The 115,343-nt window shown below is 55.1% G+C and carries 105 protein-coding genes, 1 tRNA gene, 2 pseudogenes and 1 other annotated feature; of the genes and pseudogenes, 55 read left to right on the top strand and 53 right to left on the bottom strand.

The window, feature by feature from the left end; translation table 11 throughout:
- Window positions 1–69: 69 nt before the first annotated feature.
- The 5 genes from GKAS_RS02370 to GKAS_RS02350 form a co-directional block, all read right to left on the bottom strand.
- Entirely contained in the window at window positions 70–729 is a 660-nt protein-coding gene (locus GKAS_RS02370) for a methionine ABC transporter permease (protein ID WP_167540398.1), read from the bottom strand.
- Window positions 726–1,517 carry a methionine ABC transporter ATP-binding protein gene (locus GKAS_RS02365; RefSeq protein ID WP_081918518.1) on the bottom strand — a complete coding sequence of 264 codons (792 nt, stop codon included), beginning with the start codon at window positions 1,515–1,517 and terminating at the stop codon, window positions 726–728. The genes GKAS_RS02370 and GKAS_RS02365 overlap by 4 nt, the downstream gene beginning before the upstream one ends.
- Window positions 1,514–2,320, bottom strand: coding sequence for a MetQ/NlpA family ABC transporter substrate-binding protein (locus GKAS_RS02360; RefSeq protein ID WP_035891873.1), 807 nt, complete (start codon window positions 2,318–2,320; stop codon window positions 1,514–1,516). Before GKAS_RS02360 ends, GKAS_RS02365 begins: the two co-directional genes overlap by 4 nt.
- A 25-nt stretch (window positions 2,321–2,345) precedes the next feature.
- Window positions 2,346–3,377: an isopenicillin N synthase family dioxygenase gene (locus tag GKAS_RS02355; RefSeq protein ID WP_035891872.1), complete on the bottom strand. Its 1,032-nt coding sequence runs from the start codon at window positions 3,375–3,377 to the stop codon at window positions 2,346–2,348.
- A gap of 230 nt (window positions 3,378–3,607) precedes the next feature.
- Window positions 3,608–4,717, bottom strand: coding sequence for an ABC transporter ATP-binding protein (locus GKAS_RS02350; protein ID WP_035891871.1), 1,110 nt, complete (start codon window positions 4,715–4,717; stop codon window positions 3,608–3,610).
- A gap of 346 nt (window positions 4,718–5,063) precedes the next feature.
- Here GKAS_RS02350 and GKAS_RS02345 point away from each other — a divergent pair, with 346 nt between their 5' ends.
- The 6 genes from GKAS_RS02345 to GKAS_RS02320 all read left to right on the top strand — a co-directional run bounded on the left by GKAS_RS02345 (window position 5,064) and on the right by GKAS_RS02320 (window position 12,198).
- Entirely contained in the window at window positions 5,064–6,296 is a 1,233-nt protein-coding gene (locus GKAS_RS02345) for an extracellular solute-binding protein (protein ID WP_035891870.1), read from the top strand.
- Window positions 6,297–6,349: 53 nt separating this feature from the next.
- Window positions 6,350–7,657, top strand: coding sequence for a carbohydrate ABC transporter permease (locus GKAS_RS02340; RefSeq protein ID WP_035891869.1), 1,308 nt, complete (start codon window positions 6,350–6,352; stop codon window positions 7,655–7,657).
- Window positions 7,658–7,666: 9 nt separating this feature from the next.
- A complete protein-coding gene (locus GKAS_RS02335) occupies window positions 7,667–8,518 on the top strand; it encodes a sugar ABC transporter permease (protein ID WP_035891868.1) in 852 nt (283 codons plus the stop codon).
- Window positions 8,519–8,522: 4 nt separating this feature from the next.
- On the top strand, window positions 8,523–9,725 hold the full coding sequence (locus GKAS_RS02330; RefSeq protein WP_035891867.1) for a glycoside hydrolase family 53 protein: 1,203 nt from the start codon (window positions 8,523–8,525) through the stop codon (window positions 9,723–9,725).
- A 28-nt stretch (window positions 9,726–9,753) separates the two neighbouring features.
- Window positions 9,754–11,811, top strand: a complete 2,058-nt coding sequence (locus GKAS_RS02325; RefSeq protein ID WP_035891866.1) for a beta-galactosidase — start codon at window positions 9,754–9,756, stop codon at window positions 11,809–11,811.
- 72 nt (window positions 11,812–11,883) lie between these two features.
- Window positions 11,884–12,198, top strand: a complete 315-nt coding sequence (locus GKAS_RS02320; RefSeq protein WP_035891882.1) for a PTS sugar transporter subunit IIB — start codon at window positions 11,884–11,886, stop codon at window positions 12,196–12,198.
- A gap of 238 nt (window positions 12,199–12,436) precedes the next feature.
- Here GKAS_RS02320 and GKAS_RS02315 read toward each other — a convergent pair whose 3' ends face one another.
- Window positions 12,437–13,702 carry a maltoporin gene (locus tag GKAS_RS02315; protein WP_035891865.1) on the bottom strand — a complete coding sequence of 422 codons (1,266 nt, stop codon included), beginning with the start codon at window positions 13,700–13,702 and terminating at the stop codon, window positions 12,437–12,439.
- Window positions 13,703–13,971: 269 nt separating this feature from the next.
- Between GKAS_RS02315 and GKAS_RS02310 the strand changes: the two genes are divergently transcribed.
- The 3 genes from GKAS_RS02310 to ykgO all read left to right on the top strand — a co-directional run bounded on the left by GKAS_RS02310 (window position 13,972) and on the right by ykgO (window position 15,569).
- Window positions 13,972–15,045, top strand: a complete 1,074-nt coding sequence (locus GKAS_RS02310) for a LacI family DNA-binding transcriptional regulator (protein WP_035891864.1) — start codon at window positions 13,972–13,974, stop codon at window positions 15,043–15,045.
- 120 nt (window positions 15,046–15,165) lie between these two features.
- A complete protein-coding gene (locus GKAS_RS02305; RefSeq protein ID WP_035891863.1) occupies window positions 15,166–15,429 on the top strand; it encodes a type B 50S ribosomal protein L31 in 264 nt (87 codons plus the stop codon).
- On the top strand, window positions 15,429–15,569 hold the full coding sequence (ykgO, locus tag GKAS_RS02300) for a type B 50S ribosomal protein L36 (protein ID WP_003859006.1): 141 nt from the start codon (window positions 15,429–15,431) through the stop codon (window positions 15,567–15,569). The genes GKAS_RS02305 and ykgO overlap by 1 nt, the downstream gene beginning before the upstream one ends.
- Here ykgO and GKAS_RS02295 read toward each other — a convergent pair.
- Window positions 15,566–16,276: a GNAT family N-acetyltransferase gene (locus GKAS_RS02295; RefSeq protein WP_035891862.1), complete on the bottom strand. Its 711-nt coding sequence runs from the start codon at window positions 16,274–16,276 to the stop codon at window positions 15,566–15,568. The two genes, ykgO and GKAS_RS02295, sit on opposite strands and share 4 nt — an antisense overlap.
- 104 nt (window positions 16,277–16,380) lie before the next feature.
- Between GKAS_RS02295 and pdxR the strand changes: the two genes are divergently transcribed.
- Complete coding sequence (gene pdxR / locus GKAS_RS02290) at window positions 16,381–17,832, top strand: MocR-like pyridoxine biosynthesis transcription factor PdxR (protein ID WP_035891861.1); 1,452 nt, start codon at window positions 16,381–16,383, stop codon at window positions 17,830–17,832.
- On the opposite strand, the gene GKAS_RS02285 is transcribed toward pdxR, so the two are convergent.
- From GKAS_RS02285 to acrA, 6 genes and pseudogenes are all read right to left on the bottom strand, one after another.
- On the bottom strand, window positions 17,807–18,277 hold the full coding sequence (locus tag GKAS_RS02285) for a YlaC family protein (protein WP_035891860.1): 471 nt from the start codon (window positions 18,275–18,277) through the stop codon (window positions 17,807–17,809). The genes pdxR and GKAS_RS02285 overlap by 26 nt on opposite strands.
- A gap of 105 nt (window positions 18,278–18,382) precedes the next feature.
- Window positions 18,383–18,937, bottom strand: a complete 555-nt coding sequence (gene maa, locus GKAS_RS02280) for a maltose O-acetyltransferase (protein ID WP_035891859.1) — start codon at window positions 18,935–18,937, stop codon at window positions 18,383–18,385.
- Between the two features lie 138 nt (window positions 18,938–19,075).
- Window positions 19,076–19,294 carry an HHA domain-containing protein gene (locus GKAS_RS02275; protein WP_035891858.1) on the bottom strand — a complete coding sequence of 73 codons (219 nt, stop codon included), beginning with the start codon at window positions 19,292–19,294 and terminating at the stop codon, window positions 19,076–19,078.
- A 25-nt stretch (window positions 19,295–19,319) separates the two neighbouring features.
- Window positions 19,320–19,694, bottom strand: a complete 375-nt coding sequence (tomB, locus tag GKAS_RS02270; RefSeq protein ID WP_035891857.1) for an Hha toxicity modulator TomB — start codon at window positions 19,692–19,694, stop codon at window positions 19,320–19,322.
- 518 nt (window positions 19,695–20,212) lie between these two features.
- Window positions 20,213–23,355, bottom strand: a pseudogene (acrB, locus tag GKAS_RS02265) (multidrug efflux RND transporter permease subunit AcrB).
- A gap of 22 nt (window positions 23,356–23,377) precedes the next feature.
- Window positions 23,378–24,574 (bottom strand): multidrug efflux RND transporter periplasmic adaptor subunit AcrA, encoded by a 1,197-nt coding sequence (gene acrA, locus GKAS_RS02260; protein WP_035891856.1) that lies wholly within the window; start codon window positions 24,572–24,574, stop codon window positions 23,378–23,380.
- Window positions 24,575–24,716: 142 nt separating this feature from the next.
- On the opposite strand from acrA, the gene acrR reads away from it, so the two are divergent.
- Together acrR and mscK are read left to right on the top strand one after the other, a co-directional pair.
- Window positions 24,717–25,385 (top strand): multidrug efflux transporter transcriptional repressor AcrR, encoded by a 669-nt coding sequence (acrR, locus tag GKAS_RS02255; protein WP_035891855.1) that lies wholly within the window; start codon window positions 24,717–24,719, stop codon window positions 25,383–25,385.
- 102 nt (window positions 25,386–25,487) lie between these two features.
- Entirely contained in the window at window positions 25,488–28,838 is a 3,351-nt protein-coding gene (gene mscK / locus GKAS_RS02250) for a mechanosensitive channel MscK (protein ID WP_035891854.1), read from the top strand.
- Window positions 28,839–28,869: 31 nt separating this feature from the next.
- Here the strand turns inward: mscK and GKAS_RS02245 are convergent, their stop codons facing one another.
- The 3 genes from GKAS_RS02245 to priC all read right to left on the bottom strand — a co-directional run bounded on the left by GKAS_RS02245 (window position 28,870) and on the right by priC (window position 30,589).
- Window positions 28,870–29,808 carry an Rpn family recombination-promoting nuclease/putative transposase gene (locus GKAS_RS02245; RefSeq protein ID WP_035891853.1) on the bottom strand — a complete coding sequence of 313 codons (939 nt, stop codon included), beginning with the start codon at window positions 29,806–29,808 and terminating at the stop codon, window positions 28,870–28,872.
- Between the two features lie 82 nt (window positions 29,809–29,890).
- Window positions 29,891–30,049, bottom strand: a complete 159-nt coding sequence (rsmS, locus tag GKAS_RS23570) for a pleiotropic regulatory protein RsmS (RefSeq protein WP_072011333.1) — start codon at window positions 30,047–30,049, stop codon at window positions 29,891–29,893.
- Window positions 30,050–30,061: 12 nt separating this feature from the next.
- Entirely contained in the window at window positions 30,062–30,589 is a 528-nt protein-coding gene (priC, locus tag GKAS_RS02240; protein WP_035891851.1) for a primosomal replication protein N'', read from the bottom strand.
- A 67-nt stretch (window positions 30,590–30,656) separates the two neighbouring features.
- Here priC and GKAS_RS02235 point away from each other — a divergent pair, with 67 nt between their 5' ends.
- The 6 genes from GKAS_RS02235 (at window position 30,657) to htpG (ending at window position 36,748) form a co-directional block, all read left to right on the top strand.
- Window positions 30,657–31,034, top strand: a complete 378-nt coding sequence (locus GKAS_RS02235; protein ID WP_035891849.1) for a DUF454 family protein — start codon at window positions 30,657–30,659, stop codon at window positions 31,032–31,034.
- A gap of 149 nt (window positions 31,035–31,183) precedes the next feature.
- Entirely contained in the window at window positions 31,184–31,735 is a 552-nt protein-coding gene (gene apt, locus GKAS_RS02230; RefSeq protein WP_035891847.1) for an adenine phosphoribosyltransferase, read from the top strand.
- A 92-nt stretch (window positions 31,736–31,827) separates the two neighbouring features.
- Window positions 31,828–33,771 (top strand): DNA polymerase III subunit gamma/tau, encoded by a 1,944-nt coding sequence (gene dnaX / locus GKAS_RS02225; RefSeq protein ID WP_035891845.1) that lies wholly within the window; start codon window positions 31,828–31,830, stop codon window positions 33,769–33,771.
- Window positions 33,101–33,165, top strand: a sequence feature (DnaX frameshifting element). (Overlaps the previous gene by 65 nt.)
- 57 nt (window positions 33,772–33,828) lie before the next feature.
- The gene (locus GKAS_RS02220) at window positions 33,829–34,161 is read left to right on the top strand and encodes a YbaB/EbfC family nucleoid-associated protein (RefSeq protein ID WP_035891844.1); all 333 of its coding nucleotides are present in this window, start codon (window positions 33,829–33,831) and stop codon (window positions 34,159–34,161) included.
- Complete coding sequence (recR, locus tag GKAS_RS02215; protein ID WP_035891842.1) at window positions 34,161–34,766, top strand: recombination mediator RecR; 606 nt, start codon at window positions 34,161–34,163, stop codon at window positions 34,764–34,766. The genes GKAS_RS02220 and recR overlap by 1 nt, the downstream gene beginning before the upstream one ends.
- Window positions 34,767–34,873: 107 nt before the next feature.
- Entirely contained in the window at window positions 34,874–36,748 is a 1,875-nt protein-coding gene (gene htpG / locus GKAS_RS02210; RefSeq protein WP_035891840.1) for a molecular chaperone HtpG, read from the top strand.
- Between the two features lie 64 nt (window positions 36,749–36,812).
- Here htpG and GKAS_RS02205 read toward each other — a convergent pair whose 3' ends face one another.
- The 5 genes from GKAS_RS02205 to ulaA form a co-directional block, all read right to left on the bottom strand.
- Window positions 36,813–37,919, bottom strand: coding sequence for a PTS fructose transporter subunit IIC (locus GKAS_RS02205; RefSeq protein WP_035891838.1), 1,107 nt, complete (start codon window positions 37,917–37,919; stop codon window positions 36,813–36,815).
- Window positions 37,920–37,962: 43 nt separating this feature from the next.
- A complete protein-coding gene (locus GKAS_RS02200; RefSeq protein ID WP_035891836.1) occupies window positions 37,963–38,274 on the bottom strand; it encodes a PTS fructose transporter subunit IIB in 312 nt (103 codons plus the stop codon).
- 69 nt (window positions 38,275–38,343) lie between these two features.
- Window positions 38,344–38,808 carry a PTS sugar transporter subunit IIA gene (locus GKAS_RS02195; protein WP_035891881.1) on the bottom strand — a complete coding sequence of 155 codons (465 nt, stop codon included), beginning with the start codon at window positions 38,806–38,808 and terminating at the stop codon, window positions 38,344–38,346.
- A 137-nt stretch (window positions 38,809–38,945) separates the two neighbouring features.
- Window positions 38,946–39,626 (bottom strand): D-allulose 6-phosphate 3-epimerase, encoded by a 681-nt coding sequence (alsE, locus tag GKAS_RS02190; RefSeq protein WP_035891834.1) that lies wholly within the window; start codon window positions 39,624–39,626, stop codon window positions 38,946–38,948.
- Between the two features lie 23 nt (window positions 39,627–39,649).
- On the bottom strand, window positions 39,650–40,912 hold the full coding sequence (gene ulaA, locus GKAS_RS02185) for a PTS ascorbate transporter subunit IIC (RefSeq protein WP_035891833.1): 1,263 nt from the start codon (window positions 40,910–40,912) through the stop codon (window positions 39,650–39,652).
- Window positions 40,913–41,487: 575 nt separating this feature from the next.
- Between ulaA and adk the strand changes: the two genes are divergently transcribed.
- From adk to GKAS_RS02170, 3 genes are all read left to right on the top strand, one after another.
- Window positions 41,488–42,132, top strand: coding sequence for an adenylate kinase (gene adk / locus GKAS_RS02180; RefSeq protein WP_035891831.1), 645 nt, complete (start codon window positions 41,488–41,490; stop codon window positions 42,130–42,132).
- A 187-nt stretch (window positions 42,133–42,319) separates the two neighbouring features.
- A complete protein-coding gene (gene hemH / locus GKAS_RS02175; protein WP_035891830.1) occupies window positions 42,320–43,282 on the top strand; it encodes a ferrochelatase in 963 nt (320 codons plus the stop codon).
- A gap of 64 nt (window positions 43,283–43,346) precedes the next feature.
- The gene (locus tag GKAS_RS02170; RefSeq protein ID WP_035891829.1) at window positions 43,347–44,651 is read left to right on the top strand and encodes an inosine/guanosine kinase; all 1,305 of its coding nucleotides are present in this window, start codon (window positions 43,347–43,349) and stop codon (window positions 44,649–44,651) included.
- Window positions 44,652–44,772: 121 nt separating this feature from the next.
- On the opposite strand, the gene ybaL is transcribed toward GKAS_RS02170, so the two are convergent.
- Window positions 44,773–46,449, bottom strand: coding sequence for a YbaL family putative K(+) efflux transporter (ybaL, locus tag GKAS_RS02165; protein ID WP_035891827.1), 1,677 nt, complete (start codon window positions 46,447–46,449; stop codon window positions 44,773–44,775).
- A 256-nt stretch (window positions 46,450–46,705) separates the two neighbouring features.
- Window positions 46,706–47,926 (bottom strand): MFS transporter, encoded by a 1,221-nt coding sequence (locus GKAS_RS02160; RefSeq protein ID WP_035891826.1) that lies wholly within the window; start codon window positions 47,924–47,926, stop codon window positions 46,706–46,708.
- Window positions 47,927–48,236: 310 nt separating this feature from the next.
- Here GKAS_RS02160 and GKAS_RS24495 point away from each other — a divergent pair, with 310 nt between their 5' ends.
- Together GKAS_RS24495 and GKAS_RS24490 are read left to right on the top strand one after the other, a co-directional pair.
- Window positions 48,237–48,911 (top strand): tyrosine-type recombinase/integrase, encoded by a 675-nt coding sequence (locus GKAS_RS24495; RefSeq protein WP_081918516.1) that lies wholly within the window; start codon window positions 48,237–48,239, stop codon window positions 48,909–48,911.
- The gene (locus GKAS_RS24490) at window positions 48,824–49,390 is read left to right on the top strand and encodes a tyrosine-type recombinase/integrase (RefSeq protein ID WP_081918515.1); all 567 of its coding nucleotides are present in this window, start codon (window positions 48,824–48,826) and stop codon (window positions 49,388–49,390) included. Before GKAS_RS24495 ends, GKAS_RS24490 begins: the two co-directional genes overlap by 88 nt.
- Window positions 49,391–49,639: 249 nt before the next feature.
- Here the strand turns inward: GKAS_RS24490 and GKAS_RS02150 are convergent, their stop codons facing one another.
- On the bottom strand, window positions 49,640–50,083 hold the full coding sequence (locus tag GKAS_RS02150; protein ID WP_035891825.1) for a YqhG/Tai3 family protein: 444 nt from the start codon (window positions 50,081–50,083) through the stop codon (window positions 49,640–49,642).
- Between the two features lie 891 nt (window positions 50,084–50,974).
- Between GKAS_RS02150 and GKAS_RS02145 the strand changes: the two genes are divergently transcribed.
- The 4 genes and pseudogenes from GKAS_RS02145 to ushA all read left to right on the top strand — a co-directional run bounded on the left by GKAS_RS02145 (window position 50,975) and on the right by ushA (window position 53,981).
- Window positions 50,975–51,178, top strand: coding sequence for a hypothetical protein (locus GKAS_RS02145; RefSeq protein WP_035891823.1), 204 nt, complete (start codon window positions 50,975–50,977; stop codon window positions 51,176–51,178).
- 40 nt (window positions 51,179–51,218) lie between these two features.
- A pseudogene (locus tag GKAS_RS02140) lies at window positions 51,219–51,490 on the top strand (TIGR02594 family protein); the annotation flags it as partial.
- On the top strand, window positions 51,474–52,010 hold the full coding sequence (locus GKAS_RS02135; RefSeq protein WP_035891822.1) for a hypothetical protein: 537 nt from the start codon (window positions 51,474–51,476) through the stop codon (window positions 52,008–52,010). The pseudogene GKAS_RS02140 and the gene GKAS_RS02135, both read left to right, overlap by 17 nt.
- A gap of 318 nt (window positions 52,011–52,328) precedes the next feature.
- Window positions 52,329–53,981 (top strand): bifunctional UDP-sugar hydrolase/5'-nucleotidase UshA, encoded by a 1,653-nt coding sequence (gene ushA / locus GKAS_RS02130; RefSeq protein WP_035891820.1) that lies wholly within the window; start codon window positions 52,329–52,331, stop codon window positions 53,979–53,981.
- A gap of 100 nt (window positions 53,982–54,081) precedes the next feature.
- Here the strand turns inward: ushA and ybaK are convergent, their stop codons facing one another.
- From ybaK to copA, 3 genes are all read right to left on the bottom strand, one after another.
- The gene (gene ybaK / locus GKAS_RS02125; RefSeq protein WP_035891819.1) at window positions 54,082–54,561 is read right to left on the bottom strand and encodes a Cys-tRNA(Pro)/Cys-tRNA(Cys) deacylase YbaK; all 480 of its coding nucleotides are present in this window, start codon (window positions 54,559–54,561) and stop codon (window positions 54,082–54,084) included.
- Between the two features lie 201 nt (window positions 54,562–54,762).
- Window positions 54,763–55,557, bottom strand: a complete 795-nt coding sequence (locus GKAS_RS02120; protein WP_035891817.1) for a TraB/GumN family protein — start codon at window positions 55,555–55,557, stop codon at window positions 54,763–54,765.
- Window positions 55,558–55,645: 88 nt separating this feature from the next.
- Entirely contained in the window at window positions 55,646–58,147 is a 2,502-nt protein-coding gene (copA, locus tag GKAS_RS02115) for a copper-exporting P-type ATPase CopA (protein WP_035891816.1), read from the bottom strand.
- Between the two features lie 94 nt (window positions 58,148–58,241).
- On the opposite strand from copA, the gene cueR reads away from it, so the two are divergent.
- On the top strand, window positions 58,242–58,652 hold the full coding sequence (gene cueR / locus GKAS_RS02110) for a Cu(I)-responsive transcriptional regulator (protein WP_035891815.1): 411 nt from the start codon (window positions 58,242–58,244) through the stop codon (window positions 58,650–58,652).
- Window positions 58,653–58,655: 3 nt separating this feature from the next.
- On the opposite strand, the gene GKAS_RS02105 is transcribed toward cueR, so the two are convergent.
- Both GKAS_RS02105 and GKAS_RS02100 read right to left on the bottom strand, forming a co-directional pair.
- Window positions 58,656–59,117 (bottom strand): NfeD family protein, encoded by a 462-nt coding sequence (locus tag GKAS_RS02105; RefSeq protein ID WP_035891814.1) that lies wholly within the window; start codon window positions 59,115–59,117, stop codon window positions 58,656–58,658.
- Window positions 59,114–60,031 carry an SPFH domain-containing protein gene (locus tag GKAS_RS02100; RefSeq protein WP_035891812.1) on the bottom strand — a complete coding sequence of 306 codons (918 nt, stop codon included), beginning with the start codon at window positions 60,029–60,031 and terminating at the stop codon, window positions 59,114–59,116. The genes GKAS_RS02105 and GKAS_RS02100 overlap by 4 nt, the downstream gene beginning before the upstream one ends.
- Before the next feature lie 126 nt (window positions 60,032–60,157).
- Between GKAS_RS02100 and fetA the strand changes: the two genes are divergently transcribed.
- Together fetA and fetB are read left to right on the top strand one after the other, a co-directional pair.
- Window positions 60,158–60,817 carry an iron efflux ABC transporter ATP-binding subunit FetA gene (fetA, locus tag GKAS_RS02095; RefSeq protein ID WP_035891810.1) on the top strand — a complete coding sequence of 220 codons (660 nt, stop codon included), beginning with the start codon at window positions 60,158–60,160 and terminating at the stop codon, window positions 60,815–60,817.
- The gene (gene fetB / locus GKAS_RS02090) at window positions 60,810–61,595 is read left to right on the top strand and encodes an iron efflux ABC transporter permease subunit FetB (RefSeq protein ID WP_035891808.1); all 786 of its coding nucleotides are present in this window, start codon (window positions 60,810–60,812) and stop codon (window positions 61,593–61,595) included. Before fetA ends, fetB begins: the two co-directional genes overlap by 8 nt.
- A gap of 84 nt (window positions 61,596–61,679) precedes the next feature.
- Here fetB and GKAS_RS02085 read toward each other — a convergent pair whose 3' ends face one another.
- The 3 genes from GKAS_RS02085 to tesA are packed head-to-tail and all read right to left on the bottom strand — an operon-like array spanning window position 61,680 to window position 64,015.
- Window positions 61,680–62,534, bottom strand: a complete 855-nt coding sequence (locus GKAS_RS02085) for a co-chaperone YbbN (RefSeq protein ID WP_035891807.1) — start codon at window positions 62,532–62,534, stop codon at window positions 61,680–61,682.
- Window positions 62,535–62,592: 58 nt separating this feature from the next.
- Entirely contained in the window at window positions 62,593–63,360 is a 768-nt protein-coding gene (locus GKAS_RS02080; RefSeq protein WP_035891880.1) for an SDR family oxidoreductase, read from the bottom strand.
- A gap of 22 nt (window positions 63,361–63,382) precedes the next feature.
- Entirely contained in the window at window positions 63,383–64,015 is a 633-nt protein-coding gene (gene tesA / locus GKAS_RS02075) for a multifunctional acyl-CoA thioesterase I/protease I/lysophospholipase L1 (protein WP_115074570.1), read from the bottom strand.
- On the opposite strand from tesA, the gene ybbA reads away from it, so the two are divergent.
- The 8 genes from ybbA to GKAS_RS02035 all read left to right on the top strand — a co-directional run bounded on the left by ybbA (window position 63,983) and on the right by GKAS_RS02035 (window position 74,274).
- On the top strand, window positions 63,983–64,669 hold the full coding sequence (gene ybbA / locus GKAS_RS02070) for a putative ABC transporter ATP-binding protein YbbA (protein ID WP_035891805.1): 687 nt from the start codon (window positions 63,983–63,985) through the stop codon (window positions 64,667–64,669). The genes tesA and ybbA overlap by 33 nt on opposite strands.
- On the top strand, window positions 64,666–67,080 hold the full coding sequence (gene ybbP, locus GKAS_RS02065) for a putative ABC transporter permease subunit YbbP (protein WP_035891804.1): 2,415 nt from the start codon (window positions 64,666–64,668) through the stop codon (window positions 67,078–67,080). The genes ybbA and ybbP overlap by 4 nt, the downstream gene beginning before the upstream one ends.
- A gap of 254 nt (window positions 67,081–67,334) precedes the next feature.
- Window positions 67,335–68,477, top strand: coding sequence for a porin (locus tag GKAS_RS02060; RefSeq protein ID WP_035891803.1), 1,143 nt, complete (start codon window positions 67,335–67,337; stop codon window positions 68,475–68,477).
- 414 nt (window positions 68,478–68,891) lie between these two features.
- Window positions 68,892–70,484 (top strand): ABC transporter substrate-binding protein, encoded by a 1,593-nt coding sequence (locus tag GKAS_RS02055; protein ID WP_035891802.1) that lies wholly within the window; start codon window positions 68,892–68,894, stop codon window positions 70,482–70,484.
- Window positions 70,485–70,539: 55 nt separating this feature from the next.
- Window positions 70,540–71,484, top strand: coding sequence for an ABC transporter permease (locus tag GKAS_RS02050; protein WP_035891801.1), 945 nt, complete (start codon window positions 70,540–70,542; stop codon window positions 71,482–71,484).
- 6 nt (window positions 71,485–71,490) lie between these two features.
- Window positions 71,491–72,336 carry an ABC transporter permease gene (locus GKAS_RS02045; RefSeq protein WP_035891800.1) on the top strand — a complete coding sequence of 282 codons (846 nt, stop codon included), beginning with the start codon at window positions 71,491–71,493 and terminating at the stop codon, window positions 72,334–72,336.
- Complete coding sequence (locus GKAS_RS02040) at window positions 72,329–73,306, top strand: ABC transporter ATP-binding protein (protein ID WP_035891799.1); 978 nt, start codon at window positions 72,329–72,331, stop codon at window positions 73,304–73,306. Before GKAS_RS02045 ends, GKAS_RS02040 begins: the two co-directional genes overlap by 8 nt.
- A complete protein-coding gene (locus tag GKAS_RS02035; protein WP_035891798.1) occupies window positions 73,303–74,274 on the top strand; it encodes an ABC transporter ATP-binding protein in 972 nt (323 codons plus the stop codon). Before GKAS_RS02040 ends, GKAS_RS02035 begins: the two co-directional genes overlap by 4 nt.
- Here GKAS_RS02035 and mnmH read toward each other — a convergent pair.
- From mnmH to ppiB, 5 genes are all read right to left on the bottom strand, one after another.
- The gene (gene mnmH, locus GKAS_RS02030; protein ID WP_035891796.1) at window positions 74,271–75,359 is read right to left on the bottom strand and encodes a tRNA 2-selenouridine(34) synthase MnmH; all 1,089 of its coding nucleotides are present in this window, start codon (window positions 75,357–75,359) and stop codon (window positions 74,271–74,273) included. The two genes, GKAS_RS02035 and mnmH, sit on opposite strands and share 4 nt — an antisense overlap.
- Window positions 75,360–75,466: 107 nt before the next feature.
- Entirely contained in the window at window positions 75,467–76,534 is a 1,068-nt protein-coding gene (gene purK, locus GKAS_RS02025) for a 5-(carboxyamino)imidazole ribonucleotide synthase (protein WP_035891794.1), read from the bottom strand.
- Window positions 76,531–77,040, bottom strand: coding sequence for a 5-(carboxyamino)imidazole ribonucleotide mutase (gene purE / locus GKAS_RS02020; RefSeq protein WP_035891792.1), 510 nt, complete (start codon window positions 77,038–77,040; stop codon window positions 76,531–76,533). Before purE ends, purK begins: the two co-directional genes overlap by 4 nt.
- 119 nt (window positions 77,041–77,159) lie before the next feature.
- Window positions 77,160–77,882 carry a UDP-2,3-diacylglucosamine diphosphatase gene (lpxH, locus tag GKAS_RS02015; protein WP_035891878.1) on the bottom strand — a complete coding sequence of 241 codons (723 nt, stop codon included), beginning with the start codon at window positions 77,880–77,882 and terminating at the stop codon, window positions 77,160–77,162.
- Between the two features lie 3 nt (window positions 77,883–77,885).
- Window positions 77,886–78,380, bottom strand: a complete 495-nt coding sequence (ppiB, locus tag GKAS_RS02010) for a peptidylprolyl isomerase B (RefSeq protein ID WP_035891791.1) — start codon at window positions 78,378–78,380, stop codon at window positions 77,886–77,888.
- 310 nt (window positions 78,381–78,690) lie between these two features.
- Here ppiB and cysS point away from each other — a divergent pair, with 310 nt between their 5' ends.
- The gene (gene cysS, locus GKAS_RS02005; protein WP_035891790.1) at window positions 78,691–80,076 is read left to right on the top strand and encodes a cysteine--tRNA ligase; all 1,386 of its coding nucleotides are present in this window, start codon (window positions 78,691–78,693) and stop codon (window positions 80,074–80,076) included.
- Window positions 80,077–80,130: 54 nt separating this feature from the next.
- On the opposite strand, the gene GKAS_RS02000 is transcribed toward cysS, so the two are convergent.
- From GKAS_RS02000 to folD, 6 genes are all read right to left on the bottom strand, one after another.
- Complete coding sequence (locus tag GKAS_RS02000) at window positions 80,131–81,066, bottom strand: LysR family transcriptional regulator (RefSeq protein ID WP_051910714.1); 936 nt, start codon at window positions 81,064–81,066, stop codon at window positions 80,131–80,133.
- Between the two features lie 23 nt (window positions 81,067–81,089).
- The gene (gene tsgA / locus GKAS_RS01995; protein ID WP_035891789.1) at window positions 81,090–82,295 is read right to left on the bottom strand and encodes an MFS transporter TsgA; all 1,206 of its coding nucleotides are present in this window, start codon (window positions 82,293–82,295) and stop codon (window positions 81,090–81,092) included.
- A gap of 48 nt (window positions 82,296–82,343) precedes the next feature.
- Entirely contained in the window at window positions 82,344–83,177 is an 834-nt protein-coding gene (gene xapA / locus GKAS_RS01990; RefSeq protein WP_035891788.1) for a xanthosine phosphorylase, read from the bottom strand.
- A gap of 273 nt (window positions 83,178–83,450) precedes the next feature.
- A complete protein-coding gene (locus GKAS_RS01985; RefSeq protein WP_035891787.1) occupies window positions 83,451–83,972 on the bottom strand; it encodes a metal-dependent hydrolase in 522 nt (173 codons plus the stop codon).
- Window positions 83,973–84,106: 134 nt separating this feature from the next.
- Window positions 84,107–84,319: a ribosome-associated protein YbcJ gene (gene ybcJ, locus GKAS_RS01980; protein WP_035891785.1), complete on the bottom strand. Its 213-nt coding sequence runs from the start codon at window positions 84,317–84,319 to the stop codon at window positions 84,107–84,109.
- A gap of 1 nt (window position 84,320) precedes the next feature.
- On the bottom strand, window positions 84,321–85,187 hold the full coding sequence (gene folD / locus GKAS_RS01975) for a bifunctional methylenetetrahydrofolate dehydrogenase/methenyltetrahydrofolate cyclohydrolase FolD (protein ID WP_035891784.1): 867 nt from the start codon (window positions 85,185–85,187) through the stop codon (window positions 84,321–84,323).
- Between the two features lie 253 nt (window positions 85,188–85,440).
- Here folD and GKAS_RS01970 point away from each other — a divergent pair.
- Together GKAS_RS01970 and sbmC are read left to right on the top strand one after the other, a co-directional pair.
- Window positions 85,441–85,517: transfer RNA gene (locus tag GKAS_RS01970), tRNA-Arg, on the top strand.
- Window positions 85,518–85,653: 136 nt separating this feature from the next.
- Window positions 85,654–86,124, top strand: a complete 471-nt coding sequence (sbmC, locus tag GKAS_RS01965) for a DNA gyrase inhibitor SbmC (protein WP_035891783.1) — start codon at window positions 85,654–85,656, stop codon at window positions 86,122–86,124.
- Window positions 86,125–86,191: 67 nt separating this feature from the next.
- On the opposite strand, the gene GKAS_RS01960 is transcribed toward sbmC, so the two are convergent.
- Window positions 86,192–87,502 (bottom strand): serine hydrolase domain-containing protein, encoded by a 1,311-nt coding sequence (locus GKAS_RS01960; RefSeq protein WP_035891782.1) that lies wholly within the window; start codon window positions 87,500–87,502, stop codon window positions 86,192–86,194.
- A gap of 142 nt (window positions 87,503–87,644) precedes the next feature.
- On the opposite strand from GKAS_RS01960, the gene GKAS_RS01955 reads away from it, so the two are divergent.
- On the top strand, window positions 87,645–88,547 hold the full coding sequence (locus tag GKAS_RS01955) for a LysR family transcriptional regulator (protein WP_035891780.1): 903 nt from the start codon (window positions 87,645–87,647) through the stop codon (window positions 88,545–88,547).
- Between the two features lie 9 nt (window positions 88,548–88,556).
- On the opposite strand, the gene GKAS_RS01950 is transcribed toward GKAS_RS01955, so the two are convergent.
- Window positions 88,557–89,384, bottom strand: coding sequence for a DMT family transporter (locus GKAS_RS01950; RefSeq protein ID WP_035891779.1), 828 nt, complete (start codon window positions 89,382–89,384; stop codon window positions 88,557–88,559).
- Window positions 89,385–89,693: 309 nt separating this feature from the next.
- On the opposite strand from GKAS_RS01950, the gene GKAS_RS01945 reads away from it, so the two are divergent.
- The 6 genes from GKAS_RS01945 to GKAS_RS01920 all read left to right on the top strand — a co-directional run bounded on the left by GKAS_RS01945 (window position 89,694) and on the right by GKAS_RS01920 (window position 98,156).
- On the top strand, window positions 89,694–91,886 hold the full coding sequence (locus GKAS_RS01945; protein ID WP_035891778.1) for a TonB-dependent receptor: 2,193 nt from the start codon (window positions 89,694–89,696) through the stop codon (window positions 91,884–91,886).
- A gap of 144 nt (window positions 91,887–92,030) precedes the next feature.
- The gene (gene pheP, locus GKAS_RS01940) at window positions 92,031–93,422 is read left to right on the top strand and encodes a phenylalanine transporter (protein WP_035891776.1); all 1,392 of its coding nucleotides are present in this window, start codon (window positions 92,031–92,033) and stop codon (window positions 93,420–93,422) included.
- Window positions 93,423–93,697: 275 nt separating this feature from the next.
- A complete protein-coding gene (locus GKAS_RS01935) occupies window positions 93,698–94,903 on the top strand; it encodes an MFS transporter (RefSeq protein WP_167540397.1) in 1,206 nt (401 codons plus the stop codon).
- Between the two features lie 20 nt (window positions 94,904–94,923).
- Complete coding sequence (locus GKAS_RS01930) at window positions 94,924–95,952, top strand: sugar phosphate isomerase/epimerase family protein (protein WP_035891774.1); 1,029 nt, start codon at window positions 94,924–94,926, stop codon at window positions 95,950–95,952.
- Window positions 95,949–97,100 carry a Gfo/Idh/MocA family protein gene (locus GKAS_RS01925; protein ID WP_035891773.1) on the top strand — a complete coding sequence of 384 codons (1,152 nt, stop codon included), beginning with the start codon at window positions 95,949–95,951 and terminating at the stop codon, window positions 97,098–97,100. Before GKAS_RS01930 ends, GKAS_RS01925 begins: the two co-directional genes overlap by 4 nt.
- Before the next feature lie 75 nt (window positions 97,101–97,175).
- Complete coding sequence (locus GKAS_RS01920) at window positions 97,176–98,156, top strand: LacI family DNA-binding transcriptional regulator (RefSeq protein WP_035891772.1); 981 nt, start codon at window positions 97,176–97,178, stop codon at window positions 98,154–98,156.
- A gap of 46 nt (window positions 98,157–98,202) precedes the next feature.
- Here GKAS_RS01920 and GKAS_RS01915 read toward each other — a convergent pair whose 3' ends face one another.
- Both GKAS_RS01915 and GKAS_RS01910 read right to left on the bottom strand, forming a co-directional pair.
- Entirely contained in the window at window positions 98,203–99,099 is an 897-nt protein-coding gene (locus GKAS_RS01915) for a DMT family transporter (protein ID WP_246870718.1), read from the bottom strand.
- Window positions 99,096–99,902 (bottom strand): alpha/beta fold hydrolase, encoded by an 807-nt coding sequence (locus tag GKAS_RS01910; protein ID WP_035891770.1) that lies wholly within the window; start codon window positions 99,900–99,902, stop codon window positions 99,096–99,098. The genes GKAS_RS01915 and GKAS_RS01910 overlap by 4 nt, the downstream gene beginning before the upstream one ends.
- 133 nt (window positions 99,903–100,035) lie before the next feature.
- On the opposite strand from GKAS_RS01910, the gene GKAS_RS01905 reads away from it, so the two are divergent.
- Window positions 100,036–100,935: a LysR family transcriptional regulator gene (locus GKAS_RS01905; RefSeq protein WP_035891768.1), complete on the top strand. Its 900-nt coding sequence runs from the start codon at window positions 100,036–100,038 to the stop codon at window positions 100,933–100,935.
- Here GKAS_RS01905 and GKAS_RS01900 read toward each other — a convergent pair whose 3' ends face one another.
- Together GKAS_RS01900 and GKAS_RS01895 are read right to left on the bottom strand one after the other, a co-directional pair.
- Window positions 100,936–102,180 carry a mechanosensitive ion channel family protein gene (locus GKAS_RS01900; protein ID WP_035891767.1) on the bottom strand — a complete coding sequence of 415 codons (1,245 nt, stop codon included), beginning with the start codon at window positions 102,178–102,180 and terminating at the stop codon, window positions 100,936–100,938. It lies immediately after the preceding gene.
- A gap of 78 nt (window positions 102,181–102,258) precedes the next feature.
- The gene (locus GKAS_RS01895; RefSeq protein WP_035891765.1) at window positions 102,259–103,686 is read right to left on the bottom strand and encodes an MFS transporter; all 1,428 of its coding nucleotides are present in this window, start codon (window positions 103,684–103,686) and stop codon (window positions 102,259–102,261) included.
- Between the two features lie 131 nt (window positions 103,687–103,817).
- Between GKAS_RS01895 and GKAS_RS01890 the strand changes: the two genes are divergently transcribed.
- Window positions 103,818–104,657, top strand: a complete 840-nt coding sequence (locus GKAS_RS01890) for a helix-turn-helix transcriptional regulator (RefSeq protein WP_035891876.1) — start codon at window positions 103,818–103,820, stop codon at window positions 104,655–104,657.
- A 91-nt stretch (window positions 104,658–104,748) separates the two neighbouring features.
- Here the strand turns inward: GKAS_RS01890 and nfsB are convergent, their stop codons facing one another.
- The 3 genes from nfsB to GKAS_RS01875 all read right to left on the bottom strand — a co-directional run bounded on the left by nfsB (window position 104,749) and on the right by GKAS_RS01875 (window position 106,468).
- Window positions 104,749–105,402, bottom strand: coding sequence for an oxygen-insensitive NAD(P)H nitroreductase (gene nfsB, locus GKAS_RS01885; protein ID WP_035891764.1), 654 nt, complete (start codon window positions 105,400–105,402; stop codon window positions 104,749–104,751).
- 122 nt (window positions 105,403–105,524) lie between these two features.
- The gene (locus GKAS_RS01880) at window positions 105,525–105,893 is read right to left on the bottom strand and encodes an MmcQ/YjbR family DNA-binding protein (protein WP_035891762.1); all 369 of its coding nucleotides are present in this window, start codon (window positions 105,891–105,893) and stop codon (window positions 105,525–105,527) included.
- Entirely contained in the window at window positions 105,893–106,468 is a 576-nt protein-coding gene (locus GKAS_RS01875) for a TetR/AcrR family transcriptional regulator (RefSeq protein WP_035891760.1), read from the bottom strand. Before GKAS_RS01875 ends, GKAS_RS01880 begins: the two co-directional genes overlap by 1 nt.
- A gap of 166 nt (window positions 106,469–106,634) precedes the next feature.
- Here GKAS_RS01875 and GKAS_RS01870 point away from each other — a divergent pair, with 166 nt between their 5' ends.
- Entirely contained in the window at window positions 106,635–107,759 is a 1,125-nt protein-coding gene (locus GKAS_RS01870; protein ID WP_425590902.1) for an MBL fold metallo-hydrolase, read from the top strand.
- A 35-nt stretch (window positions 107,760–107,794) separates the two neighbouring features.
- A complete protein-coding gene (locus tag GKAS_RS01865) occupies window positions 107,795–108,142 on the top strand; it encodes a RamA family antibiotic efflux transcriptional regulator (RefSeq protein WP_035891756.1) in 348 nt (115 codons plus the stop codon).
- Window positions 108,143–108,241: 99 nt separating this feature from the next.
- Here GKAS_RS01865 and GKAS_RS01860 read toward each other — a convergent pair whose 3' ends face one another.
- Complete coding sequence (locus GKAS_RS01860; RefSeq protein WP_035891755.1) at window positions 108,242–108,490, bottom strand: DUF1158 domain-containing protein; 249 nt, start codon at window positions 108,488–108,490, stop codon at window positions 108,242–108,244.
- A 505-nt stretch (window positions 108,491–108,995) separates the two neighbouring features.
- On the opposite strand from GKAS_RS01860, the gene GKAS_RS01855 reads away from it, so the two are divergent.
- The 3 genes from GKAS_RS01855 to GKAS_RS01845 all read left to right on the top strand — a co-directional run.
- Window positions 108,996–111,722, top strand: coding sequence for a cation-transporting P-type ATPase (locus GKAS_RS01855; protein ID WP_035891753.1), 2,727 nt, complete (start codon window positions 108,996–108,998; stop codon window positions 111,720–111,722).
- A 53-nt stretch (window positions 111,723–111,775) separates the two neighbouring features.
- Window positions 111,776–112,846, top strand: a complete 1,071-nt coding sequence (locus GKAS_RS01850) for an efflux RND transporter periplasmic adaptor subunit (RefSeq protein WP_035891752.1) — start codon at window positions 111,776–111,778, stop codon at window positions 112,844–112,846.
- A 13-nt stretch (window positions 112,847–112,859) separates the two neighbouring features.
- The coding region (locus GKAS_RS01845) for an efflux RND transporter permease subunit (protein WP_035891750.1) at window positions 112,860–115,343 on the top strand (2,484 nt) is incomplete at its 3' end.

Raw genomic sequence — 115,343 nt, 5'->3', positions numbered from 1 at the left:
GTGTAAGTATACCCGACATTTTCTACGCTTATTACGTGAAATCTCATGCCTTACCAGAATTAGCTCAAATTAGCGACGGTGCGCCAGCGCGCGAACTAATCTGTCGCCGCCCATCTGTACCCCCTGAACCATCAGCACCAGAATGAGCACGGTGCCCACCATGATTTGATCGTTAAAACGCTGATAGCCATAGCGAATCGCTAAATCGCCCAGCCCGCCGCCGCCAATAACGCCAGCCATGGAAGAGAAACCAATCAGCATGACAATGGTCAGCGTCGTGCCGGCCAGCAGCGCTGGCAGCGCTTCAGGCAACAGCGCTTTGCTCACCACGTGCCAGGCGTTGCCGCCCATCGACAGCACCGCTTCAATACGGCCGTAATCCACCTCATCCAGCGCGCTTTCGGTCAGCCGTGCAAAGAAGGGAAATGCCCCGATGGTAATGGGGACAATTGCCGCCGTGCTGCCAAGCGTCGTGCCGACCAGCAGACGGGTGAACGGGATAAGGGCAATCAGCAGCACGATGAACGGCAGCGAGCGGCCGGTGTTAATGATTGCGCCCAGCACCGCGTTCAGGCGCGGCATGGGGACAATGCCCTGACGCCGTGAGATAAACAGCAGTACGCCCAGCGGCAGCCCGATTAAGACGGTAAACAGCGTCGCGAATCCAACCATATAGAGGGTATCCAGCGTGCCGTCGACCAGTAGCGGCCATAAATCTTCCCAGCTCATGCGACTATGCATAGGTGTCTCCCATCAAGGCCGTGGCGAGCGAGAAAACGGCGTTCTTCATCGCCGTCGCCCAGCAAAATTTCCCGTAGACGTGACCAGGGTGAGGCCAGCAGGTCGGCGATTTTCCCGCTTTCCTGTAATTCTCCACCTTCTAGCAGCGCCGCGTGATCGCACAGATTTTTGACCACTTCAAGCTGGTGGGTGATCAGCACGATAGTGAGCCCAAGCTGGCGGTTTATCGTCTCCAGCAGCGCCAGCACGCTGGCGGTGGTTTCGGCGTCCAGCGCGCTGGTGGCTTCATCACACAGCAACACGTCGGGCTCTGCCGCCAGCGCGCGGGCAATACCCACGCGCTGCTTTTGTCCGCCGGAAAGCTGCGAAGGGAAGGCGTTGGCTTTATCGCCAAGCCCTACCAGCGCGAGCAGTTCCGTTACGCGCTGCTGGCGTTGCGCCTTTGGCATACCGGCGATTTCCAGCGGTACGGCGACGTTGTCGGCAACGTTTCTGGCGTGTAGCAGATTGAAGTGTTGAAAAATCATGCCGGTGCGCAGACGATGGGCACGAAGCCGCGCTTTATCGTACTGCAGGATATTTTCCCCGTTGAACAGAATGCGGCCCGCGCTGGGCCGCTCCAGTAGGTTCAGACAACGAATCAGGGTGCTTTTACCCGCGCCGCTCCGTCCAAGAATGCCGTAAATGGCCCCCTTGGGGACGGTAAACGAAACGTCGTTGAGTGCCGGGTGGCCGCTTCCGGCATACTGCTTGCTCAGCCCTTCAATGACTATCATGACTGCGGCGCGCTAACCGGGATCACCGAGCCGTTGTAGTGCTGGCGAATAAACTCGGCCACCTGCGGTGAAGTCAGGTCTTTGGCGAGCTGTTTGATACGCGGATCGTTTGCCAGCTGCGGAGTGGTGACCAGAATATTGGCGTAGGGGTTATGCGTGGCACTCTCCAGCCCCAGCGAGTCTTTGGCCGGGTTCAGCCCCGCTTCCAGCGCGTAGTTGCCGTTGATCACCGCCAGGTCGACGTCGTCCAGCGAACGCGGGATCTGCGGGGACTCCACCTCAAGGATCTTCAGCTTATGCGGGTTTTCCACAATGTCTTTCGGTGTCGCGAGAGTGGTTGCCGGGTCGGTAAATTTCGCATCGAGCTTAATCAACCCTTTGCTTTGCAAAAGGAACAGCGCGCGGCTCAGGTTGGTGGTGTTATTCGGGACCGCGACGGTTGCGCCTTCTGGCAGCGATTGCAGATCTTTATGTTTGTGCGAATAGATCCCCAGCGGTTCGATGTGCACCGTGGCGGCAACGGCAAACGTTTTGCCCAGCGCTTTTTCCTGATCTTTCAGATACGGCACGTGCTGGAAGTAGTTGGCATCCACGTCGCCGTTGGCCAGCAGTTCGTTGGCGTTAACGCCGCTGGTCAGTTCGACAATTTTCAGATCCAGTTTCGGGTCCTGCTTTTTAATAAAGTTGAGGATCTCCGCGTGCGGCACCGGGTCAGCGGCGATACGCAGCGGCGCGGCGGATGCGCTCCAGGCCAGAGAAAGAGACAGTGCAACCCCTGCCAGTTTGAATGCGGCATGTTTCATGGTGTGTTCCTTATTTTAATGGTTATCAGGCAATCAGCTGTTCACTGCGTGCGCGCAGTACGTCACGGTAATAGCGCTCCGCCACGTCCGGGTGGGAGCGCAGGCGGCCTTTCAGGTAGTTCCAACCCACATCTCGCAGTAGCGGATTCTGCGGATCGCTTTGTGGGCCGTTGGCTTCTCGTGCCAGCGGTTCGGGCAGGGAATAAACCGGCACCACGGCGTCCAGCTGCGCCCCTAAGAAGAAGGCGATGGAGAGGCGCTGCTGGTTCGCGGGCGGTGAGATCACGCGGTGAACGGTGGCGCGCAGATAGCCGTTAGTTGCCAGTTCCAGCAGTTCACCGATGTTCACCACAAAGCTGCCTGGCAGTGGTTTGGCGTCAATCCAGTGGCCGTCGCTGACTTCTACCTGTAGCCCTTTCTGCTCATCTTGCAGCAGGAAACTCAGGAAGCCGGAATCTTTATGCGCACCAACGCCTTGGGTGCTGCTTTGCGTCTCCTGCTGGCCGGGATAACGGATCAGCTTGATATGCTCGTTGGGCTTCTCGCCGTACAGGGTGTCAAACGCCTCGGGGGGCAATTCGAGCGCCTCAGCAAAGGCGCGCAGCAGCGTCATCGCCATCTCGGTCATCGCCCGTTGCCATTGCAACAGCACCGGACGCAGGGTGGGAAGCGCCTCAGGCCAGAGATTTGGCCCCTGAAGCTGAAGCCAGCGCGGGTCGTGCTCGCGCAGTGAGACGGCCTGACGTTCGGCACCGATATCAAACTGTTCCCGCCAGTCCGGCTGGCCGCGCGTTAGCTCTGCCGCGCTGCGGTTGTAGCCGCGAAAGTGTGGAGAATGAATCATCGCCACCTGCTGTTTTTGTTCGTCGGACAGGGCGAAAAAGCGGCGCGATTCCGACTGCAGCGACTGCTGCAAGGCATCGTTGATACCGTGATCGGTGAGATAGAAAAAGCCGACGTCGCGGGCGGCGTGGCGAAGTTGCAGCAGAAACTCAGCGCGCTCAGACGTCTGGTGGTAGTGCGCCAGGCTGAGGATGGGCAGGGTGGTCAGACTCATTGAATACTCCGTTTTGCAGATAAATGCCGTAATGTTCAGGTGGTGCAAATGCGGGATGACAACAACAGCGCTGCATGGGATATCTCCGTCGGGTTGATAACAACAGACTGCCTGATGGCGGAGGGGTCGACCAATAACGTTATTTTCTAATTTATGACGAAGTGGGGGTCTGAGCTTTTGCGAAAATTAGCTAAAGCGCACGGCGTAAGGCCGTGCGTGGAAGGCGGGGATTAATGCTGATTAGGCGCGGCAATATCGGCGCTGATGCGCAGGCCATCTTCATCGAAGACCATGCAGTGCTGGTTATCGAAGGCGAGGTCAATTTGCTGCCACGGGCGGAAGTGGACATCGCCCGGCAGCAGGATTTTGACGTTGTCGTGGCCGTAGCATTGTCCGAACAGATAGGTGTTGTTGCCAAGGCGCTCAACCACTTCACAGTTAAAGGCCAGTACCGTCCCGCGGCTGGTGTCGGTTGAGAGATGCTCCGGGCGAATGCCCAGCGTGACGGTGGCACCTGGCGTGAGCGGGGCGGTCTCTATCGCCAGCGTCAGCGTATGCTGTTGGGCGAGGTTTACGGTCAGCGAGCCTGGCTGCCAGTCGGCAACGGTAGCGGGCAGGAAGTTCATCTTCGGTGAGCCGATAAACCCGGCGACGAACTTGTTGATCGGGTTGTAGTAAAGGTCCATCGGTGAGCCCATCTGCTCGACCTTGCCGTAGTTCATCACCACGATTTTATCGGCCAGCGTCATCGCTTCGACCTGATCGTGGGTGACATAAACCATGGTGGTTTTCAGCTCCTGGTGCAGGCGCGCAATGTGCAGACGCATGTCCACGCGCAGTTCGGCATCGAGGTTTGACAGCGGTTCATCAAACATAAAGACGCGCGGGTTACGCACGATGGCACGACCAATAGCCACTCGCTGGCGCTGGCCACCGGAAAGTTGCTTAGGTTTGCGGTCCAACAGGTGCGAAAGCTGCAGCGTTTTGGCGACCATTTCAACCTGACGACGAATATCGTCTTTTGGTACTTTGTTCACCTTCAGGCCATAGCCCATGTTCTCGGCAACGGTCATGTGTGGGTAGAGCGCGTAAGACTGGAACACCATCGCCACGCCGCGATGGGATGGCGCGACATCGTTCATGACTTCGTCGCCAATCAGCACTTCGCCGTCGCTGACTTCCTCCAGCCCGGCAATCATGCGCAGCAGCGTTGATTTACCGCAGCCGGACGGGCCGACAAATACGGCAAATTCGCCGTCTTCAATATCGAGATTGACATTATGCAGCGTGACGGTGCTGCCAAAGCGTTTCGTGACATTCCTCAGTCGGATATTAGACATCGACGTTCCCCGAAGTTATTAACCTTTGCCTGCCGTTGGATGAGTGCCGCTAAATGCCATTTGTGTACTACGTATGACAATTTAGCTAAACGGTGCTCAACAGCGTGAAAATCATGGCACGACTATAACTTCCGCTATTTACGCGCCCTATATCGATGTTTCATTTCTGCAATCACGATCACACAACTCGCAGTTGTCAGTGGTTTTATCATCACTCAAAGCGTAGCGTATAACAAATCACAGGCAGACGAGTAACTCGGTGCTAAACAAGCATTATAAGCGTCACAGTGTGCTGTACCCTGTAGTTTAAAACGATAAATTGTTACACCTTCACATGAGGTTGATAATGAAAAAGAACACCATTGCCGCACTAATCCTTACCACTCTGGCCGCGGGGCAGTTGATTAGCCTGCAGGCTCATGCGGCTACGCAGCTTAACGTCTGGGAAGACATAAAGAAATCCGCCGGAATTAAGGATGCCATCGCTGATTTTGAAAAACAGTATGACGTTAAGGTCAACGTGCAGGAGATGCCCTACGCGCAGCAGCTAGAAAAACTGCGCCTTGATGGCCCGGCAGGGATTGGCCCAGATGTGCTGGTTATTCCCAACGATCAGCTCGGTGGCGCGGTGGTTCAGGGGCTGCTGTCGCCGCTGAAGCTGGACCAGAAGCAGATTGATGAGTTTACCCCCGCGTCGATTAACGCTTTTCGTATGGATAACGCTCTGTATGGCGTGCCGAAAGCGGTCGAAACGCTGGTGCTGATTTACAACAAAGATTTAATCGACAAGCCGCTGGCAAGCCTCCCGGAATGGTACGACTACTCGAAGAAACAGCGTGCGCAAAACAAATACGGCCTGCTCGCCAAGTTCGACCAGATTTACTACAGCTGGGGCGCGATTGGCCCGATGGGCGGCTATATCTTTGGCGATAACGGCAAAGGCGGCTACAACGCGCAGGATGTCGGTCTGAACAAGCCTGGTGCCGTTGAAGCGGTCACTTACCTGAAAAAATTCTATGCCGACGGCGTGTTCCCAGCGGGGATTATTGGCGACAACGGCCTGAACGCCATCGATTCGCTGTTCACTGAGAAGAAAGCGGCGGCGGTTATCAACGGGCCGTGGGCTTTCCAGCCGTATGAAGCTGCGGGCATCAACTATGGTGTGGCACCGCTGCCAAACCTGCCGGACGGTAAACCGATGAGCTCCTTCCTTGGCGTGAAGGGCTACGTGGTGTCGACCTGGAGTAAAGATAAGGAGATGGCGCAGAAGTTCATTGCGTTTATCAACCAGCCGCAGTACGTGAAAACACGCTATATCGCAACGCGTGAGATCCCGCCGCAGAAGGCGATGATTGACGATCCGATTATCAAGAACGATGAGAAAGCCAGCGCCGTTGCGGTGCAGGCGGCACGCGCTACGGCAATGCCGGGTATTCCGGAAATGGGCGAAGTGTGGGGGCCAGCTAACGCGGCGCTCGAGCTGAGCCTCACCGGTAAGCAAGAGCCGAAAGCGGCGCTCGATAACGCCGAAAAACAGGTCAAGATGCAGATCGAAGCCATGCAGGCGAGTAACCAGTAAGCACTGACGTCACGGACGGGAGGGGGACCTCCCGTTTTCAGAAGGAGCCGTGTGTGATTATCAATCCCAGCGAAAATTTAAACAGAGCACAGGGGGCCGGACGCCATGCGTGGTGCGGCCTGCTGTTGGCCATTGTGCCTGGCTTTGGCCAGTTCTATCACCGCCAGTGGCTGAAGGGACTTATCTTCCTGGTGCTGCTCAGCAGCTTTATGGGCGTGTTTTATGACTTCCTGCGCGAAGGGCTGTGGGGGCTATACACGCTGGGAGAAGAGGTCCCGCGCGATAACTCTATTTTCCTGTTAGCGGAAGGGATTATCAGCGTGCTGATTGTCGCCTTTGGCGCTACCGTTTATTACCTTTCCCTTCGCGATGCGTGGGTGAACGGTAAGAAGCGTGACGATGGCCAGCAACTGAACAGCGTGCGCAAGCAGTACCAGATGCTGCTGAGCGATGGCTTCCCCTATTTAATGATCACCCCAGGCTTCATCCTGCTGGTGTTCGTAGTGATTTTCCCAATCCTGTTTGGTTTCGCCATCGCTTTTACCAACTATAACCTTTACCACACGCCGCCTGCGAAGCTGGTGGATTGGGTAGGGCTTAAGAACTTCGTTAATATTTTCACGCTGTCCATCTGGCGCTCGACCTTCTTCGACGTGCTGCAGTGGACGGTGGTCTGGACGCTGCTGGCCACCACGCTGCAATGTACCGTGGGCGTACTGCTGGCAATTCTGGTCAACCAGAAGGATCTGCGCTTTAAGCCGCTTATCCGTACCATCTTTATTCTGCCGTGGGCGGTACCGGGCTTTGTCACCATTCTGGTGTTCGCCGGGATGTTTAACGACTCTTTCGGCGTGATTAACAACGCGATTCTGTCGTTCTTCGGCATCAGCCCAAAAGCGTGGATGACCGACCCGTTCTGGACCAAGACCGCGCTGATTATGATGCAGACCTGGCTTGGCTTCCCGTTTGTGTTCGCGATGACCACTGGGGTATTGCAGGCGATTCCTGACGATCTCTACGAGGCGGCGACGATGGACGGTGCCAGCACCACCACCAAACTGCGGACGATCACGCTGCCGCTGGTGCTCTACTCGATTGCGCCAATCATCATCACGCAATACACCTTCAACTTTAACAACTTCAACATCATCTACCTGTTTAACAACGGTGGGCCGGCGGTGGCCGGGTCGAACGCGGGCGGTACGGATATTCTGGTGTCGTGGATCTATAAGCTGACCATGTCCTCTTCCCAGTATGCCATTGCGGCAACTATTACCATTCTGCTGTCGATTTTTGTCGTCGGTCTGGCGTTGTGGCAGTTCCGCGCCACGAAATCCTTCAAAAATGACGACATGGCGTAAGGGAATCACATGGCTAAATCACAAAGTATTAAACGTGAAAAATGGGTGCGACTGTCGCTCTCCTGGCTGGTTATCGTGCTGGTTTCCACCATCATTATTTACCCGCTGATCTGGACTATTGGCGCGTCGCTCAACGCCGGGAACAGCCTGTTGAGCACCTCTATTATTCCGGAGAACCTGTCGTTCCAGCACTACGCCGACCTGTTTAACGGCCAGGTGAACTACATGACCTGGTACTGGAACTCGATGAAAATCAGTTTCCTGACCATGGTGCTGACGCTAATTAGCGTGAGCTTCACCGCCTATGCGTTCTCGCGTTTTCGCTTTAAAGGGCGACAGAACGGGCTAATGCTGTTTTTACTGCTGCAGATGATCCCGCAGTTCTCCGCGCTGATTGCCATTTTCGTGCTCTCTCAGCTGCTGGGGCTGATTAACAGCCACTTCGCGCTGGTGCTGATCTACGTGGCGGGGATGATCCCGATGAATACCTATCTGATGAAGGGCTATCTCGATGCGATCCCCAAAGATCTTGATGAGTCCGCGCGTATGGACGGAGCGAGTAACTTCCGCATTTTCATCGAGATAATCATGCCGCTGTCGAAGCCGATTGTGGCGGTGGTGGCGCTGTTCTCCTTCACCGGCCCGCTGGGGGATTTCATTCTCTCCAGCACCATCCTGCGTACGCCGGATAAATACACGCTGCCTATCGGGTTGTACAACCTGGTGGCGCAAAAAATGGGCGCCAGTTACACCACCTACGCGGCAGGAGCCGTATTGATTGCCGTACCGGTGGCGATTCTCTATCTGGCATTACAGAAATACTTCGTGTCCGGCCTGACCTCCGGCAGCACCAAAGGATAACCACATGAAAAGATTTGCACCCGCTCTGCTTGCTGTTTGTCTCTCCTGTAGTTTTTCCGCCTCTTCGCTGGCGGCCGAGACGCTGCAAACAAAGCCGTTTAACGCCATGCCGGCGGACTTTATTAAAGGCGCGGATATTTCGACCCTGCTGGATGCCGAGAAGCACGGCGCCCGTTTCTACAACGAACAAAATCAGCCGCAGGACGCGCTGGCCATTCTTAAAGCCAACGGCGTGAACTACGTTCGTCTGCGCCTGTGGGTTGACCCGAAAGATGCCGACGGCAAAGCGTACGGTGGCGGCGATAACGATCTCGCCAGTACGCTGGCGCTAGCGAAGCGAGCAAAAGCGCAGGGTATGAAGCTGCTGCTGGACTTCCACTACAGCGATTTCTGGACCGATCCGGGCAAGCAGTACAAACCCAAAGCCTGGGAAAAGATGGACTATCCGCAGCTGAAAACCGAGATTCACGACTATACCCGTGACACCATCGCTCGCTTCAAGCAGGAGGGCGTGCTGCCGGATATGGTGCAGATTGGCAACGAAATTAACGGTGGCATTCTCTGGCCTGAAGGCAAAAGCTGGGGGCAGGGCGGCGGCGAGTTTGACCGTTTAGCAGGCCTGCTGAACGCGGCGATTTCCGGGCTGAAAGAGAATCTGAAGGGCGGCGAGCAGGTCAAAATCATGCTCCACCTGGCTGAAGGTACTAAAAACGACACCTTCCGCTGGTGGTTTGATGAGATCAGCAAGCGCAACGTCCCGTATGACGTGATTGGTCTGTCGATGTATACCTACTGGAACGGCCCTATTAGCGCGCTGAAGGCCAACATGGATGACATCAGCAAACGCTACAACAAAGATGTCATCGTGGTCGAAGCCGCCTATGGCTACACCCTGGAGAACTGCGATAACGCAGAAAACAGCTTCCAGGCGAAAGAAGAGAAAGACGGCGGTTATCCGGGCACGGTTCAGGGGCAATATAACTATATTCATGACTTAATGCAGGCCGTTATTGATGTTCCCAATCATCGAGGCAAAGGCATTTTCTATTGGGAGCCAACCTGGATTGCCGTTCCGGGAAATACCTGGGCTACGAAAGCGGGCATGAAATATATCCATGATGAATGGAAAGAAGGTAATGCACGCGAAAACCAGGCGCTATTTGACTGCAAAGGGAAAGTCTTGCCGTCGGTAAAAGTATTTAATTAATTCGAACACTCTTTTTCAGGATTTTATTATGCAAAAATTTCCGCCTTTGAGCTCGAAGGTTAATGCGCTATTGCATGGCGCAGATTATAACCCGGAGCAGTGGGAGAATTATCCCGGTATTATCGACCAGGATATTACGATGATGAAGCAGGCAAACTGTAATGTCATGTCGGTGGGGATATTTAGCTGGGCCAAACTTGAACCGCAAGAGGGCGTATTTGATTTCGCCTGGCTGGATAATGTTATTGATAAACTTTATGCCGCTGGGATACATGTCTTTTTAGCCACGCCAAGCGGCGCGCGCCCGGCATGGATGTCAAAAGCCTACCCGGAAGTGCTGCGCGTGGGGCGCGATCGCGTTCCGGCGCTGCACGGCGGTCGTCATAATCACTGTATGACCTCGCCGGTTTACCGTGAAAAAACGCTGAAAATTAACACGCTGCTGGCGGAACGCTATTCCCAGCATCCGGCGGTGCTGGGCTGGCATATTTCCAATGAATACGGCGGTGAGTGCCACTGCCCGCGCTGTCAGGTGAAGTTCCGCGATTGGCTGAAGGCGCGGTACGAGACGCTCGATAATCTGAACCACGCCTGGTGGAGCACCTTCTGGAGCCATACCTATACCGACTGGGAGCAGATTGAGTCGCCGTCGCCGCAGGGCGAAGTGTCTATTCATGGCCTGAACCTTGACTGGCGACGTTTTAATACTGCGCAGGTGACGGAATTTTGTCGTCATGAAATTGCGCCATTGAAGGCGGCGAACCCGGATCTGCCGGTAACCACCAACTTTATGGAATATTTCTACGACTACGATTATTCGCAGCTTGCCGAGCCGCTGGATTTTATCTCCTGGGATAGCTATCCGATGTGGCATCGCGATAAAGACGAGACCACGCTCGCCTGCTATACCGCGATGTACCACGACATGATGCGTACGCTGAAGGGCGGCAAACCGTTCGTGCTGATGGAGTCCACGCCGAGCGTGACCAACTGGCAGCCGACCAGCAAGCTGAAAAAACCGGGTATGCACATCCTCTCTTCGCTACAGGCGGTAGCCCATGGCGCGGATTCAGTGCAGTATTTCCAGTGGCGTAAGAGCCGTGGTTCGGTGGAGAAATTCCACGGCGCGATTATCGACCACGTCGGCCATCTTGATACCCGCGTTGGCCGCGAAGTCACTCAGCTTGGCAATATATTAAGCCAGCTACCGGACGTGGTCGGCTGTCGCACCGATGCGAAGGTCGCCATCATCTTTGACCAGCAGAACCGTTGGGCGATGGACGACGCGCAGGGGCCACGCAACAAAGGTATGGAGTATGAACAGACGGTGAACGAACACTATCGTCCGTTCTGGGAGCAAGGGGTCGCCGTAGACGTGATTGACGCCGACGGCGATCTCAGCGCCTATCAGCTGGTGATTGCGCCAATGCTGTATATGGTGCGCGACGGTTTTGCTGAGCGAGCCGAAGCCTTTGTTGCTAACGGCGGTCATCTGGTCACTACCTACTGGACGGGGATCGTCAATGAAAGCGACCTTTGCCACCTTGGCGGTTTCCCTGGCCCGCTGCGCAAATTGCTAGGTATTTGGGCAGAAGAGATCGATTGCCTGGACGACGGCGAACGTAATCAGGTTCAGGGGCTGGCGGGGAACATGGTTGGCCTACAGGGGCCGTACCAGGTACGCCACCTGTGCGAGTTGATTCATCCTGAAACGGCGCAGACGCTGGCAGCGTATCGCGATGATTTTTATGCGGGTCGCCCGGCCGTGACAGTCAATAGCGTCGGTAAGGGCAAGGCGTGGCATATTGCCTCGCGTAACGATCTGGCGTTCCAGCGTGATTTCTTCACCTCGTTGATGGATGAACTGGCGCTGCCTCGAGCGGTTGCAAGCAGCTTCCCGCCGGGCGTGGTGGCAACCGCGCGTACCGATGGCGAAAGTACCTTTGTCTTTGTGCAGAACTTTACCGCGCAGACGCAGACGGTCACCTTGCCTGATGGCTATGAGCACGCCGCTACCGGCGCTGATGCCAGCGGTCAACAGGTACTGCAACCCTGGGACTGTCGTATCGTTCGCCGTACAGCATAATCCGCCGCAATCCCAAGCCTGCTCATCCGAGCAGGCTTTTTTACCTCTGTAGATAATCAAGGAGCGTCGATGATGGTCAGCCTTAAATCCTTCCTGCACTACTTCTCCCAGCCTAAACCGTCGGTGCCATTAAGCGCCAGTGAGCAACAGCAAATTCAGCGTCTGATTAGCGCGTTTGGCGGTCAGAATAATATTGAAAATGTTGATGCCTGTATTACGCGACTGCGCGTCACGGTCAAAGATCTGTCCGTTGTAGATTCTCAGGCGTTGCAGAATGAAGGTGCGCTGGGGGTTATTATTCTGGGGCAGCAGGTTCACGCTATATTTGGCAAGCAATCTGATGCATTGCGTCAGTTATTAGATGAACACTTTGCTGGCAATAAATAAATCGTTTTATATTGTTTGTTGAGACAACCGGCGTGCCGGCCTACAAATGATGGTATTAAGACCCTGATTTAATATCGGGGTTTTTTATTATCTGTACGATAAAAAAAGGGATAACCTAATAATAGCGTTATCCCCAAGGCCAGATGATAGAAACAATAATGGAGTGGCAAATATAAAATTGGCGCAAATAAAAAAAGATAGAATTAGGGCAAAACAATGACTCAGTCAGGTTAACGCATTACCACCAGGCTTCCACCTGTACGCCGAAGTTCCAGGTATCGCTGGCGGTGCCGTCGTTAAAGGCATTGCCCTGCTCGGAATCATTCAGGTAAGAGGCAAAGACGCGCAGTTCCGGACGAGACATAAAGTCAGGGCCATCTGCCAGGCCTAACGCGATAGTGTATTTCTCACCGCTCTGCTTATAGTGGCTGCCGTTGGTGTAGGAGTCTTTCTGGTAGAAGCCACCCACTTCACCGATTAAACGCACATATTCGGTGAACTGATACTGCGCGCGGCCAACCAGCGAGACCAGACGCGATTTATCGGTGTACTCGGTGGTGTTATCCGCCGAACCGTAGGTCAGCACGTGGTTGAGAGAGAACTTGTCGGTAATTGGAATCAGACCGGTGTTGATAACACGGTAGCCGGTGGCATCGTTGACGTAGTTCCACATGTCGTACCAACCACCGCCCTGAGAGACCATGTTCTGTGCCAGACCTTTGTTGGCATACTGCAGCACCAGCTTGTTATAGCCGCCAAACATATCCTGGCTAATTTCGCCGGTCAGCATTACGCCGTTATCGGCATCATACAGGCCACCATAATCTTTCTGTTTGTCGGTTGGGTTCGGCATGGCGTAGTCGATACCGAATTCGGTCCAGGCGCCGCTCCACGGTTTCCAGCCCGCATAGCGAAGGTCAATGTAGTTGATGTTGACGTCGTTATCGCCGTCAACGCGATAGTCGACATCGTTGGCATCGCCGCGGATCCAAGCTACTGAGACTGCGCCTGGGCCAACGGTGTAGTTTTCGATCCCGGCGCCGGAGCCGGAAATATTCCAGTATTTAGTATCGATGATGTGCAGGTCGTGGCGCTGGTAATAGCGTTTCCCGCCCCAGATAACCGCATTCGGATCGCCCGGGACAAGCCCTTTAATCTGCAGGTTTAACTGACGTAAACCAAACTGCGCATCGTCACCGAGGGTGGTTTCGTTATCGTTTGAACCGTCGGAGACCATGCTGACCATTGAGTCCAGATAGAAACTGACATCGTTTTTCTTATACACCTCAGAGCCTAATTCAAGCTCACCATAGGTGTCGGCTTCGTTTCCCAGACGGCCGAGTTTGTTCTTTTGCCATTCTTGCATTCCGCCATCGCTAGAAACCCCTACGCCGGAGCGGAGGTAGCCATGGAAATCAATAGGAACTGACGTTGCCGCCAGCAGAGAAGATGAAGTCAGCGCAGTAGCCAACGCAATTGAAAGCGTGCGTAGGGTTGTTTTCATTATTATCCTCGTTTTGTTTTGTAGTACGTTCACATAACGTGTGTAATAAAATGCCTAAATGTAAAAACTGGCAAACATTTGATCGCTGATGTGTGATTAACTGCAAATAAATTAGCCATTTTTGGTTGGGTGTGTAAGACGGTTCTTATTGTATGGCTATGTGAGCGTATTTCTTTTTTGTGTTATCGTATGCCATAAATCAGGTCGGTAGACGTTTTTTGGGATGACCCCTGTTACAATCTAGCGATAACAACATAAGGAACCGGACGATGAAGTCTAAAAGCGCAACTTTGGAAGACGTTGCTCGCCATGCGGGTGTCTCCTACCAGACTGTGTCCAGGGTACTCAATAAATCTGCCAATGTATCCGAAGCCACACGCCACAAGGTGGAGAAATCCATCGAGGTACTCCGCTATGTCCCAAACCGACTTGCCCAGCAGCTGGTTGGCAAGACCAGTCATACCCTTGGACTGGTGACCACTTCACTGGCGCTGCATGCGCCTTCTCAGGTTGCGGCAGCGGTGAAACGCTACGCAAATGTGGAGGGGTATCAGGTACTGATTTCGATGATTGATGAGAGCGTCAATCATAGTATTCAGGATTCGATCAACGAACTGAAATCACAGCTGGTGAGTAAAGTGATTATCAACGTGCCATTAGAGACCGAAATGGCGCAGAAAATCGCAGATGATAACGATGATATCGTCTGTCTTTTCCTCGACGTTGATCCCTATAGTTCGGTGTATAACGTTTCGTTCAACCCGGCAGATGGCACGCGTGCTAGCGTGAAATATTTGTATGAGTCGGGTCATCGGGAGATGGCGATTCTGGCCGGGCCGGTGAGCTCTGTCTCTGCCAACCTGCGTTTGAGAAGCTGGCTGGATACGCTCAGCAGCTATGGCCTGAAGCCGGTGACCGTGCTGCACGGCAACTGGGATGCGCAAAGCGGCTACGCCTGCGCGCTGCAAATGCTGCGCGAAACCCCGGATTTCTCGGCGGTGCTGGTGGGTAACGATCAGATGGCGTTAGGGGTACTGAGCGCATTTCATCAGCATCAGGTGGCGATCCCAGGCGAAAAGTCGGTGATTGGTTACGATGACACTTATGAAAGCTCGTTTTTCTATCCGGCGCTGACCACCGTGTCGCTTGACCTCGACCTGCAAGGCAAAGAGGCGGTACGCCGTATTCTTGAAAGCGACGATAACGCTTCGTCACGGACTTCATCCATCCTCCCGGCCCGCCTTGTCGTGCGCCATTCTACCGGTGCGAAGGTGGAGCAGGGCAAAGATATGCAGGCGATTGCCGAGCAGCTGCGCGCCATTGCGCATCAGCTCAGCCGCTAACCTCTCTTGCCGAAGTGCGGTCTGCACTTCGGCTATACCCATTTAAAATGTAGGGTTGCAAAGCGCTTTTTGACGGCGTATCGTAATTGTTATGTTATAACATATGATATCGAGGGCCAGATGAAAGCCAATATCCATCCTCATTACCGCACCGTGGTGTTTCATGACACCAGCGCCAACGAGTACTTCAAAGTGGGCTCGACCATTAAAACCGACCGGGAAATTGAGCTGGAAGGTGTGACATATCCGTATGTCACGATTGATGTGTCGTCCAAATCGCACCCGTATTACACCGGGAAGCAGAGAACGGCCTCCACCGAGGGCAGCGTGGCGCGCTTCAGCCAGCGTTTTGGTCGCTTTATTGATGTGAAACGAGGTTCATAATGCAGGTACTTAACTCATTGCGCAGCGCCAAACAGCGCCACCCGGATTGCCAGATCGTGAAACGTAAAGGGCGACTGTACGTTATCTGCAAGTCAAACCCTCGCTTTAAGGCCGTTCAGGGGCGCAAGAAGCGCCGTTAAGCGGACAACTCTCGCAGTGACTCCAGGGAGTGGAGTTGCTTGCCGTCGGCACTAAAATTGTCGGCGGCAAGCCATTTCTGAAATGCCCCATTCAAGGCTGGCCACTCGCCGTCGATAATCGAAAACCAGTCGGTATCGCGGTTATGGCCTTTAATCACCAGCGCCTGCCGAAAATGACCCTCAAACTGAAATCCTAAACGCAGTGCGGCCTTGCGGGAAGGTTCATTCAGACTGTTGCACTTCCATTCGTAGCGACGATAGCCCAGCGTTTCAAAGGCGTAGCGCATAAGCAACCACTGCGCTTCCGTAGAGGCGCGGGTTCTGCTTAACAACGGTGAGAAGTGGACGTGACCGACTTCCATGACCCCATGATTCGGGTCGATGCGCATCAGCGCCAGCGAGCCCACGGGTTGATTCGTTCGTTGGTCTATCACCGCAAAGTGCAGTGGATCCTGTAGCGCTTCGACGCTGGCGACCCACTGACGATACTCTTCAACCGAACTTTCTGGCTCGCGCAGCAACCACGTCCAGTTGCGGGTATCGGTTGCCTGCCGGTGTGCGGTAAACAGGGCATCGGCGTGCTGAAGGCTTAGCGGCTCAAGGCGGCAGTATTGCCCTTTCAGAACCACCCGCTCAGGATGTGGACGTGGCTGCCAATCCGGCAGGGCGTCGCCGATTAACTGACCAAATTGATTCAGCTGACTCATAACCTCTCCTTAGGGAAAATAAACAATACGCTGAGCGTAGGGGTTTACTGGTTCCGTAAAAAGTGCCACCAGGTTATATTTTTATGGTACCACGAGGAGATGAGATGAATATTCCCGACGATCCCTTTTTTACCTTGCTATCCCGCTCGCTTCAGATGCGCGGCAAAGAGACACTTCAACGCAGCCTGTATGCCGCGTTGCGAGAGGCCATTATGCAAGGACAGCTACAGGCGCAGAGCTGGCTTCCTGGGTCGCGGGTTATCGCTGAACGGCTACAGATTTCTCGCAATACGGTGAACGCTGCTTTGGAACAGTTGGCGATGGAAGGGTATCTTCGCCGGGACCGCCAGGGTTCTCGAGTGGCGTCGTTACCGCAGTCAGTGAGTATTGATGGTGCCGTGCTGGAGCGGGTAACGCTGCCATCACGCTTACAGCGACTACCGCAGATTTCGCCGCGCGACACGCCACCGCTGCTGTTCACGCCGGGCACGCCAGCCATTAACTATTTTCCATTACCGCTCTGGAGGCGGTTGCTCAACCGCGTCCTGCGTGAAGAGGGGAGTTCACTGTTGGGCTATGGCGATGCGGCAGGCGAGTGGCCGCTACGGGTCGCGATAGCCCGACATCTTGCGTTATCGCGCGGGATTGACTGCGACGCTCGGCAAATTGTCATCACCGAAGGGGCGCTGGAAGGGGTAAATCTGTGTACGCATTTGCTGAGTGAGCCAGGCCAGACTGCCTGGGTCGAGGACCCGGGTTATTTTGGCGCTAAAAGCGCCTTTCTGGCCGCAGGGCTACAGGTAGAAGCCGTTTCGGTCGACGGTGAAGGGATGCAAATCCCGCCGGACTTAACGCCGCCGACGATGATTTTTACCTCACCTTCGCATCAGTATCCTACCGGCAGCGTACTGAGCGCCACGAGACGCCTGGCGCTGCTGGACTATGCTCGTCAGCACGGGGCCTGGATAGTCGAAGATGACTATGACAGTGAGTTTCGCTTTAGCGGCGAACCGATACCAGCGATGCGAGGTATGGTGGATAACGCCCCTGTGGTCTACCTGGGGACCTTCAGCAAGACGCTGTTTCCATCGTTACGCATTGGGTTTATGGTGCTGCCGTCGATGCTGGTTGAGGCCGCTCAGCCAGCTATACGTGCGCTATTACGCGGCGGACACCGTGCCGAGCAACGCGCGTTGGCCTGCTTTATTGAAGAGGGGCACTATGCTCGCCATCTGGCGGCAATGCGGCGACTTTACCGTAAGAGACAGGCGCAGTTACAGGAAACACTGGAGCAGGAACTGATCGTTCCCCATCAGTTGATGGCAGGAGAAGGGGGGCTGCATATGACGGTGGTGATTGAAGGGATTGATGACGTGGAGCTGGTGCGGCAAGCGCGTTTACACCAGATGGCACCCAGCGCGCTCAGTACGTTCTATCTTGACCGCCAGAAGGCGAAATCAGGGCTGGTGCTGGGTTATGGTAATACGTCCGCATCGCAGTTTACGACGGCGATACGGACGTTACAGCGTCTTATTGCGCCGCTTCGGCGCGAGTAAGGGTAAACACATCGTAAAACGACAGTTCGCCCTTGGTTGAAACCATTTTTTGCAGCTGGGCCTTGGCCTGGACATCCACGCAGGCAGAGTTCAGGATCCGCTCGATGAGCTGTTTTGGCACAAAGCGGGTGTTGTACCACTCGCCGTTGTAGCAGACGCGGAAATCGAGCACATCGATATCTTCATAGCGGTAGCGCGGATAAACATCGAAAAAGAAGAAGCCGTTCAGCAGCGCAAACAGCAGCCAGAGTAGCCAGACCGTATCAGCCAGGGTCTCAGAACGCATCATGACCACCAACGTGGCGAAGAACGCGGCGTACATGGCGATAAAGAGGCCGGGATGGTTACGGATAAAGCTGATGCTAAAGCGCGGTCGATTATCGCGCTTTTCAGTGGCGTTCAGTTCATCAATGGTTTGCGTGAGTAATCGCTGGATCTCTGACATCTTTTGCTCGGCAACGAGGGGCGGAATAGCCTATTGTATGTTGCGTCAATCAATACGAAAAGTAACAGATCGGTTGCAAAAAAGCATAACAGTCAGCGTCTGTTATCAGGACAACATTTTGATGATTCTTGCAGGGTTGCCGCCAACAACGGCGTTTGCTGGAACAGCTTTCACCACGACTGCGCCAGAAGCAATAACCACGTTATCACCAATGGTGACGCCAGGGTTAATGACCGCTCGCCCGCCAATCCATACGTTGTGACCGATGGTGACCGGCTTTCCGTATTCTATGCCGCTGTTACGTTCTGTGGCATCAAGCGGATGGGTGGCGGTGTAGATATGCACGCCCGGGGCCAGCATGCAGTTATCGCCGATATGAATAGGGCAGACATCAAGCATTACGCAGTCAAAATTAGCGTAGAAGTTGGCACCAAGATGAATATTGTAGCCGTAGTCGCAGCGGAATGTCGGTTCAATATAGGCATCGTGTGTTGTGCCCAATAGTTCGGCCAATAGCGCGTGACGTTCGGCTTTTTCATCCGGTCCGGTGTGGTTATACCGATGAATAAGTTGCCTGGCGCGCATTCGGTCTGCTTTAAGCGTATCGTCAGCCGGGCGATAAACATCACCGGCAATCATTTTGCGTTTTTCTTCACTCATGGGGCCTCCCTGTACTGGAAGCCATCACCATAGAAGGCGAATGATGTTTTGGGAACGTTCCCTTTTTATCGTTGTGACCACAATCACAGATATTGTTCAGATCGGAAAAAGTGGGTACGTGCCTGTAATGAATAAAGATTAACGGATGAACTTCCAGACGGTCGAAGGAATTTTGTCGTACAATTTATTCATGGTTAACTCGGCCAGACGATGATCGGCTGCTGAGTAAAATACCGCCAGTTCGTTATCGGACAATTCATATTTATTTTTTTCAATGACACGCTCCAGCGTATCAATTGACTGACAGCGTCTTAGGCGCATCAAATAATCAGTTTTAGTTAATGGTTTATCAGACATAATTCACCTAATGATTGTAATAATTTTAACAAGAGAGGCTAACAGGGTTAGCTCGGCTAGCGTTGACGAAACAGCGGAAAAGTTTGTTCCCTGACTTACGCCATTTTTGCAGGTCGCTGCTATTAATGCCGTAGTTACTGAACAACATAAAAGTATCATCCAGATATTCGTCGATCTGTGCAATCAATTTATTATCTTCGTCGTACTTAATTTTATAATTAAGTGCAAACGTTGCAATATGTTCAATCAGCTCATTAAGCTGCAGGTTAACCGCCGAGGTAGGGTCATTCACCCAGCCATGGTTGCTCTCTTCAAGCGTGACAAGACAGTCATGATACAGGGTTTCACAAAGAAACTTAAGCTGTGCGATATCGTGTCTTTTTGGTGAGTATTCGTCCATAACGCATCCCCTTATCGCAGTTCAAACAACGAGTAAAAAATACCGGTGCGGGATGGGTACTACTGGGTAACCTGAAACATGCACGTGTTCCTGATCTGCTGTAACTATAATCTACTCCGCAAAAGATTTCACCGAGCTATTACGAAAAATTACAATTAAGTCTCAAATGGTTAGTCTGTTTATAAACGACACCCATCCAGAAAGGCGTTAATGCCTTACCTTCTCATACTTTAGTTTGATAAAGAGAGCATTCAAAGAGTTAGACCACGACAACGTCGTTTCGTGCGTTTAATGGTCATAGGAATATTCTTAATTTGCTTCTGTTTTGGGCTTTTTTTGGGATTATTCGAAATTACTTAAAGATAAATCTCAATTAAATCGGAAATGTGAGGGTATTTAAATTTCGGTTGATAAAAGGTATCAATTGTTTTCGTGGTGATTAAAAAATAAACACTCCGCAAAAGTGAACGGCGGGAATAAAAAAGGGCCGCAATTGCGGCCCTTTCTATAGCATAGCTTTAGTGATGCTCTACCTTATGGCTGTGCTCGACGTCTTCGCTTTTACGACTGAAACGACGACGTACAACCACGAAGAACACCGGTACGAAGAAGATGGCCAGAACGGTTGCTGTCACCATCCCGCCCATTACGCCGGTACCAACGGCGTTCTGTGCACCAGAGCCTGCACCAGAGCTGATAACCAGCGGCATAACGCCGAGGATAAACGCCAGTGAGGTCATCAGGATTGGACGCAGACGCATACGTACCGCCTCCAGCGTCGCTTCAATCAGCCCTTTGCCTTCTTTGTCCATCAGGTCTTTGGCGAATTCAACGATTAATATCGCGTTCTTCGCCGACAGGCCAATGGTGGTCAACAGGCCCACCTGGAAGTAAACGTCGTTCGTTAATCCGCGAAGCGTAGCGGCCAACAGCGCACCAACAACCCCCAGTGGAACCACCAGCATAACCGAGAACGGAATAGACCAGCTCTCGTACAGTGCTGCCAGACACAGGAAGACGACAATCAGCGAGATAGCGTACAGGGCAGGGGCCTGGTTACCGGACAGACGTTCCTGGTAGGACATGCCCGTCCAGTCGTAGCCGATACCCGCAGGCAGTTTGCCCGCCAGCTCTTCCATCATGTTCATGGCTTCACCGGTACTCTTACCTTCCGCTGCCTGACCCAGGATTTCCATGGATGGCAGACCGTTGTAACGTTCCAGACGTGGTGAACCGTATTCCCAACGTGAGGTGGAGAATGCGGAGAACGGCACCATCTGACCATCACTACCGCGAACGTACCATTTGCCAATATCTTCCGGCAGCATACGGTATTTCGCTTCAGACATCAGGTACACCTTCTTCACACGACCGCGGTCGATGAAGTCGTTGACGTAGCTACCGCCCCAGGCCGTGCCGAGAGTGGTATTGATGTCGCTGATGGAAATAACGCCTGAGCTTTTTCCTGGTCGATATCAATTTTGAACTGCGGCGTATCTTCCAGGCCGTTAGGACGCACGCCGGTCAGCACGTCAGGGTGCTGGGCAATCATCCCGAACAGCTGGTTACGCGCCTGGGTCAGTTTTTCATGTCCCAGACCTGCCTGGTCGATCAGCTGGAAGTCGAAGCCGGTAGCGGTACCCAGTTCTACGATAGCTGGCAGGTTAAAGGCGAACACCATCGCATCTTTAATCGTCGAGAAATAGCCCATCGCACGACCGGTAATCGCTTCAACTTTGTTTTCAGCGCCCGGACGTTCACTCCAGTCTTTCAACGACACGAAGGCGATACCGGTGTTCTGGCCGCGACCCGCGAAGCCGAAGCCGTTTACGGCAAAGACGGATTCAACGTTGTCCTTCTCTTTGGTGAGATAGTAGTTGGTCATCTCATCCAGCACTTTCTGCGTACGTTCCTGGGTCGCACCGGCAGGCAGCTGCGCCATGCTCAGGAATACGCCCTGGTCTTCGTCCGGTAAGAAGGAGCTTGGCAGACGCACGAACAGGTACGCCATACCGACAACGATGATCAGATACAGCAGCAGATAACGACCGGTGCTGCGCAGAATGTTGCCTACGCTATCGGTGTAATGGTGCGTGCTCTTCTCGAACATGTTGTTGAACCAGCCGAAGAAGCCTTTGGTAGATCCGTGGCTGCCTTTGGCGATTGGTTTCAGCATGGTGGCACACAGTGCCGGCGTCAGGATCAACGCTACCAGTACCGACAGCGCCATCGCGGAAACGATGGTGATAGAGAACTGGCGATAAATTGCCCCGGTAGAACCACCGAAGAAGGCCATCGGGATAAATACCGCTGACAGCACCATCGCGATACCGACCAGTGCGCCCTGAATCTGGCCCATGGACTTACGCGTGGCTTCTTTCGGCGGTAGCCCTTCTTCGGCCATGACACGCTCAACGTTCTCGACCACCACGATGGCGTCATCCACCAGAAGCCCGATGGCGAGCACCATCCCGAACATCGTTAGGGTGTTTATCGAGAAGCCAAACGCGGCAAGCACCGCAAAGGTCCCGAGCAGTACCACCGGCACCGCGATAGTTGGAATCAACGTCGCGCGGAAGTTCTGCAGGAACAGGTACATCACCAGGAACACCAGGATGATCGCTTCGACCAGCGTTTTCACCACTTCGTGAATCGAGATCTTAACGAACGGCGTGGTGTCATATGGGTAAACGATTTTCAGCCCTGACGGGAAGAACGGCTCCATTTTCGCCAGTTCAGCGCGAATAGCATTCGCGGTGTCCAGGGCGTTTGCGCCGGTTGCCAGTTTAATACCCAGACCGGAAGCCGGCTGACCGTTAAACTTCGCCACCACGTCATAGCTTTCGCCGCCGAGTTCAATTTTCGCCACGTCGCGCAGGCGAACCTGAGAACCGTCCTGGTTAACCTTCAGCAGAATGTTGCCAAACTCTTCGGTATTCGTCAGACGGGTCTGTGCCACGATAGAGGCGTTCAGCTGCTGGCCAGGTACAGGCGGCGTACCACCTAACTGACCTGCTGCAACCTGGGCGTTCTGCGCTTTCAGCGCGCTAATAACATCCACCGGCGTCAACTGGAAGTTGTTCAGTTTGTTCGGGTCCATCCAGATACGCATAGCGTACTGGGAACCGAACAGCTGAACGTCGCCCACGCCGCTAGTACGGCTGATGGCGTCCTTCATGTTGGCCGCAACGTAGTCCGAAATATCGTCCTGGTTCATGGTGCCGTTGGTGTTGATAACACCAACAACCATCAGGAAGCTGCTGGAGGCTTTCTCAACGCTGATACCCTGCTGCTGAACTTCCTGCGGCAGAAGCGGCGTCGCCAGAGCGAGCTTGTTCTGTACCTGAACCTGTGCGATGTCCGGATCGGTACCGGATTCGAAGGTCAGGGTAATGGTTGCGGTACCGGTGGAGTCGCCGTTGGAGGACATGTACATCAGGTGATCGATACCGTTCATGTTCTGTTCGATAACCTGAGTTACTGTGTTCTGCACCGTTTCGGCGTCAGCACCGGGGTACATGGCCGTGATCGAAATCGCAGGCGGCGCAATCGTCGGATATTGCGCTACCGGCAATTTGAGGATCGATAGCCCCCCAGCCAGCATGATAATAATGGCGATCACCCACGCAAATATCGGGCGATCGATAAAGAAATTAGGCATGTCTTAACGGCTCCTGTTTAAGTTAAGACTTGGTTTGTTCTGACTGAGCGGCGCCAGCGGCAGCTTGCTGTTTATCGTCAGAAGTGACTTCCTGGGCTTTAACCTGCACGCCCGGTTTCACTTTTTGCAGACCGCTGATAATCACGCGATCGCCGTCTTTCAAACCATCCGTAACCAGCCACTTGTCGCCAATCGCCTGACTTGCAACGATCTGACGAACTTCAACTTTATCGCCTTCACCCACAACCATGGCGCTCGCATCGCCACGCGGCGTACGGGTCACACCCTGCTGAGGAACCAGCAGCGCGGTTGGGTTGGTCCCTTCTTCCAGACGTGCGCGAACGAACATGCCCGGCAGCAGCGTATGGTCAGGGTTCGGGAAGATAGCGCGCAGCGTGATAGAACCGGTGGTCTGGTCAACGGTGACATCAGAGAACTCTAACGTCCCGCTCTGCGGATACTTGATACCGTCGTTGGTTACCAGGTCCACTTTCGCTTTACCGTTTTCCTGTCTCAGTTTGCCGTCTGCCAGCTCCTGCTTCAGGCGCAGGAAATCATTGCTGGACTGGGTCACATCCACATAGATAGGGTCGAGCTGTTGAACGGTAGCCAGTGCGGTTGTTTGACCGTTTTGTACCAGCGCCCCTTCGGTGACCGCAGATTTACCAATGCGTCCGCTGATAGGTGAGGTCACTTTGGTATAAGCCAGGTTGATTCGCGCGGTTTCGACGGCAGCTTTGGCGGCCAGAACGGCGGCGTTAGCCTGCTGTGCATCCGCAACGGCGGTATCGTAATCCTGGCGGCTGATGTACTGAGTACCCAGCAGTTTGGAGTAACGATTAACCGTCAGTTTGGCGATATTGGCAGCCGCTTCCGCTTTCGCTAAGTCACCTTTCGCGCTTTCGTAGGTGGCTTGATAGGTTGCCGGATCAATCTGATAGAGCGACTCGCCCGCCTTGATGTCGCCACCTTCGATAAAGTTGCGCTTCAGAATGATCCCGCTGACCTGCGGGCGAACTTCTGCGACACGATAGGCGTTGGTGCGGCCTGGCAGTTCCGTCGTGATTACAAGAGGTTCAGATTTGAGCGTCACTACGCCAACTTCTGGCGCGTGTTGACCTCCTTGCTGAGCTGGTTTGTCGTCACATCCTGTTAGCGCTAAGCTGCCTGAGAGCATCAGAACGACCGCCAGAGGCGTTAACCCTCTGTTTTTGTTCATATGTAAACCTCGAGTGTCCGATTTCAAATTGATCAATGGAACAAGCGTCCACAAACCCATTGCTGCGTTTGTATTATCGTCATACTATGGTACATACATTCATAAATGTATGTAAATCTAACCCCTGTAAATTCACCGACCTATGGCACGAAAAACCAAAGAAGAGGCGCTGGCTACGCGTCAGCACATACTGGATGTCGCCCTACGGTTGTTCTCACAGCAGGGGGTATCATCCACCTCACTCGCCGAGATTGCAAAAGCGGCTGGGGTGACGCGCGGCGCAATTTACTGGCATTTTAAGGATAAGTCGGATCTCTTTAATGAAATCTGGGCGTTATCAGAGTCCAGCATAGGCGATCTTGAAATTGAGTATCGGGCAAAATTCCCCGGTGATCCACTCTCAGTTTTGAGAGAAATCCTCGTTTACATTCTAGTTGCCACAGTTATCGAAGAGCGCCGACGATTGATGATGGAAATTATTTTCCACAAATGTGAGTTTGTCGGTGAAATGGCTGTAGTGCAACAGGCTCAGCGTAATTTATGTTTGGAAAGTTACGATAGAATTGAACAGACGTTAAATGACTGTGTCACGGCGAAAGTTTTACCGGCAAATTTGTTAAGCCGCCGGGCGGCAATCTTAACCCGCAGCTATATCTCCGGGCTAATGGAAAACTGGCTGTTTGCGCCGAACTCTTTCGACCTGCGGGCCGAGGCGGAGTCCTACGTGGCTATTCTGCTTGAAATGTACCAATTTTGCCCAACGCTACGCGGTGAAAAAAACCTCCCTTCTTCTGAGGATTACCAGGAATAATCCTGGTTTCCCTGGCTATTCGCCTGTTGCCAGAAGTGCTATTCTGCGCAGGTATTTATCTCCGGCGTACCGCCGGCTTTAGCCACCACACATGTTAAGATTATGCTGCATAACATCCGCCCTCGGGCCACGATCTCTGCATTTCTCATTATTGCTGTCTGTTTTGTGCTGTCTATCGCCGCGGTACAAGCCCGCGCGCTGAACGGCACCGATATTCCTGACCGTACTGACGTTCAGGACCAGCTTAGCGCGCTGAACAATAAAAAAGACCTGACGCCTCAGGAGAAGTTAGTTCAGCAGGATCTGACAGAAACGCTGCAGCTACTTGATAAAATCGACAGCGTTAAGGCTGAAAGCACTCAGCTACAAAAACAGATTGAACAGGCGCCCATTAAGCTGCGCCAGGCTACCGACAATCTGAATGACATCAGCGATGTTGATAACGATGATGAGACGCGTAAAACGCTGAGCACCCTGTCACTGCGCCAGCTTGAAGCCCGCGTGTCGCAGGCGGTGGATGATTTACAGAATGCGCAAAACGACCTGGCCACCTATAACAGCCAGCTCGTCTCCCTGCAAACCCAGCCTGAACGCGTGCAGAACGCGATGAACTCTGCCTCGCAGCAGTTGCTACAGGTGCGTAACAGCCTGAATAGCAGCACCGTCGGCGACGGTCTGCGTCCTACCCAGCAGACCATGTTGCAGGTGCAAAAAACGCTGCTTGACGCTGAGATTGAGCTTCAGCGTAAGAGCCTGGCTGGTAACACGGTATTGCAGGACTCTTTGCAGAAGCAGCGCGACTACGTGACCGCCTACAGCACCCGGCTTGAGCATCAGCTTCAGCTGTTGCAGGAAGCGGTCAACAGTAAGCGCCTGATGCTGTCGGAAAAAACCGCCGCCGAGAATGCCTCTCCGGAAGAGACCGCTCGTATTCAGGGTAACCCGCTGGTGAAGCAGGAGCTCGAAATCAACCATCAGTTGAGCCAGAAACTGATTACCGCAACGGAAAGCGGTAACCAATTGGTGCAACAGAATATCAGGGTGAAAACCTGGCTTGACCGCGCATTGCAGTCTGAGCGTAACGTCAAAGAGCAGATTGCAGTGCTCAAGGGCAGCTTGCTGCTGTCGCGTATTCTCTATCAGCAGCAGCAGACGCTACCGTCCGCGGATGAGCTGGAGGATATGACTACCCGCATCGCCGACCTGCGCCTCGAGCAGTTCGAGATTAACCAGCAGCGCGATACCCTGTTCCAGAGCGATGATTTTGTCGCCAAGCTGGAAGAGGGGCACAGCAGTGAAGTCGATAGCGAAGTGCACGATGCGCTACTGCAAATCGTCGACGCGCGCCGCGAAATGCTGGACCTGATTAACAAACAGCTGGGTAATCAGCTGATGATGGCTATCAACCTGCAGATTAATCAGCAGCAGTTGATGAGCGTCTCCAAAAGCCTGAAATCGATTCTGACCCAACAAATCTTCTGGGTGAACAGCAACAAGCCAATGGACTGGGATTGGATTAAATCCTTCCCTGAAGCGCTGAAAAGCCAGTTCAAGTCGATGAAAATCACCGTGAACTGGGAGAAAGCGTGGCCGGCTGTGTTTGTCGCCTTCCTCGCCGGGCTTCCGCTGCTGCTGATTGCCGGGTTGATTCGCTGGCGACTTCAGTGGTTGCGTAATTACCAGGATAAGCTCGGCGATCAGGTTGGCAATCTGCGTAACGACAGCCAGCTGCATACGCCGAAGGCCATTCTCATCGACCTCATCCGTGCGCTCCCGGTGGTACTGATCATTCTGGCGATTGGCCTGATTCTGTTGACCATGCAGCTTAACATCAGCGCACTGCTGTGGGCGTTCAGTAAAAAACTGGCCATCTTCTGGCTGGTCTTTGGCCTGTGCTGGAAGGTGCTGGAGAAAAACGGCGTGGCCGTGCGCCACTTTAATATGCCGGAACAGCTGACCAGCCATTGGCGTCGCCAGATCGTGCGTATTAGCCTCGCGCTGCTGCCGCTACATTTCTGGTCTGTGGTGTCTGAGCTCTCTCCTCTGAACCTGATGGATGACGTGCTGGGACAGTTCGTTATCCTGCTTAATTTGTTGGTTATCGCGGTGCTGACGTGGCCGATGTGCCGTGAAAGCTGGCGCGATAAAGAGTCCCACAGCTTACGCCTGCTCACGGTGACGGTGTTGTCGCTGGTGCCGCTCGGTTTGATGGTACTGACCGCAACGGGGTATTTCTACACCACTCTGCGTCTCTCTGGCCGCTGGATTGAAACCGTTTATCTGGTTATTTTCTGGAACCTGCTTTACCAGACGGTGCTGCGCGGCCTGAGCGTGGCGGCGCGCCGTATTGCCTATCGTCGTGCGGTTGCGCGTCGCCAGAATCTGGTGAAAGAGGGGGCTGAAGGGGCTGAACCGCAGGAAGAACCGACGATTGCGCTGGAGCAAATCAACCAGCAAACGCTGCGCATCACTATGCTGGTGATGGTGGCGCTATTTGGCGTGATGTTCTGGGCTATCTGGTCTGACTTAATCACCGTGTTCAGCTACCTCGATAGCATTACGCTCTGGCACTACAACGGCACCGAAGCGGGCGCCAGCGTGGTGAAAGATGTCACCATGGGCAGCCTGCTGTTTGCCATTATTGCCTCGATGGTGGCCTGGGCACTGATTCGCAACTTACCGGGTCTGCTGGAAGTGCTGGTGCTTTCACGGCTGAACATGCGTCAGGGGGCTTCGTACGCGATTACCACGATTCTGAACTACGCGATTATCGCCGTTGGCGCGATGACCGTGTTTGGTTCACTTGGCGTGTCGTGGGATAAATTGCAGTGGCTCGCCGCTGCGCTGTCGGTAGGTCTGGGTTTTGGCTTACAGGAAATCTTCGGGAACTTCGTTTCCGGCCTGATTATTCTTTTTGAACGCCCGGTGCGTATTGGCGACACGGTTACCATTGGCACCTTCTCGGGGACGGTAAGTAAGATTCGTATCCGTGCTACCACGATTACCGACTTTGACCGCAAAGAGGTGATTATCCCGAACAAAGCGTTTGTGACCGAGCGCCTTATCAACTGGTCGTTGAGCGATACCACTACGCGCGTTGTGATCCGTCTTGGCGTAGCCTACGGCTCCGACCTCGATAAGGTGAAAAGAGTGCTGCTGCAAGCGGCGACCAGCCACCCGAAAGTGATGCATGACCCGGAACCGTCGGTCTTCTTTACCACGTTTGGCGCCAGCACGCTGGATCACGAACTGCGCCTGTACGTGCGCGAGCTGCGTGACCGTAGCTATACCGTCGATGAGCTGAACCGCACTATCGATCGTCTGTGCCGCGAAAACGACATCAACATCGCCTTCAACCAGCTCGAAGTGCATCTGCACAATGAGAAAGGGGATGTGGTGACGGAAGTGAAGCGTGACGGTAAAACCGATGGCCAGGATTTGGTTGCGGATTAAGACTGAAAAGGGCGGCGAAAGCCGCCCTTATTTATTCCGCTTTTGCCGCCAGGAGGTCGTCTTCGCTTAACCCAGTAAGCTGCTGAACTAATGTTGCAGCCAGCCCGGCGTTTAGCATATTCAGCGCAATCTTTTGCGCTTCATCACGACGGCCTAGCGCTTCTCCTTGCTCTATTCCTTGTTCGATTCCCTGAACAATGCCTTTCTTTCGTCCCTCTTCGGCCAACCATTCGGCGATGGTCATCAGCTGCTCCTTATGCTGTGGTGAATATTGCGCTAATGTGCAGAGTAACGCTTCCGGATGAGATGTACTACCTGCTTGTAGCATATAGGTGAGCAGCGCCTCGAGCTGTGACGGTGTGAGCCAATTCTCTATCAGCAAAGCTCCCAGCTGTTCTTGTAAAGAAGCCAGGTCGCGCTGACGAATATGCTTAAACAACAGCTCCAGCATGGCCATGCGCTGGTGAGCCATGATCTCGCTATCGGGCATTACGGTGATATCAACGAGAGGAAAGTCCTCTGTGTATAGACGGTGTGCCAGCGCGGCGTTGTCAAATAATTCAAGCCAGTTCATACGGTATGGCCAGGGGCTGACACTGCCGTGATAAAACAGCATCGGGATGACCAACGGCAGCGTGCTGTGGCCCGCGTCGAGATGCTGCTGTATGGCAGAGAGCGTATAGCGCATCAGGCGAAAGGGCATCAGTTTATCCGGTGTGCTTTGGTGCTCAATCAGCACATAGATATAGCCGGGCCCATCGCGGGTTTGCAATGAGTAGAGGATATCGGAATAGCTGGCGCGCAGATTTTCTTCGACAAAGCTCCCAGAGGCCAACTGCAGCGTTTCAAGTTTGCACTGTGCCAGCAGTTCACCTGGAAGGTGAGCCTGTAAGAAATCCCTCGCTATCGCTTTATGGCGTAAGAACTGCTTAAAAATAGCGTCGTGTGGCGTTGCCGAATAGATATTCATGATGTTCCGTCATCGAGTTTCCTGGGCGAGGAGAAGAATGTGCCACAGGCGATGACGGTGATGCCGCCGATGATTTTACGTTTTACGTGTCATCTTCCACGTTTTTTAACTTGTTGATGTAATCTTTGCGCACCATCTCCAGCGCGCTCAGCACTACTTCCGGCGCAATTTCATTGCTCTCCAGCAGCTCAATCAGATCCACTGCCAGTTTGACATCATCCGGGGCGCTTTCCAGCGACATAGTTTCTCCTTGTCAGCGCGTCATGCGCGCCAGTATGCGTTCAATATCTTCCAGCGCCTGACGGCAGCGACTGAGACGGCCATCAAAGGCGGTAATTTCACGGGCCAGACGCTGCTGGTCGTCAAGCGTCGTCGCCTGCTGATACTGTTGTTGGCGCTGCTGCTTCATTTCCAGCAGCCGACGTTCAAAATCCTGCGTTTCCAGCCGCTTACGTTGCCAGCGACGCAGGCCGGGCGAGGGGCTATCCCAGACGCGCAGCGACCAGGCCTCGCTCTCACGGCTGATAGCCTCAATCTGTGCCGCCAGCCGCTCAGCAAGCCAGGCTACCTGCGGCAATTGCTGCTGTTCAACGGCGTGCTTAAGCTCTTCGAGATGAGCATGTGCTTCATCGAGATAGGCCTGCATTTTCGTACTACGCGTCTGGAAAAGCTGGCGGTCAAAGCGCGCGCTCAGCGTGGCATGCGCGGCAAGCGGCGCAATACGCGTCTGAAGCCGGGCAAGCTGTTGTTCCAGCGTTTGTAAAAGCTGCGCCGTTTTCACCGGATTCTCCCCTTGATGGTTATCGGCTATGCTAGAGTAGCAGACTCATTTGATAACGATTCGCATTATGCAGCGTACTATTTTAATCATTATTGGCTGGTTGGCGGTAGTCCTTGGCACCATTGGCGTGGTATTGCCGCTGCTGCCGACGACGCCGTTTATTCTGCTCGCCGCCTGGTGCTTTGCGCGTTCTTCGCCGCGCTTTCACCATTGGCTGCTGTATCGTTCCTGGTTTGGCGGCTATTTACGCCACTGGCAGCGCTATAAAGCCATGTCGCCAGGCGCTAAACCACGGGCGATTATGGTGATTTTACTGACCTTTGGCGTTTCGCTGTGGCTGGTCAACATGCTGTGGGTACGACTGCTGTTGCTGGCGATTCTTTGTGGCTTGTTGGTTTTCCTCTGGCGCATTCCGGTGGTTGATGCAGAACAACAAAACGGGTGAACCGCATTTATGGTGTTGCAATTCTACGAATGAGCCAGTAAATTCTGGCGTTTTCGAGCACAGGCGCGCCCGGTTAAAAGTTAACCAATTGTGATTTTTAGCCCGTTTTGCTCGCCTTGAGTAACACTGTTTCAATTAGGCACAAACCTATGACCGCAACTGCACAGCAGCTTGAATATCTGAAGAACAGCATCCAGAGCATCCAGGACTATCCAAAACCTGGCATTCTTTTCCGCGATGTCACCAGCTTACTGGAAGACCCGAAAGCCTACGCGCTCAGCATTGAACTGCTGGTCGAGAAGTACAAAGACGCCGGCATCACCAAAGTCGTGGGCACCGAAGCGCGTGGTTTCCTGTTTGGCGCGCCGGTCGCGCTGGCCATGGGCGTAGGTTTTGTCCCGGTGCGTAAACCGCGCAAGCTGCCGCGTGAAACGATCGCCGAAAGCTACGAGCTGGAGTACGGCACTGATCAGCTGGAGATCCACGTTGATGCGATCAAAGCTGGCGATAAAGTACTGGTGGTCGACGATCTGCTGGCAACCGGTGGGACTATCGAAGCGACGGTTAAACTGATCCGTCGTCTGGGTGGCGAAGTGCACGATGCGGCCTTCATCATCAACCTGTTCGATCTGGGCGGCGAGCAGCGTCTGGAAAAACAGGGCATCACCAGCTACAGCCTGGTGAATTTCCCGGGCCACTAAGCATTTCCCGATACATAGCCTCGCCTGCCCGGCGGGGCTGTGATAGCATTACTCCCTCGTGAATCCACCTTCCAGCGTTTCAGAGCCTGCCAATGAGTTATCAGGTCTTAGCCCGAAAATGGCGCCCACAAACCTTTGCTGACGTCGTCGGCCAGGAACATGTGCTGACCGCACTGGCGAACGGCTTATCGTTAGGGCGCATTCATCACGCATACCTTTTTTCCGGCACCCGTGGTGTGGGGAAAACCTCTATCGCCCGTTTGCTGGCGAAGGGGCTTAACTGCGAAACCGGCATTACCGCCACGCCGTGCGGCGTGTGTGATAACTGCCGCGAAATCGAGCAGGGGCGTTTTGTCGATCTAATTGAGATCGATGCCGCCTCGCGAACCAAAGTCGAAGATACCCGTGACCTGCTGGATAACGTCCAGTACGCGCCCGCCCGCGGCCGCTTTAAGGTCTATCTTATCGACGAAGTGCACATGCTCTCCCGTCACAGCTTTAACGCCTTGTTAAAAACGCTGGAGGAGCCGCCTGCGCACGTCAAATTCCTGCTGGCGACCACCGATCCGCAAAAGCTGCCGGTCACTATTTTGTCTCGCTGCCTGCAGTTCCACCTGAAGGCGCTGGACGTTGAGCAGATTCGTCATCAGCTTGAGCATATCCTTAATGAAGAGCATATCGCCCATGAACCTCGTGCCCTGCAGCTGCTGGCGCGCGCGGCGGACGGTAGCCTGCGCGATGCGTTAAGCCTTACCGATCAGGCAATTGCCAGCGGTGAAGGCCAGCTCACCACCGCGTCGGTCAGCGAGATGCTCGGCACGTTGGACGACGATCAGGCGCTGTCGCTGATTGAAGCGCTGGTGGCCGCCAACGGCGAGCGAACGATGGAGCTGGTCAACGATGCTGCACTGCGCGGCGTTGATTGGGAAGCGTTACTGATTGAGATGCAAAGCCTGCTACACCGTATTGCGATGGTGCAGTTGTCGCCTGCGGCGCTTGGCAGCGATATGGCCGCCGTTGAACAGCGGATGCGCAACCTCGCACGTACCGTGCCGCCAACTGACGTTCAGCTGTACTACCAGACGATGCTGATTGGCCGCAAAGAGCTGCCGTATGCACCCGATCGTCGTATGGGCATCGAAATGACGCTGCTGCGCGCGCTGGCGTTCCATCCGAATGCACCGCTGCCGGAGCCGGAAAGGCCCCAGCAGACGTTTGCGCCGGCCAATGCGCCAATGATGCAACAGCAGCAACCGCAACAGCAGCCGATGCCCGCATCGGCACCGATTACCCCGCCGCCTGCTGCGCCGTTACCGGATTCCACCAATCAGGTGCTGGCCGCGCGTCGTCAATTGCAGCAGAGCAATCCGGGAGTAAACACCCCAAAAAAGAGTGAACCGGCAGCCGCTTCCCGCGCGCGGCCGGTGAACAGTGCTGCGCTGGAAAGACTGGCCTCGGTAACCGAACGCGTTCAGGCGCGCCCGGAACCGTCGGCGTTAACCAAGCCGGCAGCGAAAAAAGAGGCTTACCGCTGGAAAGCGACCACGCCTGCTGAAGAAGTGAAAAAAGAAGAAATCGCCACGCCGAAAGCGCTGAAGAAAGCGCTGGAGCATGAGAAAACGCCTGAACTGGCGGCCAAGCTGGCGGCGGAATCTTTAGAACGTGACCCGTGGGCGGCAGAGGTGAGCCAGATGGCGTTACCGAAGCTCGTTGAGCAGGTTGCGCTCAACGCGTGGAAAGAACAAAACGGTAACGCCGTGTGCCTGCATCTGCGTCCTACGCAGCGGCACCTCAATTCGCCCGGCGCGCAGCAAAAGCTGACCGAAGCGCTGAGCACTTTATACGGCGCGCCTGTTGAATTGACCATCGTGGAAGATGATAATCCGGCGGTGCGTACGCCGCTGGAGTGGCGACAGGCAATCTATGAAGAGAAGCTCGCGCAGGCGCGCGAGTCGATTATCGCGGATAATAACATTCAGACGCTGCGCCGATTCTTCGACGCGGACCTGGATGAAGAGAGCATCCGCCCCATTTGACCGCAAGCGCTGCTTACGGTCGTTATTGTTTAACGTGACCTACTGAGAGAGAAGCCTATGTTTGGTGGTAAAGGCGGTCTGGGTAACCTGATGAAACAGGCCCAGCAGATGCAAGACAAAATGCAGAAAATGCAGGAAGAAATCGCCCAGCTGGAAGTTACCGGCGAATCTGGCGCAGGTCTGGTCAAAGTGACCATCAACGGCGCGCACAACTGCCGTCGCGTTGAAATCGACCCAAGCCTGCTGGAAGACGACAAAGAGATGCTGGAAGATCTGGTTGCTGCGGCGTTCAACGATGCGGCGCGCCGTATTGATGAAACCCAGAAAGAAAAAATGGCCTCTGTATCCTCCGGTATGCAGCTGCCACCAGGCTTCAAGATGCCGTTCTGATGCAAACCAGTCCGCTGTTAACTCAGCTGATGGAAGCGTTGCGCTGTCTGCCGGGCGTTGGCCCGAAGTCGGCGCAGCGCATGGCGTTTACCCTGCTGCAGCGCGACCGCAGCGGCGGGATGCGTCTGGCGCAGGCCTTAACCCGCGCAATGTCGGAAATCGGTCACTGTGCCGATTGCCGCACCTTCACCGAGCAGGAGGTGTGCAACATCTGCTCGAACCCGCGTCGCCAGGAAAACGGTCAAATCTGCGTGGTGGAGAGTCCTGCGGACATCTACGCCATTGAGCAGACCGGGCAGTTCTCCGGCCGCTACTTCGTGCTGATGGGGCACCTGTCGCCGTTAGACGGCATCGGCCCGGACGATATCGGACTTGACCGCCTTGAGCAGCGTCTGGAAACGGAGCAGCTCACGGAAATTATTCTCGCCACCAACCCAACGGTGGAAGGGGAAGCCACGGCCAACTATATCGCCGAGCTTTGCGCGCAATATGGCGTTGAAGCCAGCCGCATCGCCCACGGCGTGCCGGTAGGCGGTGAGCTGGAAATGGTCGACGGCACCACGCTGTCGCACTCGCTGGCCGGTCGCCATAAGATTCGTTTTTAATCAATCGAGAGCAGGATTTTCTGCTCTCGCTTGAAATCCGCTACACCCATCCCCATTTTCCTCTCATCGCTTTTTTTACCTTGTAATCAGCATTGAGGTATTTTGCAATGAAAGGACAAGAAACCCGTGGCTTCCAGTCAGAAGTTAAACAGCTTCTGCATCTGATGATCCATTCTCTGTATTCCAATAAAGAAATCTTCCTGCGTGAGCTTATCTCTAACGCTTCAGATGCCGCCGACAAGCTGCGTTTCCGCGCGCTGTCTAACCCGGATCTGTATGAGGGTGACGGTGAACTGCGCGTGCGCGTCTCCTTCGATAAAGATAAGCGTACGTTGACCATTGCCGATAACGGCGTGGGCATGAACCGTGACGAAGTGATTGACCACCTGGGGACTATCGCGAAATCCGGCACCAAAGCTTTCCTCGAGTCCATGGGCTCTGACCAGGCGAAAGACAGCCAGCTTATCGGCCAGTTCGGCGTCGGTTTCTACTCGGCGTTTATCGTCGCGGATAAAGTCACCGTGCGCACCCGTGCGGCGGGCGACAAGCCGGAAAACGGCGTGTTCTGGGAATCTGCCGGTGAAGGTGAATACACCGTAGCGGACATCACCAAAGAAGACCGCGGTACCGAAATTACCCTGCACCTGCGTGAAGACGAAAGCGAGTTCCTCGACGACTGGCGCGTGCGTTCCGTTATCAGCAAATATTCCGACCATATCGCGCTGCCGGTAGAGATCGAAAAACAGGAAGAGAAAGACGGCGAGACCGTGGTTTCCTGGGAGAAGATCAACAAGGCGCAGGCGCTGTGGACGCGTAACAAAGCCGAGCTGAACGACGACGAATACAAAGAGTTCTACAAACATATCGCCCACGACTTTACCGACCCGCTGACCTGGAGCCACAACCGTGTGGAAGGTAAGCAGGAGTACACCAGCCTGCTGTACATCCCGTCGCAGGCGCCGTGGGATATGTGGAACCGTGATCATAAGCACGGCCTGAAGCTGTACGTGCAGCGCGTCTTCATCATGGACGATGCCGAGCAGTTCATGCCGAACTATCTGCGCTTTGTGCGCGGCCTGATAGATTCCAACGATCTGCCGCTGAACGTCTCCCGTGAAATTCTGCAGGACAGCACCGTCACCCGTAACCTGCGTAACGCCCTGACCAAGCGCGTGCTGCAGATGCTGGATAAGCTGGCGAAAGACGATGCTGAGAAATATCAGACCTTCTGGAAACAGTTCGGTCTGGTGCTGAAAGAAGGCCCGGCAGAAGACAACGGCAACCAGGAAGCGATTGCTAAGCTGCTGCGCTTTGCTTCGACTCATACCGACTCTTCTGAGCAGACCGTGTCGCTGGCCGACTACGTGTCCCGCATGAAGGAAGGGCAGGAGAAGATCTACTACATCACCGCCGACAGCTATGCTGCGGCGAAGAGCAGCCCGCACCTCGAGCTGCTGCGTAAGAAAGGCATCGAAGTGCTGCTGCTTTCCGATCGCATCGATGAGTGGATGATGAATTACCTGACCGAATTCGACGGTAAGCCATTCCAGTCCGTTGCCAAAGCCGACGAGTCTATCGACAAGCTGGCGGATGAAGTGGACGAGAGCGCGAAAGAAGCGGAAAAAGCGCTGACGCCATTCATTGAACGCGTAAAAACCCTGCTGGGCGACCGCGTGAAAGAAGTGCGTCTGACTCACCGTCTGACCGACACTCCGGCCATCGTGACGACTGATGCGGATGAAATGAGCACCCAGATGGCGAAACTGTTCGCTGCTGCGGGCCAGGCCGCGCCGGAAGTGAAATACATCTTTGAACTGAACCCTGATCACGTGCTGGTGAAACGCACTGCGGATACCCAGGATGAAGGGCAGTTTAAAGAGTGGGTTGAGCTGCTGCTTGACCAGGCGCTGTTTGCAGAGCGCGGTACGCTGGAAGATCCTAACCAGTTTATCCGCCGCATGAACCAGCTGCTGGTGTCATAAGTCTGATGCACCCGCCCGTAGTTGAGGTTATCCCAAGCTGCGGGCGGGGCTATTACCGCTAGAGTTAACTTATTTTAATATCATCCAAATCGATATCCTCTTCTTCGCAATCGTTATTTGCAATAACCTCGCGAGGGACATCTTTCTTAATCGCAGCATAAATCGTCCCCGTCACCAGTATATTGACGAGCAACGCCATCACGCCCGCCATCGGATGTGACATGGTTGGAATCATCAATACCCCACCGAACGGTACCGTTGCATCAGCGCCATATACCATAGTGACTGCGCCACCGCAGGCCCCGCCGATTGCAGCAGCAGCAATGCCGCGAACAATATCGTTCATGACGATAGGGATAGAACCTTCTACAATATTCACGACGCCCATCGGCACCGCTGATTTTAAGGTTTCGATCTCTTCGTCATTATAGATATTTTTACGTAGTAGTTTGGCAATGAAATAAGCAAGACCAAAGCCGATTGGCGTTGCGGTATTGACTAACTGAAGCGCCGTAATGGGTTCATTGATTCCCTGTGCCTGAAGCGTCAAAACGAAGGCGAAGCACGTTTTATTGAGCGGTCCACCGAAATCCACAATACATAACGCCCCAATAACCGCACCTAAAATTAAGTTAGATGACGTCCCCATACTTCTAAGGAAAGATGTTAATGCATCGGTGAAAATACCAATAGGCGTGCCGATGATATACACCATGATCAGGCAGCTGATAATGGATGCGAAAAAGGGAACGATTAATGTCGGCATTAAACCACGAGCCCAGGCTGGAACCTTGATGTTTTTAATGATGGCGAGCGCAATATATCCCGAAATGTAGCCGCCAATCATACCGCCGATGAAGCCCGCGCTAATCGCATTCGCCGCCAGACCGACGACAAAACCAGGTGCAATACCGGGTTTGCCAGCGATTGAGCCGGAAATACCGATAGCAATAACGACAGGCAACAGTCCAAGAGCTTTCGCACCGAGCGTCGCCAGGACCTGCCATAAATCAAAATGTCCTGGGACTAGCGTATCCTGAACCGTACCGCCAAGCGCCATACCGATAGCAATAATAAAGCCAGCACCGCAGACAATAGGGATCAGGTACGAGATTGCGGTAAGCAGGTGGCCTTTCGGGTTCGCTGCTTTCCAGATTTCTTTGATATTCATAAATCACACCCTTTATTGATATGGGATGAGCAAAGATGAAATGTTATGAATTCACTATTTCACTGAGCTTTTCGATAAGTTTGTTTGGCGATTTCACTGCCGTTTCTGTGGCGACTTTAACAACTCTTTTGCCGGCAAAGCGTTCTTCTCCCGACACTTTCACATCGGCGGCTAACAGAACAATATCGGCCTGCGCAATCTCAGCATCGGTTAATGCGTTTTCGATACCAATCGTACCCTGCGTTTCAATTTTGACATTATGCCCCGCTTTTTTAGCGGCGATTTCAATTTTCTTCTGAGCAATATAAGTATGTGCAATACCGACGGTGCAGGCAGTAACCCCAACAATATTCATGGTTCTTCTCCATAGTGTTTTAATCGCAACAAATTTGCCGTAAACGGCAAGGGTAATGACTAACGTTAATTAAGCGTCAATGCCTTCAGCATTGAAAATATCGATGACTTTTTGAGGATCGTTAACCTTCAGCAATTGTGCGACGATATCTTCATCCGCCAGTGAACCCGAAACTTGAGAGAGTAAGCGGATATGGGTGGCATTTTGATCCACCAGGGTCACCGCGAATAAAATCACGCAGCGCACGTCGCTGTCATCCATGGTTTCCCAAGGGATCCCGTGCTGGGTGCGGCCAATGGCCAGGGCGGTATGGGCTACGCCCGAAGACTTGCCATGTGGGATCGCAATATGGTTTTCAAACCCAGTGGAGCCCTGTGCCTCACGAAGCCAGACGTCGCGAAGAAAATCATCTTTATGAGTAATGGCACCATCTTGAACCAATAAATCCGTTAATTCTTCAACGGCTTCTTCTTTGGTTTTCGCCGTCATATTTAATTTGATGTTTTTAACATTAAGTACAGTTGAGATGTCCATCATTTACCTTCGTTATCAGAGCATGAAATTTGAATAACAGAGTACACACCTCAGTTATGGCGTAATCGCTCTGTTATTAGATTTAAATAATCTGCATTTGAGAAATTGAAATAACGCTTATATCTATAATTAAAGCGTTATGCGGTAACCGTTTCCCGATAGAAAATATCGATCATCTTATCCCATGCCTGGCTGACATCCGCGTGTAAAGAAAATAGGCCCGATGTACCAACGATAAACACGTCGACACCAGATTCAGCAATTTGCCCAAACGTTTTCTCATTACATGAACCATCAATTTCGGTCAGGTAGTGGTAACCGTGCTTTTCACGCATATTGATGAGTTTTTTTATTTTGTTAAGCGACTCCGGTATAAATTTTTGGCCAGCATAACCCGGGTCAACCGACATGACGGTCACTTTATCCAGTAAATGCGCATATTCTGCAATGCTCTCCGCCGGTGTTGCCGGGTTAAGGACCACGCCGCATCTTTTACCCGCATCTTTGATCTGGTTAAGCAGACGGAAAATTTTGTTATTAGCCGTTTCTGGATGGAAGCTAATAATGTCGGCTCCGGCATCGAGGCACATGGGAATGATATCCTCCGGATGGTTCACCATCAGATGAACGTCGATAGGAACCGTGGTGATTTTTTTCAGGTTCTCAATGAAAAAAGGCGAGAGCGTGATATTGCGGACGTAGTTTCCATCCATAATATCAACATGATAAAAATCCGCCTTGCTGTTCATTGCCGTGATTTGCTCTTTGAACAGCGTCAAATCCATACACATCAATGAGGGTGAAAATTTAGCGCCCATAAACCACCTCCGATACAAAATAGTTAGTTAAAAATGGCCATGATGTGACCCAGAATAATGCCTACTACGCCGAAGTCCGCGTCGCCAAACGTGGTGGCGTCCAACCCCATATCACCCATCATTGGCAAAAGAATGGCAGGGAGGAATGAAATCAGCAGGCCATGGGCAAACGCCCCGATAACGGCGCCGCGACGCCCACCGGTAATGTTGCCGTAAACCCCAGCCGTTGCCCCGCAGAAGAAGTGTGGTGCCAGCCCCGGCACGATAACGCTCAAACCGAACAGTGGGCAGAGGAACATACTGACCAGCCCAGCAACAAAGCTTGAGAGGAACCCGACGATGACGGCATTAGGTGCAAACGGGAAGACGGTTGGGCAGTCGAGAGCTGGTTTCGCGTCTTTCACTAATTTGTCCGCAATCCCCTTAAACGCTGGGACTATCTCTGCAATGACCATGCGTACGCCTGCCAGGATGATATAAACACCAGCAGCAAAGGTGAGGGACTGAATAATGGCAAAGATAATGTAGTTTTGGCCCGAGCTCAGCGTCGTCTCGACAAAGGGTTTACCCGCCACGCCCACTAACACCAGGAAAAGAATCATCATGATGAGCGAGATGGATACCGAGGAGTCACGAAGAAAGTTCAGAGACTGAGGTACCTTAATTTCTTCAATGGAAGGGCTTCCCTTGCCGACCACTTTGCCAACCAGTGCAGAAACTAAATAACCGGTGGAGCCAAAATGCCCCAGGGCAAGATCGTCAGTATGCGTAATTTTACGGGTGAACGGTTGCAAAATGGCCGGGGAAATGACCATCATCGCCCCCAGAATGAGCGCGCCGATAGCGACAACCCAGAATCCTGATAACCCGCCTACGGATAAAATAACGGCCAGCATGGCGGCCATGTAGAGGGTGTGATGCCCCGTCAGAAAGATGTATTTTAATGGCGTGAAACGAGCAAGGACGATATTGAAAAGCATCCCTAAAACCATAATCATGGCCGTTGCTGTACCATAATTTTTCTGCGCCAGGGCTGCCATAGCATCGGTATTCGGCACGACGCCCTGGATATGAAACGAATGTTCAAATAGCTGGCTAAAGATGGTTAACGTATAGGCGACAATACCAGCGCCGGCCGTTAAAATAACAAAACCCATTATTGTTTTGAGTGTGCCAGAAATAACGTCTGATATCGATTTTTTTTGCAATAACAGGCCAGCCAGTGAAAATAACCCGACCAGAATTGCCGGTGTTCCTAGTACATCGTAAATAATAAACTGAAGCATAATAAACTCCACGAATCATATAAGAGTTGATTGGTTTTATTTCTAACTTTTCTTTGGTTTATCGTTGCCCAGTAAATTACTTAACCGTACATTATTAATGGCGGCTGAATATTTGTTTAATATGATTCTCACCAGAAAGACTCTGCAAAAAAGAGCAGCGTATCTCCGGTTTTTTCATTGAATCGATAATGTTTATTCCATCGCTGTTAATCTGTTTCTATGCATGCGTTCTCCTGAGGCTTCAATAGGGTGAACTATAAACAGCCAAATAAAATACAACTGTGATCGATCTCGCAGAGTTAGCGCTAACAAACAAAAATGTTAAAAATTGAGTTACCGCTAACTAACCCGCAACAGGCGGATACCTACGAAGGGCCTGGATGAATCAATACGAGAAGACGTTTGGACTGCCCTGGACGAGAAGAGCAGGGATGAGGACATGAAATCGCACCGTGCGTAAAATATCTGACCATTAACCGTTTCAGCCGACCCACCTTCCTTGAGCCAGTGCCGTTCTGGTGGTATCTTTTAGCGCTTTTTAAAAAATATCGACAACCTTTAAGGGGATTTTCGCAATGCGTATCATTCTGCTTGGCGCACCGGGCGCGGGTAAAGGAACTCAGGCACAGTTCATCATGGAGAAATATGGCATTCCGCAAATTTCCACCGGTGATATGCTGCGCGCGGCTGTAAAGTCCGGCAGCGAGCTGGGCAAACAGGCTAAAGACATCATGGACGCAGGCAAACTGGTCACTGATGAACTGGTTATCGCGCTGGTTAAAGAGCGTATCTCTCAGGAAGACTGCCGTAACGGCTTCCTGCTCGATGGCTTCCCACGCACTATCCCGCAGGCAGACGCCATGAAAGAAGCGGGCATCAACGTTGACTACGTTCTGGAATTTGACGTTCCTGACGAACTGATCGTTGACCGTATCATTGGTCGTCGCGTACACGCGGCATCTGGCCGTGTTTACCACATCAAATTCAACCCACCTAAGGTTGAAGGCAAAGATGACGTGACCGGCGAAGATCTGACCACCCGTAAAGACGATCAGGAAGAAACCGTGCGTAAGCGCCTGGTGGAATATCATCAGATGACCGCTCCGCTGATCGGTTACTACTCCAAAGAAGCGCAGGCGGGTAACACCAAGTACGCCAAAGTTGACGGCACCAAAGCCGTAGCTGACGTACGCGCTGAACTGGCGAAGATCCTCGGTTAGTCTCGTCCTTCCGGCACCGAGCGTGCCGGATGGCGGCGTGAACGCCTTGTCTGGCCTACATTATACCGTAGGCCGGATAAGCGCAGCGCCATCAGGTAAATTCTCCCTCTACCTCTCGCAGCAATTAGTTTTTCTTCCTCACTTTTCCGCTACAATTATCAACAATTTGAATCGATAAGAGGCGGTAATGCATCATAGTAAACCTGGTATTCTGCTGGTAAACCTCGGCACCCCCGATGCTCCAACGCCTGAAGCGATTAAACGCTATCTGACCCAGTTTTTAAGCGATACGCGCGTCGTCGATACGCCTCGTCTGCTGTGGTGGCCGCTGTTGCGCGGCGTCATTCTGCCGATTCGTGCGCCGCGGGTCGCCAAACTCTATCAATCCGTATGGATGGAAGAGGGCTCACCGTTGATGGTGTATAGCCGCCGCCAGCAGCGCGCGCTTGCCGCCCGTCTGCCTGATATCCCGGTAGTACTGGGGATGAGCTACGGTACGCCGTCGCTGCAAAGCGGTGTCGATGAACTGCTGGCGCAGGGCGTTGACCATCTCATCGTGCTGCCGCTGTATCCGCAATATTCTTGCTCGACGGTGGCGGCGGTGTGGGACGAACTGGCGCGAATTCTGGCAACCAAACGGGCAATCCCGAGCGTTTCGTTTATTCGCGACTACGCTACCGATCATGGCTATATTCAAGCGCTGGCCGCCAGCGCCCGCGCGTCGTTTGCCTGTCACGGCGAACCGGACGTGCTGCTGCTCTCCTATCATGGTATTCCGCAACGTTTCGCCAATGAAGGTGACGACTATCCTCAGCGCTGTCGCGATACCACCCGCGAGCTGGTCTCCGCGCTTGGCATCTCACCGGATAAGGTGATGATGACCTTCCAGTCGCGCTTTGGCCGCGAACCGTGGCTGACGCCTTACACCGATGAGACGCTGAAAATGCTTGGTGAGAAGGGCGTGAAGCACATTCAGGTGATGTGCCCGGGCTTCTCTGCCGACTGTCTGGAAACGCTGGAAGAAATTGCGGTGCAGAACCGTGAGGTGTTCATCGAAGCCGGTGGGCAGCAGTATGAATACATTCCGGCGTTGAATGACGACGAGGCGCATATCTCCATGATGGTGAATCTGACCGCGCGGTATACCTGATCGCAAGCAGGCGGAGGAGTGTGCTACTATTCCCCGCCTGTTAACAGCCATTCCAGAAATCACCATGAAATTTCCCGGTAAACGCAAATCCAAACACTATTTTCCGGTGGACGCTCGCGATCCGCTGCTGAAACAGATTCAACCTGAAAGTGAAACCAGTGCCTCCTGGGTTGTCGGTATCGACCAGACGCTGGTTGATATTGAGGCCAAAGTCGATGATGCGTTTATTGCGCGCTATGGCCTGAGCGCCGGGCATTCGCTGGTGATTGAAGATGATGTGGCGGAAGCGTTGTATCAGGAGCTGGTACGCGAAAAGCTGATCACCCATCAGTTTGCCGGTGGCACCATCGGCAATACCATGCACAACTACTCGGTACTGGCGGATGACCGCTCGGTGCTGCTGGGCGTGATGTGCAGCAACATCGAAATCGGTGGCTACGCCTATCGCTACCTGTGCAACACCTCAAGCCGTACCGACCTCAACTACCTGCAAGGTGTCGATGGCCCCATTGGCCGCTGCTTTACCCTTATCAGCGATTCCGGCGAACGTACCTTCGCCATCAGCCCGGGCCATATGAACAAGCTGCGCGCGGAAAGCGTGCCTGAATCGGTGATTGCCGGTGCCTCTGCTCTGGTGCTGACATCGTATCTGGTGCGCTGTAAGCCGGGTGAACCGATGCCTGAGGCGACCATGCAGGCTATCGCCTATGCGAAGAAATATGACGTGCCGGTGGTGCTGACGCTGGGAACGAAATTCGTGATCGCCGAGAGTCCGGAGTGGTGGCAGAGCTTTATCAAAGAGCACGTGTCGATTCTGGCGATGAACGAAGAAGAGGCGGAAGCGCTGACTGGCTTAGGCGATCCGCTTCAGGCGTCTGATAAAGCGCTGGATTGGGTGGATCTGGTGCTGTGTACCGCCGGACCAACCGGGCTGTATATGGCTGGCTTTACCGAAAATGAAGCTAAACGCAAAACGCAGCACCCGCTGTTGCCGGGGGCGATAGCCGAATTTAACCAGTACGAATTCAGCCGCGCGGTGCGCTTTAAAGATTGTCAGGAGCCGCTGCGCATTTACTCGCACATCGCGCCGTTTATGGGCGGCCCTGAGAAGATCATGAACACCAACGGCGCGGGCGATGGCGCGCTGGCCGCGCTGCTGCACGACATTACGGCGAATGCGTATCATCGTTCGAACGTGCCAAACTCCAGCAAGCACCAGCATAACTGGCTGACCTACTCGTCGCTGGCGCAGGTGTGTAAGTATGCAAACCGGGTAAGCTATCAGGTACTGAACCAGCACTCACCGCGCCTGACGCGCGGTCTGCCGGAGAAAGAAGATAGCCTCGAAGAGGCGTACTGGGAACGGTAAGATTATTATTCAGGCCTACGCAAACGTGTAGGCCTGATAAGCGTAGCGCCATCAGGCAATATCGGCGCACATTGCCGGATGGCGGCTTCGCCTTATCCGGCCTACGATAGAGCGACGAGTATTATCCGCTAACCGCCTCACTCAACGGCGGGTCGCTCAACAACCCCAGCATCGTTTTAGCAATTTCACGCTCACCCATCACCACTTCATTGGCTCCACGCTCGCTGATATACGCCACTTCATCGTCGTAGTGCGCGCGGGCGATAATCTCAAGGTCCGGGCATTTCTCACGGGCGCTGGCGACAATTTCTCCGGCTTCGTAGCCGTTTGGAATGGTCAGCAGCAGCCAGCGCGCGCAGTCCAGATGCGCCAGGTTCATAATCTCTTCATTGGCCGCATTGCCCAGCACCGCACGAATGCCGCGCTCGCGCAGTTCGTCGACGCGGGTACGCGATGTTTCAATCACCACCAGGGGAATGCCCTGCGCCATCAGCTTCTCGCCCAGCAGGCTGCCAACGCGGCCGTAGCCGACCAGCAGCGCGTGGTTACAGATATCCACCGGGATTTGCTTCTCGTCTTCCAGCGCCTCTTCCAGCGTCTGTTCCTCAAGGGTTTCCGTTCTCTCGAGGTATTTTTCGAGCACTGAGAACAGCACCGGGTTGAGCATAATGGAGAGGATAGCGCCAGCGAGCACCAGGTTCTGCCCGGATTGCGGCAGCAGCCCCAGCGCCATGCCAAGACCGGCAAGGATAAAGGCGAATTCACCAATCTGCGCCAGGCTGGTGGCGATGGTCAGCGCCGTGCGCTGCGAGTGGCCAAACAGGCGCACCAGGCCGAAGGCTGCCAGCGATTTACCGAAGATAATGATGGCAAGCGTTGCCAGCACGGCCAACGGCTGTTCAATGAGGATCAGCGGGTCAAACAGCATCCCTACGGAGACAAAGAACAGCACCGCGAACGCATCGCGCAGCGGCAGCGTATCGTGGGCAGCACGATGGCTCAACTCAGACTCGTTCAGCACCATCCCGGCGAAGAACGCGCCCAGGGCGAAGGAGACATCAAACAGCTCAACCGCGCCGAAGGCAATCCCCAGCGCCAGCGCCAGTACCGAGAGGGTAAACAGTTCACGAGAGCCGGTGGCGGCGCTGCGGGAAAGGATCCACGGCACCAGACGGCGGCCAACCAGCATCATAATGGCGATAAACGCCACTACTTTGCCGATGGTGATTGCCATATCGACAGCCAGTGAGGCAAACCCGATATTCTCTTTTTCCATCATCCCGGCGACGGCTGGCAGCAGGACCAGCGTCAGCACCATCACCAGATCTTCAACAATTAGCCAGCCAATGGCGATTTGCCCGCGCTGACTATCGATAAGCTGTCGTTCCTCCAACGCGCGCAGCAGCACCACGGTACTGGCGGTGGAGAGACATAGACCAAAGACGATACCGGTCATGATTGACCAGCCTAAGAAGGTGGAGAGCAGCATGCCGAGCAGCGTCGCGACGGCTATCTGCGCAATCGCCCCGGGGATGGCTATCGACTTTACCGCCATCAGATCCTTGAGCGAGAAATGGAGACCCACGCCAAACATCAGCAGAATAACGCCTAATTCCGCCAGTTCAGGGGCCAGTTTGGTATCAGCGACAAATCCTGGAGTAAACGGTCCGGCCAGTACGCCCGCTAACAAATATCCTACCAGTGGAGAGATTCTTAACTTATTGGCAATCATGCCAAGGAAAAAAGCGAGCACAAGGCCACCAACAATGGTGGTGATTAGCGGTGTGGCGTGATGCATTCCGTCTCCTTTCGTCGTGATGCGTGGTCCCATTTTTGGCGCAGAATGCCGAAACAGCCTGAAAACCAAAAAGCCTCGTAATAGTTTATGACAATTTCGGTCATTTTGTTTGTGAATAATTCTTGAATTTAACTAAAAAATTGATTTTTTAGGAGTAGATGGCACAAAAGAGAAAATGGAATACGTAAAGTCAGAGAGGACGTGTGCTTGCGGGGAGGAAGACGGCAGCCAAAATAAAGGTTTGGCTGCCTGGAAATCAGTGTTTCTGGCGGTTATCAGGTAGGAATATGGTCAACATCCCAATAAGCGGCAGGAAAGCACATATTTTATAAACCAGGTCGATACTGGTGTGGTCCGCAATCAGCCCGAGAACCGCGGCACCAAGGCCACCCATCCCAAAGGCGAAACCGAAGAACAGCCCAGAAACCATACCGATACGCCCCGGTAACAGCTCTTGTGCGTACACCAGAATGGCGGAAAACGCCGACGCGAGGATAAATCCAATGATCACCGTCAGAATACCCGTCCACCAGAGCGTTGCGTAGGGTAAAAGGAGAGTGAACGGTGCAACGCCGAGGATAGAGCCCCAAATAACATATTTACGCCCAATCTTATCGCCCACAGGCCCGCCAATTACGGTCCCCGCGGCAACCGCAAACAGGAAGGCAAAGAGGTGAATCTGGGCATTTTGTACCGATAATCCGAATTTTTGCATCAGATAAAAGGTGTAGTAGCTGCTAATACTCGCCATATAGAAGTATTTCGAGAAAATCAGCATCAGCAGGATGAAAACGGCGAGCACAACTTTGTTTTTCGGCAGCGGGTTAACGATAACCGCTTTCGGTTTGCCTTTCGCTAAACGATGCTGAGCAGCATACCAGCGGCTAACCTGCGCCAGCACGACAATCGCCAGCAGCGCAGCCAGTACGAACCAGGCCACGTTACCTTTGCCGTATGGGGCGATGATTACCGCCGCCAGCAATGGCCCCAGCGAGCTGCCGAAGTTGCCGCCCACCTGGAAGATGGACTGCGCCAGCCCGTGGCGTCCGCCGGAGGCCATGCGGGCCACGCGGGAAGACTCCGGGTGGAATACCGAAGAGCCGGTACCGACGAGTGCGGCGGCCAGCAGTACGGTGCCAAAGCTACCCGCGAGCGCCAGCAGTACCAGGCCGCTGAGGGTAAAGCACATACCCACCGGCAGTGACCACGGCATCGAGCGCTTATCGGTAATGTAACCGATGACCGGCTGGAACAGTGATGAGGTAAGCTGGAAGGTCAGGGTTATCATCCCAATCTGCACGAAGCTTAGCGAAAATTCCGCCTGCAACAGCGGATAAATCGCCAGGATCAACGACTGAATCATATCGTTGAGCAGATGGGAGAGGCTGATCGCTCCCAGAATACCAAATGAAGTACGACCCTTTTGCGAAGACGCAGATGGGCCAGGCCGCGTAGGGCTGGTTTCAGAAATTGCCATAGATTCCACTTGTAATTTGTAGTGCGATGTTGGGGGAAAACGCTTTAATAATAATTATCAGACTAAGATACCTGCCTACGACGTTTGAAGGAAGTCTCATTTCTGAAAACAAATTAATCATTTAAAATCAATTCTCTTGTCGTCTATCAAAGACCACTTCCCCTTTTGCCGCCTGCCTTTCTTGCCTCTTTTCGTTCTACCAACGCCGCACTATTTCCACAGAAATCTAACCCTATTTGGGGGTATTTTGCGGGGCATTGCTGGTTAACATTCGAACGATACCCCCAAAAGCGAAGCTTACAGTAAAAAAATTGAATCAACAAAGCCTGGCGACAAGCCCTTCAAAGTCTCGGATGGTGCCGGGCTTTACCTGCTAATAAACCCCGGTGGCTCTAAGCTCTGGCGTTTAAAGTACAGGTTAGCAGGCAAAGAAAAAAACTTTTCGATCGGAAAGTTTCCCTATGTGAGCCTGGCAGATGCGCGCGCTGCAGCTACTGAAGCCCGAAAGAAAATCTCTGAGGATTCCGATCCAGTTATCGCCAGGCGCCGGGATGAGGCTCCGGACCATTCCGGCACGTTCGAAGCTGTCGCACTGGAGTGGTATCGACGTAAAGCCAAAAAATGGGGGCCGGAGTACGCAAAGGCAATTTTAAGTAAGTTGGAGGGGGAGGTGTTCCCGGTCGTGGGACATCTACCGATCGGTGATGTTCGCCCCGCGGCGCTGCTTAAAATTATGCACAAGGTTGAAGATTACGCCCCGTCCACGGCCGCGAAAATGCGCCGTTGGTGCAATGATATATTCAATTACGCGATCGTCACGGAGCGTGCATTTGCAAACCCGGCCAGCGCGCTGGGTGTTGCAATGGATGGCTATAAAAAAGCCATTACCCATTTTTATTGCCACCTGAGATCCCGGAGTTCTTCCGTGAACTGGAAACTTTCAAAGAAAGCAGCCCGATGTCTTATCGCGCGCTGCGGCTGCTAATGTACGTAGCACTTCGCCCAGCGGAAGAAAGCGAGGGGGAATGGTCGGAGATTGATCTTGATGCGGCTACGTGGGAGCTCCCTGCTGGGAGAATAAAAAAAAGGCGGCCACACATTGTGCCGCTTCCCCGCCAGGCGGTTGATCTGTTGAGTGAAATTCGCGAGGACACAGGCGATCACCGCTACATATTCCCGAATTATCGGAACAGAACGCAGCCTATGACTTCCACGACGGTGTTACAGCTGATTTATCGCATGGGGTATACAACGCGCGTCAGTTCGCACGGCTGGCGCCATACCTTCAGCACGGTGCTAAACGAGCGGGGCTATAACCGTGACTGGATAGAGCTGCAGATAGCACACGTCGACGGAAATAGCGTGCGCGGAACGTATAACGTCGCGCAGTACATAGACGGCCGCCGTGAAATGATGCAATGGTACGCCGACTACCTGGACGAACTCCGGGCCTCAGTGTTATAGGGGCTAAATAGATTCTGAAAACGGCAAGAATGCCGCATGCTCGTTAGATTGTCTGCGGACACCCTTTCATTATGAAATCCCTTTATTTCAGGATGTTCATAATGAAAAAATAGTCGTTTGTTTTATTGGGGTATTGATGCTATTTCGCCGAACGATGGGCGTTGTATGTTGTTGTGCGAAACCCCGCCAATTTTGAGCGGGGTTTTTGCTTTCCGGCGATACGACATGTCATGTCGTCGCCCGGTAAACTTAGCGCCGCTCCAGATTGCGCGTGTATTGCAAGCTAGTGACCGATTGCACTTTCCATGAGCCGTTTTCCTCAACCATACAGTCACTGACGATGTGGCTTTGTTTTTCACCAAATGCCACGTAGACGTTCACACAGACGGGATCTGTATCCCCTGCAATGGCGGTCACATGGCTGGGCCAATCCTCGCCGATGTCCTGCGCCTTGAGGAAAAAGTCTGCAGAATAGAAAGCACCGTCGTAATCAGGATCTTGAGTTCGTCGAAGTTTCCGCATAGTCGCAGCGGTGACGTATTTATCAATGGTTTTTCCGTCTGTGATCGGAAAAATGTTCTGATCAATTTGAGTCACATACCATTTATTGAATGCAACAGCCTGGCTGACGGGGTCGGAAGCATCCGCCATCATTGAAGTTGAAATTAAAAACAAAAGCAGTAATTTTTTCATCAATTATGCCTGTATATAGTAATAGCGGGCTGTAGTTCTCTGTATCGTGGACCGGGATATAGACTGCGTTGTACGAAATCGGAGTACCATGTGCCCGTTCCGTCGTAAATGCACGCGTGCCCGTATTGGTTTGGGCCTGGCAGAGCATCTATGACCGCCACGTCACCTTCAAGCAGGGTGCCGTATGCTCTGGTAAAACCGGCGTTCTCAAGTGATCTCGCGAAATTGTTAGCGTTGGCACCTTCAATTCTTACTCCACCAGCTCGAATTGCTGCTGCTACTGCTCGGGCGCAATAGCCCCGGCTTTGTTGGCTCGCGTGAGTCCTTGCATAAGACACTGCAGCGTGCTTATTCCATGACATAAATTTCCCTTATTAATAGAGCAAGTGAAGGGAAACATTACGCCAAGAGTTAATTATTAATTGTATTTAATGGTTTCGTTAGATTAACCATCATATGCGTTGTGAATGTGTATGAAAATACAATAAATATTAATGATGTAATTATTTAAATATCTGGAAAATTTTCCGCAAATCCTACCAGTAACTTCTCACGGTCGGAGTCTTGTTAAATCAGACTGATGGAACTTGCAGAAAAAGAAAGTCATTTTTTTGCTTCCTACCCCGATGCTTTCGGGGTTTTTTATTCGAATATGCGCCCGCCCAATCACGTGCAAATCATCTTATCGTACATGGGCGAGGTGCTATCACTGTAAGGTCTATACATGCCGCATACGTCGAATTGGTGGGGGTTAATGCTGGAGTTGTACCGCTCGCATAAAACCTCGTTTGATATTTTTCTGTTGGTCGTCCTGGGCGTTATCGTCCGAGTGTTTTATTGGGGTGGAAAACTACGAGAGGCTGTGATGATATCCTTATCGGAACAACGATTATGGTGTTTGCTGCTGCTCATCTTCCTAATATCTCATTTGAAGTACCGCAGTTAGGGGCCCTTACGTTTACGCACAATGAGATCGCTTTCGTCGTTGGTATGTTGGGCTATAAAGGGCTGAAAGAGATTATTTTCTGGGTGATGAAAAACAGATTCGGAATTGATCTACGTGAGCGTATCGCACAGAGGAATAACAGCAATTAACCAGCCTCGCTAATGCGGGGCTTTTTTATGGGAAAAAATTATGAGTGAGCCTAAATGGTTGACTGAGGCCCGGCGCTATATCGGAGAGCGGGAAATTAAAGGGCCGCAGCATAACCCACTTATCGTGCAAATGTGGAAGGACATTAAACGAGGCGGAATTAAAGACGACGAAACGCCATGGTGCGCCGCGTTCGTTAGTTCTGTACTAGAGCGCGGCGGCATTAAATCCACACGTTTTGAGTCCGCCGGTTCGTACCTCGGCTGGGGGCGCAGTTGCTGCAGCCTGCTGTCGGGTGTGTTGCCGTGTTTAGTTAAAGGGGCGCAGGAGGCCGCGGCGGCAGCACAAGCAGACGCCACTGCAGCCCATGCTGATGCTGTTGCAGCAGCGGGGAGTGCGCTACAGGTGCTCGCGGCGATGAACGTGTCGGTAAACGGCATCTCTCCAGACGAATCGAGAAATATTCAGACCTACTCATGCGGAAAAACATTGTCGTCTGGCGTTCAGGCTTATACAGCCGTTGTTGAAAATATTGATACAGAAATGGTCAGCATGATCGCAAATGCGTCGTTTGCATCATCGCTTACTGTGGATTTATCTAATTTTGGCAAAGCGTCGCCAATCTATCGGGTACGCCTGGCTATCTCCGTGCGGGAACAATACGCGCCAGATGGGCTGACACTGATATTCACAGGGGTGAGTAAAATCTGGAACGACAGCGGGGAGGCGCCGTCTGAGGTCGTTTATAAAAACGATTTAACAGTTATTGACGTCTGGAGAACAGACAGCTCCACAATACCAATTGTTCAGACAATTTATAAAAGCGCCAACTGATAATGAAGGTAGCGCCGCGCGCCGATAATCAGCGCCTGCTCCTCGATTGACGCCTGCTCGATGCCGCGCCCCTCATTTCTGGTGAAAAAAACTGCATGGTGTATCTCATTTTTGATCACTACGCTATATTTTTGCTCTGTAGCAAATCAAAATTAGAGTATCCGGTCGCAGAAGAGGTATTTTGGGGGGTATAAAAATAACACCCCTTGATAGACCCCATTTTTATCAATGTGTTATGTAGTCTAATCTTAGTCTAAATTAGACTAAGATTTCAGAGCATTGTAATTTCGCGGTTGTTATTCACTCAGGGAGAGAAACATGCAATTTGTTAAACGGGGCGTGGCGCTGGCGATGCTGGCAGCACTGTCTTTGGTCAGCTTACCTTCGCAGGCCTATCAGCAGGATAAAACCTACAAAATCACCATCCTGCATACTAACGATCATCACGGTCACTTCTGGCGTAGTGAATATGGTGAATATGGTCTGGCGGCGCAAAAAACGCTGGTGGACGGTATTCGTAAAGAGGTGGCGGCAGAAGGAGGTAGCGTACTGCTGCTCTCCGGCGGCGACATTAATACCGGGGTGCCGGAGTCTGACCTTCAGGATGCTGAGCCTGATTTCCGCGGCATGAACCTCGTGGGCTATGACGCGATGGCCGTGGGAAACCACGAATTTGATAACCCGATGAGCGTGCTGCGTCAGCAGGAAAAATGGGCTAAATTCCCGTTCCTCTCTGCCAACATTTATCAGAAAAGTACCGGCGAGCGTCTGTTTAAACCCTGGGCTATTTTCAAACGTCAGGATCTCAAAATTGCCGTTATTGGTTTAACCACCGATGACACCGCTAAAATTGGCAACCCGGAATATTTCACCGATATCGAATTCCGCAAACCGGCGGAAGAAGCGAAACTGGTGATTCAGGAACTCCAGCAAAAAGAGAAGCCGGACCTGATTCTGGCGGCGACCCATATGGGGCATTACGACAATGGCGAGCACGGTTCCAACGCGCCGGGTGATGTCGAAATGGCGCGCAGCCTGCCTGCGGGTTCGCTGGCGATGATTGTGGGTGGTCACTCACAGGACCCGGTTTGCATGGCGTCGGAGAATAAAAAGCAGGTCGACTACGTGCCGGGTACCCCGTGTGCGCCGGACAAACAAAACGGCATCTGGATTGTGCAGGCACATGAGTGGGGTAAATATGTTGGCCGCGCTGACTTTGAGTTCCGCAACGGCGAGCTGAAGCTGGTGCACTATCAGCTGATCCCTGTGAACCTGAAGAAAAAGGTGACCTACGATAACGGCCAGAGTGAGCGCGTACTTTACACGCCACAAATCCCGGAAAACCCGCAGATGCTCTCGCTGTTGACGCCGTTCCAGAGCAAAGGTAAAGCGCAGTTAGATGTGAAAGTGGGCAGCGTGAACGGGCATCTGGAAGGCGACCGCAGCAAAGTTCGCTTTGTGCAAACCAATATGGGACGCCTGATTCTTGCTGCGCAAATGGCGCGCACTGGCGCTGACTTTGGCGTAATGAGCGGCGGCGGCATTCGTGATTCCATTGAAGCGGGCAATATCACCTACAAGAGCGTGCTAAAGGTGCAGCCGTTTGGCAACGTGGTGGTGTACGCTGACATGAGCGGTAAAGAGGTGACCGAGTACCTGACCGCCGTGGCGCAGATGAAGCCGGACTCCGGGGCTTACCCGCAGTTTGCTAACGTGAGTTTTGTGGCAAAAGACGGGCAGCTTCAGGACCTGAAAATCAAAGGTGAGCCGGTTGACCCTGCGAAAACCTACCGCATGGCGACCCTGAGCTTTAACGCCACCGGCGGGGATGGGTATCCGAAAATTGATAGCAAACCGGGATATGTGAATACCGGGTTTATCGATGCTGAGGTGCTCAAACAGTATATCGAGCAGAACTCACCGTTGGATGTGAATGCTTACGAACCGAAAGGGGAAGTTAGCTGGCAGTAAGGTTTGAGCCGTTCCCGGCGACGCTTCGCTTGGCCGGGCTACGTTCTATTCCCTCTCCCGTTTGGGGAGAGGGTTAGGGCGATGGGACAACGCGCACCGATCAATCCCGGCGCGCAATATCCGCAAACGTCGCGCCAAGAATTTTCGCTAAATCACCCGCTGCTAGTTCTATATCCAGCCCGCGTTTGCCACCGGAAACATAAATAGAGGCAAATTCCTGTGACGGCGCATCAATCACCGTTGGCAGGCGCTTCTTCTGCCCCAGCGGGCTTATACCGCCCACCAGATAGCCGGTCACGCGCTGGGCGACCATCGGGTCGGCCATGTCGACTTTTTTTGCCCCTAGCGCCTTCGCGACCTTTTTCAAATCCAGCTGCCCGGCGACCGGTGTCACCGCGACCGCCAGCTGTTTCATGTCGCCGTTCATCGCAACCAGCAGCGTTTTATATACCTGGTCGGCATTCAGCCCCAGTTTACGCACCACTTCATCGCCAAAATTAGTTTCATTTGGATCGTGATCGTAGGTGTGGATGCTGAACGGGATCTTGTTCTTTTCGAGTAGCTTAACTGCGGGAGTCATAACGTTCCTTCTTACTGCAGACGTGATATACAGCCAGCATACGCCCTAAAACGCACTAAAAAATAGTATAATCTTGCGCAATAGGTATTGGCAGTTGCGGCAACTTTGAGCGACAATCGAGAGATCCGGAGTGCGAACTCCGGGATAATAATAATGATGAAATTCCTCTTTGACGGGCCAATAGAGATATTGGCCATTTTTTTATCTCAGCATCTGCGGCAGGTTGCCTTCCCCATACAAATGGAGCGCCCCCACGGCCACCACATAACGCCCTGGCGCCAGCGCCAGCAGAGCGTCACGCCAGGCTTCATTGCGTTTTACCATCAACACATCATACAGCGACTGGCTAAAGGTATTGGGCAGCGACGCCGTGCCGTTAGACGGTGGCTGCTCTAACCACCATCCGATCATCACCTGCAGCAGCCGGGCGTTGGTGTGCCAGTGGGTCAGCGTATCGTCGAGTAACGCCATTCCCCCGTCGGGAAGGTGACAGAGCAGGGCTATCTGGCTATCTGCTCCCTCCAGTTCCTGCACAGGTAGCGATGTTTCGCGCGCCGCCTGCAGGAGCTGATAATCAATACCGTAATCCGGGCGCAGCCCCAGCTTTTGCGCCTGGGTGGCCTGCAGCACCATGGCAACCTGCCACAGCGGCTGGGTATCAAAGCGATACAGCGGCATTCCCAGTTCGTCGCTGAGTTTTTCCAACTGGCTGAACTGCGCTTCGCTGAGTCGTTCGCGAAGCGGTGGGTATTCCGGTAAATCGCTGAAAGGGGTCTCGTTACCGGAGATATCCGCTTCAACGATTAACGCATCGGCCTGACGAAGTTTTTTCAGCAGCTTAGCGGGAAGCGGCGCCATGTCGCGCGTTCCCATGTGAATGCTGCCTACCAAATGCAGATAGCGACCACCGGGGAGTATGACGTCCAGCGCGGGCCAACTGTATGGGGAACCGCGCAGCGTGTGCCACAGACGTTGTAGTTGATTTAACAGGCTCATCCGCGCTCCCTGGAAGGAAAATCTCATGCTAGCGCGATGGGGGGAAAGGTGCAAACGCGTCCCTCCCGGTGGCGGGAGGGACGGTGGGTTACTGTTTAGGTTTGAAGCGCAGCAGACGGTTAGCGTTACTCACAACGGTAATCGATGAGAGCGCCATCGCGGCCCCTGCAACTACCGGGTTCAGCAGTGTTCCGGTCAGCGGCCAGAGGATCCCGGCGGCAATCGGGATACCCAGCGAGTTATAGACAAATGCCCCGAGCAGGTTCTGCTTCATATTACGCAGCGTGGCGCGAGAAATCGCCAGCGCATCGGCGACCCCGACCAGGCTATGGCGCATCAGCGTAATCGCCGCGGTTTCAATCGCAACGTCGCTGCCGCCGCCCATGGCGATACCTACATCGGCCTGCGCTAACGCTGGCGCATCGTTGATACCGTCACCGACCATTGCCACTTTCTGGCCCTGTGCCTGCAAATCTTTAATCGCCTGCGCTTTACCGTCCGGTAGTACGCCAGCAATCACCTCATCAATACCCGCTTCTTTGGCAATCGCGTTGGCGGTGACGGGATTATCCCCGGTCAGCATCACCAGACGGTAGCCTTCACGGTGCAGACGTTGCAGCGCGGCAACGCTGTCACTGCGCAACGGGTCACGGATGGCGAACAGCGCGGCGGCTTTGCCGTCGATTGCCAACAGCACCGGGGTTGCGCCCTGTGCGGCTTGTTGCGCCATTTCATCATCCAACTCGCGGGTGACAACCTGATGTTCATGCAGCAGCGCCTGGTTGCCGAGCAACAGGGCATGTCCGTCACTTTCGCCGCTAACTCCAAGCCCACGCAGGGTGCGGAAGGCATTAACCTGCGGCAGTGATTTCTCGGCGGCTTTCTCCACAATAGCGCGCGCTAATGGGTGGTTCGAGCCCTGTTCCAGCGCGGCGGCCAGACGCAGCGCGGTGGCTTCGCTCATTGCGCCCAGTGTTTTTACCGCAACGACCTGCGGTTTACCTTCGGTCAGCGTGCCGGTTTTATCAAACACCAGCGTGGTGAGCTCACTGGCGCGCTGCAATGCATCGGCATCACGTACCAGCACGCCGTACTCTGCGGCGCGGCCGACACCGGCAATAATCGACATCGGCGTTGCCAGACCCAGCGCACAAGGACAGGCGATAATCAGCACCGTCGTGGCGATAACCAGGGTGTAGACAATCTGCGGCGCCGGGCCGAAGAAGTACCAGATGGCGGCGCTGAAAATAGCAATGGCGACCACCACCGGCACGAACACGGCGGAGATTCTATCCGCCAGTTGGCCGATTTCAGGCTTACTGCTTTGCGCCTGACGCACCATTTTAATAATGCGCGATAGCGTGGTGTGGCTACCAACAGCGCTTGCGCGGAACTGGACCGAACCATCTTCGACCACGGTACCGGCGTGAATGCTATCGCCATCGCCTTTTTGCTGCGGGATAGGCTCACCGGTCAGCATCGCTTCATCAAACCAGGCTTCGCCCTGGCTAATTTCTCCGTCAACCGGAACGCGGTCGCCGGTAGCAAGACGCAGGATCATCCCCGGCTGAACGTCGGCCAGCGGCACGGTTTTTTCACCATCTTCCGTCACCACGCGGGCGGTTGGCGGCGTCAGGTCGAGCAGTTTTTCCAGCGCCCGGGAGGAGCGCTGACGTGCACGTGCCTCCAGCATATGCCCCAGATTTATCAGACCGATAATCATGGCGCTGGCTTCGTAATAAAGGTGGCGGGCTTCCATTGGGAACCACTGCGGCCACAGGTTGACGCTCATCGAGTAGAGCCATGCGACGCCGGTACCTAAGGCGACCAGGGTGTCCATCGTGGCGGTACGGTTCTTCAGGCTTTTCCATGCGCTGGTGTAAAAGTGACCGCCGGCAAAGACCATCACCGCCAGGGTGATTAAGCCGATGACCAGCCACAGGGAACGGTTATCGTCGGAGACCATCATGTTGTCGCCAATCATGCCCCAGACCATCACCGGGATACCGACCAGCAGGGCGACGATCGCCTGCCAGCGAAAACGCTTCATGGTCGCGAGGGCGGTTTCCTGCTGACGTTCGCGGCGCTTGAGGTCATCCTCAATCGCTTCCGCGCCGTATCCCGCTTTTTCTACTGCCTGAACTAAATCCCCGGGGGAGGCGCTGCCCATAACCAGGGCCGTGCGCTCCGCCAGATTTACCCGTGCCTGTACGACGCCCGGTACGGCCTGCAACGCATTCTGTACCCGGGAAACGCAGCTGGCGCAGCTCATACCGTTGATCAGCAATTGTTGGCTGTCATCCAGTTCCTGTGCTGCCGGAAGCTCAGGGGTGGCCGCTGTCAGTGCTTCCGACGGGAGTGATGACTCTGCCAGCGGTTTAGCCTTTGGGTGGCTTAACTCCGCACCATAACCGGCTTGTTTAATGGTTTCGATAAGCGCGTCAGCGCTGGCGCTGCCGGTCACGTGGGCGGCTTCGATAGTCACTTCCGCATGGTCAACGTCAGGGCGTTGTTCCAGGCTCTCTTTCACGCGTTTTACGCAGTGGCCGCAGGACAGACCGTCCAGGGCTAGATCGATGGTTTGAGACATATCACTTTCCTCAATAATGGATGACCAAATTCACCTTATGGTCTACAGTTGTGAAGGTTAAACCTTCCAGCAAGGGGAAGGTCAAGGGGGAAATGTGAATATCAGTGATGTTGCCAAAAAAACCGGCTTAACCAGCAAAGCGATTCGCTTTTATGAAGAGAAGGGGCTGGTCACGCCGCCGCTGCGTAGCGAAAACGGCTACCGCAGCTACACGCAGAAACACCTTGATGAGTTTACGCTACTGCGTCAGGCACGACAGGTTGGGTTTAATCTCGAAGAGTGCGGCGAACTGGTGAATTTGTTTAACGATCCAAAGCGCCACAGCGCCGATGTGAAAGCCTATACGCTGCAGAAAGTCGCGGACATCGAGCGTCATATCAACGACCTGCAGGCGATGCGCGATCAGCTGCTCTCGCTGGCAGAATCCTGCCCGGGAGATGACAGCGCCGATTGTCCGATTATTGATAATCTCTCCGGCTGCTGTCACCGTAAAACCCTGGCCTGATGGCTAGCGAGGAGGGGAGAGTCTGATTCGCAGGACGATCCCTTCCACCGCAATCACCTCGACTTTGCTGCCAGCGGGCAGATCGTCATCGGCGGCAACCGGCCATGAGCTATCGCCAACGCGCATATGGCCGCGACCGTTCACCAGCGTGCTATCCAGCGTAAAGCGCTGGCCCAGCAGCTGTTGACCGCGCTGGTTAAGCTGGCCTTCTGACGGGCGCTGACGGCTTGTCCGCTGAGTCAGCCACTTCCACCATAGCCAGGCCGCCAGCAGCGTCAGCACGGCAAACAGCGCGCCCTGCCATTCCCAACCGATCGGCAGCAGCCAGGTAATGGCGCCGGTGACCGCCGCCGCAATGCCGCTCCACAGCAGGTAGCCGCTGCCACCGAGCATTTCAGCAACCAGAAGCAACCCGCCAAGGCTTAGCCAGAAGAGATGCGGGTGCGAGAGCACCAGCGCAATCATGATGATTTCCGTTCGCTGGCGCTGTCTTTAATCAGCTCGGCGATCCCGGCGATTGAGCCCATCAGACTGCTAGCATCCAGCGGCATCATGACCACTTTGCTGTTATTGGCGGAGCCAATCTGCTGCAGCGCGTCGGTGTATTTCTGCGCCACGAAGTAGTTCACCGCCTGAATGTCACCGGCGGCAATGGCTTCAGATACCATCTTCGTTGCTGTAGCTTCAGCTTGCGCAGAACGTTCACGCGCTTCTGCCTGCAGGAACGCCGACTGACGCTCACCTTCAGCGGTAAGGATCTGCGCCTGTTTTTCACCTTCGGCTTTAACGATTTGCGCCTGGCGAATCCCTTCTGCTTCCAGAATATAGGCACGCTTAGTACGTTCCGCCTTCATCTGCGCGTTCATAGCGTCGATAAGCTCAGCCGGTGGGCGGACATCGCGAATCTCGATACGGGTGATTTTGATGCCCCACGGATTCGTCGCTTCATCGACGATATGCAGCAGACGCGTGTTGATGTTGTCACGCTGGGAGAGCATTTCGTCGAGCTCCATCGAGCCGAGGACGGTACGAATGTTGGTCATCGTCAGGTTGATAATGGCCAATTCAAGATTGCTGACCTCATAGGCCGCTTTTGGTGCATCAATGACCTGAATAAAGCAAACGGCATCAATTGAGACGTTGGCGTTATCTTTGGAAATCACTTCCTGGGAAGGGATATCGAGCACCTGCTCCATCATATTGATTTTGCGACCGATGCGATCCATAAACGGCACGACCAGGCTTAAGCCCGGATGCAGGGTTTTGGTGTAGCGGCCAAAGCGTTCAACCGTCCACTGGTAGCCCTGAGGCACAACTTTGACTCCCGCCGCGACAATGACCAGCGCGACGAAGATAAGAACCGGGATAAATATCAGCATAAAACCTCCTGTTTAACTGTCCGTAACCTCTTCAAGTATATCGGCTATGCGGGGGAAATTCGCCCCCTGAAATTAATTGGGGTTACACTAAGGGCACAAAAGTCAGCATCAGGACACATTAAAGCAATGAAGGAAAATAGCGCGATTTTACAACTTGAACAGGTGAGCTTTCGTATTGGCGAGAAAACGGTCCTTGATAAGATTAATTTAAGCGTAGCCCCCGGTGAATTTAAGCTGATTACCGGGCCCTCCGGCTGCGGCAAAAGCACCTTATTAAAAATTATCGCCTCGTTGCTTTCACCTACCGATGGGAAGATTCTCTTTGAGGGGAAGGATATCAATGCACTAACGCCGGAAGCCTATCGCCAGCAGGTTTCCTACTGCGCACAAACCCCGGCGCTGTTTGGTGATACGGTTTACGACAACTTTATTTTCCCGTGGCAGATTCGCAATAAAAATCCTGAACCGGATCGTTTTCTGACGCAGTTGGCGCGCTTTGGCCTGCCGGAAGAGACGCTGTCGAAATCGATTAACGATCTCTCCGGTGGCGAAAAACAGCGGGTGTCGCTCATTCGTAACCTGCAATTTTTACCGAAGGTGCTGCTGCTGGATGAAATAACCAGCGCGCTGGATGAGCAAAACAAAAAGAACGTGAACGAGATTATTCATCAGTACGTGCGCGAGCAGCAGATTGCCGTGCTGTGGGTGACGCACGATAAAGATGAAATTAGCCATGCGGATGAAGTGGTGACGCTGCCTTCGCATCAGGAGGCGGTCAATGAATAGCGAACATATCATCACTAACCAATCGCTGGCGCTGTCGATGGTGCTGGTACTGGTGGCCATCCTGGTGAGCTACCGGGAAAAGCTGGCGCTGGAAAAAGACATTATCTGGAGTATCTGCCGGGCGGTGGTGCAGCTGATTATCGTCGGCTACGTGCTGAAATATATCTTCAACGTTAATCACGCGGTGCTGACGCTGTGCATGGTGCTGTTTATCTGCTTCAACGCGGCGTACAACGCGCAAAAGCGCAGTAAGTATATCGATAAAGCCTTTGTGTCATCGTTTATCGCCATTACCACCGGCGCGGGGCTAACGCTGGCGGTGCTGGTGTTCTCCGGCTCCATTGCCTTTGTGCCGATGCAGGTTATCCCTATTTCCGGGATGATTGCCGGGAATGCGATGATTGCTGTGGGGCTGTGTTACAACAACCTGGGGCAGCGCTTTAGCGCCGAGCAGCAGCAAATTCAGGAGAAGCTGAGTCTGGGAGCTACGCCGAAAATGGCTTCCGCACGCCTGATTCGCGAAAGTATTCGAGCGTCGCTGATCCCGACCGTGGATTCGGCAAAAACTGTGGGGTTGGTGAGTTTGCCGGGAATGATGTCCGGGCTGATTTTTGCCGGTATCGACCCGGTCAAAGCGATTAAATATCAGATTATGGTGACATTTATGCTGCTCTCAACCGCCAGCCTGTCGACCATTATTGCCTGCTATCTGACCTACCGGAAGTTTTACAACGCCCGCCATCAGCTGGTGGTGACACAGCTGAAGAAACGCGCGTAGCGTGAGATTTCCCGGGGTCGCTTCGCTTGGCCGGGCTACCAAAACGTAGCCCGGCCAAGCGAAGCGACCCCGGGAATCACACCGTTAGTACAGCAGCGAATACAGCTGGCGACGATACTTCGACGCCAACGCATCACCGGTACCGAGCGCCGCCAGAATTTCCTGCAGCATTTTGCGCGCCTGACCATCGGCCGCGCCTAAATCTTTACGCAGGTGGCTGAACAGCAGCTCCAGCGCCTCTTCGTTACGGCCCACCTGATGCAGCTGAAGCGCCAGCTTCGAGGCCAGCGCGGCATCTTCTGGGTTGGCCTCTACTTCTTGCTGCAATTGCTGAATTTCCGGCGTATCTGCTGCCTGCTTCAGCAGCTCGATCTGCGCAACCAGCCCCTGATAGCGGGTGTCCTGGTCCTGCAACGGAATGGTTTTCAGCACCGCTTCTGCCTCTTCTGAACGGTTAAGCGCAATCTGCGTTTCCGCCAGCAGCAGGCCAATCTGGCTGTCCTGACCGGAGAGCTGCCAGGCATCTTTCAGCAGCGGCAGCGCGTCGGCATGGTTGCCTTCCTGAATCAGCGCCAGCGCCTGCTGTGCTTTCAGCTCTTCTTCACGCGGCAGCACTTTATCGAGCAGCGCGCGAATCGCCTCTTCCGGCTGCGGGCCCTGGAAGCCGTCAACCGGCTGGCCGTTCTGGAACAGATAAACGGTCGGGATAGAGCGCAGGCCAAACTGAGAGGCGACCATCTGCTCGGCGTCGCAGTCGACCTTCGCCAGAATAAATTGACCGTTGTACTGCGCGGCCAGATTTTCCAGCACCGGCGTCAGCTCCAGACAGTGCTGGCTACGGTCGGACCAGAAGTAGAACAACACCGGTGTGGTAACGGATTGCTCCAGCGTCTGGTGGAGATTAGCTTCGGTAATGTTGACGATATTCTGTACGGACATAGGTCTTTCTCTGTAGTCGGTTTGTATTCGAGATGGGGGCAAAAGCGTCGGCTTCAACTTAGCCCTGCAGAATTTTGTCCATCGCACGACCCGGCAGCAGGCGTTTCAGCCAGCCAACCGCGTGGGTGACCAGGGTGACCGGATAGCGTAATTTCGGCTTATCGCTGATAAACGCATGGCGCACTTTCGCCACCACCGCATCCGGGCCTAGGGTGAAGCGTGCAGCAATGCCGGGATTCTCCACCGGCTTATCGCTGGTCTGGTTGACGTTCTCGGTAAAGCGGGTACGAATCGGGCCGGGTTCAATCAGGCTCACCTTCACGCCCGTATGGCGCAGCTCCATGCGCAGCGCGTCTGACCAGGCTTCCAGCGCGTATTTGCTGGCGGCATAAGCACCGCGGCCCGGCGTAGAGATAAGCCCCATCACCGATGACGTCATGACGATACGTCCTTCGCCGTGCGGGATCATCGCTGGCAACAGGCGCATGGTTAGCTGGTGGACGCCGAAAAAGTTGGCGGAAAACTGCTGCACCATTTGCGCGCGGCTGATGCTCTCCAGCGGCCCATAAACGCCATATCCGGCGTTATTAAACAGACCAAACAGACGATTGTTGGTCAGTGCGATCACCTGCTCCGCGGCGTTATCGACGCTTTCCGGGCTGTCGAGGTCGAGCAATATTCCGGTAAACCCCATGCCGTTCATGCGCTTCACATCATCGGGTTTGCGGCAGGCGGCCAGTACGCGAAAACCCTGGCGTTTCAGTTCTAACGCGCTTTCGAGGCCAATCCCGCTGGAACATCCTGTAATTAAGACCGATTTTTGCATAACTTTACCTGAAGACACCGCTTTACTTTCCGGCATCGTGATTAACTAATGGAGCCAGGCGTGTCGCCATCCAGTCAGCAATAAACGGCTGGGCGTCACGATTGGGATGAATGCCATCATCCTGCATCCACTGCGGCTTGAGATAGACCTCTTCCATGAAGAAGGGCAGCAGTGGAATAGAAAACTCGCTGGCGAGCCGCGGATATACAGCGCTGAAGGCCTCATTATAGCGGCGTCCGTAGTTTGCTGGCAGACGAATTTGCATTAATAACGGTTGGGCATGGGCGGCTTTCACCTGTTGCAGAATCGTGCGCAGCGTTTTCTCGGTTTGCTGCGGCTGAAAACCGCGCAGTCCATCGTTGCCGCCGAGTTCAACCAGCACCCATTGTGGTTTATGTTGTTGCAATAGTGCGGGCAGGCGCGCTAGCCCCTGGTCTGAGGTATCGCCGCTAATACTGGCGTTCACCACCGTGATGTCAGGTTGCCATTTATCGTTCAACAGCGCCGGCCAGGCCGTATTGGCCGCCATGCGATAGCCCGCGCTAAGGCTGTCGCCAAGCACTAACAGCGTGTCCGCCGCCGCGGCACGCAGGCTAAACAGAATCAAAAACAGGACAGGCAAATGCCAGCGGAAAACGTACTTGAAGTGCATCATCTTAAGAAATCCGTCGGTCAGGGGGAGCATGAGCTTTCCATCCTTACCGGAGTTAACCTGATTGTCAAACCGGCGCAAACCCTTGCTTTGATTGGCGAGTCGGGCTCCGGGAAGTCGACGCTGCTGGCGATTCTGGCCGGGCTGGATGACGGCAGCAGCGGCGAGGTGAAGCTGCTGGGGCATCCGCTGGAGAAGCTCGATGAAGAAGCGCGAGCGTGCCTGCGTGCCCAGCATATCGGCTTCGTTTTCCAGTCCTTCATGTTGATCCCAACGCTTAATGCGCTGGAGAACGTTGAGCTGCCTGCGCTGCTGCGTGGGGAAAGTGACGGGCAAAGCCGCCAGGGGGCAAAGGCATTGCTGGAACAATTGGGGTTAGGCAAGCGTCTGCACCATCTCCCGGCGCAGCTTTCCGGGGGTGAACAGCAGCGCGTGGCGCTGGCGCGCGCCTTTAATGGTCGCCCGGATCTGCTGTTTGCCGATGAACCGACCGGCAACCTCGACCGTCAGACCGGTGACAAAATCGCCGACCTGCTTTTCTCACTTAACCGTGAACACGGCACCACGCTGATTCTGGTGACCCACGATGCGCAGCTTGCCGCGCGCTGCGACCGACGGCTGCGGCTGGTCGACGGGCAGCTACGGGAGGAGGCATGATTTTACGCTGGTTCTGGCGGGAGTGGCGCTCGCCGTCGCTGCTGATTGTCTGGCTGGCGCTGAGCCTGGCGGTGGCCTGCGTGCTGGCGCTGGGCAGCATCAGCGACCGCATGGACAAAGGGCTCAATCAACAAAGCCGTGAATATATGGCGGGCGATCGGGTGCTGCGCAGTTCGCGTGAAGCCCCAACGCAGTGGATTGAGCACGCGCGCGCTCAGGGACTCACGGTTGGCGAAAAAATTAACTTCTCGACCATGACCTGGGCGGGCGATACGCCGCAGCTTGCCGACGTGAAAGCGGTGGATGACAGCTACCCGCTGTACGGCGACCTGCAAACCGAACCGGCGGGCCTGAAACCGCAGGCCGGGACGGTGCTGCTGGCTCCCCGCCTGATGGCGCTGCTGAATCTGAAAACCGGCGATAACCTTGACGTTGGCGACGCCACGCTGCGTATTGCCGGGGAAGTGGTGCAGGAGCCTGACAGCGGCTTTAACCCGTTCCAGATGGCGCCCCGGCTGATGATGAACCTGGCCGACGTGGCGAAAACCGGCGCGGTACAGCCCGGTAGCCGGGTAAGCTGGAGCTATAAGTTTGCCGGCACGCCCGCGCAGCTTGCCAGCTACGAAAGCTGGTTGCTGCCTCAGCTCAAGCCTGAGCACCGCTGGATTGGCCCGGATCAGGACGACGGTGCGTTAGGCAAATCGCTACAGCGCTCCCAGCAGTTCCTGTTGCTCTCGGCACTTCTGACGCTGCTGCTGGCGGTGGCTGCCGTGGCGGTGGCGATGGGCCACTACTGCCGCAGTCGCTACGATCTGGTGGCGGTGCTGAAAACCTTAGGTGCCGGACGGTCGCAGCTGCGCAAACTGATTATCGGCCAGTGGGTGCTGCTGCTGGCGCTTTCGGCGCTGGCGGGTGGGGCGATGGGTCTGCTGTTTGAGTCGGTCCTGCTAGCGCTGCTCAAGCCGGTGCTGCCAGCGGCATTACCTGCCGCTAGCGCCTGGCCGTGGCTGTGGGCGGTGGGGTCAATGACGATGATTTCGCTGCTGGTCGGGCTGCGTCCGTACCGGTTACTGCTGGCCACTCAGCCGCTGCGCGTGCTGCGACAGGACATAGTGGCCAACGTCTGGCCGCTGAAAATTTACCTGCCGTTGGTCTGTATCGTCACGGTAGTACTGCTGGCGTGGTTGATGGGCGGTAGCCCGCTGCTGTGGTCGGTGCTGGCGGGCGCGGTGGTGCTGGCGGCGCTGTGCGGGCTGGTGGGTTGGCTGCTACTCAAGGTGTTGAAGCGCATCACTTTGCGCGCGCTGCCGCTACGTCTGGCGGTGAATCGTCTGCTGCGCCAGCCGTGGTCGACGCTTAGCCAACTGGCAGCGTTCTCGCTTTCGTTTATGCTGCTGGCGCTGCTGCTGGTGCTGCGTGGCGATCTTCTGGATCGCTGGCAACAGCAGCTACCGCCGGAAAGCCCGAACTATTTTCTGATCAACATTGCCCCGGAGCAGGTGAGTGAGGTGAAAACCTTCCTGGCGGAGCATCAGGTGATCCCGGCGGCGTTTTACCCGATCGTTCGCGCGCGTCTCACCCAGATCAACGGTCATAGCACCGAAGGTAATAAAGATGAATCGTTGAACCGCGAGTTGAACCTTACCTGGCAAAATCAGCGGCCGCAGCATAACCCGCTGGTGGCAGGCGTCTGGCCGCCAAAATCAGGGGAGGTTTCTATTGAGGAAGGGCTGGCGCAGCGGCTGAACATTGGCCTTGGCGATAGCGTGACCTTCACCGGTGATACCCAGGACTTTACGGCGAAGGTAAGCAGCATTCGTAAGGTCGATTGGGAAAGCCTGCGGCCGAACTTCTTCTTTATCTTCCCGGACGGTGCGCTAGACGGTCAGCCGCAAAGCTGGCTCACCAGCTTCCGCTGGGACCACGGCACGACGCTGCTGACTCAGCTAAACCGTGAATTCCCGACCGTGAGCCTGCTGGACATTGGCGCTATCTTAAAACAGGTTGGTCAGGTGCTGGCGCAGGTCAGCCGGGCGCTGGAGGTGATGGTGGTTCTGGTGACCGCCTGCGGCGTGCTGTTGCTGCTGGCGCAGGTTCAGGTTGGCATGCGCCAGCGTCATCAGGAGCTGGTGGTTTATCGCACTCTCGGTGCCGGAAAGTCGCTGCTGCGTCTGACGCTGTGGGCGGAGTTTGCCCTGCTAGGGGCGATTTCCGGGCTGGTGGCGGCCATCGGCGCGGAGACCGCGCTGGCGATGCTGCAAACGAAGGTTTTCGACTTCCCGTGGTCACCGGACTGGCGGCTGTGGGTGGCGCTACCGCTGTGCGGGGCGCTGCTGCTGTCGCTGTGCGGCGGGGGATTGGGGCTGCGTCTGCTTAAGGGTAGGGCGCTGTTCCGCCAGTTTTCCAGCTAGCTATTTCCCGGCGGCGCTGTGCTCGCCCGGGCTACAGATTATGAGTAGCCCGGCCAAGCGCAGCGCCGCCGGGTCACTTTCCGCACCCGCAAAATTGCTCATCCTTTCATCAATTTGCCCGTTTTAGGGCACCATTCGGTAATTCTGCAGCGCTAAGTCGCACGTTTCATTAAAAATCAGTCAGGTGTAATTTATTAATAAACGATAAGATTTGTGTGCCAAATAGATGGCACGTAATCTATCAAGGAAAAATAATGACTATAAAAATGAAAGCGCTGGCGATCTCGATCGGCGCTGCAGTGGCATTGACGTCTTTCGCATCCCAGGCTGAAATTACCCTGCTCAAGCAGGATCCTCAGGCTGGTAACCCGCTGAGCCGTCTGAACTTCACCGTGGGCGGGAGTATTCGTCCGCAGTTCAACATGATGACCGGCGACGGCGACAAAGGCTCTTACAAACGTAATGGCTTTGACGGCGGCACCCGTTTCCGTTTCGCAGCTGACTACTACCTGTTTGATGACATCAGCTGGGTCAGCTACTACGAGCTAGGTGTCAACATTCCAGCGGTCTTCGACTGGGATAACCACTACGCTGAAGGCGCGAACAACACTACCCGTCGTATGCTTTACACCGGCCTGAAGAGCGATACCTGGGGTACGCTGACCTTCGGTCAACAGAACAGCATCTACTACGATGTGGTCGGCGCGAAAACCGATATCTGGGACTATGACATGATTGGTCAGGCGCCAGGTAACGGTATCAACGGTGACTACGATGGTTCTTACCGTACTCGTAAATCCCTGAAGTATAAGAAAACTGTAGGTGACGTGGACCTCTACGCTTCTTACCTGTTCAACGATGACCTGAACCTGAACAACGGCCTGCTTTACAAACGTAAAGGCGGCGGTTCACTGGGCGTGGATTACCACATCACCGATGACCTGAGCTGGGGTACGGCATGGAACTACACCCGTGCTGATATGAACACCACCTACAGCAGCGAAAGCAAAACCTACGATCAGAACATCCTGGGTACCGCGCTGAGCTGGACGCCGGATAACTGGACCTTCTCCCTCGGCGGCGGCTGGTACCAGAACTTCATGACCACCAAAAAATCTTCCGTACATGATTACTTCGCGGGCGATGCATGGGGCGTGGAATACTTCGCGGGCTACAAAATCCCAGTGGGTCAGTACGCGCTTAAATCCGTTCAGCCATACTTCATGGGTGACCGTATTGAATACGTGAATGGTCGCAACTACCAGCGTATCGACAACGGCGTAGGTATCAGCTTCCAGCTGGATTACGGTTTCCGTGTTGACTACGAACACGTATTCACCTCCAGTACCGATGACCTGGGTGATATGAACCTGGTTCGTCTGCGTTACGATTTCTAATCGTAATAAAAGGGCGGCATTGCCGCCCTTTGCTTAGTTTATTTTTATCTTTCCTTAGCTAAATAACATCTAACTCTCGCCTCGTTTCCCGCTTTTTTGTTACACATCAGCTGGTTATAATTCCCAATATTCAATTCCGTGGTTTTATTCGTTTTTTACGACTATTAGCGAAATTATCTATCTGATATTACACGCTTTATTTTATATGGTCGGAACTGTGAACCTGTTAGCAATGTGAAGTGGATTCAATTGCTTAGCGATTGATAATCGCGTTTATATAGCGCGTAAATAATTAAACGGGATAGACATAAAGTCCTGCGCAATGAAAAGGTTGTGAAATATCTTAATAACACCGGTCCGTTCATTTATTTCTTTGAAAGAATTAAAAATTTAAGGGTAAGGAGTTAATGAAGCATGCGTAAATTATGGGTTCCCACAGCGTTAATTTCACTGGCGCTGGGTTTAACGGGCTGTGATGATGCCAAAAATAAAGAAACGATTAACGCTCCTGCCGCCAGCAGCGACAGCGCGCCAAAAAAGGGTGGTTCGCTGATTATCGGCATTACTTCCGGCGACCCGCTGGCGGTGAACCCTATTTATGCCAGCGACCGCACCACGCTGACCATTATGCAGGCGCTTTATGCCCCGCTATACAGCTACAACGATGGCAAAATCGAATGGGGTCTGGCGGAAAGCCTGGAGCCGTCGGCGGATAACCTGAGCTATATCCTGAAACTCAAACCGAACCTGACGTGGCAGGATGGTCAGCCAATCACCGCCGACGACGTGGTGTTTACGTTTAATAAGTTGTTGGATGAAAAGCAGCACAGCTTCTTCCGCAGCATGTTCATGTACGGCGGTAAGCCGGTGCAGGTCAGCAAGGTCGATGACTTAACGGTGAAATTCACCTTACCGCAGGTTAGCGCGGCGTTCGTCGGCACGCTGGTGCAGATCTACCCGATCCCACAGCACGTGTTTGCTAACGAAAACGATCTGGAAAAGAGCGGCAGAAACGATGCGCCGGTTGGCTCTGGGCCTTTCAAATTTAAAGAGTATCGTGCGGGTCAGTATTACGCGCTGACGCGTTTTGACGGTTACTGGAATGGCAAGCCGAAGCTTGATTCCGTGACCTATCGCTTTGCGAAAGACAGTAACTCGGCCAACCTTGCGCTGCAAAACGGCGAGATCAACCTCAAGATGATTGACCCGCAGGACGTGTCACGCCTGAAAAAGACCGATAAGTTTAATTTCGTGACCTATCCTGAAGGGCGTCTGGCCTACATGGTCTTTAACCAGAATGTCCCGGTTATGCAGAGCAAAGCGCTGCGTCAGGCAATTGCTTATGCGCTGAATAAAAACGATCTGGTCACCACGGCCTTTACCTCGCTCGATTACGCGAAACCGGCCACCTCGTTCCTGACCCCAGACACGCTGTATCACTCTGATGACGTTGAACAGTACGCCTACGACCTGGAAAAAGCCAAAGCATTGCTGAAAGCCTCCGGCGCGCCGAGCGACCTGAAGTTGCGTCTGGCCTACATCAACACCAACAAAACCCAGGAGAGCATGGGGCTGTATATTCAGCAGCAGCTCAAAGCGCTGGGCATCAACGTTGAGCTGTTGCCGCTGGATGCAAATGCCATGTCGCAACGTAGCCTTGATATGAAAAACACCGGCTACGAGCTGAGCCTCGGTGGTTACATCATGGGTTCTGAGCCGGACGGCTATAAATCGCTGTTTATGAGCAATGAAGCCTACAACTACGCGCATTATAAAAATCCACAGTTTGATGCGCTGTGGGATAAAGGCGCTACGGAAACCGACAGCGCGAAGCGCGGCGCCATCTATAAGCAGTTGCAGCAGGTGGTGGCGACGGACATGACCTACTACCCGATTGCCTACAGTAACGCGGTCGTTGCGGTAGATAAACGCTTTGGCGGGACTCAGGAAGCGGAACCAAAACCGGTCTATATGTTCCAGGATTTATCCAAAATCTACCAAAAATAAGCGCTATTAGCCCCCGACGTCGGGGGCTTTTTGTGAAGGGAATGTCGTGAACACAATGTTGACTCGTCGGCTGCTGCAACTGCTGCCGATGCTTTTCTTTATCTCGCTGGTGGCGTTTTTGCTGGTAAAGCTCGCCCCGGGTGATCCTGTTCAGGCGTACATTACGCCACGAATGTCGCCGGAGGATATTGAGCATATTCGTCATAGCCTTGGGCTGGATAAACCGCTGGTCACCCAATACCTGCTGTGGCTGAAAAATATCCTGCATGGCGATCTCGGGTATTCGCTGATTTACCACCGTCCGGTGCTGGAGATGATCATCGAACGGATCCCCGCCACCCTCGGTTTGATGGGCGCGTCTCTGCTGCTGGCCATTGTGCTGGCGGTTCCGCTCGGCCTGCTGGCCGGTGCTTTCAAACATCGTTGGCTCGACTACGTGCTGAACCTGTTTGCGTACGTGGGGATTTCGGTGCCGATTTTCTGGTTCGGCATTCTGCTGATTACCGTTTTTTCCGTGCAGCTTAACTGGTTCCCGAGTATGGGGATGCGCACGATCGGCATGGAAGACAGCTGGCTCGATGTGCTGCGGCACGGCATTCTGCCCTGTATTGCCCTGACGTTTTACAACCTGTCGACCTACGTACGCTATGTGCGTTCTAACACGATCACCCAACTGTCCGCGGACTACGTACAGACTCAGTTGGCCTATGGTGCAACCTACCGCACGATCCTGTTCCGTCATGTGCTGAAGAACGTGCTGCTGCCGGTGATCACCCTGTTTGGACTGTCGTTTGGTGAGCTGGTGGTCGGGGCGTATGTGACCGAAAGCGTCTTCTCCTGGCCGGGGATGGGGCTGCTGGGGATCCAGGCGATCACCTCGCTGGATTACCCGCTGATCATGGCCATTATCCTGCTGTCGTCGTTGATGCTGATCGTTGGCAACCTGCTGGCCGATCTGCTGTATCGCTTTGCCGATCCCCGCATTCGTACTTTGAGGTAACTGACGATGAATCGACGTTGGCAAAACGTTCGCCACCAGCTCCGCCGCAATCGTCCGGCGCAGTTTTCCCTGCTGGTGCTGTTTATTTTTGTGGTTGCGGCGCTGTCCGCAGGCTTAAGCCCTTACGATCCCGACCAGATGTCGCTCGCCTCGCGCATGTTACCCCCTGATGCGGCGCACTGGTTCGGCACCGATGAATACGGCCGTGACTACTTCACCCGCGCGCTCTCCGGCGGGCGGATTTCGCTGATGGTTGGTTTTCTGGCGATGCTGTTCTCCACCCTGATTGGCACCCTCGTCGGGACGATAAGCGGCTATTTCGGCGGCTGGCTGGATAACCTGATGATGCGCGCTGTCGATATTCTGATGGCGATTCCCGCCTTCTTCCTGCTGTTGGTGCTGAATGCGTACCTGAAGCCGGGCGTCGATAATATTATTATGATTATCAGCCTGTTAACGTGGATGAATATGTCCCGCCTGGTGCGTGCCGAAACGCTGTCCGTCAAGGAGCGTGAATACGTGCTATACGCCCGCGCGTCGGGGGAAAACCCGCTGCGCATTATTGCCCGCCATATTATTCCCGGCGTACTGCCGACCATTATCGTGGCTGCCACGCTGAATATCGCCTCGGCCATCCTGATGGAATCGACGCTCAGCTTTCTCGGCCTTGGCGTACAGCAGCCCGCCGCCTCGTGGGGCAGTATGCTTAACAACGCACAGTCCTACATCGGTGATGCCTCATGGCTGGCGATGTTCCCGGGGATTCTGATTTTGTTGACCGTATTTAGTTTTAACGTGCTGGGCGATGTCTTCCGTACCGCCTTCGAGCCGGGAGCCAACCGCGATGCCTGATTTACTTGAGCTTGAGAATCTACAGACCTCATTTTTTACCCGCGATGGCGAGGTTCACGCGGTGCGCGGCGTCAGTTTTTCGCTGAACGCCGGGGAATTGATCGGGATCGTTGGCGAGTCAGGTTGCGGGAAAAGCGTTACCTGTAAATCGATCCTGCAACTGCTGGGGAATAACGGCAAAATTACCGGCGGCAGCGTGCGCTTTCGCGGAGACTGTCTGGCGCAAAAAACGCCGCAGCAGATGCGACAGATTCGCGGCAATGAGATTGCCATGATTTTCCAGGACCCGATGACCGCTCTGAATCCGGTGCTGACCATTGGTCGTCAAATGACGGAAATCCTGATGCGCAATAAAGGGCTGAGCCGCAGCGCTGCCAAAGAGAAAGCGCTGGCGATGCTCGATAGCGTTGGAATTGCCGATGCCTCGCGGCGCTTTAACCAATATCCGCATGAGTTTAGCGGCGGTATGCGCCAGCGGGTGATGATTGCCATTGCGCTCTCCTGCGACCCTCAACTGCTGATTGCTGATGAACCGACAACGGCGCTGGACGTGACGATTCAGGCACAGATCCTGCGGTTGTTGAAATCGCTGCAACAGCAAACGCAGACGGCCATTATGCTGATTACTCACGACCTTGGCGTGGTGGCGCAGATGTGTAGTCGCGTAGTCGTCATGTACGGCGGGCTGGTGATGGAAGAGGGGAGCGTTGAGGATATTTTCCTGCGTCCGGCGCACCCGTATACCCGCGGCCTGCTGGCCTCTTTACCGCGCGCTGACGACCCGGAACATCGGCTGTCGCCGATTGAAGGTTCGCCTCCGGGCCTGCTTAACCCGCCGCCGGGCTGCCCGTTTGCAGAACGCTGCTCGCAGCGAATGCCACAGTGCGATAGTTCGCCCGCCTTTCGGACCTGCGGTGAAGGACATCGGGTGGCGTGCTGGTTAGGGGTACAACAGGAGGCATCTGCATGAGCGAGTTCCCGTTAATTCGTCTGCGCGACGTGCGTAAACACTATGCGCTAAATGGCGGCATATTCAGTCAGAAGCGGGTGGTTAAAGCGGTCGATGGCGTCAGCTTTGATATTCAGCCCGGAGAGACCTTTGGCCTGGTCGGCGAGTCGGGCTGCGGTAAGTCCACCGTGGGGCGTGCAATTCTGCGCCTGTTTGATATTACTTCCGGCGACATCGCCTTTGACGGGCAGGATATCGCGCAGGCCTCAGAGAAAACGCTCAAACCGCTGCGTCGCCGAATGCAGGCGATATTCCAGGACCCCTGGTCGTCGCTTAACCCGGGCATGACGGTGCAGCAGCTGGTGGCGGAGCCGATGAAAATTCATGGCTACGATGCACACACCCAGCGCGAACGCGCCCAGGAGATGCTGTACAAGGTCGGGCTTAAGCCTGAGCATTTGACTCGCTTCCCGCATGAGTTCAGCGGCGGCCAGCGCCAGCGCATCAGTATTGCCCGCGCGCTGTCGGTACGCCCGGAGTTTGTATTGTGCGATGAGCCTTTGTCGGCGCTGGACGTTTCGGTGCAGGCGCAGGTGGTGAATATTTTGCAGGATCTTCAGCAGGAGCTTGGCCTGACCTACCTGTTTATCGCTCATGATTTGTCGATGGTGCGGCATATTTCCAGCCGTATTGGCGTGATGTACCTGGGTAAACTGGTGGAGGTAGCGCCAGCGGGCGAGCTGTATCAGCACCCGGCGCACCCGTATACGCAGGCGCTGCTGGCCTCGGTGCCGGTGCCTGACCCGCGAATACAGCAACTGGAGTTGGGTGGACTGAAAGGTGAGCTTCCGAGCCCGACTGAGGAAATCAGCGGCTGTCGTTTTTGCAGCCGCTGTCCGCAGGCTATGCCACAGTGCCAGCAGCAGGAGCCGCCGATGCAGGAGATTGCCCCTCGCCACTTTGCGGCCTGCTGGCTATTTAAGGTTTAAGCGTGCGTTGACAGCCAGTGCACCACGTCTTCAGACGTACCGCGGAAGACGATTTTGCTGGCTTTCTTTTCCAACTGATAGCGGTACATCGGGTCGTAATACTCGTTGAGCAGCGGCACCAGCCAGGCAAAGTGTGCCTCGGTTGAACCGCTGCGCTGCTGTTCAGCCAGCGCCTCATCAAGCGTGGCGGTCAGTTCGGCAAAACGCTGTAGCCCCAGGCGACGGCGAATGGCGAACAGGCCGTGGTGCAGATAGGCGCTGTACTCTTCCCAGCCTTTTTCTTCACCAAACGCGGCGGTAAAGTCGCGGTGCATATGGGTGAAATACTCTTCACGCAGACGCTCGAGACGCAGTTCGAACGGATCTTCAACCACTGCGATCGGTGCCTGAGCCATGCGATCGCGCAGGCATTCCGGCAGGTGGTTAGCGCCGATCATATGACCTTCATCTTCCAGCACCCAGCGAACCTTGTCCTGCTGATATGCGCCTTTTAGCAGCGCGGTTGCCAGATGGTTCTCAAAGGTAGCCTGAGAAAACTGCGGTGTTAACGTACGACCAAACGACGACCCGCGATGGTGAGCGAGCCCTTCGAGATCGATCCCCTGCGGCTGTTGGCGCACCAATGGCGTTTTGCCATTACCGGTACAGCCGCCGATCAGCACGATCGGATGGCGCACCAGTTCCTCGGTAGCCTTAATGGCAGCCTGGCGTAGCGCCTTATAGCCGCCGACGATCAGCGGGTAATCAAGACCGTTTTCTTTGATCCAACTCTGGGTGATATGCGAACGCTGGCCGCCCCGGGCGCAGCACAGATAACCCTGCGGCGCGCGACGACAGGCATCGAGCCAGGCGTCAATGCGCTGTTGGCGCGTCTGCCCGGAGACCAGTTTATGCCCCAATGCCAGCGCCGCCTCGGGCCCCTGACGTTTATAGCAGGTGCCAACGGCGGCGCGCTCAGCGTCGTTCATTAGCGGCAGGTTGACTGCCGCGGGCATCGCGCCCTGAGCAAACTCGACGGGGGCACGCACGTCAATGATGGGCGTTTCCGCGCGCAGAATAGCGCAGTAATCCGTCCCATTATCCATGGGGAAATCCTTCTTAATTTAATCGGGGGTAACGCGATAATGGCGGGATTTTACGCTTCAGAGAGGGGGCCGGGGAAGGATAAGTTGCTTTCCCCGGCATTTAAGGCTTACTTCAGGCGTGATTGCGCCCAGGCAATACCGCTCGCGTACTCCGGTGGCAGCAGGGGTACCATCGCTTCCAGCGTGGCGCTGAGGCGGCCGGTGTCGCTGTCATTGAGGTTCAGGTGGCCCACTTTGCGGCCCTCGCGTACCTCTTTGTCGTACCAGTGCAGGTGCACCAGCGGCAGCTTCAGCCAGTCGTAGTTCAGGTCGGTACCAATCAGGTTCACCATCACCGACGGGCTGTTAACCACCGGTGGCGGCAGCGGCAGGTCAGTAATGGCGCGCAGATGCAGCTCAAACTGGCTGATGGACGCGCCGTTTTGCGTCCAGTGGCCGCTGTTGTGCACGCGTGGTGCCAGTTCGTTAATCAGCAGCCCACCAGGGGTGACGAAGCACTCCATCGCCATCACGCCGACGTAGCCCAGCTCCTGCATAATGGCGCTGAGCATGGATTCAGCCTGAGCCTGCTGCTGTGCGTCCGCCTGTGGGAAAGCGACGCTCATGCGCAGAATGCCGTCCTGGTGCAGGTTTTGGGTCAGCGGATAGAACACGGTGCTGCCATCGTGGGCGCGCGCGCCAACCAGCGACACTTCACCAGAGAAGTTAATGCCTTGCTCAACGATGCACTCGCCGTAGCACTCGGCAGGCAGCTGTGCGGTTTCGTCTTTACGCAGACGCCACTGGCCACGGCCATCGTAGCCGCCGGTGCGGCGCTTAACGATAGCCAGCTCACCTAAACGACCAAACACCTCAGGCCACTCGTCGGCGCTTGCCAGCAGCTGCCACGGGGCGGTTGCCAGATTCAGCTTATCGAACAGCTGCTTTTGCGTCAGACGGTCGGCGATAATCGGGAATACGTCACGGTTAACAAACGCGGTGTGTTCGGCCAGTTCGCGGGTCAGGGCGGTTTCCGGCCAGCGTTCAATCTCTGCGGTGATGACGCTTTGCTGGAACGGCACGGCTGCCGGGTCCGCTTCTAAGCCCACCGGCCAGACGGCAATACCCAGCGGCTCACCGGCCTGACGCAGCATACGACCTAGCTGACCGTTGCCCAGCACGCAGACCTGCTTCATGCCGCACCTCGTGGGTCTGGGTTATCCAGTACTTCATCGGTCTGCGATTTACGCCAGTCAGCAAGACGTTGATGCAGTTCGGCATCGTGCTGAGCCAGAATCTGTGCGGCAAGCAGGGCGGCGTTAGCGGCACCTGCTTTACCGATAGCCAGCGTCCCCACCGGAATACCGCGCGGCATCTGGACGATAGAGTAGAGGCTGTCTACGCCGCTTAATGCAGCGCTTTGTACCGGTACGCCGAGTACCGGCACCAGAGTTTTGGCGGCAATCATTCCGGGTAAATGGGCTGCACCGCCGGCACCGGCAATAATCACCTGGTAACCGTTCTCTTCTGCCGCTTCGGCAAAGCTGAACAGTTTATCGGGCGTACGGTGGGCGGAAACCACTTCAACATGGTGAGGAACGTTCAGAATATCGAGGATTTCTGTGGCGAACTGCATGGTAGCCCAGTCGCTTTTGGACCCCATCACGATGGCGATACGTGCCGGATTATTGCGGGAAGACATGCGTCTTAAAACTCCTGTGGGTGTGCTGCACACGACGTTAGAGGCCACAGAGAATAACATGGAAAACGGGCAAGGAAAACGGTTGCGTCGCCATGCGACGGGGTAATAAAGGGGAAAAATTAAAATGGGAAGGCGATAAGCGTCACGTCGTCTTTGGTGACGCGGATAAGCGAACCTTCAGTATGCCAGGCACCAAGTACCGCGCGAAACGCCTCGTCGCCGTTAGCCTCAAGCGCGTGGATATCCGGGCGATGGGTATGTCCGTGAATTAGCCACTGCACGTGATGTTTCTCCATTACGTCGATGACCGCCTGCGGGTTTACGTCCATGATTTCCATCGACTTACTGCTGTTAGCGGCCTTGCTGTCATTGCGCATCTTCTGGGCAATACGGCGGCGGATAAACAGCGGCAGGGCGAGGAACAGCTTCTGGATCCACGGCGTGTGCACTTTGGCGCGAAAGGCCAGATAGCCGGGGTCATCCGTGCAGAGGGTGTCGCCGTGCATAATCAGAATGCGCCGGCCGTAGAGGTCGAGCATCTTCTCTTCAGGCAACAGCTGCATGCCGCTTTCAGCCGCAAAACGTTTGCCGATCAGAAAATCACGGTTGCCGTGGATGAAGTAGCAGGGGACGCCAGAATCGACCAGCGATTTGATGGCGGAGGCCACTTCGCGGTGTAGCGGGTTAGGATCGTCATCGCCAATCCAGGCTTCAAACAGGTCGCCTAAGATGTACAGCGCGTCGGCCCGGCGGGCTTCGCCGCCTAAAAAACGCAGAAAACCGGCGGTAATCGCCGGTTCTTCTGTTTGCAGATGAAGATCTGCAATAAAGAATGTCGCCACCAATTACTCGCTGACGGTCACGCTTTCAATGATAACGTCTTCTTTAGGAACGTCCTGGTGCATGCCGCTACGACCGGTAGAGACGGCTTTAATTTTGTCGACTACGTCCATACCTTCAACCACTTCGGCGAAGACACAGTAGCCCCAACCCTGCAGGCTTTCGCCTGAGAAGTTCAGGAAGTCGTTGTCTGCTACGTTGATGAAGAACTGTGCGGTAGCGGAGTGCGGAGCCTGAGTACGCGCCATTGCCAGCGTACCACGGGTGTTTTTCAGACCGTTGTTGGCTTCGTTCTTGATAGCTTCTTTGGTGGTTTTCTGGTTCATGCCAGGCTCAAAACCACCGCCCTGGATCATGAAACCGTTGATAACACGGTGGAAGATGGTGTTGTTGTAGAAACCTTCGCGGCAGTAGTCCAGGAAGTTTTTAACTGTTTCTGGCGCTTTGTCGTCGAAGGTTTTGATGACGATGTCGCCATGATTAGTGTGGAAAGTAACCATTTCTGCATCCTGTTCCGTTTAGAGTGGTGCTTCAGCCCGCCTGTGGGCTGCACATAGGCATCTGTTATAGCATAACCGGGCGGCGCGATCATCTTGCATTGTGTGCTGCTTCCGGGTTGAATTACGGGTAGAATATACCGTTTAAGGCGTACACTCGTCGTCTTTCAAGTTGCAGGTGCGTTGGCTGCGTTCGTTCACCCGAATCACTTACTAGAGTAAGTTCATCGGGTTTCACTCGCTTGCCGCCTTCCTGCAACTCGAAATCCTTAGAGTGTTTGCCCGGTTCACACACGTAAACATGGAATTCTCGATGCTAAAAATCTTCAACACAATGACTCGCCAGAAAGAGGAATTTAAGCCCATTCATGCCGGAGAAGTTGGCATGTACGTGTGTGGTATCACCGTTTACGATCTCTGTCATATCGGCCACGGCCGTACCTTCGTCTCCTTTGACGTGGTCGCACGCTACCTGCGTTTCCTCGGCTACAAGCTGAAGTACGTGCGCAACATCACCGATATTGACGACAAAATCATCAAGCGCGCTAACGAAAACGGCGAAAGCTTTGTCGCGCTGGTCGATCGCATGATCGTCGAAATGCACAAAGACTTCGACGCGCTGAACATTCTGCGCCCGGACAGCGAACCGCGCGCGACCCACCACATTCACGAAATCATCGAAATCACCGAGCAGCTGATTGCCAAAGGTCACGCCTACGTGGCGGACAATGGCGACGTGATGTTCTCGGTACCGACCGATCCGAACTACGGCAAGCTGTCGCGTCAGGATCTGGATCAGCTGCAGGCTGGCGCTCGCGTTGACGTGGTTGACGTGAAGCGCGATCCAATGGACTTCGTACTGTGGAAAATGTCCAAAGCGGGCGAGCCAAGCTGGCCATCCCCGTGGGGCGAAGGTCGCCCGGGCTGGCATATCGAATGTTCCGCGATGAACTGCAAACAGCTGGGCAACCATTTCGACATTCACGGCGGCGGTTCTGACCTGATGTTCCCGCACCATGAAAACGAAATCGCGCAGTCTACCTGTGCGCACGACGGCGAGTACGTGAACTACTGGATGCACTCCGGCATGGTGATGGTTGACCGCGAGAAGATGTCTAAATCGCTGGGCAACTTCTTTACCGTGCGCGACGTGCTGAAGTACTACGACGCTGAAACCGTTCGCTACTTCCTGATGTCCGGCCACTACCGTAGCCAGCTGAACTACAGCGAAGAGAACCTCAAGCAGGCACGTTCCGCGCTGGAGCGTCTGTACACCGCGCTGCGCGGTACCGACAAATCCGTTGCGCCGGCGGGCGGCGAAGCGTTCGAAGCGCGCTTTATTGAAGCGATGGACGACGACTTCAACACCCCGGAAGCCTACTCCGCGCTGTTTGATATGGCGCGCGAAGTAAACCGTTTGAAGAGCGAAGATATGCATGCCGCCAACGCGCTGGCGTCGCATATGCGTAAGCTCTCCGCGGTGCTGGGCCTGCTGGAACAGGAACCTGAAGCGTTCCTGCAAAGCGGTGCGCAGGCCGATGACGGTGAAGTTGCTGAAATTGAAGCGTTAATCCAGCAGCGTCTGGACGCGCGTAAAGCTAAAGACTGGGCGGCAGCCGACGCCGCGCGTGACCGTCTCAACGAGATGGGGATCGTGCTGGAAGATGGCGCGCAGGGTACAACCTGGCGCCGTAAATAAGTCAGTCACCCGGATGAGGCGCGTAAGCGCCGACTCCGGGAATTTCACCCCGCATCAACGCCCCTGTAATCCTGCCACAAACGCGGTCATCAGTTCCGACAGCGGTTCGTCATACCACAGCGCATAGAGATCCGCCGGTACCGTTTCTTCCAGCGGCAGAAAACGCACGCCAGGCCAGTGAATCAGCCCGCAGGTTTCCGGCAGCAGAGACAGTCCCATTCCCGCGCTTACCAGCGCCAGTGCCGTTTGCGGCTCGTTCACCTGATGGGTAATTAAAGGGTAAAACCCGGCCTCTACGCAGCGGTCGTGCAGCTGGCGGGCGAAATCACTTTGATGGAAGGCAAGCGAAATCAAGGGTCGGGTAGCCAACGCCGTCAGTGGTACCGCGGCTAGCTGGCAGAACGGATCGTTTTCCGGCACGGCCAGCGCCACCGATTCTGGCGCAATAAGCTGATTACGAATATTGGTTTCAGCGTAGGGCAGGACGTTGCGGTTAATGGCGATATCAATTGTGCGGGCCCGTAGTTCAGCAATTTGCTGATGCTGAGAGAGCTCTCGTAGGCTCCAGTCTATGTCCGGATGACTTGCCTTAAACGCCTTTAGCCTTGTGAGCAACGTCCCCCAAAGCGCGCTGCCCACCACCCCAATGCTGATGTGCCGATGCTCACTGCGGCCAATCTGCCGGACGTAGTTAAGCGACTGCTCGGTGGCGCTAAGAATGCGGTCAACCTCGGTTTTTAATACCTGACCCGCGCGGGTCAGCACCACTTTTCGGCTGGTACGTTCAAACAGCTTCGTTTCCAGCGTCTCTTCCAGCTCTTTAATTTGCGTGCTCAGCGGCGGTTGGGAGATATTCAGCCTCTCTGCTGCGCGGCCAAAATGCAGCTCTTCGGCAAGCGCCTGGAAGTAGCGTAGCGCGCGGATATTGATACGGTTATTGGCCAGGGCGTCAGTCATGGTCAGTTCGGGAAAAAGGGGAGGGAGGGCCATCATGCCCCCCTCCTCTTGCCTTGTCAAACGGCCGCCGGTGCGGTGGTGTGCAGGCGTTCTGCGCGGCTGCATACGATGGCGACGACCAATACCAGCAGCAGAATGGCGTAGGAAATCGTGGCGGTGTTTAGCGCGCCGTGCAGACCGTAATGACCGTTGACCAGCGAAGAGACGCTGGCGAACAGCAGCGTGCCTACCGTGCCGCAGGTCAGCAGCGCGGAGATAAGCGTTGGCGAGCTTTGGCTAACCTGCAGCGAACCGTAGCTCATCAGCCCGGAGAACAGGCCTGAGTTGAAGAAACCAAAGACGCCGCAGGCCACCAGAATCAGCATGGTGCTACTGCTGTTAGCAATCAGTGCAATGGCGATAAGACCAATAACGGTGCAGCCCAGCAGGAAGGTGCGCAGCTTCATCCACTTCACGGTGAACTGATTGAGGAATAGGCCGATAGCTTTCGCTACCCAGTAGACCGTGGTGTACAGCGCAGCGTCCTGCGGCTGGATATGGAAGCGGAACTGCAGGTAGCCCGGCGTCCACATGGTGAAAATGGGTTCCGCCAGCAGGAAGGCGAATAGCGCGAAGCAAATCAGATAAATTGATGGACCCCAGGGTTCACGTGCGGCGGTACTGCTGTGCTGCTGTGCAACAGGCGCTTCTGTGGAAGGGAAGCGACAGCGGATAGTCAGCGCCAGCATCAGCGCGCCCAGGCCGCCCATAATGCCGTACATCGCGATCCAACTTGCGCCCATGCGGAACAGCCAGGCCAGCAGGAAAGAGAGGGTTGCCCCGGCGAGACTAAAGAAAAAGTCGGTAAAAATCAGGCTTGAAGAGCGACTTTTTTCATCCGGATTAATCCGCACCACCAGATAACTGCCGATGGTCATGAAAATGCCCCCACAGGCGCCGATACCAGCAACGGCAAAGCTGAACAGCGTGAGCGTTGGCGAGACGAACAGGATAGCGCTGATAAGCATGGTGAGCGCCGCGGCGATAACCAGCGGTTTTTGCAGCCCCCATTTACGCATCAGAATGCCGCCGAGCATGATGGGGATAAACATGCCGATGTTCATCAGCGTAAAGACCTGGCCGATAAAGCTCGGGTCTTTATGAAAAGCCGCGCACAGCGGGCCGAGGACGATACCGAGCGTAGAGACCAGCGCGCCGACGAAATAGTAGCTGAGGTATGAGACAGCGTTTAAATTAGGGCGAGACCAGGACATGTCAGACATAGACGTATCTCCAGGCGGGCAGCAGCGTGCCCGCCGACGAATCAGGGATTAAGCGTATTGTTTAATGAACTGGCCAATCAGACGGATAAAGTCGTCGGTGACCATCGCCGCGCACTTCAGCGTTTGCTCGTGCGATAACTCCACGTCACTTAGTCCTTCCGCCATATTGGTGATGGCGGAAACGGCAAGCACCTTCAGCCCGCAATGACGTGCGGCGATCACTTCCGGCACCACCGACATACCGACCACGTCGCCGCCCATGCGTTGCATCATGCGAATCTCCGCGGCGGTTTCGAAGTTGGGCCCTGGGTAGGAGACAAAAACGCCTTCGTGCAGCGGGATATCCAGCCCTTTAGCCGTGTGATGCAGTTGGGTGCGCAGGTCTTTATCGTAGGCATTGGCCAGGCTAAAGAAACGCGGGCCGAAGCGATCGTCGTTCGGGCCAACCATCGGCGTCGAGGGCATGGTGTTGATATGGTCATTCAGCGCCACAAGGCTTCCGGCCGGAATATCCGTATTAAGAGAGCCCGCCGCGTTGGTACAGAACATAAATTCGCAGCCGAGCAGCTTAAAGGTGCGCACCGCCTGGGTCATGATGCCCATGCCTAATCCTTCATAGAAATGACCGCGGCCCTTCATGCAAATCAGCGGCACGCCGTGTAATGTTCCCATGACGATTTCCCCGGCATGGCCGATGACGGTACTCACCGGAAAGCCGGGAAGTTCCTCGTAGGAGAGCGTGGTTTTATTGTCCATCCGGTCGGCCAGCGCGCCGAGGCCAGAGCCGAGGATGAGCGCGATACGAGGGGTGAAACCGGGTTTGGCCGCGCGCAGTACCTCGACGGCTTCGTAAGGGGCATTGTTGAGAATTGACGGTGATATAGGGACTCCAGAATCAGGGATGTTTTTCCCTATTCTGTGGAGCGGTTGATTGCCAATCCAATTCGATAAATGGCGATATTGATATGATTATCGAATTGATTGTAGAGAGGGTGTTTTTAAGCTTTTATTATTCAATGCATTACAAATTAGACGAATGTCTGAGCGACCTGAAAAGCCAAGGTTGGGGGTGATTATTTGTGATGTGCTTCACTTTGACCATGGCGCCGTTCCCGGCGTCGCTGTGCTCGGCCGGGCTACCTAACGCGCGCTCACTTAACGACGGCGCCACCACAGCCATCCCATCACCACCACGCTCGGCAGCCATACCCACAGTAACTCTGAAATTATCACCTGATGTCCGTACGGCGTGTTGTAGCGCGAGAGCGCAAACGGCGCGACCTTAATCACCTGCCACGGTGCGAAAAACCTTTCATCCGACCACGGCCACAGCCAGCCGACGCCTTTGCCACCGGTGGTAATAGAATCCAGCAGACTATGTGACAGCAGCGAGACCGTTAAAAACAGCCAGCAGCGCATTAACCCCGCACCAAACCATCGTCGACCCACGATTACGCAGAGCAGTGGAACCACGAAGGCAAACAACAATGAATGGGTAAAGCCGCGGTGGCCGAAAATATTGCCGTAGGCGATACCGAACTTAAAGGCCAGCACATCGGCGTCCGGGAGCATCGCCAGCACGACACCGGTAAACAGCAAACGTGGCGGAATAACGCGGGTTCCGAGGCCTAAACCAAGGCACAGCGGGACTGCGGCGTGGGTGATAATCGTTGGCATCTGTCGTCCGTTTTTGCATGAGGAGTACAGAGTATCGTTGTTGACGCGAATTTTTGCAGCAGGGTGTAATTCTGAAAAATAGGGGGAGGGGATGAGACCCGGCGTCGCGAAGCTCTGCCGGGCTACAGTAAGGCTTACGCCGTCACGGTGACGTTCTGACCTTCAAAGCTTACGGTTTGACCGGCTACAATTTTGCAGCGTTTGCGGGTTTCTACCGCGCCGTCAACTTTAACCAGACCGTCGGCGATGGCGATTTTCGCCTGCGCGCCGCTTTCGCTCCAGCCTTCCAGCTTCAGTAAGTCACAGAGTTCCACATGCGGATGCTTACCCAAAGAAAATGTTGCCATCTTATGCCTTCTCCACGTCGTGATACTCTTCACACGCCTGTAAGGTGTTTTCAATCAGGGTAGCGACGGTCATTGGACCTACGCCGCCCGGTACCGGGGTGATGTAAGACGCGCGCGCGGCGGCATCTTCAAACACCACATCACCGACTACTTTACCGTTTTCGAGGCGATTAATCCCGACATCAATGACGATGGCACCTTCTTTAATCCACTCGCCGGGAATAAAACCTGGCTTGCCGACCGCCACGATCAGCAGATCCGCATGCTCAACGTGGTGGCGCAGATTTTTGGTGAAACGGTGGGTCACGGTGGTGGTGCAGCCGGCCAGCAGCAGCTCCATGCTCATCGGACGGCCAACGATGTTGGACGCGCCAATCACCACGGCGTTCAGGCCGTAGGTGTCGATGTTATAGCGCTCCAGCAGCGTCACGATACCGCGCGGAGTACAAGGGCGCAGGCGCGGCGCACGCTGGCACAGGCGACCGACGTTATACGGATGGAAGCCATCCACGTCTTTGTCTGGATCGATACGCTCCAGAACTTTCACGTTATCAATACCAGCAGGCAGCGGCAGCTGTACCAGAATACCGTCGATGGTGGTGTCGGCATTCAGGGTATCAATCAGCTCTAGCAGCTCAGCTTCTGATGTGGTTTCCGGCAGGTCATAAGAGCGGGAGACGAAACCCACCTCTTCGCAGGCTTTGCGCTTGCTGCCGACATAAATTTGCGATGCAGGGTTGCTGCCCACGAGGACAACTGCTAGCCCAGGGGCGCGTTTTCCGGCCGCAACGCGGGCCTTCACTTTTTCAGCAACCTCAGAGCGCACCTGCTGCGCAATCGTTTTACCGTCAATAATCTTTGCTGCCATCAGGGAAAATTTTCCATCTGTCGTTAACGAAGGGGGGATGGACATATTTTGTCAGATGCGAGGCTCGCTGTCAGGTATCGTTTGCGAGTTTTCCGCGGAAAGTGGTTTTGTTGAAGAGTTGAGCGATAGTTGGTTGTACTTTATCCATCGCCGCAGGCCGCGCAGGTTTCGTAAGGAAATGGATTGACTCACCTGCCAGTGACCGTATAATTCCACGCGTTTCACCCCACCATGAAGTTTTGACTTCCCCAGTGCGCCCTTAGCTCAGTTGGATAGAGCAACGACCTTCTAAGTCGTGGGCCGCAGGTTCGAATCCTGCAGGGCGCACCATTTTCCTGAAATTTCCCCCCACATTCTTCCCCTGGCAAGAGTGCGAATCTGCTCACATAATGTTCACTGTTCGTTTGTCTAAACCAGAATGCGTCAATTATACTGTATGAAATTACAGTGTTTTAACGGAGGCAGTATGGACTACGAGATAAAGCAGGTTCAGCAACGCAAAATCGCCGGTTTTCATATGGTTGGGCCGTGGGAACAGACGGTCAAGCAAGGGTTTGAGCAGCTGATGATGTGGGTAGATGGTCAGCAGATCCCCGCGCAGGAATGGCTTGCCGTTTATTACGATAACCCTGATGAGGTCCCGGCGGAAAAGCTACGCTGCGATACGGTCGTATCGGTTGCCGATGATTTCGTTATTCCGCCAAACAGCGAAGGCGTGATGCTGGCTGAAGTGGCGGGCGGGCTGTATGCCGTCGCACAGGCTCGCGTCATTGACCACGACTTTGCTACGCCCTGGTATCAGTTCTTTGATAGCGTTCTGAAGGACGAAACCCACCAGTGGGCACCTAGGCCCTGCTTCGAAATTTACCACAACAACGGGGCGGAAGAGGGTTACTGGGATATCGAGATGTTTATAGCAGTAGAGCCGAAGGGCTGATCTGAAAACGCCAGAGCGTAAAATACGGCTCTGGCGTCGCTGGGTTAACGGTATATATGGCCGATAATTAATGCAATGCCTTCGCAATCGCGCTAAACATCAGCGAGGCTTCCAGCGGCTGGGCGCTGAATGACGGTTCCGCCTGCGGCCAGGTCGACCACTGGACGATCACCAGATTTTCCGCGCGGTTGACCATAATCATCTGACCATAAATCCCCAGCGCCCACATGGAGCCTTTCAGCGAGTCCTGCGGCGCTGGCACTACGTTTTTAGCATTGACGGGTACTTCGTTATTCCACCACTGATAACCGTAGATCCCCTGTGGATGTGCGGCGGAGACCGAGTTTTTCGCCTTGTTCCAGTCGGCGGATTGAGCCACCCAGTTTTCTGGCAGAATCTGCTTCCCGTTCGGCAGACGGCCGTTGTTCAGCACGAACTCGCCGAAGCGGCCCCAGTCTTCCAGCGTGGCGTTAAAACCGTGTGCGCCTACATCATGCTGGTTTTTGCTGTAGGAATGCCATACGCCATCGCTCGCCATCCCGTATGGTTGCCAGATGCTTTTCTCAAGATAGGCGGCAAGCGTCATACCCGTTGCGCGCTCCAGCACGTCGCCCAGCAGCCAGGCACCGCCGGAGGAGTAGGACCAGACCTCACCCGCCGGATGGGCGCGTTTCAGGCCGGAAACCAGCGTGCGAACACAGTCGTAGGTTCCCGCGTGCGCTTCGCACTGCGTGAGTTTGGCGAAGTCAGACTGTGGATTGGTGTAATCCTCGTTCCACGCCACGCCAGAGGTGTGCTGGATAAGTTGTTTCAGGGTGACGCCATCCCAGGCGGTGCCTTTCAGCGCAGGTTCATACTGTGTGACCAGGTCGTCCAGCGAGTGGATTTTTCCCTCTTTCAGCGCTACGCCCACAAGCGTGGATACCACTGATTTTCCCACCGAGCGGGAAGTCCATAGCGTGGTATCGGTGTTGCCTTCGCCAAGGTATTTCCAGGCAACCTTTCCATCCTTCAGCACCAGCATACCGCTGACGTTCTGGCGCTTAATGTAATCCTGAAGCGTCCACTGCTTGCCGTTGACCTGATAGCTGGCCTGCGTCAGCGGTTTTTCCGCCGCTGCGAGCGGCACGGATTTGCCGTGGTGGAAAACATCGCCCTGATAGTTGCGGTAGTCGTTACGAAAACCGATAACGCGATCGGCCTGACTCCAGGTCAGCATTGCTTTTGTATCGGGCAGTTTTGCATCAAAGGGGGCCGGACAGGCGGTGAGTTCGGTGCCTTCACAGGCCGCCATTACGGGTGAGGATAGGAATGCCCCAGCCACCAGGCTTGCCAGCAGGCAGTACTTTGCAGGTAAAGATTTATGTTTATTATTCATAGCGTTCTCGATTTTAGTGATACCAATAGACACGTTGTCCCGGCGGGGTAACGGGATGGGTGCAGTATAAAAATCGCGGCACTATAATAAAAAACGCGTAATGGGGGAAAAACCCCCGTAAGTACTGCAAAAGGAGCCCGTTGTGCCATCATTGTCCTACTCATTTTCTCAGCTTGAAGCCTTCACCGCCGTTGCGGAACACGGCAGCCTGATGAAGGCGGCGATGAAGCTGGAGAAAGATCGCACGACGCTTCGCGATCTAATCGATCTGCTGGAAGATGGCCTTGGCTACCCGCTGTTTGTCCGTCAGGGACGAGCGCTACAGCTCACGGCAGAAGGTGAGCAGCTGCATCGTCAGGCGCACCTGCTGATGCGTCAGGCCAGGGCATTCGAGCAGTTTGCCCGCCAGGTGTCGTCAGCCGACATTCAGGAACTGAGCATTGCCTACGATCCTTTTACGCCGCGTCGTTTTTTGCAGGCACTGATCGCCCAGATGGTAAAACGGGGGATTCGCCTGAGCCTGCGCTGCACCTCGCGCGCCGAAGGTGAAAAAGCGCTTACAAGTGGTCAGGCTGACTTAGGCTTCTTTCAGGCGAATAACCACAGCGTGGGCAACGATATGGAGTGGCGCGCGCTTGGCGCTATCGATATGGATTTCTACGCCGTCGAGCCGCTGTTTGCTGATGTTGCACGCCCCTGTTCGCTGCTCGACCTCTCTTTAACGCCGCAAGTGGTGATGCACTCAGCAAGCGATCTACCGATGGCGCGGCGGCTACAAATCTCGGGGAACGTGATGGTGGCCAACGAGCTTGAAATGCTGCGCGGCCTGATTGAAGCCGGCTGCGGATGGGGATTTTTACCGACCCATTTTGAGGCGGCGCGCTGGCGGAATGTCGCGGCGATTCCCACGGTGGTGGGCAATGAAGGCATCAGCCAGACCATGGTGACGATTTGGCGGCCGGGGAGCGAAAAGCGAATGTTGATCGATGACACGCTGGCCCAGCTATCTGCGCTGTGGCGAGCGGAGATGACACGCACAGGGTAAACGGAATTTTTACCGCCGCCTGTCCGCCACAATCACCAGACCAATACCGGAAAGGGTGATAACGATAGCCAGCAGCATGCGCACATCAATGGCTTCGCCCATAAAGACCAGACCGCCCAACGCCGCAAGGCAGGGAACGCTGAGCTGCAGCGTGCTGGCGGTCGTGGGGCTAAGCTTAGGCAACAATGAGTACCAGAGCAGATAAGCACCGCCGGACATCAGCGCCCCGGAGGTGACGGCCAGCGCGAGCCCGATGGCATCCGCCTGAACATGAAAACCACTGAGCAGAAACACCAGCAGCGCCATGGGAACCGCCAGAATAAAATTCCCGGTCGTTGCTGCCGCCGCATTTTGCACCTTCTTGCCGGTAATACAGTAAACCGCCCACGCCGCGCCGGACAGGATCATCAACAGCGAAGCGCTACCGGAAGGGTGCCCCGCTCCGGGCAACAGCAGCAGCGCCAGCCCACCCATCGCCCCCAGCATACCGACGCTTTTCAGCGCGGTCAGCCGCTCACCGCGCATCAACCCCCAGCTTGTCATTACGCACTGTACGGTACCAAACAGCAGCAGTGCGCCTGCGGCGGTGGTTAACGACAAATAAGCCAGTGAGAACGCAAAAACGTAGGTCGCCAGCAGCGCGGCGTTCAGCCAATTAAATTCTGGTTTCTTACGCAGCCCAGGCATCTGGAGCAGCAAGAACAGCGCGATGGCGCCGCTCAGCAGGCGAACGCTGCTAAATGAAACGGCATCCATATGCAGCCCTTTCAGCGCCAGCCGACAGAGCAGGGAGTTTGCGGCAAATGCCACCATAGCCAGGATGATTTTGAGCAGCACGGGCGCGTCCTCTGGAGGTATTGGAATAATTATGCATCAAGCCACGTAGCGTAGCGCCATTGTTTTGTGCGTTGGCTCCCAGGCAAAAACATGTTTTTTTTGTGGTTATTTCCGCCCTCTACTACGGATTGAGACTTGATCACATTTTGATAATGCGTATAGTTCTCGATCTCATTTTTATTCATTGATGCGGTACGGATGGCCCAGTAATCGGTGAGGATATTTCACAGGGGGATTCTGGGGCGTGAGAAGCGACAAACCCGTTGGTACCCACGATGAATTTTTTATTCAATACCAAGGGATGTTCTCATGAAAACCAAACTCTCTGTGCTGGCACTGGCGATAGGCACCGTGCTGCCTACCGCCTATGCGGCAACGACCGAAGACACAACAACCAGGAAAAATCAGCCTGAAACGATGGTGGTTCAGGGCGTTGACGGCAGCGATTTCAAAGCCGGTGGCGAAGATCTGGTGCCAGCTTATCTCGACGGGCAAATTGCCCATGGCGGCCGCTTAGGGATGCTGGGCGAGCAAAAAGCGATGGACGTGCCGTTCAACGTCATCGGCTATACCTCAAAGCTGGTGCAGGATCAGCAGGCTAAAACCGTCGCTGACGTCGTTAAAAATGACGCGGGCGTCCAGGCGGTTCAGGGCTACGGCAACTTTGCGGAAACGTACCGTATTCGCGGCTTTAAGCTTGATGGCGATGATATGACGATGGGTGGCCTCTCCGGCGTGGTACCGCGTCAGGTGATGGACACCCAGATGCTGGAGCGCATTGAAGTCTTCAAAGGCGCGAACGCGCTGGTGAACGGAGCAGCCAGTTCCGGCGTAGGCGGAATGATAAACCTTGAGCCTAAACGTGCTGAAGATATTCCCACCACCCGCCTTGGCGTGGACTACACCTCTGATTCACAGGTCGGTGGCTCGTTGGATCTGGGGCGCCGCTTCGGTGATGACAACCAGTTTGGCGCGCGCGTAAACGTGCTGCACCGTGAAGGGGAAGGGCGTATTGATAACGACAAGCGCCGCACCACCCTGGCATCGCTGGGTCTTGATTATCGTGGCGACCGCCTGCGTTCATCTCTTGATTTTGGTTATCAGAAAAAAACCTTCCACGGCGGTGAGATGGGCGTTGGTGTGGCCAATATTGCCGCCATTCCGGCGGTACCGGACGCTACCAAAAGCTACGCGCAGAAGTGGGGCTTTAGCAACATCGAAAACGAATTCGGCATGGTTAAAACCGAATATGACCTGACCGATAACTGGACAACCTACGCCGGGCTTGGTGCGCAGCATGCGCATGAAATCGGCACCTATGCTGCACCGAAGCTGACCAACGTGAATGGCAATGCCACCGTCGGTCGTCTGGATACCAACCGTATTATCGACAGCTTCAGCGGCATGGGCGGCATCCGCGGTAGCTTCAATACCGGCGTGGTCTCCCATAAAGTGAACGTGGGCTACTCGGCGCAGATACGTCGCGATGCGACTGCCTGGCGTATGTCCGATAGCACTAAAAACCCGACTATCAATATCTACAACAGTCATGACGTAGACATGCCGGATTATAAGCCGAATCCAAAAGGCGGCCACTATGACGATCCGCTGACCACCGCGCGCAACCGTACCCAAGGCTGGCTGCTCAGCGACACGCTGGGCTTCTTTGACGATAGCCTGCTCTTTACCGCTGCGGCACGCCATCAGAAGGTGGTGATTCGTAACTATAACAACCAGACGGGCCAGGAAACCACTAGCTCAAGCTTTACCGAAAGCCGCTGGATGCCGACGTTTGGTCTGGTGTACAAGCCATGGGAGACACTCTCGCTGTACGCTAACCATACCGAAGCGTTGCAGCCTGCGAACAATGCACCTAATACTGCGAAAAACTACGGCCAAAGTATTGGTATCGCCCATTCGAAACAGGACGAAGTGGGCGTAAAAATTGATTATCAGCGCGTGGGTGGCTCACTGTCGCTATTCCAGATTACTAAGCCGTCTGGGGTGTTAGATAGCGACAAGTACTACCGTATGGACGGCGAGCAGCGTAACCGCGGCGTAGAGCTTAACGTGTTTGGCGAACCAGTGCTGGGCCTGCGTCTGACCGGCAGTGCGCTGTGGATTGACCCTGAATTGACCAAAACCGCGGGCGGTACTTACGACGGTAACGATGCGATTGGCGTCTCCCGCTTCTATGCGGTGCTGGGGGCTGAATACGACATCAAACCGATTGATGGGCTGACGGCGACCGCGCGTGTGAACCATACCGGTTCCCAGTATGCGGATACGGCCAATACCAAAAAACTCGACAGCTACACGACGCTTGATCTGGGTATGCGCTACCGCATGCGTCTGAATCAGGAGCAGAACGATCTGGTGTGGCGTGTGGGCGTGACCAACGTGACCAACCAGAACTACTGGTCGGGTGCTGATGACACCGGCGTCTATATCTACCAGGGCGAGCCGCGTACCTTAAAAGTCTCGGTCAGCTACGACTTCTAAGTCATTGCTAAAATAGGGTTATTGCCCCGAAAACGCGTGCGTTTCGGGGCTTTTTACTACTGGGGACCGGGTGCTGATTGCCTTGCGGCAAGTCGCGCTAAGTGTTAAAAGGTGCCCCTTCATAAAAATGCTAAGGGGTTAGACGTGAAAAACGCGTCATCAGCATCCAGCCAGAATCAACCGGATGCGTCGTCGGAAAATAGCCCGACGCTTCACCGCGGATTACAAAACCGCCATATTCAATTAATCGCCCTCGGGGGTGCAATCGGCACCGGTCTGTTCCTCGGTATCGGCCCCGCCATTCAGATGGCAGGCCCAGCCGTGGTGCTGGGCTACGCGATTGCCGGTGTGATTGCTTTTCTTATCATGCGCCAGCTTGGTGAGATGGTGGTTGAAGAGCCGGTATCCGGTTCATTTGCTCATTTTGCTTATAAATACTGGGGGCCGTTCGCCGGATTTCTCTCTGGCTGGAACTACTGGGTCATGTTCGTGCTGGTGGGTATGGCAGAACTGACCGCCGCCGGGATCTATATGCAATATTGGCTGCCGCACGTTCCAACCTGGATCTGGGCGGCGGGCTTCTTCGTGCTGATAAACGCCGTGAACCTGGTGAACGTGCGTCTGTACGGCGAGACGGAGTTCTGGTTTGCGCTGATTAAAGTGCTGGCGATTATCGGCATGATTGGCTTCGGTATCTGGATGCTGACGACCGGCAATGGCGGCGAGCATGCCAGCATTGATAACCTCTGGCGCGATGGCGGCTTCCTGGCCACCGGCTGTAAAGGGCTGATTCTGTCGCTGGCGGTAATTATGTTCTCCTTCGGCGGGCTGGAGCTCATTGGTATTACGGCGGCGGAAGCGCGCAGCCCGGAGACCACGATCCCGAAAGCGGTGAACCAGGTGGTTTACCGTATTCTGCTGTTTTATATCGGCTCGCTGATTGTGCTGCTGGCGCTCTACCCGTGGCAGGGCATCCAGTCCGATAGCAGCCCGTTTGTGATGATCTTCCACAATCTGGACAGCAATGTTGTCGCCTCTGCGCTGAACTTCGTCATTCTGGTGGCCTCACTGTCGGTCTATAACAGCGGCGTTTACTCCAACAGCCGCATGCTGTTTGGCCTCTCCGTTCAGGGTAACGCCCCGCGTTTCCTGACGAAGGTCAGCAAACGCGGCGTGCCGGTGAACTCACTGCTGCTCTCCGGTGCTATCACTTCGCTGGTGGTATTGGTTAACTATCTGCTGCCGCAAAAAGCCTTTGGCCTGCTGATGGCGCTGGTGGTGGCGACGCTGCTGCTGAACTGGATAATGATTTGCATGGCGCACCTGAAATTCCGCGCCGCGATGCGCCGTAAAGGCCGCGAAGCGAAGTTCAAAGCGTTGTGGGCTCCGGCAAGCAACTACCTTTGCATCGCTTTCTTGCTGATGATCCTTGGGCTGATGTGCACCATGGACGGAATGCGCCTGTCGGCAATCTTACTGCCGGTGTGGGTGTTGTTCCTGTTTGTGGCTTTCAAAACGTTGCGCCGCAAAGCGTAAAGTTTTTCGCTCGCCCGGACTGCTCATCATACGTAGCCCGGGCGAGCGCAGCGACCCCGGGAATACACCGCCCATTTCCCCATTTCCATAGCCATCAGCGATTGCCTTCTGACATCCGACTATTTTTTAATCGTGACGCTTCTCCCAAATTGCGAATGGCGGACAGGATCTTCTTTTTGTAATCGATTACTTTTCTCTTGAGTTGTTTTTGTAATCGATTACTTTTTGAGGGTGAAAACATGGTGTCTACAACGGAAAGTCGTGAACACAGCGGCATACAGCACCGGCTGTTAGTCCCGCGCCTGTCGTTAATGATGTTTATGCAGTTTTTTATCTGGGGAAGCTGGTCGGTGACGCTTGGCCTGGTGATGACCCAGTACAACATGTCGCTGCTGATTGGCGATGCCTTCTCGGCGGGGCCAATTGCCTCGATCCTCTCGCCGTTCGTGTTGGGTATGCTTGTTGACCGTTTCTTCCCGTCGCAAAAGGTGATGGCGGTGATGCACCTGCTTGGCGCAGCGATTCTGTGGTTTGTGCCGCAGGCGCTGGTGTCGGAAAACGGCGCGCTGCTGATTGCGCTGCTGTTCGGTTATACGTTGTGCTATATGCCAACGCTGGCGCTGACCAACAACATTGCATTCCATAGCCTGACCAATATCGACAAAACCTTCCCGGTGGTGCGCGTGTTCGGCACTATCGGTTGGATTGTCGCCGGGATCTTTATCGGCGTGACCGGCATTTCCGATACCACCGGCATCTTCACGCTGGCGGCGCTGTGCTCGGTGGTGCTGGCGGTCTATAGCCTGACGTTGCCGCACACGCCGGCACCGGCGAAAGGGCAGCCGCTTAAGCTGCGCGACCTGTTCTGCGCTGACGCCTTTGCGTTACTGAAAACCCGTCACTTCCTGGTGTTCGCCGTTTGCGCCACGCTGATTTCGGTACCGCTCGGCACCTACTACGCCTATACCGCCTCATTCCTCGCGGACGCGGGCGTGGCGGATGTCAGCACCGCTATGTCCTTCGGCCAGATGTCGGAAATCTTCTTCATGCTGATTATTCCGCTGCTGTTCCGTCGTCTTGGCGTGAAGTACATGCTGCTCATCGGCATGCTGGCGTGGTTTGTGCGCTATATGTTCTTTGCGCTGGGCATCAACGAAGAGACGCGTTTCCTGCTGTATCTCGGCATTCTGTTGCACGGCGTCTGCTATGACTTCTTCTTCGTGGTGGGCTTTATCTACACCGACCGCGTGGCGGGCGAAAAGGTGAAAGGCCAGGCACAGAGCATGGTGGTGATGTTCACCTACGGTATCGGCATGCTGCTGGGCTCACAGATTTCCGGCTCGCTGTACAACCATCTGGTCGCAGGACAAACCGTACCGGCGGCCTGGGTGAACTTCTGGTGGATCCCGGCGGTGGCCGCGGTCGTTATTGCACTGATTTTCCTTGTCTCGTTCAAATATAACGAGAAAGAGCATGCGTAATTTTTTTGAAAGGAGGGGGTATGAAAACCATCAAGGGACCGGGCATTTTCCTGGCGCAGTTTATTGGTTCAGCGCCGCCGTTTAATACGCTCGATGGGCTAGCCGAATGGGCGGCGGGGCTGGGATTTAAGGCGCTCCAGTTGCCGTGCAACCACCCGGCGATTTTTGACTTACCGCAGGCGGCGGCCAGCCAGACCTACTGCGATGAGATAACCGGAAGGCTCGCCGAACACGGGCTGGTCATTAGTGAACTCTCTACGCATCTTGAAGGCCAACTGGTCGCCGTGAATTCGGCCTACGACAGTGCTTTTGACGCTTTTGCCCCCGCGGCGCTTCGCGGTAACCCTGCGGCACGCCAGCAGTGGGCGGTAGAGAGCGTGAAAAAGGCGGCGCAGGCGTCGGCACGATTGGGGTTGAAGGCGCACGCCACCTTCTCCGGGGCGTTGGCCTGGCCTTACTTCTACCCGTGGCCTCCGCACAATGCGGCGCTGCTCGACGAGGCGTTTAACGAACTGGCCAGTCGCTGGCGGCCCATTCTGGACTGCTTTGACGAGCATGGCGTGGAGCTGTGCTACGAAATTCACCCCGGCGAAGACCTGCACGACGGCGTGACCTTCGAGCGCTTCCTGGCAAAGGTCGATAACCATCCACGCTGCCACATGCTCTACGACCCGAGCCATCTGCATCTGCAGAATATCGACTACCTGGCGTATCTCGATATCTACCATTCGCGCATTCGGGCATTCCACGTCAAAGACGCGGAGTTCGAGCGTAACGGGCGCAGCGGCGTCTACGGTGGCTATCAGAACTGGCTGGAGCGCGCCGGGCGCTTCCGCTCGCTCGGCGATGGCGATATCGATTTCAAAAAGATTTTCAGCAAGCTCAGTCAGTACGATTTTGACGGCTGGGCGGTGATGGAATGGGAGTGCTGCCTGAAGGACGCGCAGACCGGCGCGCGCGAAGGCAGTGAGTTTATTAAACGGCATATCATTCCCGTATCCACACGGGCCTTTGATGACTTTGCCGCGGGCAGCGAGGTACGCGGATGATTCAGGTCGGTATTGTTGGCTCAGGTTTCATTGGCCCGGCGCATATTGAAGCGCTGCGTCGGCTGGGTTTTGTTGAGGTAGTAGCGCTGTGCGACGTTTCGCTGGAGCTGGCGCAGGAAAAGGCGCGGCAGCTCAATATCCCCCACGCCTATGACGACGTCGACGCGCTACTGGCGCATCCGGGGTTACAGGTGGTGCATAACTGTACCCCGAACTTTTTGCATGCCGAGGTTAACCGCCAGATCCTGCGGGCGGGGAAGCATGTCTTCTCTGAAAAACCGTTATGCATGACGTCAGAAGAGGCGCATGAACTGGTTAAGATGGCGCAAGAAGCGGGTGTGGTGCACGGTGTGAGTTTCGTTTATCGCCAGTTTGCGATGGTGCAGCAGGCGGCGAGCATGATGCGTGACGGCAGCGCCGGGCGGCTTTTCTCCGCCTACGGCGGCTACCACCAGGACTGGATGCTGCTGGAAAACGACTTCAACTGGCGCGTGGATGCGCAGCAGGGAGGCGTTTCCCGGGCGGTGGCGGATATCGGCTCGCACTGGTGCGATACGGTGCAGTTTGTGACCGGGCGGCGCATTGTCGAGGTAATGGCCGACCTCGCTATCGTCTGGCCGACGCGCAAAGCCAGCCTCGGGGCGCAGGCGACCTTCAGCGAACAGCCTGATTCCCCCGGTCACCAGGACGTGCCGGTGACCACCGAAGATGCCGGCTCGGTACTGTTCCGTTTTGACGACGGCAGTAAAGGCTGCTTTAGCGTCTCGCAGGTGAGCGCCGGGCGCAAAAACCGCCTTCACTTTGATATCAACGCCAGCGCCTGTTCGCTGGCCTGGGATCAGGAAACGCCGCAGCAGCTGTGGATTGGCCACCGCAGCCAGCCTAATCAGCTTTTAAGCGATGACCCTGGCCTGCTGAACCGCGACGTTGCCGCACAGGCCCACTTCCCCGGTGGGCACAACGAAGGCTGGCCGGATGCGTTTAAAAACATGATGCTTAATTTTTACCAGGCGGTGTGTGCTGGAAAGATGCCGCAGGAGAACGAACGCCGCTTTGCATCGTTCAGTGAGGGCGCGAACGTGATGTATCTTATTGACGCTATTGTGAAAAGCCATCAGCAGCGATGCTGGGTCAGCGTTGAACAATAACCTTGTGCCCGGTACGCCGGGCCTGTTTTTATGGTAGCCTTCACGCAAAGCGTTAATTGCAGGGAACGGCGTAGCATGTCAATTCAGAAAATCGCCCAGCTGGCGGGCGTGTCGGTGGCCACCGTATCGCGGGTGTTGAACAACAGCGATACGGTGAAAGCGAAGAACCGCGAGCGGGTGCTTCAGGCTATCAAAGAGAGTAACTATCAACCGAACCTGCTGGCGCGCCAGCTACGGACGGCGCGTAGCTCGATGATTCTGGTGATGGTATCGAACATTGCTAACCCGTTCTGCGCGGAAGTGGTCAAGGGCATCGAAGCGGAAGCAGAGAAAAATGGCTATCGCATTTTGCTGTGCAACTCTGGTTCTGATATTGAGCGCTCTAAATCAGGCCTGCGCCTGCTGACCGGAAAAATGGTCGACGGCATTATCACCATGGATGCGTTTGCCCGCCTGCCGGAGCTGACCACGGTGATTGGCGATGCGCCGTGGGTGCAGTGTGCGGAATACGCGGATGCCGGTGAAGTTTCCTGTGTCGGGATTAACGACGTTGACGCGGCCCAGCATGCGGTTGGGTACCTGGTGGCGCAGGGGCACCAGCGTATTGCCCTGATTAACCATGATTTAAGCTATAAATACGCCCGTCTGCGCGAGCAGGGCTATCAAGACGTGCTGCAACAGCAGGGGCTCGACTTCGCCGCAGTGGAATACGCGGACGATCTCAGTGCGGCGGCGGGCAAGGCGGCGATGAAAAATCTGCTGGCGATGAGTCCGCGCCCGGATGCGGTCTTTGCCATCTCGGATTCGCTGGCCGCGGGCGCCATTCGCGCCATCGAACAGGCCGGACTGCGCGTACCGGAAGATATTGCCGTGGTCGGATTCGACGGTACGGAGCTGGCGGAGATGGTCTCCCCGCAGCTCACCACCGTACAGCAGCCTTCGCGAGAGATTGGCGCTAAAGCGGTCACGCTGCTGCTGAATAAAATTGATAACCCGGACGTTGCCCCAGAGCGGGTGATGCTGGAGTGGCGTTTTATTCCCCGCGCCAGCGCCTGATTTTAGTATTGCCGGATGGCGCTGCGCTTATCCGGCAATCCTTACCCTAATGCCTGATAACTACCAACAGCCCGCACACCACCAGCCCTGTCCCCAGCAGCTGCTCAACCGACAGCGGCTCATCCAGCAGCCACCAGCTAAACAGAATGGTCAGAATCGGGCCGATTAACCCAATCAGCACCGCCTTTGCCGCGCCGATGCGATGAATAGCCGAAGACAGCCAGAATATCGGCATTACCGTGGAAAAGACCGCCATGCCCGCGCTGTAGGCATACACCTGCCACGGCAGATTAAGCGCGGCAACGGGACGGGTGGCAAAAAAGTGCACCTGAGTCGCCGCAATCGACACCAGCAGCGCCAGCATCGAAAACGGGATCGCCCCCATGCGCCCGATAGCCACCTCCGCCCCGGAGTTGTAAATGGCGTAGGTAATCGCGCAGCCAAACACCAGCGAACCGCCGATCAGCACCGAATGGCTATCGGCGGTGAGGCCGAGGTCGTGCACAAAGGCAATCAGAATGCCGCCGTAGGAGAGCAGCATCGCCAGCAGCAGTTTCTTCTCAAAGGTTTTGCCGAGAAAAAAGACGCCAATCAAGATGGTCAGCATCGGGTAGGTAAAGAGAATCAGCCGCTCGAGCCCGGCGGTAATATACTGTAACCCCATAAAATCGAGCATCGCCGAGGCGTAGTAACCTGCGACACCCAGCACCACCAGCAGCGCGTAATCCTGACGATGCAGGGTGGTCATTTTACGCAGCACCGGCCACGCGGTAAGGGCAATCAGCGGCAGCGACATCGACATACGCAGCATCAACAGCGTGACCGGGTCGACCGGTGCGACCGCATACGCCAGCTTGACGAATATCGCCTTAAACGAAAAGCCGAACGCCGCGAGTATCGCCAGCGAAAACCCGGCTACCCGGGAAGTGAGATGCAACTTCACTGTGCCCATTCCTGTAGTTCGCTGATGCGTTGCCACATCACAACTGGATTGGAATACATCGGGAAATGCCCGCAGTGGGGAATTTCTGCAAGCGTCACGCCACGACGTTCAATATCCGCCAGATAGCTCAGCGTGTTGTTTTGCGCGCCGTACATAAACATTTTTGGCAAGGGTAGATTTAGAAACTTCGCCATCAGGTCGCCGTGGTCGGAATAGTCCACCATCGAGGTAAAAATAGGTCTGACCGCGGCTGCCCGCACTTTATGCTTGAGGCTGGCGGCATACAGCGCGCTGGCCCACGCCGGAGACTGATGAGTCCGGGCGATAAAATCAGTAAAAAACTGCTCGTCGTTGCCATCGGGATAATCAACGGCCTGGCGACTCAGGAAGCAATCTTCCGGCGCGATATTCCCCTCGATGTCGACAAAGCTGAGCACCCGCTCGGGATGGGCGTGCGCCAGCATCAGCGCGGTCAGGCCGCCCATGGAATGGCCGACGAGGTGGAAGCGCTGGAAACCCAACTGGTCAATCAGCGCGAGCGCCGTCTCGACTAAAAACGGAATCGAGATTTTCTGCAAATTTGCGCATTCCGTCTCCCCGCAACCGGGGGCATCGTAGGCGAGAAACGGCCGCCCGTCGAAGGCAGCGTGGCGCACGATATCGGCATAATCTTCTTTGGTTGACCCAAAGCCGTGGAGAAACACAATCGGTTCGCGGGGGCCGGAACGGTGAATGGCGGCCACCTGCATCGGCGTCGCTTGTACCGTTAACGCGAAGTGCGTGCGGTGAAATTCGTGGGGCATGGTCACTCTTCTTATGCATTCGTGGGGTGGCTATCGTCGCCGTCATTCTCTGATATGTAAAATCGTATTAAAGTAATACTCTGATACATTTTTAATATCGATTGATGTGAGCGGTGACAGGAGCCATGCAGAGATGATCAATTTTCGCATTATTCGCCATATGTGGCTGTTTCTCGCGGTGGCGGAGGAGAAACATTTTGGCCGCGCGGCGAAGCGACTCGGCATGACCCAGCCGCCCTTAACTCAGCAGATTCAGGTGCTGGAGCAGTCGCTGAAGGTGCAGCTGTTTGACCGCTCGAAGCGCAATGTGCAGCTCACGCCCGTGGGGCTAGCCATCCTGCCTGCGGTCAAACGCTTTGCCGAGCAGGTTGAACGGCTGGAGCTGGCGGTAAACGAAGCGGTAGCCGGGCATACCGGCATGCTGACTATCGGCGCGATTAGCACCGCTATGCTCGATGTGCTGCCGCCGCTAATTGATAAGATGAAAGCGCGCTACCCGGATATCGTGATTTCCATTAAGGAGATCGACAGCGCCGAAGCGGTACTGGCACTGCAAAATGGGGAGATCGATCTCGCTTTTGCGCGCCTCACCGGGGAAATGGGCGAGGGGATTACGCTGCTGCCGCTGTCCAGCGCCGAACTGGTGGTGGCGTTACCCCGCCAGCACCGGCTGGCCGGCGAGTCGCAGATTGCGCTGCGCGATTTGATGCAGGAAGAGTGGGTGATGTTCTCTCGCCACCTGAGCCCGGTTTATTTCGACAGCATTACCGCCGCCTGCCGTAGTGAAGGTTTCTCGCCGCGGATTATTCACCACGTTCGCTCGGTCTCTTCACAGATTGCTTTTGTCGGCTGTGGGCAGGGAATTGCGCTGGTGCCGGACTCGCTGGAGCGTCTGTCACCGGCCAACGTGGTGACGGTGCCGCTCGACCAGACGATTGAGGTGATCACCACGGCGGTAGCCTGGTCAGCCAGTCGGAAAAATCCGCTGGCTGACAAGTTTATCGGCCTGATTCAGACGCCTGAGGTGGGGTGATTACTGTCCGATAGCGCCCGCGAGGGCGCGAATATCATTACCGGTCGGCGACTGATGTATTCGCAGACCAAACTCTTCCACTACTGCGAAAATATAGTCGAAGATATCCGCCTGAATGCTTTCGTATTCTGCCCAGACAACGGTGTTGGTGAAGGCATATATTTCAATCGGCAAGCCGTTATTATCCGGTGCCAACTGACGTACCATCAGCGTCATATCCTTGCGAATCTTCGGATGGTTACGCAGATATTCGTTGAGATACGCACGGAAGGTACCAATATTGGTCATTTTACGCAGATTAAGCACCGAATCATCGCTACCGTATTCCTGATTCCACAGACTAATTTCCTGATAGCGAGAGTCCATGTACGGTTTTAGCAGTCGCGCCTGAATTAAGCGCTGTTGTTCTTGCTCATCGAGGAAATGGACGCTGGTGGTATCAATGTTCAGGCTGCGCTTAATTCGACGTCCGCCTGATGCTGACATTCCACTCCAGTTTTTGAAGGAGTCAGAGACCAGCGACCAGGTGGGAATAGTGGTAATGGTATTATCCCAGTTACGCACTTTGACCGTGGTTAAACCGATATCCGTCACCGCACCATCGGCGCCGTATTTCGGCATCTCCAGCCAGTCGCCGAGCTTCAGCATATCGTTCGCTGACAGCTGAATACCGGCCACCAGACCCAGAATTGGGTCTTTGAAGACCAGCATCAATACCGCCGCCATCGCCCCCAGACCACTTATCAGAATCGCCGGTGACTGCCCCAGCAGCAGGGAAATCATCAGGATGCCAATCAGGATAGCGCTGACCAGCTTCACGCCCTGAAATATGCCTTTCAGCGGAAGCTGAGAAGAGAAGGAGAGTTTCTGCGACAGATTGAAAATAACGTCCAGCAGCGAGAAGAATGACAGCAGGGCATATAGCATGACCCACAGCTGCGCCACCGTGGTTAATATTTCCGCTGCTTCACTGCCTTTTTGCAGCCACAGCACGGCCTGCACGTTGACAATGATCCCTTGCAGCGTAAACGCCAGTCGGTGAAACAGCTTATTCTGCGTGATGATTTGCAGCCATAAATGGCTGCTGGCCTGCGCGCGTTTTTCGAAAGTGCGCAGCACCAGACGGTGTAAAATCAGATGAACAATGATGGCAGTGAGAAAAATAATACCAAAGATGATCACAAGCGAATTGGTATGGTTTATTTCAATGCCCATCTCTTCTATCTGGGAAATGAGTTCCTGCATAACGTCTCCTATATAGCCAGTCTTTAATAATGACCAGGCTAGCTATAATATGCAAACAGCTATACAGGAACTTAATAATCAGGAGGTTACCATCGCCGGGCTACGGTTTAAGTGATGACGTAGGCCAATGGCAATCACCGCCAGCAGCAGCATCATCACCGCCTCCACGCCGAGAAAACCGATCATCGCCTGCGGATAGCTACCGTGATGATTACGCATCAGCATTAACAGCAGTGAGCCAAATACCGCCGGACCAAGCCCTAACGTCGCCTGTTGCAGCGTACTCAGCAGCGCGCTGCCAGCGCCCGCGTCGTTGGCGGTGATATCGCGCATTCCCACGCGATAGAAGCAGTTCACAATCAACGCCTGACCGTAGCCAATCAGCGCCGTGGCGGGCACCAGCGTCAGCGTGGTGGTGGCCTGGCCGTAGTGGTGGAAGGTCTCCATCAGCAGCAGCAGGCCGCTAATTTGTACCACTAACCCGGCGACCAGAATGCGTCCCATGCTGTGGCGCGCAATCAGCTTCGGCGCGTACATTGCCGACAGGAAGTAGGCCACGCCAAGGGCGATAAAGCTGTTTCCGGACTGCCACGGCGCCATGCCAAGGCCGGACTGCATGGTCAGCGCAATGCAGAACATAAACCCGGACCAGGCGCTGAAGAACAGCAGCGCAATTACCATGCCGAAGCGAATGCTGGCAAGCTGCAGCAGGCGTGGCGGTAGCAGCGGGTGCTCGCCGCGCTGCTCTTTGCGCAACGCGATGGCGCGCATCCAGAACAGCAGCGGAATAATCGCCAGCAGCATCAGACGCATTGACCACGGCCAGTGCAACTCCGGCCCCAGTGCCATCGGGAATAGCAGGCAGCAGAGGATAAGCCCGAGGCTAAAAGTGCCCTGCCAATCGATGGTTGAGTGTTCATCGCGGCGGGTTTCCGGCACGTAGCGGCGGCTAAAGGCCAGTACCAGCAGGCCAATTGGCACGTTGATAAAGAAGGCGTTACGCCAGCCCATCCCAGCGATATCTGCCGACACCAGCCAGCCGCCGAACATCTGCCCGACGATAAACGAAATGCCGCCAATGCCGCCGTAGAGGCTAATGGCCCTGGCGTGCGCAGTACCTTTCAGCGTGACGTGCAGGGTGGCGAGGATCTGCGGCACGATAAGCGCCGCGCCTGCCCCCTGAAGGGTACGGGCGGCAAGCAGTGCGGTAATCGAATTAGAAACGCCGCACAGCAACGAAGCGAGGCTAAAAATCGCCACGCCCCACATAAACAGGCGGCGGCGACCGTAGTTGTCGCCAAGTTTGCTGCCCATCGCCAGACAGACGGCAAACGCCACGCCGTACAGCGCCACAATCAGCTCAAGCTGGGTGGGGCTGGCGTGCAGTGACTCGGTGATGGAATCCAGGGCGACGTTGGTAATCGAGGTATCGATTTGGGGCAACATCAGGCCGGTAAGCAGCAGGAAAAGCCCCGCGCGACCGGGTGAAACAGCAGACGTTTTCATGGTGACTCCATTGCGTCATTCAGCGATTGGACGTAGCATCCCTGATTAAATAAACGGGTACCAGTTCCTGGTTATACTGGTACTGGCACTACTATGCTGGAGATACCATGAGCCTCATCAGCGACAGTGAAATGGACGTATTGCAGACACGGCAGATGGATAGCCGTAAGCAGCTGGGTGCATTTCTTCGGGCGCGACGGGAAAGTCTCGACCCGCAGCGGTTAGGGCTACCGCGTAGCGGGCGGCGGCGCACGCCTGGCCTGCGTCGCGAAGAGGTGGCGATGCTGGCGGACGTTGGCGTGACCTGGTATACCTGGCTTGAGCAGGGGCGCGAGGTTAATCCGTCGGTGGCGGTAATGCAAGCGGTCGCCGAAGCGCTCCAGTGCAGCGAGCTGGAAACGCGCCATCTGTTTGTGCTGGCGGGATTAACGCCGCTGGAATCTTTAAATGTACCCCAGTGCGAGGGGATCAGCCCCGGCACGCGCCGTATGCTGGACAGTCTGCTGCCTCAACCGGCCAGCATTCAGAAACCGAACTTCGATATCGTGGCGTGGAATGACGCGTTTTGTCGGCTGATGGGCGTTGATTTTTCCCTCATCCCCGAAGATGAACGAAATTGTATCTACCTGTATCTGACCCACCCTGGCTGGCGTAGCCGTCTGGCCAATCCCGACGTGATGGGCAATTTTGTCTCCTATTTCCGCGCCGCGATGGCCGAGCACCGGGGGGAACCGGCGTGGGAGAATAAGCTCGCCCGCTTCTTTGCCGCCTCTGCCGAGTTTGAAGCGCTCTGGCACCAGCGCTACGAAGTCCGCGGCGTCGAAAATCAGATTAAAACGTTCCGCCATCCCGAGTTCGGCGAATTTCAGCTCCAGCAGATGTACTGGTACTCCGCGCCGCGCAACGGCTCGCGTTTGCTGGTCTATTTACCGGTAGATGAAGTCGGGGAAGGGGTGTTAGCGAGGTTGTAGTACGGAGACGATCCCGGCGGCTCTTCGCCGGGCTACTCGAATGTTGTAGCCCGGCCAAGTGAAGCCCCGCCGGGAAGACACTAAAGCTAAATCAGATCTCGGTAATCACCGCTTCTTCCGGCAGACGAGATTTTGGCAGCGCTTTGTTGAAGTCTTCCACGCTGTGATGCCCAACCGGTACTACGACCAGGCTGGTGAAGCCTTTCTCTTTCAGGCCAAATTCTGCGTCCATAATGTCGGCGTCGAAGCCTTCAATAGGGACTGCGTCCAGGCCCATTGCGCCCATCGCCAGCAGGAAGTTACCCACGTTCAGGTAGGTCTGGTTGGCTGCCCACTGCGCGTCGTCGTGACGTTCTTTACGGTGCAGGTCGGCGAAGAAGGTGCGGCCTTTGTGGTTAGCCGCTTTGGCTTCCGGTGTGGCGAAACGGCCATCGGCATCTTCCTGATCCACTACTTTTTCCAGCCAGGCATCGTCGATCGCGGTTTTCGCGCAGAACACCACTACGTGGGAAGCATCCAGCATTTTGCGTTCGTTGAACACGTAGCCGCCCGCGGCAGATTTGGCGACGCGCGCTTTGCCTTCGTCGGTGCTGGCGACGATAAAGTGCCACGGCTGGGAGTTGGTGCTGGACGGGCTAAAGCGCAGCAGGGTTTTCAGACTGGCAGCCTGCTCAGCGGTCAGCTTTTTGCTGGCGTCAAAGGCCTTGGTGGAATAGCGCGCTTTAGCAACGGAAACGATATCCATAAACACTCCTGAATGATTAAAGGCACCGCGAATCGGTGCGTTGAATCCAGGCAGGTTACCGCGCCATGTCACAAATGAGAAGGGTGTAAAATGCGATAACACTTATCGCATTTCGCAGAAAATCAGACGGGACGGACGCGCTGTTGCACCCGTTTTGGCAGTTTATTAACCACCAGATTCCACGAATCTTCAATCAGGCTATTGAGCAGGTCCACGGTGATTTCATCGCCGGGATAGACCGAAATCCAGTGCTTTTTGTTCATGTGGTAGCCCGGCTTAATGTGCGGGTAGATGGCCTGGTGCAGCAGCGATTGCTCCGGGTCAACCTTCAGGTTGATGATAGGCTCGCCGCGTAGGTAAGCCTTGAGCATAAACATTTTGCCTTCCACGATGAAAACATCGTACTCCGGCCCGAAAGGCCAGTAGATGTCAGAGAAGGGCAGGGTCAGCGCAAACTCGTGCGCCCGTTCATGCAGCGTTTTACCGTCCATTAGTCACCTTCGGCCAGGGCCAGCCACATCGCTTCGAAGCCTAACGCTTTGAGCTTATCGGCGCGCTGCGGTTCGCGGCTGGCAAATTCAATGGTGGTTTCCGCCAGCGACAGGAACAGCGCGTCGCCAAAGGCGCGGAAGTCATCGGACATAAACACCGGGCGCACCGAGCGCTGGCAGAGCTTTTGCAGCTCTGGGAACATCGCTCTCACCTGGGTGATGGTCTCTTCGGTAATTTTTTCGCTTACCGCCATGCGTCGTAGCGCGTGATGCCCGATAGGATTGCGCACGCCCCAATCGATGTAGCTATTCCAGATGCCATGCGTGAACGCTTTTGGCGATTCGGTTTCCACCAGACCGGCCTTCATTGCTTCGCAGAGGCCGGTTTTCAGATGCAGATAAAGCGCATTAAGCAGGTCGTCTTTGGTGGCGAAATAGCGAAACAGCGTGCCCTCTGCAACCCCCGCGCTGCGCGCAATCAGCGCAGTTGATGCGGCAATGCCGGATTGGGCAATGGCGCTGGTGGCAGCTTCCAGTAACGCTTGTTTTTTATCTTCACTCTTCGGACGAGCCACTACACTTTACCTCTCTGACTGTAAAAAAACGTGATTGAAACATGCCGACCCCAGGGACTTCAACGTCGATTGTCAAATTTTGAAAATTGCTTGACGATTTTTTCCCCGTCTTTCTATAATGAGTGCCTACTCACTCATAATCAACCTTTTTAGTGTGGCTTCCTGGATGAAGCTGGTCCAGGGTCAGGATATGAAACCTTTTATCATCAGTGTGGTTGCCATCATGCTTATTGCCAGTGCCGCAAGTTTACCTTTCGTCCTGAACGCCGGTTTTGGCCAGGCACCGCAAGGGGTTGAAAAAAGTCAGATTGAACGTTCGCCGAACTACCGTGACGGCGCGTTCCAGAACGCCTTGCCAACGCCTAGCTTTACCGGTGACAAAAACATGGTGATGGCGTGGTGGGAGTTTTTAACCGCCAAACGTGAAAATGCCCGTCCAACCCAGCCGCTGCCGATGGTCCCGACCGATCTCGCCAGCCTGCCGTTGGGGCAGGACACCATGATTTGGCTCGGCCATTCCTCATGGTATTTGCAGCTGTCTGGCAAGCGCATTCTGATTGACCCGGTATTCAGCAACTATGCCGCGCCGTTCTCTTTTCTGAATAAAGCGTTCCCCGGTAACTACCCGTGGCGCGCCGAGAACATGCCGGAGATAGACCTGCTGATTATCTCTCACGATCATTACGATCATCTCGACTACGCCACCATTAAGGGGCTGATGCCGAAGATCAAACGTGCCGTGGTGCCGCTGGGTGTAGGTTCTCACCTGCGTTACTGGGGGATGAAAGACGAGGTGATTAGCGAGGCCGACTGGCAGGAAAGCGTCACCATCAGCGATGCGCTGAGCGTGCACGTGCTGCCTGCGCGTCACTTCTCTGGCCGCGGGCTGAAGCGTAACCAGACGCTGTGGGCGAGCTTTATGTTTGTGACGCCTACACAGAACATTTATTACAGCGGCGACACCGGCTACGGCCCGCACTTTAAAGCGATTGGTGAGCAGTTTGGCCGCGTTGACGTTGCCATTATGGAAGACGGTCAGTACGACCAGGACTGGCGCTACATCCACATGATGCCGGAACAAACGGCGCAGGCGGCGGCAGACCTTAACGCCCAGCGCGTGCTGCCGGGACATGCCGGGCGCTTCGTGTTGGCAAAACATACCTGGGACGACCCGTACAAACGTCTGGTACAGGCCAGCAAAGACAAAGCGTATCGGCTGTTAACGCCGATGCAGGGCGAGCCGGTATGGCTTGCTGATTCAACACAAACATTCCGTGCCTGGTGGGAATAACCACCGGCTGTAGTTAAACGAGGGGGAAGGGGTGTATGACCGAATTAGCCACTCAGGTTGTCGACACACTGGTCGAATGGATTGACGATAATCTGCATCAGCCACTGCGCATTGATGAAATTGCCCGTCGGGCAGGGTACTCGAAATGGCATTTACAGCGCATTTTCCTGCAACATAAAGGGGAGAGTCTGGGGCGTTACATTCGCCACCGGAAGCTTCATCTGGCGGCAGATGAGCTGTGTACGACCAATCAAAAGGTTTATGACATTTGTCTGAAGTATGGGTTTGATTCCCAGCAAACCTTTACCCGCATTTTTACCCGCACGTTTCATCAGTCGCCGGGTGCTTACCGCAAAGAGAATCATCGTCCGCAGACGCATTGATTCCGCCCCAGGGTCGGCGTAAACGCCTCGCCCGGGCTACAAAACAATCTCATGCCCCGTAGCCCGGCCGAGCGCAGCGACGCCGGGGAATCGCCGCATTCAATCCGCCAGCGAAAACCAGCGCCGCCACACATAGCGAATCACCAGATACTCAATCGTCCCCAGCGCCAGAAACCACACGCAAAACAGCACGGTGTAAAACTGACTTAGATCCATAAAATGGAAGGTCTCAACCATCTTCTGTGCCAGCGTCAGCCCTAGCGACGGTGCGGGCAGCAGCAGGCAGGAGAGGAACGCCAGCAATAAAATACCGGCGGCGGTCATCAGGGATTCGAGCGGATGCTTCATATCATGTTAATCTTTAGTTAAAGATATTATTGTCCGGTAATTTTTAATGGAACGCAATGTTTCTAATTAAACAGATCTTTTATCGAATAATTAAAATAAATAACCAGACCTACGATAATAATCGCATGCCGAGAAGTGAAATAATGTTCTGGTTTAAATTAAATATAGCTTTCGTAAATTAACGTCATGCTCATGATAATAATTTTACAAAAGTATAAGTACTATATCCAACCAGCGTGGCAATCACGATAGCCAGCGCGATGTACAGCGCCAGGCGGCGTCCTCTGTAGATTCCAAACATAATGACCTCGTTTAGATGGGGTTTAGGAACATTCTGTAATATTAATATTAGTAAATCAACTTAATGTCATTTTGAAATTTAAAAAGCAAAAAATATTTTGGCTTAATAAATATTTTTTGCTCGTCGATATTATTCAATGACGTCGCCTTGGCCAGAAAGTGAATTCAGGCTTTCCGTTAGCAGGAATTTAAAAGGAAACCTATCATGTCGAAAATGATGAACAATAAAAACGTGCCGCACGCGGGCTATGACCCACATGAGCACGCCTACCAGCAGACCACCGAGCAGGTGCTGTCGCATCTGAATAGCCAGCCTGACGGCCTGAGCATGGACGATGCGGCCGAGCGTCTGAACACCTATGGCCCGAACGCGCTGCCGGAGAAAAAGGGCAAGCCCGCGTGGCTGCGCTTTCTGGCACACTTCAACGACGTACTGATTTATGTCCTGTTGGCCGCGGCGGCGCTGACCGCCGTGATGGGGCACTGGGTCGATACCTTTGTCATTCTTGGTGTGACGGTGATTAACGCCCTGATTGGTCACATCCAGGAGAGCAACGCGGAGAAATCGCTGAAAAGTATCCGCAATATGCTATCCAGCGACGCGCGAGCGATTCGCGGCGGTAGCCATAAGACGGTGGCAACCACCGAACTGGTGCCGGGCGATATCGTGGTACTGCGCGCGGGTGACCGAATTCCTGCGGACATGCGTCTGATTGAAGCGCACAACCTGCGCGTGGAAGAAGCGATTCTGACCGGTGAGTCCACCGTGGTGGATAAGCACACCGATGCGCTGCACGGTGAACTGCCGCTCGGCGACCGTACCAATATGGTGTTCTCCGGCACCACCGTCAGCGCCGGTGGCGGCATAGGCGTGGTCGTGGCGACCGGACAGGAGACTGAACTGGGTCACATCAACCAGATGATGGCCGGTATCGAAAAGCACCGTACGCCGCTGCTGGTGCAGATGGACAAGCTCGGCAAAGCGATTTTCGCCATTATCCTGGCGATGATGGGCGCGCTGTTTGTCTTCAGCATGGCGCTGCGCGACATTCCTTTGGGCGAACTGCTGCTGTCGCTGATTAGCCTCGCGGTTGCCGCGGTACCTGAGGGTCTGCCAGCCATTATCTCGATTATCCTGTCGCTGGGTGTACAGGCGATGGCGCGTAAGCGGGCGATCATCCGCAAGCTGCCAACCGTCGAGACCCTGGGCGCGATGACCGTGGTCTGCTCGGATAAAACCGGCACTCTGACCATGAACGAAATGACCGTGAAGGCGATTATCACCGCCGACAGCTGCTACCGTGTGGACGGCAACAGCTACGAGCCGCACGGCAGCATTTACCTGGAAGGCAGCAACGAGCCGGTCAACGTACAGCCGTACACCGTGCTGGAGAAGTATCTGCGTACCATCGACCTGTGTAACGACAGCCAGTTGATTCAGGACGCGCAGGGCCACTGGGGCATTACCGGCGGTCCAACCGAAGGCGCACTGAAGGTGCTGGCGGCCAAAGCCAACCTTGAGCCGCTGCGTACCCAGCTGATTGCCAAGATCCCGTTCGACTCGCAGTACAAGTACATGTCTACCCACTTCCAGTTGGATGACGAAGAAGTGGTGATGGTCACCGGTGCACCGGACGTGCTCTTTGCACTGTGCCAGCAGCAGCAGACCGCCCGCGGCGTTACGCCGTTCGAGCGTAGCTACTGGGAAGCGGAAATGGCGCGCTTTGCCAGCCAGGGTCTGCGCATGGTGGCAGCGGCCACTAAGCCAGCCGCGCCGGGGGCGAAAACCCTCGACCACAGCGACCTGCAGGAAGGTCTTATCTTCCTCGGCATTGCCGGGATGATGGACCCGCCGCGCCCGGAAGCGGTTGATGCGATTCATACCTGCCAGAATGCAGGGATCCGCGTGAAGATGATCACCGGCGATCACCCGCAGACCGCCATGAGCATTGGCCAGATGCTGGGGATCCGCAACAGCAGCGAAGCAATGACCGGCTACCAGCTGGAGCACATGGATGACGCCGAGCTGGCAAAAGCGGCGCTGGAGTACGACATTTTCGCGCGTACCAGCCCGGAGCATAAGCTGCGCCTGGTGAAAGCGTTGCAGGAGAACGGCGAAATCGTCGGCATGACCGGCGACGGCGTGAACGATGCGCCAGCGCTGCGTCAGGCAGATGTCGGTATCGCCATGGGTATTAAAGGCACCGAGGTGACCAAAGAGGCCGCCGACATGGTTCTGACCGATGACAACTTTGCGACCATCGCCAGTTCGGTGAAAGAAGGGCGTCGCGTATACGACAACCTGAAGAAGACGATTCTGTTCATTATGCCAACCAACCTGGCGCAGGGGCTGCTGATTATCATCGCCCTGCTGGCGGGCAATATCATCCCGCTCACCCCGGTGTTGATTCTGTGGATGAACATGGCGACCTCCGCCACGCTCTCCTTTGGCCTGGCGTTTGAAGCCGCTGAGCGTAACGTGATGAACCGTCCGCCGCGTAAAACCGGCCAGCACGTGATGGATGCCTTTGCCGTCTGGCGCGTCGCCTTCGTCGGTTCGATGATTGCCATTGCCGCCTTTATCCTTGAGGCCTGGCTGGCACCGCGCGGCCACAGCGCCGAGTTCGTGCGCACCGTGCTGTTACAGATGCTGGTAACCGCGCAGTGGGTCTACATGATTAACTGCCGCAGCAGCGACCGCTTCTCCCTGAACAGCGGTCTGCTGAAGAACAAAGGCATCTGGCTGGTGACCGGCGTGCTGCTTCTGCTCCAGATGGCGATTATCTACCTGCCGCTGATGCAGACGCTGTTCGGCACTGAAGCGCTGCCGCTGCGCTACTGGGGTATCACGCTGGTGATTGGTGTGGCGATGTTCCTGGTGGTTGAAGTGGAAAAACGTCTGACCCGCCGTTTCCGTAAAACCACATCGTAATTGATAAGCCCCTCTCCAGTCGGAGGGGGGCCTTGCCCTGCAAGGACTTCCCCATGAGAAAAACCTTCCGCCTCGCCCTGTTGGCCTGCGGCCTGGCCACCTGCGCACCGGCCCTGGCTTCGGTACCGGTTCGTGTGATTACCGTTGAGCAGGCACCACACGCCGCTGAGCGTCAGGTGCCGGGGCGCGTAGAGGCTATTCACGCCGTTGAAATTCGCGCCCGTACCGAAGGTGCCATCGTGAAGCGCCATTTCCAGGATGGACAGGAGGTCAATAAAGGTGACCTCTTGTTTACCCTCGATGATGCTCAACCCCGCGCGGCGTTAGCGCTGGCGCAGGCGGAGCTCAAAAGTGCGCAGGCCTCACTGCGTCAGGCACAGCAGTTGCTCTCGCGCTATCAGAGTCTGAACACCAGCCAGGCCATCAGCCGCAACGATGTTGATAACGCGCAGATGCAGCGCGACGTGGCGGCCGCTGCCGTTGAGCAGGCAAAAGCCCGGATTTCTGCACAGCAAATTACCCTCGATTACACCCGTATCACCGCGCCGGTTAGCGGGCGCATGGGCCATAGCGCGTTTCACGTCGGTACGCTGGTTAACCCAGCCAGCGGCGTGCTGGCAGACGTGGTGCAGTTGGATCCTATCCGCGTGAGCTTCGCGCTGGATGAGTCGGCGTTCTACACCAAAGCCGGGCAGCATGCGGATATCCGTGCGCTGAAGGCGGCGTGGCTGGCGCAAATTACCCTCGATGGCCAGCGTGAAGATGGCGTCCTGACATCGGTCGACAATCGTATTGATGCTCGCACCGCCAGCGTGACGATACGCGCGGAGTTTGCTAACCCGCAGCATCGATTGCTGCCGGGCGGTAACGTTTCGGTCACCCTGCGCCAGCAGGAGGCCGCCGAACGGGTGATGATCCCAGCGGCAGCGGTACAGCAGGACGCGCAGGGCTACTTTAGCTGGGTCGTGACGCCAGAAAACAAGGCCGGGCAGCGTCGTTTGTCGCTGGATGGCCAGCAAGGACAAACCTTTGCGGTCGCGCAGGGGTTAACAGCGGGTGAGCGCGTTGTCACCGAAGGCGCCCAGCGTCTGACCGACGGTGCCTCCGTCACGCTGCTGAATTAAGTAAGGAGAGAGCATGCTGACGTTCTTTATTCGTCGCCCGCGTTTCGCGATGGTGATTGCGCTGCTGATGACCTTTGTTGGCGCGGTGGCGCTAAAGCTCATTCCGGTGGAGCAGTACCCGCAAATCACTCCGCCGGTGGTTAACGTCAGCGCCAGTTGGCCAGGCGCCAGCGCGCAGGATGTGGCGGAAGCCATTGCCGCGCCGCTGGAAACACAGCTGAACGGCGTTGACCATATGCTCTATATGGAGTCGACCAGCTCAGACGACGGTGGCTACAGCCTGAACCTGACCTTCGCAGCCGGAACCGACCCGGACATGGCGGCGATTGATGTGCAAAACCGCGTCTCCCAGGCGGTCGCGCAGCTACCAACCGAAGCGCAGCAAAACGGTGTGCAGGTGCGTAAACGCGCCAGCAACCTGCTCATGGGGGTTAGTCTCTATTCCCCAAAAGGCTCGCTCTCCTCCTTACAGATAAGCAATTACGCCAGCACCCAGGTGCGTGAAGCGCTGGCGCGTCTGCCGGGCGTCGGTCAGGTGCAGATGTTTGGCGCGCGCGACTACAGCATGCGCATCTGGCTGCGTCCGGATCGCATGAACGCGATGAATATCACCAGTGAAGATATCGCCCAGGCGCTCAACGAGCAGCACGTGCAGGGGGCATCCGGGCAAATCGGTACGCCGCCGGTATTTAATGGCCAGCAGCAGACGCTGACCATTAACGGGTTGGGGCGTTTGACCGACGCCGACGAGTTCCGCCGCATCGTGGTGCGTAGCGGTGAGCAGGGCCAACTGGTGCGATTGTCTGACGTAGCAACCATTGAGCTTGGCGCGCGCAGCTATAGCTCCAGCGCTCAGCTTAACGGCGTGGAGTCGGCGTATATGGGGATTTACCCCACGCCAACCGCCAATGCGTTACAGGTAGCAAAGGTGGTGCAGGATGAACTGACCCGTTTGCAAAGCCGCTTCCCGGCGGATCTGATGTGGGAAGTGAAGTTTGACACCACCCGCTTTGTGGCGGCGACGATTAAAGAGATTGGTACCTCGCTGGCGCTGACGCTGCTGGCGGTTGTGGCGGTGGTTTCCCTGTTCCTGCAAAGCCTGCGCGCCACGCTGATTGTGGCGCTGGCGATCCCGGTGTCGCTGGTGGGGACGTTTGCCGTGCTCTACCTGCTGGGTTACAGCGCCAACACGCTCAGCCTGTTCGCCATTATTCTGGCGCTGACCATGGTGGTGGATGACGCCATCGTAGTGGTGGAAAGCGTCGAAGGGCACATGGCGGAAGGGATGAACCGCCTGGAAGCTACCGGGCTGGCGCTGCGCCAGATTGCCGGACCGGTGATTGCCACCACCCTGGTGCTGCTGGCGGTGTTTGTTCCGGTAGCGATGCTGCCGGGTATTGTCGGTGAGCTGTATCGCCAGTTTGCGGTGACGCTCTCCACGGCGGTGACGCTCTCCAGCATTGTGGCGCTGACGCTGACCCCAGCGCTGTGCGCGCTGCTGCTGCGTCCTCGTCTCAAGCAGCCCGCCCGTTTCTTTCAGTGGTTTAACCTCGGGCTGAATGCCACCCGCGACGGCTACGGCAAGCTGGTGGCGTGGATGAACCGTCGTCCGCTGGTGGCGGTAGCGGGCACCTTGCTCGCCGCGCTGCTGGTGGCGTTCAGCTTTACCAGCATGCCGAAAGGCTTCCTGCCGCAGGAAGATCAGGGATACGTGTTTGCCAACGTTCAACTGCCAGAGTCTGCTTCGCTTGAGCGAACCGAAGCGGTGATGGCGAAGGCGCGCGAATTGTTGGGCGCGCATCCGGCGGTAGAGGATGTGATTCAGGTGTCTGGCTTTAGCATTCTGAGCGGCACCAGCGCCTCAAACGGCGGCTTTATCTCGCTGATGTTGAAAGACTGGTCGCAGCGTGCACCTTTGGAGACGGTGATGGGCGAGCTTCAGCATCAGTTGATGGCGATGCCGGAAGCCAACATTATGCTGTTTGCGCCGCCAACGCTTCCGGGCCTTGGCAGCGCTGCGGGCTTCGACCTGCGTATTCTGGCGCAGGCCGGGCAAACGCCTGCCGAACTGGAGCAAGTGACGCGCGCCATTCTGATGAAGGCCAACCAGCATCCGCAGCTTAGCCGTGTGTTCACCACCTGGAGCAGTAACGTTCCGCAGTTGACCTTAACCGTTGACCGCGACCAGGCCGCCAGGCTGGACGTGCCGGTTTCTCGCATCTTTAACAGCCTGCAAACGGCCTTTGGTGGCGCGCGCGCTGGCGACTTTAGTATCAACAACCGCGTCTACCACGTGGTGATGCAAAACGAGATGCAGTGGCGCGAGCGCGCCGAGCAAATCAGCGAACTGTTTGTGCGCAGTAACCAGGGTGAGCGGGTGCGCCTGAGCAACCTGGTCACCGTAACGCCAACCGTCGGTGCGCCGTTTATTCAGCAGTTCAATCAGTTCCCGTCGGTATCGGTCAGCGGTTCGGCAGCGGAAGGGTCAGCAGCCGTA

It is taken from the genome of Kluyvera ascorbata ATCC 33433 (assembly GCF_000735365.1).
Lineage (GTDB): Bacteria > Pseudomonadota > Gammaproteobacteria > Enterobacterales > Enterobacteriaceae > Kluyvera > Kluyvera ascorbata.
Note: the sequence above shows the minus strand (reverse complement) of the source record. Positions and strands in the feature narration are given on the sequence as shown.

Coding starts and splice junctions, on each gene's coding strand:
- GKAS_RS02370 (WP_167540398.1), bottom strand. CDS start 729: ATGAGCTGGGAAGATTTATGGCCGCTACTGGTCGACGGCACGCTGGAT.
- GKAS_RS02365 (WP_081918518.1), bottom strand. CDS start 1,517: ATGATAGTCATTGAAGGGCTGAGCAAGCAGTATGCCGGAAGCGGCCAC.
- GKAS_RS02360 (WP_035891873.1), bottom strand. CDS start 2,320: ATGAAACATGCCGCATTCAAACTGGCAGGGGTTGCACTGTCTCTTTCT.
- GKAS_RS02355 (WP_035891872.1), bottom strand. CDS start 3,377: ATGAGTCTGACCACCCTGCCCATCCTCAGCCTGGCGCACTACCACCAG.
- GKAS_RS02350 (WP_035891871.1), bottom strand. CDS start 4,717: ATGTCTAATATCCGACTGAGGAATGTCACGAAACGCTTTGGCAGCACC.
- GKAS_RS02345 (WP_035891870.1), top strand. CDS start 5,064: ATGAAAAAGAACACCATTGCCGCACTAATCCTTACCACTCTGGCCGCG.
- GKAS_RS02335 (WP_035891868.1), top strand. CDS start 7,667: ATGGCTAAATCACAAAGTATTAAACGTGAAAAATGGGTGCGACTGTCG.
- GKAS_RS02330 (WP_035891867.1), top strand. CDS start 8,523: ATGAAAAGATTTGCACCCGCTCTGCTTGCTGTTTGTCTCTCCTGTAGT.
- GKAS_RS02325 (WP_035891866.1), top strand. CDS start 9,754: ATGCAAAAATTTCCGCCTTTGAGCTCGAAGGTTAATGCGCTATTGCAT.
- GKAS_RS02320 (WP_035891882.1), top strand. CDS start 11,884: ATGGTCAGCCTTAAATCCTTCCTGCACTACTTCTCCCAGCCTAAACCG.
- GKAS_RS02315 (WP_035891865.1), bottom strand. CDS start 13,702: ATGAAAACAACCCTACGCACGCTTTCAATTGCGTTGGCTACTGCGCTG.
- GKAS_RS02310 (WP_035891864.1), top strand. CDS start 13,972: ATGAAGTCTAAAAGCGCAACTTTGGAAGACGTTGCTCGCCATGCGGGT.
- GKAS_RS02305 (WP_035891863.1), top strand. CDS start 15,166: ATGAAAGCCAATATCCATCCTCATTACCGCACCGTGGTGTTTCATGAC.
- ykgO (WP_003859006.1), top strand. CDS start 15,429: ATGCAGGTACTTAACTCATTGCGCAGCGCCAAACAGCGCCACCCGGAT.
- GKAS_RS02295 (WP_035891862.1), bottom strand. CDS start 16,276: ATGAGTCAGCTGAATCAATTTGGTCAGTTAATCGGCGACGCCCTGCCG.
- pdxR (WP_035891861.1), top strand. CDS start 16,381: ATGAATATTCCCGACGATCCCTTTTTTACCTTGCTATCCCGCTCGCTT.
- GKAS_RS02285 (WP_035891860.1), bottom strand. CDS start 18,277: ATGTCAGAGATCCAGCGATTACTCACGCAAACCATTGATGAACTGAAC.
- maa (WP_035891859.1), bottom strand. CDS start 18,937: ATGAGTGAAGAAAAACGCAAAATGATTGCCGGTGATGTTTATCGCCCG.
- GKAS_RS02275 (WP_035891858.1), bottom strand. CDS start 19,294: ATGTCTGATAAACCATTAACTAAAACTGATTATTTGATGCGCCTAAGA.
- tomB (WP_035891857.1), bottom strand. CDS start 19,694: ATGGACGAATACTCACCAAAAAGACACGATATCGCACAGCTTAAGTTT.
- acrA (WP_035891856.1), bottom strand. CDS start 24,574: ATGAACAAAAACAGAGGGTTAACGCCTCTGGCGGTCGTTCTGATGCTC.
- acrR (WP_035891855.1), top strand. CDS start 24,717: ATGGCACGAAAAACCAAAGAAGAGGCGCTGGCTACGCGTCAGCACATA.
- mscK (WP_035891854.1), top strand. CDS start 25,488: ATGCTGCATAACATCCGCCCTCGGGCCACGATCTCTGCATTTCTCATT.
- GKAS_RS02245 (WP_035891853.1), bottom strand. CDS start 29,808: ATGAATATCTATTCGGCAACGCCACACGACGCTATTTTTAAGCAGTTC.
- rsmS (WP_072011333.1), bottom strand. CDS start 30,049: ATGTCGCTGGAAAGCGCCCCGGATGATGTCAAACTGGCAGTGGATCTG.
- GKAS_RS02235 (WP_035891849.1), top strand. CDS start 30,657: ATGCAGCGTACTATTTTAATCATTATTGGCTGGTTGGCGGTAGTCCTT.
- apt (WP_035891847.1), top strand. CDS start 31,184: ATGACCGCAACTGCACAGCAGCTTGAATATCTGAAGAACAGCATCCAG.
- dnaX (WP_035891845.1), top strand. CDS start 31,828: ATGAGTTATCAGGTCTTAGCCCGAAAATGGCGCCCACAAACCTTTGCT.
- GKAS_RS02220 (WP_035891844.1), top strand. CDS start 33,829: ATGTTTGGTGGTAAAGGCGGTCTGGGTAACCTGATGAAACAGGCCCAG.
- recR (WP_035891842.1), top strand. CDS start 34,161: ATGCAAACCAGTCCGCTGTTAACTCAGCTGATGGAAGCGTTGCGCTGT.
- htpG (WP_035891840.1), top strand. CDS start 34,874: ATGAAAGGACAAGAAACCCGTGGCTTCCAGTCAGAAGTTAAACAGCTT.
- GKAS_RS02205 (WP_035891838.1), bottom strand. CDS start 37,919: ATGAATATCAAAGAAATCTGGAAAGCAGCGAACCCGAAAGGCCACCTG.
- GKAS_RS02200 (WP_035891836.1), bottom strand. CDS start 38,274: ATGAATATTGTTGGGGTTACTGCCTGCACCGTCGGTATTGCACATACT.
- GKAS_RS02195 (WP_035891881.1), bottom strand. CDS start 38,808: ATGGACATCTCAACTGTACTTAATGTTAAAAACATCAAATTAAATATG.
- alsE (WP_035891834.1), bottom strand. CDS start 39,626: ATGGGCGCTAAATTTTCACCCTCATTGATGTGTATGGATTTGACGCTG.
- ulaA (WP_035891833.1), bottom strand. CDS start 40,912: ATGCTTCAGTTTATTATTTACGATGTACTAGGAACACCGGCAATTCTG.
- adk (WP_035891831.1), top strand. CDS start 41,488: ATGCGTATCATTCTGCTTGGCGCACCGGGCGCGGGTAAAGGAACTCAG.
- hemH (WP_035891830.1), top strand. CDS start 42,320: ATGCATCATAGTAAACCTGGTATTCTGCTGGTAAACCTCGGCACCCCC.
- GKAS_RS02170 (WP_035891829.1), top strand. CDS start 43,347: ATGAAATTTCCCGGTAAACGCAAATCCAAACACTATTTTCCGGTGGAC.
- ybaL (WP_035891827.1), bottom strand. CDS start 46,449: ATGCATCACGCCACACCGCTAATCACCACCATTGTTGGTGGCCTTGTG.
- GKAS_RS02160 (WP_035891826.1), bottom strand. CDS start 47,926: ATGGCAATTTCTGAAACCAGCCCTACGCGGCCTGGCCCATCTGCGTCT.
- GKAS_RS02150 (WP_035891825.1), bottom strand. CDS start 50,083: ATGAAAAAATTACTGCTTTTGTTTTTAATTTCAACTTCAATGATGGCG.
- GKAS_RS02145 (WP_035891823.1), top strand. CDS start 50,975: ATGGTGTTTGCTGCTGCTCATCTTCCTAATATCTCATTTGAAGTACCG.
- ushA (WP_035891820.1), top strand. CDS start 52,329: ATGCAATTTGTTAAACGGGGCGTGGCGCTGGCGATGCTGGCAGCACTG.
- ybaK (WP_035891819.1), bottom strand. CDS start 54,561: ATGACTCCCGCAGTTAAGCTACTCGAAAAGAACAAGATCCCGTTCAGC.
- GKAS_RS02120 (WP_035891817.1), bottom strand. CDS start 55,557: ATGAGCCTGTTAAATCAACTACAACGTCTGTGGCACACGCTGCGCGGT.
- copA (WP_035891816.1), bottom strand. CDS start 58,147: ATGTCTCAAACCATCGATCTAGCCCTGGACGGTCTGTCCTGCGGCCAC.
- GKAS_RS02105 (WP_035891814.1), bottom strand. CDS start 59,117: ATGATTGCGCTGGTGCTCTCGCACCCGCATCTCTTCTGGCTAAGCCTT.
- GKAS_RS02100 (WP_035891812.1), bottom strand. CDS start 60,031: ATGCTGATATTTATCCCGGTTCTTATCTTCGTCGCGCTGGTCATTGTC.
- fetA (WP_035891810.1), top strand. CDS start 60,158: ATGAAGGAAAATAGCGCGATTTTACAACTTGAACAGGTGAGCTTTCGT.
- fetB (WP_035891808.1), top strand. CDS start 60,810: ATGAATAGCGAACATATCATCACTAACCAATCGCTGGCGCTGTCGATG.
- GKAS_RS02085 (WP_035891807.1), bottom strand. CDS start 62,534: ATGTCCGTACAGAATATCGTCAACATTACCGAAGCTAATCTCCACCAG.
- GKAS_RS02080 (WP_035891880.1), bottom strand. CDS start 63,360: ATGCAAAAATCGGTCTTAATTACAGGATGTTCCAGCGGGATTGGCCTC.
- ybbA (WP_035891805.1), top strand. CDS start 63,983: ATGCCAGCGGAAAACGTACTTGAAGTGCATCATCTTAAGAAATCCGTC.
- tesA (WP_115074570.1), bottom strand. CDS start 64,015: ATGATGCACTTCAAGTACGTTTTCCGCTGGCATTTGCCTGTCCTGTTT.
- ybbP (WP_035891804.1), top strand. CDS start 64,666: ATGATTTTACGCTGGTTCTGGCGGGAGTGGCGCTCGCCGTCGCTGCTG.
- GKAS_RS02060 (WP_035891803.1), top strand. CDS start 67,335: ATGACTATAAAAATGAAAGCGCTGGCGATCTCGATCGGCGCTGCAGTG.
- GKAS_RS02055 (WP_035891802.1), top strand. CDS start 68,892: ATGCGTAAATTATGGGTTCCCACAGCGTTAATTTCACTGGCGCTGGGT.
- GKAS_RS02050 (WP_035891801.1), top strand. CDS start 70,540: ATGTTGACTCGTCGGCTGCTGCAACTGCTGCCGATGCTTTTCTTTATC.
- GKAS_RS02045 (WP_035891800.1), top strand. CDS start 71,491: ATGAATCGACGTTGGCAAAACGTTCGCCACCAGCTCCGCCGCAATCGT.
- GKAS_RS02040 (WP_035891799.1), top strand. CDS start 72,329: ATGCCTGATTTACTTGAGCTTGAGAATCTACAGACCTCATTTTTTACC.
- GKAS_RS02035 (WP_035891798.1), top strand. CDS start 73,303: ATGAGCGAGTTCCCGTTAATTCGTCTGCGCGACGTGCGTAAACACTAT.
- mnmH (WP_035891796.1), bottom strand. CDS start 75,359: ATGGATAATGGGACGGATTACTGCGCTATTCTGCGCGCGGAAACGCCC.
- purK (WP_035891794.1), bottom strand. CDS start 76,534: ATGAAGCAGGTCTGCGTGCTGGGCAACGGTCAGCTAGGTCGTATGCTG.
- purE (WP_035891792.1), bottom strand. CDS start 77,040: ATGTCTTCCCGCAATAATCCGGCACGTATCGCCATCGTGATGGGGTCC.
- ppiB (WP_035891791.1), bottom strand. CDS start 78,380: ATGGTTACTTTCCACACTAATCATGGCGACATCGTCATCAAAACCTTC.
- cysS (WP_035891790.1), top strand. CDS start 78,691: ATGCTAAAAATCTTCAACACAATGACTCGCCAGAAAGAGGAATTTAAG.
- GKAS_RS02000 (WP_051910714.1), bottom strand. CDS start 81,066: ATGGCCCTCCCTCCCCTTTTTCCCGAACTGACCATGACTGACGCCCTG.
- tsgA (WP_035891789.1), bottom strand. CDS start 82,295: ATGTCTGACATGTCCTGGTCTCGCCCTAATTTAAACGCTGTCTCATAC.
- GKAS_RS01985 (WP_035891787.1), bottom strand. CDS start 83,972: ATGCCAACGATTATCACCCACGCCGCAGTCCCGCTGTGCCTTGGTTTA.
- ybcJ (WP_035891785.1), bottom strand. CDS start 84,319: ATGGCAACATTTTCTTTGGGTAAGCATCCGCATGTGGAACTCTGTGAC.
- folD (WP_035891784.1), bottom strand. CDS start 85,187: ATGGCAGCAAAGATTATTGACGGTAAAACGATTGCGCAGCAGGTGCGC.
- sbmC (WP_035891783.1), top strand. CDS start 85,654: ATGGACTACGAGATAAAGCAGGTTCAGCAACGCAAAATCGCCGGTTTT.
- GKAS_RS01960 (WP_035891782.1), bottom strand. CDS start 87,502: ATGAATAATAAACATAAATCTTTACCTGCAAAGTACTGCCTGCTGGCA.
- GKAS_RS01945 (WP_035891778.1), top strand. CDS start 89,694: ATGAAAACCAAACTCTCTGTGCTGGCACTGGCGATAGGCACCGTGCTG.
- GKAS_RS01930 (WP_035891774.1), top strand. CDS start 94,924: ATGAAAACCATCAAGGGACCGGGCATTTTCCTGGCGCAGTTTATTGGT.
- GKAS_RS01925 (WP_035891773.1), top strand. CDS start 95,949: ATGATTCAGGTCGGTATTGTTGGCTCAGGTTTCATTGGCCCGGCGCAT.
- GKAS_RS01920 (WP_035891772.1), top strand. CDS start 97,176: ATGTCAATTCAGAAAATCGCCCAGCTGGCGGGCGTGTCGGTGGCCACC.
- GKAS_RS01910 (WP_035891770.1), bottom strand. CDS start 99,902: ATGCCCCACGAATTTCACCGCACGCACTTCGCGTTAACGGTACAAGCG.
- GKAS_RS01905 (WP_035891768.1), top strand. CDS start 100,036: ATGATCAATTTTCGCATTATTCGCCATATGTGGCTGTTTCTCGCGGTG.
- GKAS_RS01900 (WP_035891767.1), bottom strand. CDS start 102,180: ATGCAGGAACTCATTTCCCAGATAGAAGAGATGGGCATTGAAATAAAC.
- GKAS_RS01895 (WP_035891765.1), bottom strand. CDS start 103,686: ATGAAAACGTCTGCTGTTTCACCCGGTCGCGCGGGGCTTTTCCTGCTG.
- GKAS_RS01890 (WP_035891876.1), top strand. CDS start 103,818: ATGGACGTATTGCAGACACGGCAGATGGATAGCCGTAAGCAGCTGGGT.
- nfsB (WP_035891764.1), bottom strand. CDS start 105,402: ATGGATATCGTTTCCGTTGCTAAAGCGCGCTATTCCACCAAGGCCTTT.
- GKAS_RS01880 (WP_035891762.1), bottom strand. CDS start 105,893: ATGGACGGTAAAACGCTGCATGAACGGGCGCACGAGTTTGCGCTGACC.
- GKAS_RS01870 (WP_425590902.1), top strand. CDS start 106,635: ATGAAGCTGGTCCAGGGTCAGGATATGAAACCTTTTATCATCAGTGTG.
- GKAS_RS01865 (WP_035891756.1), top strand. CDS start 107,795: ATGACCGAATTAGCCACTCAGGTTGTCGACACACTGGTCGAATGGATT.
- GKAS_RS01860 (WP_035891755.1), bottom strand. CDS start 108,490: ATGAAGCATCCGCTCGAATCCCTGATGACCGCCGCCGGTATTTTATTG.
- GKAS_RS01855 (WP_035891753.1), top strand. CDS start 108,996: ATGTCGAAAATGATGAACAATAAAAACGTGCCGCACGCGGGCTATGAC.
- GKAS_RS01850 (WP_035891752.1), top strand. CDS start 111,776: ATGAGAAAAACCTTCCGCCTCGCCCTGTTGGCCTGCGGCCTGGCCACC.